At 41.4% G+C, this 114,425-nt stretch carries 130 protein-coding genes (2 of these 130 cut by a window edge); 51 read left to right on the top strand and 79 right to left on the bottom strand.

Going from position 1 to position 114,425, the window contains the following annotated elements; all coding sequences use genetic code 11:
* The 5 genes in view from FTU00_RS05405 to FTU00_RS05425 are tightly spaced (at most 55 nt apart) and all read right to left on the bottom strand, a layout consistent with a single transcriptional unit that may run on beyond the window.
* A protein-coding gene (locus tag FTU00_RS05405) for a hypothetical protein (protein WP_180179282.1) crosses the window boundary here: on the bottom strand, positions 1-194 show its start. 1,033 nt of this gene lie to the left of the window's left edge; 194 of the gene's 1,227 nt are visible here — the first part of the coding sequence; its start codon is at positions 192-194; its stop codon lies beyond the left edge, outside the window.
* 55 nt (positions 195-249) lie between these two features.
* Complete coding sequence (locus FTU00_RS05410) at positions 250-1,878, bottom strand: hypothetical protein (RefSeq protein WP_180179283.1); 1,629 nt, start codon at positions 1,876-1,878, stop codon at positions 250-252.
* A gap of 30 nt (positions 1,879-1,908) precedes the next feature.
* Positions 1,909-3,882, bottom strand: a complete 1,974-nt coding sequence (locus tag FTU00_RS05415; RefSeq protein WP_180179284.1) for a hypothetical protein — start codon at positions 3,880-3,882, stop codon at positions 1,909-1,911.
* Positions 3,872-4,291 (bottom strand): hypothetical protein, encoded by a 420-nt coding sequence (locus tag FTU00_RS05420; protein WP_180179285.1) that lies wholly within the window; start codon positions 4,289-4,291, stop codon positions 3,872-3,874. The genes FTU00_RS05415 and FTU00_RS05420 overlap by 11 nt, the downstream gene beginning before the upstream one ends.
* Positions 4,288-7,398: a tape measure protein gene (locus tag FTU00_RS05425; protein ID WP_257229786.1), complete on the bottom strand. Its 3,111-nt coding sequence runs from the start codon at positions 7,396-7,398 to the stop codon at positions 4,288-4,290. The genes FTU00_RS05420 and FTU00_RS05425 overlap by 4 nt, the downstream gene beginning before the upstream one ends.
* Between FTU00_RS05425 and FTU00_RS15545 the strand changes: the two genes are divergently transcribed.
* Entirely contained in the window at positions 7,397-7,729 is a 333-nt protein-coding gene (locus FTU00_RS15545; protein ID WP_257229787.1) for a hypothetical protein, read from the top strand. The genes FTU00_RS05425 and FTU00_RS15545 overlap by 2 nt on opposite strands.
* Here FTU00_RS15545 and FTU00_RS05430 read toward each other — a convergent pair.
* From FTU00_RS05430 to FTU00_RS05590, 33 genes are all read right to left on the bottom strand, one after another.
* A complete protein-coding gene (locus tag FTU00_RS05430; protein ID WP_180179287.1) occupies positions 7,715-8,116 on the bottom strand; it encodes a DUF4124 domain-containing protein in 402 nt (133 codons plus the stop codon). The genes FTU00_RS15545 and FTU00_RS05430 overlap by 15 nt on opposite strands.
* 53 nt (positions 8,117-8,169) lie before the next feature.
* The gene (locus tag FTU00_RS05435; protein ID WP_180179288.1) at positions 8,170-8,730 is read right to left on the bottom strand and encodes a hypothetical protein; all 561 of its coding nucleotides are present in this window, start codon (positions 8,728-8,730) and stop codon (positions 8,170-8,172) included.
* A 313-nt stretch (positions 8,731-9,043) separates the two neighbouring features.
* On the bottom strand, positions 9,044-9,307 hold the full coding sequence (locus FTU00_RS05440) for a hypothetical protein (RefSeq protein ID WP_180052605.1): 264 nt from the start codon (positions 9,305-9,307) through the stop codon (positions 9,044-9,046).
* Between the two features lie 2 nt (positions 9,308-9,309).
* Positions 9,310-9,834 carry a Rha family transcriptional regulator gene (locus FTU00_RS05445; RefSeq protein ID WP_180159553.1) on the bottom strand — a complete coding sequence of 175 codons (525 nt, stop codon included), beginning with the start codon at positions 9,832-9,834 and terminating at the stop codon, positions 9,310-9,312.
* 268 nt (positions 9,835-10,102) lie between these two features.
* Positions 10,103-10,855: a hypothetical protein gene (locus FTU00_RS05450; protein WP_180179289.1), complete on the bottom strand. Its 753-nt coding sequence runs from the start codon at positions 10,853-10,855 to the stop codon at positions 10,103-10,105.
* The gene (locus FTU00_RS05455; protein ID WP_162835337.1) at positions 10,855-11,025 is read right to left on the bottom strand and encodes a hypothetical protein; all 171 of its coding nucleotides are present in this window, start codon (positions 11,023-11,025) and stop codon (positions 10,855-10,857) included. Before FTU00_RS05455 ends, FTU00_RS05450 begins: the two co-directional genes overlap by 1 nt.
* Before the next feature lie 9 nt (positions 11,026-11,034).
* A complete protein-coding gene (locus tag FTU00_RS05460) occupies positions 11,035-11,457 on the bottom strand; it encodes a hypothetical protein (RefSeq protein ID WP_180179290.1) in 423 nt (140 codons plus the stop codon).
* A complete protein-coding gene (locus tag FTU00_RS05465) occupies positions 11,432-11,947 on the bottom strand; it encodes a phage virion morphogenesis protein (protein WP_180179291.1) in 516 nt (171 codons plus the stop codon). Before FTU00_RS05465 ends, FTU00_RS05460 begins: the two co-directional genes overlap by 26 nt.
* Positions 11,948-11,954: 7 nt before the next feature.
* Positions 11,955-12,395 carry a gp436 family protein gene (locus FTU00_RS05470; protein WP_180011242.1) on the bottom strand — a complete coding sequence of 147 codons (441 nt, stop codon included), beginning with the start codon at positions 12,393-12,395 and terminating at the stop codon, positions 11,955-11,957.
* 7 nt (positions 12,396-12,402) lie between these two features.
* Positions 12,403-12,762, bottom strand: a complete 360-nt coding sequence (locus FTU00_RS05475; RefSeq protein ID WP_180179292.1) for a hypothetical protein — start codon at positions 12,760-12,762, stop codon at positions 12,403-12,405.
* 10 nt (positions 12,763-12,772) lie between these two features.
* Positions 12,773-13,852: a major capsid protein gene (locus tag FTU00_RS05480; protein WP_010117674.1), complete on the bottom strand. Its 1,080-nt coding sequence runs from the start codon at positions 13,850-13,852 to the stop codon at positions 12,773-12,775.
* Between the two features lie 5 nt (positions 13,853-13,857).
* Positions 13,858-14,229 carry a hypothetical protein gene (locus tag FTU00_RS05485; protein ID WP_034171155.1) on the bottom strand — a complete coding sequence of 124 codons (372 nt, stop codon included), beginning with the start codon at positions 14,227-14,229 and terminating at the stop codon, positions 13,858-13,860.
* Between the two features lie 3 nt (positions 14,230-14,232).
* Complete coding sequence (locus FTU00_RS05490; protein ID WP_180179293.1) at positions 14,233-15,198, bottom strand: hypothetical protein; 966 nt, start codon at positions 15,196-15,198, stop codon at positions 14,233-14,235.
* Between the two features lie 57 nt (positions 15,199-15,255).
* Complete coding sequence (locus FTU00_RS05495; protein WP_180179294.1) at positions 15,256-16,056, bottom strand: DUF2971 domain-containing protein; 801 nt, start codon at positions 16,054-16,056, stop codon at positions 15,256-15,258.
* Positions 16,057-16,078: 22 nt separating this feature from the next.
* Entirely contained in the window at positions 16,079-17,284 is a 1,206-nt protein-coding gene (locus tag FTU00_RS05500) for a phage minor head protein (protein WP_180179295.1), read from the bottom strand.
* Between the two features lie 3 nt (positions 17,285-17,287).
* Positions 17,288-18,772 (bottom strand): DUF935 family protein, encoded by a 1,485-nt coding sequence (locus tag FTU00_RS05505; protein ID WP_180179296.1) that lies wholly within the window; start codon positions 18,770-18,772, stop codon positions 17,288-17,290.
* Between the two features lie 9 nt (positions 18,773-18,781).
* Positions 18,782-20,317: a phage terminase large subunit gene (gene terL / locus FTU00_RS05510; RefSeq protein ID WP_179992503.1), complete on the bottom strand. Its 1,536-nt coding sequence runs from the start codon at positions 20,315-20,317 to the stop codon at positions 18,782-18,784.
* Positions 20,318-20,782: a DUF2280 domain-containing protein gene (locus tag FTU00_RS05515; RefSeq protein WP_005236588.1), complete on the bottom strand. Its 465-nt coding sequence runs from the start codon at positions 20,780-20,782 to the stop codon at positions 20,318-20,320. It abuts the gene before it with no gap.
* A gap of 47 nt (positions 20,783-20,829) precedes the next feature.
* A complete protein-coding gene (locus FTU00_RS05520; protein WP_180179297.1) occupies positions 20,830-21,471 on the bottom strand; it encodes a putative metallopeptidase in 642 nt (213 codons plus the stop codon).
* Entirely contained in the window at positions 21,431-21,868 is a 438-nt protein-coding gene (locus tag FTU00_RS05525) for a hypothetical protein (RefSeq protein ID WP_180179298.1), read from the bottom strand. The genes FTU00_RS05520 and FTU00_RS05525 overlap by 41 nt, the downstream gene beginning before the upstream one ends.
* Before the next feature lie 45 nt (positions 21,869-21,913).
* Positions 21,914-22,567, bottom strand: coding sequence for a hypothetical protein (locus FTU00_RS05530; protein WP_180179299.1), 654 nt, complete (start codon positions 22,565-22,567; stop codon positions 21,914-21,916).
* Positions 22,568-22,630: 63 nt separating this feature from the next.
* A complete protein-coding gene (locus FTU00_RS05535; RefSeq protein WP_180179300.1) occupies positions 22,631-22,804 on the bottom strand; it encodes a hypothetical protein in 174 nt (57 codons plus the stop codon).
* 87 nt (positions 22,805-22,891) lie between these two features.
* A complete protein-coding gene (locus tag FTU00_RS05540) occupies positions 22,892-23,146 on the bottom strand; it encodes a hypothetical protein (protein WP_180179301.1) in 255 nt (84 codons plus the stop codon).
* 281 nt (positions 23,147-23,427) lie between these two features.
* Positions 23,428-23,889 carry a hypothetical protein gene (locus tag FTU00_RS05545; protein WP_180179302.1) on the bottom strand — a complete coding sequence of 154 codons (462 nt, stop codon included), beginning with the start codon at positions 23,887-23,889 and terminating at the stop codon, positions 23,428-23,430.
* A 136-nt stretch (positions 23,890-24,025) separates the two neighbouring features.
* Positions 24,026-24,514 (bottom strand): antiterminator Q family protein, encoded by a 489-nt coding sequence (locus tag FTU00_RS05550; RefSeq protein ID WP_034703021.1) that lies wholly within the window; start codon positions 24,512-24,514, stop codon positions 24,026-24,028.
* A complete protein-coding gene (locus tag FTU00_RS05555; RefSeq protein ID WP_180179303.1) occupies positions 24,511-24,921 on the bottom strand; it encodes a DUF559 domain-containing protein in 411 nt (136 codons plus the stop codon). Before FTU00_RS05555 ends, FTU00_RS05550 begins: the two co-directional genes overlap by 4 nt.
* Positions 24,918-25,130, bottom strand: a complete 213-nt coding sequence (locus tag FTU00_RS05560; RefSeq protein ID WP_180179304.1) for a hypothetical protein — start codon at positions 25,128-25,130, stop codon at positions 24,918-24,920. The genes FTU00_RS05555 and FTU00_RS05560 overlap by 4 nt, the downstream gene beginning before the upstream one ends.
* Before the next feature lie 71 nt (positions 25,131-25,201).
* Positions 25,202-25,978, bottom strand: a complete 777-nt coding sequence (locus FTU00_RS05565; RefSeq protein WP_180179305.1) for a hypothetical protein — start codon at positions 25,976-25,978, stop codon at positions 25,202-25,204.
* The gene (locus tag FTU00_RS05570; protein WP_179992493.1) at positions 25,971-26,960 is read right to left on the bottom strand and encodes a YdaU family protein; all 990 of its coding nucleotides are present in this window, start codon (positions 26,958-26,960) and stop codon (positions 25,971-25,973) included. The genes FTU00_RS05565 and FTU00_RS05570 overlap by 8 nt, the downstream gene beginning before the upstream one ends.
* On the bottom strand, positions 26,957-27,250 hold the full coding sequence (locus FTU00_RS05575; RefSeq protein ID WP_218948171.1) for a hypothetical protein: 294 nt from the start codon (positions 27,248-27,250) through the stop codon (positions 26,957-26,959). The genes FTU00_RS05570 and FTU00_RS05575 overlap by 4 nt, the downstream gene beginning before the upstream one ends.
* A complete protein-coding gene (locus FTU00_RS05580; RefSeq protein WP_180179306.1) occupies positions 27,247-28,017 on the bottom strand; it encodes a phage antirepressor KilAC domain-containing protein in 771 nt (256 codons plus the stop codon). Before FTU00_RS05580 ends, FTU00_RS05575 begins: the two co-directional genes overlap by 4 nt.
* A gap of 52 nt (positions 28,018-28,069) precedes the next feature.
* Positions 28,070-28,561 (bottom strand): phage regulatory CII family protein, encoded by a 492-nt coding sequence (locus FTU00_RS05585; protein ID WP_180003578.1) that lies wholly within the window; start codon positions 28,559-28,561, stop codon positions 28,070-28,072.
* A 57-nt stretch (positions 28,562-28,618) separates the two neighbouring features.
* On the bottom strand, positions 28,619-28,873 hold the full coding sequence (locus FTU00_RS05590) for a YdaS family helix-turn-helix protein (RefSeq protein ID WP_180179307.1): 255 nt from the start codon (positions 28,871-28,873) through the stop codon (positions 28,619-28,621).
* 115 nt (positions 28,874-28,988) lie between these two features.
* Here FTU00_RS05590 and FTU00_RS05595 point away from each other — a divergent pair, with 115 nt between their 5' ends.
* From FTU00_RS05595 to FTU00_RS05650, 12 genes are all read left to right on the top strand, one after another.
* Positions 28,989-29,690: a LexA family transcriptional regulator gene (locus FTU00_RS05595; protein WP_180159365.1), complete on the top strand. Its 702-nt coding sequence runs from the start codon at positions 28,989-28,991 to the stop codon at positions 29,688-29,690.
* Between the two features lie 71 nt (positions 29,691-29,761).
* The gene (locus FTU00_RS05600) at positions 29,762-30,013 is read left to right on the top strand and encodes a dsDNA nuclease domain-containing protein (RefSeq protein ID WP_180179308.1); all 252 of its coding nucleotides are present in this window, start codon (positions 29,762-29,764) and stop codon (positions 30,011-30,013) included.
* Positions 30,014-30,146: 133 nt separating this feature from the next.
* Positions 30,147-30,416, top strand: coding sequence for a hypothetical protein (locus FTU00_RS05605; protein ID WP_180179309.1), 270 nt, complete (start codon positions 30,147-30,149; stop codon positions 30,414-30,416).
* A 100-nt stretch (positions 30,417-30,516) separates the two neighbouring features.
* The gene (locus FTU00_RS05610) at positions 30,517-30,852 is read left to right on the top strand and encodes a hypothetical protein (protein WP_180179310.1); all 336 of its coding nucleotides are present in this window, start codon (positions 30,517-30,519) and stop codon (positions 30,850-30,852) included.
* Positions 30,853-31,058: 206 nt separating this feature from the next.
* A complete protein-coding gene (locus FTU00_RS05615) occupies positions 31,059-31,412 on the top strand; it encodes a hypothetical protein (protein ID WP_005104451.1) in 354 nt (117 codons plus the stop codon).
* Between the two features lie 216 nt (positions 31,413-31,628).
* Complete coding sequence (locus tag FTU00_RS05620; RefSeq protein WP_180179311.1) at positions 31,629-32,063, top strand: hypothetical protein; 435 nt, start codon at positions 31,629-31,631, stop codon at positions 32,061-32,063.
* Positions 32,060-32,596, top strand: a complete 537-nt coding sequence (locus FTU00_RS05625; RefSeq protein ID WP_180011283.1) for a hypothetical protein — start codon at positions 32,060-32,062, stop codon at positions 32,594-32,596. The genes FTU00_RS05620 and FTU00_RS05625 overlap by 4 nt, the downstream gene beginning before the upstream one ends.
* A 1-nt stretch (position 32,597) precedes the next feature.
* Positions 32,598-33,719, top strand: coding sequence for an ATP-binding protein (locus FTU00_RS05630; protein WP_180179312.1), 1,122 nt, complete (start codon positions 32,598-32,600; stop codon positions 33,717-33,719).
* Entirely contained in the window at positions 33,716-35,113 is a 1,398-nt protein-coding gene (locus FTU00_RS15550; RefSeq protein WP_257229788.1) for a hypothetical protein, read from the top strand. Before FTU00_RS05630 ends, FTU00_RS15550 begins: the two co-directional genes overlap by 4 nt.
* Positions 35,110-35,268, top strand: coding sequence for a hypothetical protein (locus tag FTU00_RS05640; protein ID WP_180179313.1), 159 nt, complete (start codon positions 35,110-35,112; stop codon positions 35,266-35,268). Before FTU00_RS15550 ends, FTU00_RS05640 begins: the two co-directional genes overlap by 4 nt.
* The gene (locus FTU00_RS05645) at positions 35,261-35,413 is read left to right on the top strand and encodes a hypothetical protein (protein WP_179992479.1); all 153 of its coding nucleotides are present in this window, start codon (positions 35,261-35,263) and stop codon (positions 35,411-35,413) included. The genes FTU00_RS05640 and FTU00_RS05645 overlap by 8 nt, the downstream gene beginning before the upstream one ends.
* Positions 35,413-35,691 carry a hypothetical protein gene (locus tag FTU00_RS05650; protein WP_034171181.1) on the top strand — a complete coding sequence of 93 codons (279 nt, stop codon included), beginning with the start codon at positions 35,413-35,415 and terminating at the stop codon, positions 35,689-35,691. Before FTU00_RS05645 ends, FTU00_RS05650 begins: the two co-directional genes overlap by 1 nt.
* Here the strand turns inward: FTU00_RS05650 and FTU00_RS05655 are convergent.
* Positions 35,688-36,707 carry a site-specific integrase gene (locus FTU00_RS05655; protein ID WP_180033917.1) on the bottom strand — a complete coding sequence of 340 codons (1,020 nt, stop codon included), beginning with the start codon at positions 36,705-36,707 and terminating at the stop codon, positions 35,688-35,690. The genes FTU00_RS05650 and FTU00_RS05655 overlap by 4 nt on opposite strands.
* Positions 36,708-36,987: 280 nt before the next feature.
* On the opposite strand from FTU00_RS05655, the gene tusD reads away from it, so the two are divergent.
* The 4 genes from tusD to FTU00_RS05675 are packed head-to-tail and all read left to right on the top strand — an operon-like array spanning position 36,988 to position 38,387.
* Entirely contained in the window at positions 36,988-37,356 is a 369-nt protein-coding gene (gene tusD, locus FTU00_RS05660; RefSeq protein WP_180179314.1) for a sulfurtransferase complex subunit TusD, read from the top strand.
* A gap of 44 nt (positions 37,357-37,400) precedes the next feature.
* The gene (locus FTU00_RS05665; protein WP_005235449.1) at positions 37,401-37,751 is read left to right on the top strand and encodes a hypothetical protein; all 351 of its coding nucleotides are present in this window, start codon (positions 37,401-37,403) and stop codon (positions 37,749-37,751) included.
* Positions 37,752-37,776: 25 nt separating this feature from the next.
* Positions 37,777-38,061 carry a DsrH/TusB family sulfur metabolism protein gene (locus FTU00_RS05670; protein WP_004785940.1) on the top strand — a complete coding sequence of 95 codons (285 nt, stop codon included), beginning with the start codon at positions 37,777-37,779 and terminating at the stop codon, positions 38,059-38,061.
* Between the two features lie 14 nt (positions 38,062-38,075).
* Entirely contained in the window at positions 38,076-38,387 is a 312-nt protein-coding gene (locus FTU00_RS05675; RefSeq protein ID WP_005235445.1) for a TusE/DsrC/DsvC family sulfur relay protein, read from the top strand.
* Positions 38,388-38,496: 109 nt separating this feature from the next.
* Here the strand turns inward: FTU00_RS05675 and FTU00_RS05680 are convergent, their stop codons facing one another.
* From FTU00_RS05680 to ybaK, 3 genes are all read right to left on the bottom strand, one after another.
* Positions 38,497-38,979 carry a hypothetical protein gene (locus FTU00_RS05680; RefSeq protein WP_179992477.1) on the bottom strand — a complete coding sequence of 161 codons (483 nt, stop codon included), beginning with the start codon at positions 38,977-38,979 and terminating at the stop codon, positions 38,497-38,499.
* 64 nt (positions 38,980-39,043) lie between these two features.
* Positions 39,044-40,297, bottom strand: coding sequence for a YncE family protein (locus tag FTU00_RS05685; RefSeq protein WP_034705621.1), 1,254 nt, complete (start codon positions 40,295-40,297; stop codon positions 39,044-39,046).
* A 209-nt stretch (positions 40,298-40,506) separates the two neighbouring features.
* Complete coding sequence (gene ybaK / locus FTU00_RS05690; RefSeq protein ID WP_005235440.1) at positions 40,507-40,974, bottom strand: Cys-tRNA(Pro) deacylase; 468 nt, start codon at positions 40,972-40,974, stop codon at positions 40,507-40,509.
* 1,033 nt (positions 40,975-42,007) lie between these two features.
* Between ybaK and aroQ the strand changes: the two genes are divergently transcribed.
* From aroQ to accC, 3 genes are read left to right on the top strand one after another with little or no spacing between them, the layout of a single operon-like run.
* A complete protein-coding gene (gene aroQ / locus FTU00_RS05695) occupies positions 42,008-42,463 on the top strand; it encodes a type II 3-dehydroquinate dehydratase (RefSeq protein WP_004785950.1) in 456 nt (151 codons plus the stop codon).
* 16 nt (positions 42,464-42,479) lie between these two features.
* On the top strand, positions 42,480-42,896 hold the full coding sequence (gene accB / locus FTU00_RS05700; RefSeq protein WP_004785952.1) for an acetyl-CoA carboxylase biotin carboxyl carrier protein: 417 nt from the start codon (positions 42,480-42,482) through the stop codon (positions 42,894-42,896).
* Between the two features lie 18 nt (positions 42,897-42,914).
* A complete protein-coding gene (gene accC, locus FTU00_RS05705; RefSeq protein ID WP_180053626.1) occupies positions 42,915-44,285 on the top strand; it encodes an acetyl-CoA carboxylase biotin carboxylase subunit in 1,371 nt (456 codons plus the stop codon).
* A gap of 61 nt (positions 44,286-44,346) precedes the next feature.
* Here the strand turns inward: accC and FTU00_RS05710 are convergent, their stop codons facing one another.
* On the bottom strand, positions 44,347-44,793 hold the full coding sequence (locus FTU00_RS05710) for a hypothetical protein (RefSeq protein WP_180179365.1): 447 nt from the start codon (positions 44,791-44,793) through the stop codon (positions 44,347-44,349).
* Positions 44,794-45,118: 325 nt separating this feature from the next.
* Between FTU00_RS05710 and FTU00_RS05715 the strand changes: the two genes are divergently transcribed.
* Both FTU00_RS05715 and FTU00_RS05720 read left to right on the top strand, forming a co-directional pair.
* The gene (locus FTU00_RS05715) at positions 45,119-46,549 is read left to right on the top strand and encodes a diguanylate cyclase (protein ID WP_180179315.1); all 1,431 of its coding nucleotides are present in this window, start codon (positions 45,119-45,121) and stop codon (positions 46,547-46,549) included.
* Positions 46,550-46,598: 49 nt separating this feature from the next.
* Positions 46,599-48,089, top strand: coding sequence for an amidase (locus tag FTU00_RS05720; RefSeq protein ID WP_180179316.1), 1,491 nt, complete (start codon positions 46,599-46,601; stop codon positions 48,087-48,089).
* Between the two features lie 15 nt (positions 48,090-48,104).
* Here the strand turns inward: FTU00_RS05720 and FTU00_RS05725 are convergent, their stop codons facing one another.
* From FTU00_RS05725 to FTU00_RS05745, 5 genes are all read right to left on the bottom strand, one after another.
* Positions 48,105-49,271 carry an MFS transporter gene (locus FTU00_RS05725; RefSeq protein WP_180179317.1) on the bottom strand — a complete coding sequence of 389 codons (1,167 nt, stop codon included), beginning with the start codon at positions 49,269-49,271 and terminating at the stop codon, positions 48,105-48,107.
* A gap of 407 nt (positions 49,272-49,678) precedes the next feature.
* Positions 49,679-50,200, bottom strand: a complete 522-nt coding sequence (locus FTU00_RS05730; protein ID WP_180179246.1) for a hypothetical protein — start codon at positions 50,198-50,200, stop codon at positions 49,679-49,681.
* Positions 50,201-50,287: 87 nt separating this feature from the next.
* Positions 50,288-50,797 (bottom strand): hypothetical protein, encoded by a 510-nt coding sequence (locus FTU00_RS05735; protein ID WP_157799608.1) that lies wholly within the window; start codon positions 50,795-50,797, stop codon positions 50,288-50,290.
* A gap of 1,481 nt (positions 50,798-52,278) precedes the next feature.
* Positions 52,279-52,620 carry a hypothetical protein gene (locus tag FTU00_RS05740; RefSeq protein WP_034170370.1) on the bottom strand — a complete coding sequence of 114 codons (342 nt, stop codon included), beginning with the start codon at positions 52,618-52,620 and terminating at the stop codon, positions 52,279-52,281.
* 270 nt (positions 52,621-52,890) lie between these two features.
* On the bottom strand, positions 52,891-53,031 hold the full coding sequence (locus FTU00_RS05745; RefSeq protein WP_175967540.1) for a hypothetical protein: 141 nt from the start codon (positions 53,029-53,031) through the stop codon (positions 52,891-52,893).
* Between the two features lie 321 nt (positions 53,032-53,352).
* On the opposite strand from FTU00_RS05745, the gene FTU00_RS05750 reads away from it, so the two are divergent.
* The 3 genes from FTU00_RS05750 (at position 53,353) to FTU00_RS05760 (ending at position 55,960) form a co-directional block, all read left to right on the top strand.
* Positions 53,353-53,988: an SOS response-associated peptidase gene (locus FTU00_RS05750; RefSeq protein WP_180179318.1), complete on the top strand. Its 636-nt coding sequence runs from the start codon at positions 53,353-53,355 to the stop codon at positions 53,986-53,988.
* 119 nt (positions 53,989-54,107) lie between these two features.
* Positions 54,108-54,665 carry a LexA family transcriptional regulator gene (locus FTU00_RS05755; protein ID WP_180179319.1) on the top strand — a complete coding sequence of 186 codons (558 nt, stop codon included), beginning with the start codon at positions 54,108-54,110 and terminating at the stop codon, positions 54,663-54,665.
* A complete protein-coding gene (locus FTU00_RS05760; protein ID WP_180179320.1) occupies positions 54,662-55,960 on the top strand; it encodes a Y-family DNA polymerase in 1,299 nt (432 codons plus the stop codon). The genes FTU00_RS05755 and FTU00_RS05760 overlap by 4 nt, the downstream gene beginning before the upstream one ends.
* A 97-nt stretch (positions 55,961-56,057) precedes the next feature.
* Here the strand turns inward: FTU00_RS05760 and FTU00_RS05765 are convergent, their stop codons facing one another.
* From FTU00_RS05765 to FTU00_RS05780, 4 genes are all read right to left on the bottom strand, one after another.
* Positions 56,058-56,210, bottom strand: a complete 153-nt coding sequence (locus FTU00_RS05765) for a hypothetical protein (RefSeq protein WP_004785976.1) — start codon at positions 56,208-56,210, stop codon at positions 56,058-56,060.
* A gap of 214 nt (positions 56,211-56,424) precedes the next feature.
* Entirely contained in the window at positions 56,425-56,826 is a 402-nt protein-coding gene (locus tag FTU00_RS05770) for a type II toxin-antitoxin system HigA family antitoxin (RefSeq protein ID WP_004785978.1), read from the bottom strand.
* A gap of 1 nt (position 56,827) precedes the next feature.
* Positions 56,828-57,118 (bottom strand): type II toxin-antitoxin system HigB family toxin, encoded by a 291-nt coding sequence (locus FTU00_RS05775; RefSeq protein WP_180179321.1) that lies wholly within the window; start codon positions 57,116-57,118, stop codon positions 56,828-56,830.
* 549 nt (positions 57,119-57,667) lie between these two features.
* A complete protein-coding gene (locus FTU00_RS05780) occupies positions 57,668-57,814 on the bottom strand; it encodes a hypothetical protein (protein WP_180179322.1) in 147 nt (48 codons plus the stop codon).
* A 581-nt stretch (positions 57,815-58,395) separates the two neighbouring features.
* Between FTU00_RS05780 and FTU00_RS05785 the strand changes: the two genes are divergently transcribed.
* Positions 58,396-58,737, top strand: coding sequence for a hypothetical protein (locus FTU00_RS05785; protein ID WP_159122951.1), 342 nt, complete (start codon positions 58,396-58,398; stop codon positions 58,735-58,737).
* A gap of 94 nt (positions 58,738-58,831) precedes the next feature.
* Here the strand turns inward: FTU00_RS05785 and FTU00_RS05790 are convergent, their stop codons facing one another.
* Together FTU00_RS05790 and FTU00_RS05795 are read right to left on the bottom strand one after the other, a co-directional pair.
* Positions 58,832-59,074: a hypothetical protein gene (locus FTU00_RS05790; RefSeq protein WP_034705379.1), complete on the bottom strand. Its 243-nt coding sequence runs from the start codon at positions 59,072-59,074 to the stop codon at positions 58,832-58,834.
* Positions 59,075-59,718: 644 nt separating this feature from the next.
* A complete protein-coding gene (locus tag FTU00_RS05795; RefSeq protein ID WP_034702487.1) occupies positions 59,719-59,949 on the bottom strand; it encodes a hypothetical protein in 231 nt (76 codons plus the stop codon).
* Positions 59,950-60,206: 257 nt separating this feature from the next.
* Between FTU00_RS05795 and FTU00_RS05800 the strand changes: the two genes are divergently transcribed.
* Together FTU00_RS05800 and FTU00_RS05805 are read left to right on the top strand one after the other, a co-directional pair.
* Complete coding sequence (locus FTU00_RS05800) at positions 60,207-60,680, top strand: CinA family protein (protein ID WP_034702490.1); 474 nt, start codon at positions 60,207-60,209, stop codon at positions 60,678-60,680.
* Between the two features lie 105 nt (positions 60,681-60,785).
* On the top strand, positions 60,786-61,400 hold the full coding sequence (locus tag FTU00_RS05805; RefSeq protein ID WP_180179323.1) for an aminotransferase: 615 nt from the start codon (positions 60,786-60,788) through the stop codon (positions 61,398-61,400).
* Between the two features lie 76 nt (positions 61,401-61,476).
* Here the strand turns inward: FTU00_RS05805 and prpC are convergent, their stop codons facing one another.
* Positions 61,477-62,616: a 2-methylcitrate synthase gene (prpC, locus tag FTU00_RS05810; RefSeq protein WP_005235399.1), complete on the bottom strand. Its 1,140-nt coding sequence runs from the start codon at positions 62,614-62,616 to the stop codon at positions 61,477-61,479.
* Between the two features lie 4 nt (positions 62,617-62,620).
* Positions 62,621-63,505, bottom strand: a complete 885-nt coding sequence (gene prpB, locus FTU00_RS05815) for a methylisocitrate lyase (protein ID WP_004785998.1) — start codon at positions 63,503-63,505, stop codon at positions 62,621-62,623.
* Positions 63,506-63,734: 229 nt separating this feature from the next.
* On the opposite strand from prpB, the gene FTU00_RS05820 reads away from it, so the two are divergent.
* From FTU00_RS05820 to FTU00_RS05830, 3 genes are all read left to right on the top strand, one after another.
* On the top strand, positions 63,735-64,385 hold the full coding sequence (locus FTU00_RS05820) for a TetR/AcrR family transcriptional regulator (RefSeq protein WP_034702501.1): 651 nt from the start codon (positions 63,735-63,737) through the stop codon (positions 64,383-64,385).
* Between the two features lie 114 nt (positions 64,386-64,499).
* Positions 64,500-65,420 (top strand): ornithine carbamoyltransferase, encoded by a 921-nt coding sequence (argF, locus tag FTU00_RS05825; protein ID WP_004786004.1) that lies wholly within the window; start codon positions 64,500-64,502, stop codon positions 65,418-65,420.
* 103 nt (positions 65,421-65,523) lie between these two features.
* Complete coding sequence (locus FTU00_RS05830; protein ID WP_179992341.1) at positions 65,524-65,997, top strand: hypothetical protein; 474 nt, start codon at positions 65,524-65,526, stop codon at positions 65,995-65,997.
* 79 nt (positions 65,998-66,076) lie between these two features.
* Here the strand turns inward: FTU00_RS05830 and FTU00_RS05835 are convergent, their stop codons facing one another.
* From FTU00_RS05835 to rpiA, 7 genes are all read right to left on the bottom strand, one after another.
* Complete coding sequence (locus FTU00_RS05835; protein ID WP_180015523.1) at positions 66,077-66,430, bottom strand: YnfA family protein; 354 nt, start codon at positions 66,428-66,430, stop codon at positions 66,077-66,079.
* Positions 66,431-66,537: 107 nt separating this feature from the next.
* Positions 66,538-68,814: an ATP-dependent Clp protease ATP-binding subunit ClpA gene (gene clpA / locus FTU00_RS05840; protein WP_180053838.1), complete on the bottom strand. Its 2,277-nt coding sequence runs from the start codon at positions 68,812-68,814 to the stop codon at positions 66,538-66,540.
* A gap of 9 nt (positions 68,815-68,823) precedes the next feature.
* On the bottom strand, positions 68,824-69,237 hold the full coding sequence (gene clpS / locus FTU00_RS05845; protein WP_175967516.1) for an ATP-dependent Clp protease adapter ClpS: 414 nt from the start codon (positions 69,235-69,237) through the stop codon (positions 68,824-68,826).
* An 18-nt stretch (positions 69,238-69,255) separates the two neighbouring features.
* Positions 69,256-70,002 carry a DUF6776 family protein gene (locus FTU00_RS05850; RefSeq protein WP_180179324.1) on the bottom strand — a complete coding sequence of 249 codons (747 nt, stop codon included), beginning with the start codon at positions 70,000-70,002 and terminating at the stop codon, positions 69,256-69,258.
* 76 nt (positions 70,003-70,078) lie between these two features.
* The gene (gene argC / locus FTU00_RS05855) at positions 70,079-71,134 is read right to left on the bottom strand and encodes an N-acetyl-gamma-glutamyl-phosphate reductase (protein ID WP_180003247.1); all 1,056 of its coding nucleotides are present in this window, start codon (positions 71,132-71,134) and stop codon (positions 70,079-70,081) included.
* Between the two features lie 199 nt (positions 71,135-71,333).
* On the bottom strand, positions 71,334-72,014 hold the full coding sequence (locus FTU00_RS05860) for a M48 family metallopeptidase (RefSeq protein ID WP_180179325.1): 681 nt from the start codon (positions 72,012-72,014) through the stop codon (positions 71,334-71,336).
* 144 nt (positions 72,015-72,158) lie between these two features.
* On the bottom strand, positions 72,159-72,830 hold the full coding sequence (gene rpiA, locus FTU00_RS05865) for a ribose-5-phosphate isomerase RpiA (RefSeq protein ID WP_159122734.1): 672 nt from the start codon (positions 72,828-72,830) through the stop codon (positions 72,159-72,161).
* A 104-nt stretch (positions 72,831-72,934) separates the two neighbouring features.
* Here rpiA and ilvA point away from each other — a divergent pair, with 104 nt between their 5' ends.
* From ilvA to FTU00_RS05880, 3 genes are all read left to right on the top strand, one after another.
* Positions 72,935-74,473, top strand: a complete 1,539-nt coding sequence (gene ilvA / locus FTU00_RS05870; RefSeq protein ID WP_179992338.1) for a threonine ammonia-lyase, biosynthetic — start codon at positions 72,935-72,937, stop codon at positions 74,471-74,473.
* A 163-nt stretch (positions 74,474-74,636) separates the two neighbouring features.
* Positions 74,637-75,293 (top strand): TrkA family potassium uptake protein, encoded by a 657-nt coding sequence (locus tag FTU00_RS05875; protein WP_180003231.1) that lies wholly within the window; start codon positions 74,637-74,639, stop codon positions 75,291-75,293.
* A complete protein-coding gene (locus tag FTU00_RS05880) occupies positions 75,290-76,630 on the top strand; it encodes a TrkH family potassium uptake protein (protein ID WP_004786026.1) in 1,341 nt (446 codons plus the stop codon). Before FTU00_RS05875 ends, FTU00_RS05880 begins: the two co-directional genes overlap by 4 nt.
* 64 nt (positions 76,631-76,694) lie before the next feature.
* Here FTU00_RS05880 and FTU00_RS05885 read toward each other — a convergent pair whose 3' ends face one another.
* The 3 genes from FTU00_RS05885 to FTU00_RS05895 all read right to left on the bottom strand — a co-directional run bounded on the left by FTU00_RS05885 (position 76,695) and on the right by FTU00_RS05895 (position 81,396).
* A complete protein-coding gene (locus tag FTU00_RS05885; RefSeq protein WP_180130319.1) occupies positions 76,695-77,837 on the bottom strand; it encodes a phospholipase A in 1,143 nt (380 codons plus the stop codon).
* A gap of 22 nt (positions 77,838-77,859) precedes the next feature.
* Entirely contained in the window at positions 77,860-80,799 is a 2,940-nt protein-coding gene (locus FTU00_RS05890; protein ID WP_180179326.1) for an insulinase family protein, read from the bottom strand.
* A 147-nt stretch (positions 80,800-80,946) separates the two neighbouring features.
* A complete protein-coding gene (locus FTU00_RS05895; protein WP_034170350.1) occupies positions 80,947-81,396 on the bottom strand; it encodes a GNAT family N-acetyltransferase in 450 nt (149 codons plus the stop codon).
* A gap of 261 nt (positions 81,397-81,657) precedes the next feature.
* Between FTU00_RS05895 and FTU00_RS05900 the strand changes: the two genes are divergently transcribed.
* The 3 genes from FTU00_RS05900 to FTU00_RS05910 are packed head-to-tail and all read left to right on the top strand — an operon-like array spanning position 81,658 to position 83,626.
* Complete coding sequence (locus tag FTU00_RS05900) at positions 81,658-82,662, top strand: adenosine kinase (protein ID WP_180179327.1); 1,005 nt, start codon at positions 81,658-81,660, stop codon at positions 82,660-82,662.
* Positions 82,663-82,676: 14 nt separating this feature from the next.
* On the top strand, positions 82,677-82,985 hold the full coding sequence (locus FTU00_RS05905; RefSeq protein WP_373684488.1) for a Rieske (2Fe-2S) protein: 309 nt from the start codon (positions 82,677-82,679) through the stop codon (positions 82,983-82,985).
* 20 nt (positions 82,986-83,005) lie between these two features.
* Entirely contained in the window at positions 83,006-83,626 is a 621-nt protein-coding gene (locus FTU00_RS05910) for an OB-fold-containig protein (RefSeq protein ID WP_180003221.1), read from the top strand.
* A 65-nt stretch (positions 83,627-83,691) separates the two neighbouring features.
* Here FTU00_RS05910 and FTU00_RS05915 read toward each other — a convergent pair whose 3' ends face one another.
* On the bottom strand, positions 83,692-84,366 hold the full coding sequence (locus FTU00_RS05915) for a YidB family protein (protein WP_180003218.1): 675 nt from the start codon (positions 84,364-84,366) through the stop codon (positions 83,692-83,694).
* Positions 84,367-84,479: 113 nt separating this feature from the next.
* Positions 84,480-84,950 (bottom strand): DUF6231 family protein, encoded by a 471-nt coding sequence (locus tag FTU00_RS05920; protein ID WP_180104322.1) that lies wholly within the window; start codon positions 84,948-84,950, stop codon positions 84,480-84,482.
* A gap of 35 nt (positions 84,951-84,985) precedes the next feature.
* On the opposite strand from FTU00_RS05920, the gene FTU00_RS05925 reads away from it, so the two are divergent.
* Positions 84,986-85,858 (top strand): DUF2797 domain-containing protein, encoded by an 873-nt coding sequence (locus tag FTU00_RS05925; RefSeq protein ID WP_180179328.1) that lies wholly within the window; start codon positions 84,986-84,988, stop codon positions 85,856-85,858.
* 110 nt (positions 85,859-85,968) lie between these two features.
* Here FTU00_RS05925 and FTU00_RS05930 read toward each other — a convergent pair whose 3' ends face one another.
* The 3 genes from FTU00_RS05930 to FTU00_RS05940 all read right to left on the bottom strand — a co-directional run bounded on the left by FTU00_RS05930 (position 85,969) and on the right by FTU00_RS05940 (position 88,874).
* Positions 85,969-87,834, bottom strand: a complete 1,866-nt coding sequence (locus tag FTU00_RS05930) for a SurA N-terminal domain-containing protein (RefSeq protein ID WP_180179329.1) — start codon at positions 87,832-87,834, stop codon at positions 85,969-85,971.
* Positions 87,835-87,964: 130 nt separating this feature from the next.
* Positions 87,965-88,237, bottom strand: a complete 273-nt coding sequence (locus FTU00_RS05935) for an HU family DNA-binding protein (RefSeq protein WP_004786051.1) — start codon at positions 88,235-88,237, stop codon at positions 87,965-87,967.
* A 157-nt stretch (positions 88,238-88,394) separates the two neighbouring features.
* A complete protein-coding gene (locus FTU00_RS05940; protein ID WP_180179330.1) occupies positions 88,395-88,874 on the bottom strand; it encodes a phasin family protein in 480 nt (159 codons plus the stop codon).
* Positions 88,875-89,079: 205 nt separating this feature from the next.
* On the opposite strand from FTU00_RS05940, the gene FTU00_RS05945 reads away from it, so the two are divergent.
* From FTU00_RS05945 to fdx, 8 genes are all read left to right on the top strand, one after another.
* Positions 89,080-89,730: a hypothetical protein gene (locus FTU00_RS05945; protein ID WP_180179331.1), complete on the top strand. Its 651-nt coding sequence runs from the start codon at positions 89,080-89,082 to the stop codon at positions 89,728-89,730.
* Positions 89,731-89,841: 111 nt separating this feature from the next.
* A complete protein-coding gene (locus FTU00_RS05950; protein WP_004786058.1) occupies positions 89,842-90,315 on the top strand; it encodes an Rrf2 family transcriptional regulator in 474 nt (157 codons plus the stop codon).
* Position 90,316: 1 nt separating this feature from the next.
* A complete protein-coding gene (locus tag FTU00_RS05955; RefSeq protein ID WP_166136649.1) occupies positions 90,317-91,534 on the top strand; it encodes an IscS subfamily cysteine desulfurase in 1,218 nt (405 codons plus the stop codon).
* A 109-nt stretch (positions 91,535-91,643) separates the two neighbouring features.
* Positions 91,644-92,030 carry a Fe-S cluster assembly scaffold IscU gene (gene iscU / locus FTU00_RS05960; RefSeq protein WP_004786061.1) on the top strand — a complete coding sequence of 129 codons (387 nt, stop codon included), beginning with the start codon at positions 91,644-91,646 and terminating at the stop codon, positions 92,028-92,030.
* Positions 92,031-92,066: 36 nt separating this feature from the next.
* Positions 92,067-92,387, top strand: a complete 321-nt coding sequence (iscA, locus tag FTU00_RS05965) for an iron-sulfur cluster assembly protein IscA (RefSeq protein WP_004786063.1) — start codon at positions 92,067-92,069, stop codon at positions 92,385-92,387.
* 131 nt (positions 92,388-92,518) lie between these two features.
* Positions 92,519-93,034, top strand: a complete 516-nt coding sequence (gene hscB, locus FTU00_RS05970) for a Fe-S protein assembly co-chaperone HscB (protein WP_104426170.1) — start codon at positions 92,519-92,521, stop codon at positions 93,032-93,034.
* A 39-nt stretch (positions 93,035-93,073) separates the two neighbouring features.
* On the top strand, positions 93,074-94,933 hold the full coding sequence (hscA, locus tag FTU00_RS05975; RefSeq protein WP_180179332.1) for a Fe-S protein assembly chaperone HscA: 1,860 nt from the start codon (positions 93,074-93,076) through the stop codon (positions 94,931-94,933).
* 15 nt (positions 94,934-94,948) lie between these two features.
* Positions 94,949-95,287, top strand: a complete 339-nt coding sequence (gene fdx, locus FTU00_RS05980; RefSeq protein WP_034702567.1) for an ISC system 2Fe-2S type ferredoxin — start codon at positions 94,949-94,951, stop codon at positions 95,285-95,287.
* A 73-nt stretch (positions 95,288-95,360) separates the two neighbouring features.
* Here fdx and FTU00_RS05985 read toward each other — a convergent pair whose 3' ends face one another.
* The 5 genes from FTU00_RS05985 to aspA form a co-directional block, all read right to left on the bottom strand.
* The gene (locus FTU00_RS05985) at positions 95,361-96,851 is read right to left on the bottom strand and encodes an adenylate/guanylate cyclase domain-containing protein (RefSeq protein ID WP_180179333.1); all 1,491 of its coding nucleotides are present in this window, start codon (positions 96,849-96,851) and stop codon (positions 95,361-95,363) included.
* 57 nt (positions 96,852-96,908) lie between these two features.
* Positions 96,909-97,343, bottom strand: coding sequence for an HIT domain-containing protein (locus tag FTU00_RS05990; RefSeq protein WP_004786072.1), 435 nt, complete (start codon positions 97,341-97,343; stop codon positions 96,909-96,911).
* A gap of 226 nt (positions 97,344-97,569) precedes the next feature.
* Complete coding sequence (gene mfd, locus FTU00_RS05995) at positions 97,570-101,031, bottom strand: transcription-repair coupling factor (RefSeq protein ID WP_180179334.1); 3,462 nt, start codon at positions 101,029-101,031, stop codon at positions 97,570-97,572.
* 124 nt (positions 101,032-101,155) lie between these two features.
* A complete protein-coding gene (locus FTU00_RS06000) occupies positions 101,156-101,515 on the bottom strand; it encodes a hypothetical protein (protein WP_034702570.1) in 360 nt (119 codons plus the stop codon).
* A 124-nt stretch (positions 101,516-101,639) separates the two neighbouring features.
* Complete coding sequence (gene aspA / locus FTU00_RS06005) at positions 101,640-103,088, bottom strand: aspartate ammonia-lyase (protein WP_180053847.1); 1,449 nt, start codon at positions 103,086-103,088, stop codon at positions 101,640-101,642.
* A gap of 413 nt (positions 103,089-103,501) precedes the next feature.
* On the opposite strand from aspA, the gene putP reads away from it, so the two are divergent.
* Positions 103,502-105,016, top strand: coding sequence for a sodium/proline symporter PutP (gene putP, locus FTU00_RS06010; protein ID WP_180179335.1), 1,515 nt, complete (start codon positions 103,502-103,504; stop codon positions 105,014-105,016).
* Positions 105,017-105,070: 54 nt separating this feature from the next.
* On the opposite strand, the gene FTU00_RS06015 is transcribed toward putP, so the two are convergent.
* Positions 105,071-105,568: an Lrp/AsnC ligand binding domain-containing protein gene (locus FTU00_RS06015; RefSeq protein WP_004786082.1), complete on the bottom strand. Its 498-nt coding sequence runs from the start codon at positions 105,566-105,568 to the stop codon at positions 105,071-105,073.
* Positions 105,569-105,686: 118 nt separating this feature from the next.
* On the opposite strand from FTU00_RS06015, the gene putA reads away from it, so the two are divergent.
* From putA to FTU00_RS06035, 4 genes are all read left to right on the top strand, one after another.
* A complete protein-coding gene (putA, locus tag FTU00_RS06020; RefSeq protein WP_180179336.1) occupies positions 105,687-109,442 on the top strand; it encodes a trifunctional transcriptional regulator/proline dehydrogenase/L-glutamate gamma-semialdehyde dehydrogenase in 3,756 nt (1,251 codons plus the stop codon).
* Between the two features lie 179 nt (positions 109,443-109,621).
* On the top strand, positions 109,622-110,704 hold the full coding sequence (gene trmA, locus FTU00_RS06025; protein ID WP_180179337.1) for a tRNA (uridine(54)-C5)-methyltransferase TrmA: 1,083 nt from the start codon (positions 109,622-109,624) through the stop codon (positions 110,702-110,704).
* A 241-nt stretch (positions 110,705-110,945) separates the two neighbouring features.
* On the top strand, positions 110,946-111,170 hold the full coding sequence (locus tag FTU00_RS06030) for a hypothetical protein (RefSeq protein WP_004786091.1): 225 nt from the start codon (positions 110,946-110,948) through the stop codon (positions 111,168-111,170).
* A gap of 382 nt (positions 111,171-111,552) precedes the next feature.
* Complete coding sequence (locus FTU00_RS06035; protein ID WP_125278319.1) at positions 111,553-112,116, top strand: lecithin retinol acyltransferase family protein; 564 nt, start codon at positions 111,553-111,555, stop codon at positions 112,114-112,116.
* 117 nt (positions 112,117-112,233) lie between these two features.
* On the opposite strand, the gene FTU00_RS06040 is transcribed toward FTU00_RS06035, so the two are convergent.
* Positions 112,234-113,145 (bottom strand): bestrophin family protein, encoded by a 912-nt coding sequence (locus tag FTU00_RS06040; RefSeq protein WP_166136623.1) that lies wholly within the window; start codon positions 113,143-113,145, stop codon positions 112,234-112,236.
* A 66-nt stretch (positions 113,146-113,211) separates the two neighbouring features.
* A protein-coding gene (locus FTU00_RS06045) for a glutamine--tRNA ligase/YqeY domain fusion protein (RefSeq protein WP_180003190.1) crosses the window boundary here: on the bottom strand, positions 113,212-114,425 show its 3' portion. 514 nt of this gene lie beyond the right edge of the window; 1,214 of the gene's 1,728 nt are visible here — the last part of the coding sequence; the start codon falls outside the window, past its right edge — the gene reads right to left on this strand; it ends in the stop codon at positions 113,212-113,214.

Here is a 114,425-nt window from a genome sequence, read left to right on the forward strand (position 1 = left end):
TAGCCATGTGTGCCACCATAAGTAAATGTAACTTGATTGCCTGCCACAGCCACGCTTGAAACAGTCTGCTTGTTATAACCAAGTGCCAACATTTTCTTAAAACGATCTGGAAACAGGTTTTTAGACCCTGCACAAAAATCCAAACCTACATCCGCAAAGTCAAAAAATTTTGTCTGTGTCTGCTTCATTGCCATTTTTTATTCACTCATAAAAAAAGACCGCTTAAAGCGGCCATATTTGATTTAACTTTTAAACTACTCGATCAACATCGCCACGCAACATGATCTGGAATGAATCAGAAACAATGCTGGGTTCTGACTGTTTCACAGTGCGGATCACCCAGATTGGCTGCATTGCCGCAATAGTGTTAAACCGTAGCACGTTGCCATTTGCCCAGCCTGCGCCCCATGCTTCTTTCTTAAGTACAAAATAAGGTGCATTTGTGACAGGGTTCATTGGCAAATAATCTACAGATGTAGATCCGTTTAAGGTTAAGCGGCCTGTGTATTCACCCACACAATAGAACGCTTCGGGACCGGTGAAAACAATGGCCCAGCGTTCTTGAATGGCTCCTTTATTTGTGACCTGTATTGGATAAAGTGAATCATTAAAGTTGGCAGATATTGCTGAACCTGATGGCATGTCAGCCCAGACACTATTCCAAGCCTGCTGAACAAATTTCTGTGTGTAACGGGCTTGCATATCACCAATAACCAAGGCAGAACCTACAATTGTGTTATCAGCATCATAATTGTGGGTCAGTGGCTTGGTGAATGTAAGCTGTCCAGAAATCTGGACATCACGGATCAGTCCCATATCCTGATAACGGTATTTTGCTGTAATTGGCGCAACCAGATTGCCCAGCACAAAATCACCATTTAGTGTCACTTTCCCATAATCGTAATCAACAGAGTAAAGATCAAAATCAACCTTTGTTCCATTTGCATCTTCAAGTTCACACCATGAAATACGCTGATCATTTAGATCATACGTCTGGCCAGCAATTGCACTTGGCAGGTTTTGCGACTTGGTTGAACTTACAATCCCAATTGCCCCGACTCGGAAAATTGGCACACGCCCATCCAGCGGCAAACGTGTTGCGGACAATCCCAGAATTGATGAATCAAGCGGAATGTAAGTGTAAGCAATCGCGTTATATCTTAAAGTTGAAGGGTCAACCCAGATAGGGATGTTAATAAATTGATCATTGCTTCCTGTTTCCCTGTATTCCAGATTGCTGTCATACCATGGCTGACTTTCAATTTCTGGCCGGTTTTCAGGTGTAATCAAGGTTTTTTTGTAGAAATAAACGTCAACAAAACCATTGATCCAATTAATTGAACCGTGTGCCAGATCTGTATCAATGGTGCCACTTTCATCTGCTGTAAGGGTTAATTGCCCATATTCCAGTGTGGTGACCACAAAGGATAATGAACCGCTTCGAATCGGAATGATGGGTGTTCTGAAGCTTACCTGGTTGATTGGATGTACCATATCAACCGTGGTTGTCAGTGCTTCAAGTTGTACTGTGTTATTTCCGCCTGGTGCCCATGCATCCAGCTCAACAATGCCAGTGCCAAGCTGGATCAGACCAGCTGCAGCACCAACACCAGTTGCCGGGTCAATGTTTCGATATAACGCCCCGCCCTGATCCACAAAAACATCAGAACCAAGTTTGAAGCGTGTGGAACTGGCAATGATCTGCTCATCAAATCCATTGGTTAAGTCAAGCTGTAGCTTATTAACCGCTATAACTTTTGCAGAATTATTCACACCTGATGTGTCACGATACTTGATTGATATTGTCGTATCCGTGTAGGCTCCCAGATCAACTTCAACACGTTCCAGGCTTGATTGCTTGGGTAAATAAAAAGACATTTCAAAGACCTCTAGGGTGTGTTTCGTAGATTAAGCTGAACGCATGATGGTGTATTCAACAGGCTGATAAGTTTGGACATATTTCACATATTTAGCCCGCGGGGTAATCTCAACAGCACCAGTTGAATATAAGATAGTTCCAACGATTTCACCGGATTCACTCACAATTTGACCCGTACCAGCATTGACTGGAACATCATAAAATCTGGCTGTTACGCCACTTACAGATCCGTCTGCTGTTCTTAAAGGGATCATTAACTCAACACTATTTGGCTGAATTGCCGCGCCCGTTCCAATGGTAAATGTGATTTTCTGATTTGCGTCTGGTAAAGCTGACTTGGTTTGATCTTGTGCACTACCATAACCATAGTTGATGGTGAAGCTCGTACCCTTTTGCGGCAACAACTTAGGCGCAACAAAGCCTTTGCCGGTTGCATAGTTAATCTCCCCAGTTGCATCCCCTGTGAATTTTCCTTGTGAATTTGAAACAGCTGTTTTTGTTTCTCCCTCAAGCAACCAGGTTACCGTCACGCTGCCGGCTGCAATGCCCTCGCGTTCTAAATCAAATTCAAATTTAGCCGGAAAAACTGGCAAATTTTCCCGGGAAAAAGTTGAAGTTGGCGTACACCAGTGAAGCAAAATCACACTATCTACATCAGGCAGTGCACCTGTAGTCAGCAACCAAGTGCCAGTGTTGTAGTTAATGGTGCCAGAACCAAAAGCCGCATTTGAACCAGAAAGCTTTCCAGAACCATCATCAGTCAATTCATAAAACCGGCCCTGCGCCATAAAGGATATAGAAAGGCTGCCTGGTGCGGGTTTTGGCACTAGAATGCCACTGAAGTTCATGGACTGTGTAAGCTTTGTTACTGGCAAGGCATAAGACTGTGTGTATTGCTGTGGTGTTGCTGCAGGTTTGAACGTCAGGGCTATTTGCCGATTTCCTATTGGTGCTGAGCTAGTCCACTGAATCAGACCACGCTGGTAATCAATTGTGCCCACCTGTGTGCCTTGCGTATCTTTTAGCAAGCCGCCCTGGTCTGAAATTGACATACCTGCAAGGGATATACTGACGCTTGACGGGATCACTGCAGAGCCAATGTACATGTTCTGGGTCTGACTAATAGAAACAGTCTGATTAATGGAAATAGTGCCACCAGAACTTGGCACCAATGCCAAACTTTCAGATGCTGCACTCACATCCAGAATTGGCGTTTCAGTCTGAGCAGATGGGATCAACTGTGTGAACATGCTTTCAGCCTGGACAGTGTATTCACCAACTGAAGCGTTTTCTTTTAACTTGGTACTAGAATAATAATAACCAGAATCAGCAACAATTGATTCACAAAGCACTGTTCTTGACTTCCCGCCTTTGGCCCATTGCTCTGCAGTTAAACCAACATAATCACGCTCCAAAGCATCACTTAACTGATATGTAGCAACCTTATATGCAGTGAGTTTTGAATCTATCAAAGCTTGGGCTTCACGGGTTTCCACGCCTGTGATTCTGACAAACTGTTCATATTTTGTTGGTAATCCCTCGTCAGTCAAAATAACGATTGTATCCCCTACACTACACTCCATCTCTTGAGGAAAAAGATTACACTGCAAGGTTTTCATTCCTTGATAATGTGTATCACTCGGCACACCAGCAACACGACCACCGCGCGCCAGATAACTACTGACGCGGGATTGAGCATCGGAACGCTGATCTGTGAAACTATTGGTGCTAAATAGCAGTGCGGATACGTTTGGATCTTCTGGCAGTTCAGATACAAAAACAGTTGCACCCATCAAAAGATCAGTGTCATCTGTTGTGACAGCAGGGAAAATTTTCCGCATGGACACATCACCCATTGTCCAACCAAGTTCAGAAATGTCATTAAAAAGGTTATTACTGATACCGTCCTGAACTACTACGCCAGAATATTTACCACCGCCGTCAGAGTTATCAGTCAAGCGTTCAGACTTGTAAATCACTAAATCCTTGGTTTCAATCGCCATCGTTTAACTCCGTAAAGCGTAAAGTCACGTTGTAATAATCATCCAGTGATACAGCTGGAATTCCTTTCATCGGTGCAGCCTCTAAAGTCCCATCCTGGTGGTTAAATTTGACGGTGAATTGCCGGTTGTCATGAGGCTGTTCAAACTGCAGTTTAAAATTTTCACCTTGCAGCTTGGACCATTCCAAAACAGTCCGTAATTCACGCAATTTGATCCAGCCCATTTCCGGATTTGCCGGTTGCAAGGTAATTGGTCGGCCCGACTTCTTTTTGCCTTCCTGAATATGCAAAGTGCCATCCATTGCATAAGCCTGAATCTGCTCAATAGGCTTCCAGGAGAATTCATCAGACCATAAAAAACCGTCCTCTAATGGGACGGTCTCTGATGTCGCTAAGCGAATTAATTTCATGTTGATTTCGCCTGTACTTTTAATTGATTAACCAGTTCATTCATTAAGGATTCCTGACCTGCTGGCCCTGTGAATTTCATCTGCTTGCCATTGAAGTCAAAGTTGTAGGTAACCTCTTTACTTGGCTGACTTGAATTGCTAACCGAAGGTGAAGAAGGAATTGACGGCGCATAATCACCCAAGCTACCAGAACCAGTTGAAGCCACATTGATACTGCGAAGCAATTCATTGATCTTGTTGGTCCCGTGCTGAGTGGTTATTCCATTCGCTGCGGCACGGTCAAATTCAGCATTAATTAATGCTTTCATTGCCACGCTGCTTTCCTTTCCAAGACCTTCAGCTTTAGCATCACGATCTGCCGCCATGGCTTTAGACCAAATGGTAGAAGCCAATTTCTCAGCCTCTTTATCGTCATAACCCTTACTTTTCAGCTGTGAGATCACATCAGACTTAGTGTAAGAGTCATAGTCGTAGATCCCTTTACTCAATGCCTCGCCTTGACGCTTCATTTCCTTATTGAAATCACTCTTAGCTTTAGAAACCGCATCAGCCCAGGCTTCAGTAGAGGATTTAGCTTCTTCACGTGCAACCTGACCTGCATGGCGGTAACCATCAGCAATTCCACGTGCAGAGTCTCTAACACGGTCATTGGATTTAGACCAATCATCCATGGTTTTAACAACGGCTTTACCAGTGTCATCAATTTGTACTTCAAGATTTCGGCCAGCATTCATTGCATTTACTGCAGCAATTCTTCCAGCATCACCGGACGCAGCGGCAGACTGAGCAGCTTTTTGATATGCCTTTTCAATTCCTTCAGCAGTAGCCTTGCCACTATCCCGAATCGTAATGTAGTCCATTAAGGCTTGTTGAGCAGCCAGTTTAAGTTGCTCTTTGGTCTGGATACCTAAGCGTTTAAATGCCTCAGTAACCGGATCAATATCATCCGGTAATCCTTGCGCCTGAATTTTGATGGCAATTAAGCCTTGCTCTACCTGAGATGTTGAGATTTGTCCTTGGTTGCCAAACTCCTCAAGTTTCGCTTTTGCATAGTCAATCTCAGCCTGGCTTTTGGCTGTTTGCAGCCATTTCAACCATGCCTCATAAGTAAGATTGCCGGCATCCTCTCCGGTGACACCAAGATCTTCAAGCCCGGCAGAAAAATTATCTACACTGGTTTCTGTTTCCTTAAATTTTGCTGAAACTCGATTTAAGGAAACATCTAGATCTAAACCTAATGCGGTAGCAGCTTTTCGAGCTTTATCGGATGCATTTGCTGCACCCTCTGCACCCTCTTCAGCTTGACTCCATGCCTCAACTGATACTTTGCCAGCCTGATCGACAGTGACGATATATCCTTTTGCCATTAGATCGGCTTGCATCGTGCCATCTATTACGCCTTTATTGGCAGCAACAGCAGCTTCCGCATAGGCCCGAACCGCTTTAAGCTTCTCTTCTTCAGTTGCCTTTTTTCCCTCAACTTCACGCTGCTGCTCTGCCAACAGTTGATCCATTGTGGCCTTTGCATCTGCCAGAGATTGTGTATTCTTTTCTTCTTGGGTTTGGCTAATCGCTTGGATCGCCTCAACGCCGCGGGATTTAAACTCTATAGCACCATCTGAAGCCTTGTTGTAATACTCCTGTGCTTTAGCCGCCATGGCCTCCATATCGGCAATAGCTTTAGTCTTAGCATCGCCCCATGTAAATGCAGCTTTCAGGTTATAGAAGGCTGCTGAAACATCAAAGAAAACACCTGTTAGAAGGTTAGCTACAATACCAATAGCATTAAAACCATCGCCTATAAAACCAATGGCAACATTTACTCCCTGTAGCGCTTTAGTTAGTCCATTGGTTTTGCTTTCTGTTTCACTTACACCGTTATTGAATCTAAAAATTGCATCAAGTGTGCCATTAAGTACATCAAGAGTGATTTCAAAGGCATCACCAACAGTGGAGCCTAATTCTTTAAGTGATTCGTAGGCAGACAATAATGCTTGTTTAAGCGCCTCAATTGTTTGTGGATCGATTCTATTGAGTTGATCGCCCACCCATACGACACCATCACCCATATCATTGAGTAAGACCTCAATAATATTTAGATTATCAGCAATCGTTACCAGCCAGTCTGCTACAGTTGCAGATGCACCATTGGACTGGTCCATCTTGCCAATTAATATTTCCCAAGATGTTGAAATTCTCTGTAGCGCATTCCCAATGGTGAGCGGAAACTGATCATAAGTTTCTTGAACTGATTTGGCTTGGCTACCAATGGCTTTAACTACACGCTCTGCTGAGAGTTCACCATTCTCAGCCATTTTGCGGAGTTCACCAGTAGTGACACCTAAACCCTTAGCTAAAGCTTCAGCCAAGCCATAACCGTTCTCCATGATAGAGTTGAATTCTTCACCTCGAAGAACACCCCCCTGCATCGCCTGGATAAACTGAGTAACAGCGGCTTCACTTGCTTGTGCACTACCTCCACCGATCTGAATGGCTTGAGTTACAGTTTTGGTCAGATCCAACGCTTGTTGCTGGGTCATTCCCATTTCTTTGCCGACTGCGTTCAGTCGGGTAAATAAATCCCCTGTAGCTTGTAAGCTGGAGTTTGTGGCAAGTGCTACCTGGTGAACGCCAGCCATTGCTTGTTGGAAGTTACCACCTTCTCTGGTAGCAATCTGAATTCGTACTGATAGGTTGGTATAGGAGTCAGCAGCCTCGGCCAATTCACGAATACCTAAACCAATACCGAGTGCAGCCATAGCTCCAGCAAGTGTATTTACAGCAAACTTTGCGCCATCGATACCTTTCTGTGCTGTTTGGGCTGCACTATCTGTATCCTTTAAGCTTGAGTTAGCTTTATTTACTTCTGCCTGAAAGCCATTAAAAGCCTGATCTGCCTGTTGAACTTCTTTTTCTAGCTGATCAACTTCTGCTTGGGCTTTCTCAATTTCAGCTGGTGAAGCACTAGTTTTTGAAAATGCCTCAAGGTTCTGCTTAGCCTGAGTTAGATCGCTCTTAAGTTGACTTAATGCTTTCTCTGCTTTATTACCAAAATCAGTAAAATTACCTGCTGTAGATTTTGCATTGTCTCCAGCATCCTTGATCATGCCTGTGGCAGCATTTAAAGACTGTGATAGCTTATCTGCTAACTCACTCGTTCCTTTTGGGATGATATTTCCCATTTCCTTGGAAGCATCATTTGTCGCTTGTTTTAACTTCTCTGACTCTTGTTTGATCGCATTAAAAACAGATTTTGCCGTGTCTTCAGAAAGCTTTACATTGCTTACAAATCCCTTGGTGTCGGCATCCATTACCAATTTGAAAGTTAAATTCTTACCAGACATGTCGACCTCTGAATTTCAGGCAATAAAAAACCCGCATCAGCGGGAAAATTTAGATATTAAAAAACCACCCGAAGGTGGTTTAGTTAGAAATTGAAGATATTCTTCCGTTTGTAAAATGCAGATACTTAGAACCCGAATATGGTGTTCTATACACCCACTGCTCAAATACATTATTTGCAGTGGTGGTTGTATTAATTTTATCTGGATAACCCCATGTGGACTTCTCAGCTTCAGCTTTAGTCATTCCTACACGCGGCTCTTTTTTTGTAGCTTGTGCGGCTTTTTCTTTAGCTGCAGCTTCTTGCTTGGCTTTGATCTGGCTCTGAGACTGCTTTACCTTATTATTTAATTCTTTGCCTGCACAAGGTTTACCTTGATAAACAGTTTTTCCATCTACTGTGCAGGTATAAACTTCACCAGAGATTGCAGTTTGAGCTATTAGAGCTGTACACAAACTCAGAAAAATATACGACCGCTTCATAATCATATCCCTAAATTATTATTTTCCTATCATAACTTTAGGGTAATGCATGATCAATCAGAAACCATTTCTTTCTTGAATGATTCAAAGCCTTTTTTGTCGGATTGGGCTACACGTGCAGCAATGGCAGAGTTAAAGATGCCCTGCTTGTACATCTTGTTTGCTGCCTTAACATAGCTCTGGAATGCACCGTAGGTCATCTGCATGATTTCACTATGCTGATGGCCCATTGATACCAGAAACTGGAATGAATCAAACCAAGTAGAGTCATCTTTCTTTTTAATGCCACGTTTAGGCTTTTCGTATTTGAAGTAAGCCTGATTGACCAAAAGTACAGCTTTTAGCAACTCTTTGAAGGTTTGCTCATCTGCTGCCAGATCAAAGATAGCTTTCTGGTTCAGGTTAGTCACACGGGCAATAGTTGAGATCACCTGCACACCGTGAGCTTTAAACAGCCCCGTCAAAATCTCATCTGAATGATTCTGGTCTTTAATGAAGTTCTTCAAAACTTCAGCATGCATTGCCCAGGTATCAAAGTCTTTCATCTGGATCTGGCGAACTTCGATATCTTTAAGCTTAATGCTTCGGTTTGTTGCTAAGAAAAAATCATTCATGATGGGATCTCGAGATAATTTTTGGCACTAAAAAAGCACCCGAAGGTGCTTTTCTTTTAACTTTGATAAAGCCTGAATTCTATAAAGCCCAACTACCACCTTGTCCCATCTCATAAACGATGAAAATTAAGGCTAGTACCATTAGAATGACAACAATGATTTCTGTTTTTGTTAGCATCTTCAGCGCTCCACTTTTAACCATTTAGATGATAAGCAAAGCAAACAATTTATAACATAAAGGTTACAAAAAAATTATTGGATGTTACAAAGCTAAAGACGGAAAAGAAAAGCCACCCGAAGGTGGCGATAATTATTAGCTTTGCTTCACACCTTGTATGCCTTTGCATAATTTCAAGATGCTTTCGGCATGCAGTGTGATGTGTCGATGGTTTGGCTTGGTTCGCTCAATATCAATTCCAATTAATATGGCTGCTTCAATATTTTTCTGCCAATCACCCGTGTCTGGTACTGGTTCGATTGAGCAAAACACATAGCTATCATCACCAATGTTGATGTCAGCATAATTTTCTTCGTCTGTGCTTGGTCGACATTCTGCAACTACATAAGCAATATTCATGATTAAACCCCGCCAGCAAATGGCAATGACGGCTGTAATTCACTTTCTAATTGCGCTATTTCATCATCAAGCGGATGCTTTTCATGTTTCCACACGTTCATATCTCTGGCTGAGCAACTAACTTGCTGTTTGCGATTTTCGCGGTAACCAACAATATGATTATATCTAGCCCATTTAGATTGAAAGACTTGGGTTAATTGGCTTGCCATCCAGTTAAAGGCATCAATAAATTGCTCTTTTACTGCATCAGCCTTCTCACCATTAAATCCCATCACCAGAAACATCCACCCATCTTTAGTCATTTGGTAAAACTTTCTAGGCTTTCCGTTCTGTAACTTGTTGTTTTCAAAGCAAAGCGCAAAATTGCGTTCACGGAATTTCTGTGAGCACTTCATATTTTTAATTGCTCGAAGCACATCAGAGTGTCTTTTTTTGAATGCTTCCGCTACTGCATAACTGGTTGTCTTTGGTTCGCCATTTTCATTTGAGACCATGGCACGTAAATTTAATGTTGTCATCATGTTCATAAGATTTCCTCTTATATGACCATGTTCAAAAAAATAAACTGGCAGGCACGTTGAACATGGAAACGCGCTTTTCGAGCCGTCGCTCTAGCCAGTGGTTTGCCTGAAAACAGGCATAAAAAAACCGCCCAATAAGGACGGTTTGATTAAGTGGTGGGATTAATCCCTTTCATTTGCATTAAGCGATTAATGAAAATGAAAAGAATCAAAAAAAACAGGCACAAAAAAAGACGCATAGCGCCGTGGAGTTCTTTGTGCCTGCATGAGGTTATTACGCTGCCGGAATCGTCACAACATGGCCATATAAGCCTAATGCCGGATCTGCTTGCTTCGTTACATCAGATAAAGCCTGACCAGAGATTTCATACTGACCAAGTTCTTCATGAATCAGTGGGAAAGTGGTTTCTGGCGACTTCTTGGTACGCCATAAACGTACAGCCATGTGTTTACCATTTGCGGTATTGATGCCCTTGAAGAAAAGCTCATACTCTTTTTCAAAGTCGGATGCCAGAGTGGTATTAGTCACTGCACCAGTGGTGTAGGTGGCTAAGATCGGCATGGTCAGATCTGATACATCATGGAAAACCACAGTACCAAATACAGCATCCAGTGTGTAATTCTCTGGATCAACAGTCTTAGCTGTGCCAGTGGTTGAATCCTTGAATGAAACCGTTTTCAGGTTATAACCATCCAGTTTGATTTCTTTACCGGCCACCACAGTACCCAGTGATATATCTGTCGCTGTAGTAGTTGCTACGGCGTGATTCATACCAGACAGGATATATTGAAGGTTTTCTGGATCAGTTTCTTCCAGCGTTCCCGTAAAATTCACTGATGTTGCATTGATCATCGTGAAGTCAGTAGTACGCTGACCAGATGTTGATTCTTTATGCTCAACAACATCAGCACCAATTTCTAACTCAAAGTCTGGCACGTTGCCCAAATGGCGCATTGCACTAGCAACACCATTCACAAGTTCTGACAGGTAAAACTTACCTTGCAGCGAAATATATTCTTTAGCCATTACTTTTCATCCCCTGTAGTTTTCTTGGCTGGAGCAGCTTTAGGTTCAGGCAATTCCTGAATGACACCATCTGCCAGTAACTTTTTGATTTGTGCATCACTCAGCCCACCGACCACATCACCCTTTTGAAAGCGACCGACAGGCTGTAATGCTTTGTATTGTTTTGCCATGACTGGCTCCTAAATGAATTTTTGTGATTCAAAAATAATCGTGATGTATGCAAAGCCTGGACTATACCCATCCCGAACCGAAATCATTTCTAGTGCCGTTCGTGATGCCTGAGGCTGCCAGCCGGAAAGTAATTGAATGACCTTCTCGGTTAACAACCCAGCTTCATCACTCACCGCTCGGCCATCAGTCATTTGAGATTGAGCATTTCGACATGCAACCGTAACCGCCCATTGCTGACCGATCTGATTGATACTTCCACGACCTGCGCTGGCTTTCTTGTCAATACGGACAAAATTGACATGCGCAGATGGCGTGACTTGTGACATCTCGGTGACCTTAACCGAATTCAACGGCGTGTATATTTGCTTGAATTCTGGAATTTCTTTCAGCTTTTCTGCAATCTCATCACGCACCGCGAAGAAGGTGCTCATCTATAAAACTCCCGACAATATCCAAAATCATTACCTCATCTTCAGCATCAATACCAAGCTGAGTCCGAGGTGGAATAATGGATTGCTTAACCTTTCGATACTGGCCACCAACTGCGAATGTAATATATTGGCCATTCTTGGGTAGGATTGTTGCGCCGTAATGCAGATGGGGTGCATACGCAACATCTGTACCCACCTCCACACCATTTGAAAGAACATTGTGTGTGTAGGAATTCATCAGGCGGCCAGTATCTCGAAGCGTTTCACCGACCCCGACACCATCCCTGCCTTGCATGCTGGCACGCCATGATACTTTCCATGGGTTCCCATCTACATCAGTACCCGTTAAGAATCGATGCTGCACACTATCCACAAGTCCAGCACCAATCTCATCAAACAGCTGGTCCTTTAAAGAATCAAAGTTACCTAATTGCTTAAGTACTGCTTCAATCGGTGAACTATCTGCCTGAATGGTTATTGCGAAAGCCATAAACACCTCACTTCATACTGGGCATCATGTCTAAAATGGCATCACCAAATACACCACCGGTGTAACTTGTGCCGATGGGTGCTGTTGATGGTTTATTTACTGGCTTTTCATCAGTCACTTGGTTTTCAGTATTGAGGATATTTAGAATAGCTTTACCGTCAGCTACCCGCTTTAGAAAATCAATCTCTGCTTTATAGCGATTCTCAATTTCTTCCGTGGGTCGCTGAAAGTAAAGACGATAGCGTGCAATGTTGCACGCTACTCGTTTTAATGTGCTTGGTATACTTGGTAACGGTAGCTCATATCTAACCGCGACATAGCTATCGATTTCCTCTGCAGCATCCTGTAATGCATTTTCAACCGCGTCATTAGTTGATTGCATTGCTTCTAAATTTTCCATCTCATGTATACCAAACCGAGCCACTAAATCCTCTCGTGTTGCATACATAGATCACCTACTTGGTTTCGTCGGCAGGTTTCGAATCTGCTTTAGGTTTTGCAGCAGACTTCACCTTTTCCAGTTCAGCCACCTTGGCTTTGAGCTCAGCCATTTCTTGCTCGGCTTTAGCCTTGTCGGCAGTCACTGTCTGATTGGCTTCAGTTAAGGTTTTATTTGCTGCTGTTAGTTCAGCATTGGCCTTTTCCAGTTCAGCCAGACGAGCAGCGGTATTGTCTGCTTCTGGCTCTTCCGGCTCTTGATATTCTTCAATAGCCCCAGATGCTAAAAGGGCCTGAAGTTGTTTAGCTTCAAGCCCTTTGATTTCATCACCTGGCATAAAATGCCCGATGGATTGTTTTGCTGTGTACTTCGGCATGTCTTGCTCCTTATAGAGTGATAAAGCCAGTACCACCAACGACACCGTTCTTATTAGACGGCACAACCAGTGGAGCAGATTCGGTCATCAGCATGATGCCGCTTGGATCTTCACAGTACCATTGACGGTCAAAGTACTGCTGAGCAACGCCGTTGGCCAGCATGTTCTTGATCTTACAGTGAGCTACCGAACCATTGGTATCAGAGATTAGTGAGAAGTAATCTTTAGGAATAAAGCGCTTCACTTGACCTTTGTTACGGTAAGTTGCGTCATATACCCAGAATTCGATTCCATCAAAGGTTCCTTTGAAGGTTGCTGATTCTTTTACACCAAAGCTTGGATTCACTGGAACAGAAATACCCGCATATGGCGTGATGAATTCTTTTTTGAATTCTTCATTGTTCCAGAGAGCCGCCCAAACCAAGCCAGACATAACAGACAGCTTAGCTTCACCACCATCAGCAGCCAATTGACGTTCAAGCATGGTGCGAATATCCGTTACTGGCTTGGCACCCGCTTCATTCCATTTGACCAACGGCGTATATGTCAAAGACGCATCACGACGGTAATCCACCAGGTTGAGCTCATAATCATCTGAGTGAAGCGTGTATTTACCATTTTTCAGTAAATCGATAGCCATCATCATGACTGAGTTATCAATCGCATCATGGTTGCGCTTCATCACTGAGATTTGAGCAATGATCATTTGCTCTTGCTCAGATAGTCGCTGGTTACCAGTTGAGATGATACCTGCAGTACGTAAACGCTCAAGCAAGGCAATTTCAAAAGTTTCTGCTGGAGTGACCTGATTCTTTGGCTTGTAGTAAGCCGGTTTAACGTGGCGTACTTCACCAGATTGAGTAGTATCAAATGGCTTACCAGGCTGTTGCGGTGATACCAGTGGTGCCAGATCATGTTCAGCTGATAATTCAGCCAGTGGCACATCATCACGCGTGAATAACGGGCGATTAGGGAAAAGCTTATCTAAAAGCCATGTGTCCATTGGACGGTAATTCGAGTGGATCAGTGCCAGCTCACCCACATCAAGAAGTTCAAGTGGAGCACCTTCAATATTAAAAGACTGTGGCATGTTGTTTACACCTTAGAAAGTTCGATTTTGTTTTTAGTTGCCTGTGCACGCGCTGCATCATATTCTTCAGCAGCAAGCAAAGTCCCATTAAGCGATACAGCTTCAATACTGAAAACCCCGCCGTAGTAGACCGGAATTTCGATTCCATCAGCGGCCTTGATTGTGGCTTCTGCAGCCGTAACGTCTTGGCCACAAATTACATCCCATGTTTTTTCATCAGTAGCGTGTGTGAGTACATTCGCATCTGAAAGTGTAAGTAAGTCACCTTTTTTATAGGCTGTAGCGGTAGTTACTTTGGCATTGGCACGTCGTAACTTTTCATTGTCTAGGACCAGCTTTTTAGACTGGACCGTAATTTTTGGAATAACCTGGCTCATGAATTATTTCCCCTTGTTTTGTTCTGCGAATGCTTGTGCACCAGAAGTGAATTTGTGAGTGTCGGTATTATTCGACTGGCCACCTTGCCCTGGATTGGCTTGATGAGTGAACAAGTGAGCAAATGCCGGATTTACACTTGGTGTTTGTTGTGTCTGTGGTGTAGCTGGCGGCTGTTGGCTACCTGCAGAAAATTGACGAAGCTGCTTTGCAGTAAAGGCAAAAACTGAATCATCCATATTTGTATAAGCCGTTTTATCTTCAGCACTAAACTGTGTTTTCAGTTCAGTTTCTAAAGCTGCAATTTCATCAGCACGCTTTTGTGCTTTGAATTGCTTAAGTTCAGCTAGGGCATTATCACGTTCACGCTCTGCCTGCTCTTTGGCCTGTTGTGCTTTTTCTAATTCGGTCACGTCTGTGTCCTCTTTGGTTGGGTTTGGATTGGCTTTGCCTGAGAAGGCTTTAATTGATGTATTACGATCAGCACCAGTCGAGCAGATCGTGAACTCACGAATACGGTTTTGACGGAAGATTGTGATAGGACCTTCAAACACTTGACCATTCACAGTGACTGTCTTGCCTTGTGAGACTTCTTCAATAGATCCAGGATCAATCATCATCGACATCTGGAATGGAAAGCCATCATCTGAGTCTTGAACGATTTCCTGCGCCTTGGCGTTCGTAAGAAAATCGCCTGAAACATCAATCTTTCCGTTCGTATCTACAGTTTGAACAACACCAATTCGACTTGAGCTAAAGTGTTCTTCAAGCAAGGCTGCTGGCTTATCAATCTCAATCCCATCAAGATCAAAGACCACACCAGAACGTCCCCAATACCAATGACCATCTACACGGCCACCAGCATAAGCAGTGCCTTTAAATTTTCGTTTTTGGCCCTCTTCAGCCTTTGGAACCTCAATTGCTGCAGCGTTGAATAGATACTTCAATCGCTCTTCATTTGGATCTGGCATTTTTCATGCTCCATAAAAAAACCCGCTTTAAAGCGGGTATGATTTAATATTAAATTTTTAGCCTAATTTATATAGATTTGATTGAGTAACCGAGAAGCTATATCCAAGTTTAATGACAGTATTTTTAATCAATTCAAAAAACCATGATGGAGTATTAGGCGCAACTATAATTTCTTCAATTAGCTGATTTAGATTACATGGAATAAGTTGGATAGCAGGCGTTGAACACTTTAGTTCCTCTTCACTCAACTTTATGTGGGAAGGTTCCATCACCTTATGTTTTTTACTCCCTACTAATCTAAATTCCTTCTCATGTTCGAAAGAGGGTCTTTTACTCAATAAAATATCATTAATATTTATAGAAATGAGCTCCTCTTTTTGAACAAGATCTGTGTAAGTCTTAGTTAAATTAGATAGATTTAAATCGTATACAACATGACCATAATTAAGCGTATCTACATATTCATTTTTAGGATTTGTTAGAGATGATTTTAGTTTTTGAATCGTTGTTTTGATAACTAAAGATTCCTCATTTTTACAATATAATTTCCACATAGCTGATGACTCAACTGAATTTTTATGCCAGCAGCTAACATAAGTTCTAAATTTGGCTAACCTACAACTAGCTAATATACTGGTATCGATTAATTCAGCCATATCAGAGTTTTTTGAGTTTAAAAAAGCTGTTTTTAATGCCTCTCTATAAATATGAGGATACGCCTCATATACATCTTCAAATAAATCCGGACGAGCTAAAACAATATGCTGATTAATTAACATATCTAAGAACTTTGATAGGTCCATGTAACGCCATAGAGTAATATTTTGCTCGGAGAAATTATCAATATTTGAAGACATTATTTGGCTCTGTCTGTATTTGCTAAGGATTCAAAATTCTTAGAGTATATATTACTTGGCTTTGATTTGTTTCAATCGAAACCACTTCGAAAGACAGTCCCATCGGCATCAGAACACCATTCCCAGCATTCAACATATCCAGATCAATACCCAAGCCTCTAGCATTCTCGATCTTAATCACGATATCTGAAGCTGTGTCAGCCATCAGTAACGGCGCATTCAATTGAACTGTTTGCCCTACCTGATAAGCCGCTACTTGATTAAGAGTCGCAGCCCCTAGCACGGTTGAAGCCGTATTGCTTGCCACAGCCTGAATAGCTGCCATGTCTGCACTCAGCCGGCGCTTAAGTACATTATCAGCCAGAGAGCTTGTAGTAGAGTTTAAATAGCCAGTCAGTGCAGCATCATTTCCCTGCACATAGTCCAGAAAGGTACGTATCGCACTTGGGCGAATGCTTGGATCAAGTGGAATCACGGTATTGGCCACCGTATCAAATAGATCCCGAGCCTTATCATCCATCGGAGCAAATAGTCTTGTGAGTTTTTTACTCGCCGTCCATTCAGCCTTGATTACCTCTTTCTGCTCGAGAAGATATTCTTTATCCAGACTTGAAGTGCTGATCTTTTTATCTACCAGCAATTCAAGTTCACCAAACTGCAATGGATGAGAACTCCAATCTAAGGCTTCAGCTATCTCAGGCAACTGATCATCTGGCGTAATGCCGTATTTCAATGCCTGCTTCTCAGTCAGAGCAACTACAGTACAGCGACAACGAAAACCCAACGGCGGGTAATGTGTCAGCCAGAATGGATGATCAATCGGCAATACAATCCGATTCAAGGCCAAATGACTTGGACGCACTCGACTATCATTGATCGCCGAGTACATCAGGTAAGGTCGTTTAACCTTATTCCGTTGCTGTTGCTGCCAACGGCCATGACCATAAGCACTTTGAATATTGGTACGAAATACATTGTCTAGGTAATGCTTTGGCAGAATGATTTCAGATTCTTCAATCAGCTTCTGAAAATCCTTAAAAGTACCGCCGTCGGCAATGGATTTATTCACTGCCTTGATGACCGTTTCAATCTGCTCAAGACTAGACAGAAAGCTTACCGTGGTTGCCATCTGCCGGGTCTTTAGATCCATTGAGTAGAACTCATCAGGCAGGACAATCTTTTTACTGTGAGCGTACCGAAGCGCCTCAAGAAACGTGACTGGTTGCATAGCTTACTTCCCGTTTTGAGCCGTCACATATCCCAATACATCTGCAGCATACAAAGCCTGGTCCAGATTAGCTGTGAACTGTGTCTGTGTTGCACCAGGTATTAATTGCATCAGGTTATAAGCCAGACTTTCGGGACTATCAGACTTGAATATCAGTTCCTTGACCTGATCTGGTTTCAATAGCTGCAATTCATCTTGGCCATCAGTCAGTTCTTCAACTTCCTGCTGTTCTGGTGAGAGCTTGTTTGCTGTTGCCTTAAAGTTGAATGCTTGGCGAGGTAATGCAGTGAATTGATTGAAGGCAGTTTGAGGCTGTTCAATCACATCACCATCTTCAAGCCCGTACTCACGCTTAAAGTATTGAGGCGTTAAGACTGCACCAGCATTTTTAAGCTTTACATCACGATCAGCTTTAGGCTCTTCCAGTGATTTCTCTTCACCAATGGTGACCCGGTGGCGTTCCCAGCCATTGATATCACATAGCGCGTTAATAATGGCTTGGATCGTTGGCATGATCATCCGGACATCGGCTTTATACTTTGAGTTCTGAATCTCAAGGTGCACATCACCCAAGGCACGCGAACCAGAGCCATCTGTACCAGATGTGAGAGTCTGCCCCAGAATCACTTTCTGGATACGGCGCTCAAGGTTCTTGTCGAAGGTTTCGAAAGTCTGTGAAGCGTTGCCATTGGTATTAGCTGTTTGGATTTCTACCGAATCTGTACCACTTAAAGCAATTACCGAACTGGCATGCGCTCTAAGTAGCGCATCACGCATATCAGTCGTCTTTCCGGCAGTTTTACCAACCAGCATTGGTAAGCCAAACTTTTCAACGAACTTGGCCCAGAACTTAAAGCCAGACGTTTTGAAGAACCAGACCCAGTACAATCGACTTAAAAGAGCCTCACCTAATGGATTCTCATAAGTAGATTTACAACGTGTCAAAAAGTGTTTGAAGCGCTGGTCTACCTCCTGATCCTGTCGAGACGTATTGTAGTTGGCTAGCAACATCAGACGACCATCATTCTTAGGCTCATACCATTGCATTGGCTTTTCACCAATCCACTTAAAACCAATAAACGGCGTAATAGTATCGCCGTCAATATGTAGGCTCGGTTCCTCAGGCTTGGTATAGATTACCTCTAATACAGAATATCCGTACCAGCGAGCATTCTGCGCACCCAGAAGAATCTCAGACCACCACTCACGTAAATGCTCCATGATGATTTTTGATTCCGGTCGGTCCATCGGTTCTACACGCCATGATGCACTTTCAAGTTTATCTTGGCGCTTTTCAATGGCCTGATAAATCTCATCGTCATACATCATGACTTTCAATCGTGGACGTGTGACCCCAGCCTTTCGAAGTACTTCATCGCCGTCTGGCATTTTGGTCAGATAACTGATTAAAGCCTGTTCAGCCTCATGAGAATACAGTGCACCAGCTTCAGGTTTTGCATTCTCAGGCTTTTTCCTTTTCTTAGACATAACTCAACCTTATGCAGCCGGAGGGCTGTAATTAATCGCAATTACTGCATCTTCAATCGCATCAATCAGCGTATCTACCTGATCATCATGATCATGAGTAAATGCCGCATTGAATGCTTCACATTCTTCAAAGAATTCGCCAACCCAATGTGCATCTTTAGGTACCATCACAAAACGATCTTCCGGTTTATCTTTATAGTTTGCTTCGAGATGGACCTGCACATCCATGAAACGGGATAGCTTGTCTGTATTACGTTGGACTGGAATCACAGCGACACCAGAGTAAGTACCGAGTGTTTGGATCAACTGAGTACCAGACGCTTTATCTTCTACTTTCATGTAGCGGATAGGTTTGGTATGCCAGGTGTATTCCTTGTGCTTATCCAGAAATGCTTTAGCCTGACGATTCAGTTCTGGTGCTTCCCATTTACCGCGCAAGAGATCTAGCAAGTACAACTTTCCATCTATGCCCATGCCTACAAGTAGGAATACGGAATAGTCATTGTGCTCTTTGGTCTTTTGAGCGGTATCGACAAGGACGGCGCGCCACTGAAGCTCTGGAATGTCTTTATAGAATCCAAACCATTCAGACTTGATTAAGTCACCGCCTAATTTCTTAGGCTGCTGCATGTACTGACTAGAGAATGTATAACGGGATACCGTGGCACCTTCTTTATCCTTGCCACCCTTTTCAAGTTGTAATAAGGATTGAAGCGATTCTTTCTTTGGCCAGTAACTTTGGCGGCCTTGCTCATCACGCTCAGCATCTCGCGGTACCAGCTTTTGAATATGCTTTGGCAAGGTTGCAATGTACTTATCATCAATTAATGCCGGAATAGATATTTGAGTCCATTCACCAGGTAAATTACCTGTCATGACAAAGTTGGTTGGATCCTCAGTATGCAGGCGCTGCATGATCATGATGATGGGTGTATCAGACTTGGCCTTACGTGAGTTCACCGTATTAAGTAACTTGCGATTGGCGGCATCTCGTTTGATCTTACTGAAAGCATCTTCTGGCTTTAATGGGTCATCGATAATGATACAACCTGTAAAGCCATCATCAGCCAGTGTTCCTGCGCGCCGTCCTGTTACCTGTCCACCCATAGAGGCCACATACACATGGCCAACATCGTAGTCCTCAACTGTAATCTTCCATTCCTTTTTGGAGTCAGTACTATTGGAGACCGTTAAATCCCACATCAATCGATAGTCTTTCGACTTCACAATGTCACGCGCCGTATCTGATACACCTTCGACCAGTGACTGAGAGAAAGATAGATACAGGAATCGAGAGCGCGCATTCAAAGCCAAGCCACGTGGAATTAGGTTGGTTGTCAGTTCAGTCTTACCAGCACCTGGTGGAACATTAATGACGACGTTTGCTATCTCACCCGCAATTACCTGATCAATAATCCATGAGATATAAACATGGTGCCAATTCACCGTGAATTTAAAACCCATACGGGGCTTAAAGAATCGCCGGGTGAAATATAAATGCTCATCTTCACACAGCTTTTTTTCAACCTGTGTTTGCAGATCCATTTAATATTCCTCTTGGGCCTTCTTCACTGCAGCTTCAACTTGTTCTTGAGTGGCATGAACAACTGTTGTCTGTAATGCTTCACCATCTTTACCAGTAATTTCTTGTCGGTTAGTGAATTGACCACCTACATCCTTAGCAGCCTGTTCAAGAATCTTAAGAGCTAATTTTGCATTCTTGGTTTTTTCAAGTTGCTTCTGATATTGCTTAAGCCGGTAATACTTACTGGCAATTGGAATATCTATCAAACCTTCATCAAATTTCTTACGAGTCTGATTGAATAGATCTGCAAGTTTTTTCCCGAGATTGCGACCTGCATATTTAGTCGGGTCATAGTTTTCACACTGACGACGATCGATTTCGATGTTGAACTCTTGCTTGACCAACTCCGCAACTTCTTGAGGGGTATCACGGCATGCAAGAGCTTGAACAATAAATATTTTTACAGGCTCTTTAAGTGCTGCCATAAATCCCCCTTTTGTCATGCTACGTCATGCAAAGTAGGCAAAAAAATTTAACCGATGACACAGTTCCCACAACACGCAGCAATACTTGTTTCAGATACAAACGGCGCATTCTTGGCAATTTCAACGAGACGTTTCACCGAGTCATCAGCTCCCCATCGTTTAGTCTCACCAAAGAACACTTCAACGTCATGGCCAGCTAAGTAATGTTTAGGTAGTCCGGTCATATCGCTATAAATGATTTCACCATCTTCATCGCGCTCTACACCGATGTGATACAACTCATGTTCTATTAGCCGGCAGAAATCGCGATCTGTAGCCTGTTCACAATAAGTAGCATCTACAGTAATGAGATATTGCGGCACAAAACCAAACCAATCCCGCATCTGTTGTTCTTGGCGTGCTTTCTTCCAGCCACCCACGTTAAACATGACCTTTTCACACTGGCCTAATACCATACGTTTTTTCGCTACGGCGGCAGATGAAGCCCAGGCGAATGCAAGGAACTCTTCATTGTCATGGAGTAGTTCTGCAATATGATCATGATCTGGGTTGTGCAATTCACCACCTAAAGTAAGCCAATTCTTTACGACCCATTCTTTAAGCTCTGGTGCCGGTGCCAAACGTATGACTTCTTCTTCCTCGGCCTGATCAATCAGATCCGTCGGCGGGAATGGTCTGAACTGTTCCATAAGATGCCTTTAAATTTCTCAGCCACTTAGTTGCACGGCCCATGTTGATATCATTGGATTCAAAGCGTTGATATCGATAACCCATATCTTCCGCATGGTCATAGCGATCGATACTCCAAGCTTTCGTGGCCAGCTTACCTTTACGGCCACCAGACCAAGGTCCACCAGCTATTTCAATTAACATTCGATGTTCAATGAGGTGTAAATCAAATCGCCAGTGCTTGGTGCTTTTAAAATGAAAGTATTCTTCGTACTTAATTTCCATCCGATCTAGGATTTCTTTCAGTCGCTCGAATGCTTCTAAGTATCTGTCACCAGCTTTAGGTAATGGCCTGTTACGAGGTTTCTTCTTAGGTGGAAGCTTATTGGTTAGAATTTTATAGGCATTAAGTTCCATACTTCACCCATTAAAAAACCTCCCGAAGGAGGTTGAATTAAGTCATTAATCAAACCATTTTTTGGCTTTTAATAAGTTTCGATAAATCTCAATGTCGTCTAAGATTACCCTTAATTTATCAACATTGGAGTGGGCTTCAGAGATCCGTACACTACGAAGTATTTCATCTGATATTGCTTTTTCAAAGTCATCTGGATCAATAAGCCCTATTAAAGGGTTGTTCTCTACACTAGATCCAAGGTCACGAATAAGCTTAAGATGGTAACCAGCATGGTCAATCAATAATGGTTTTATTTTATTTTTTAATTCATCATTGTCTAAAAGACCCGCCTCTTTAATATCTTTAGCAACTTCATACAACTTAGCTCTACATGTAGAAACTGAATCACCATCACCGAAAAAATTTGTTAGGCTAAATGCTGAATCTATTCTAAGCTTAAAATGCTCTATCCGTAATTGTTTGAGCAATTCTTCCGACTTCTCATTGATTTGCTCAAGCTTAACTGTGTTCCCAATAATAGAAATCTCAGATATTTTTTCAAAAAAGATAACTACAAATGTTCCAACCAATATTGAAACGACAAGTATTGAAAAGTCACTAGATTCAATATGCTTATTAACCCTTAAACATATAGCCCCACCAATAAAGACTAATGCTAATAAAACAACCCATAGACGATTATTTTTAGTTTCTTTCACAATTCTTCATTATTTTATCAACACTTAATATCTAATTATAACACCACTTCAGATCATCCGGCATCACGCATATAAAGCTACACGTAAATTCTTAATACGCTCTTTCAGCTTAATCATGATGCCGTCAATCGCATGCAACTCACTAAGCGTTAATCCGGATCGACTGAGGTTCTGATACTTAGACAGCTCAGTACTGCAAAATTCTAAGTCTTGTTTAGCTTGTACTTTGTCTGTCATAGGTACCACCAATAAGAAAAGAAAAACCCCTCAACATCTAGAATGCGAGGGGTTTTGTTTGCCGTAATACGTCCGGCGAGTTATCAATTAAATGGCATATACATCCGTATCTACACTATTCCAGATCTGAAGAATCTGCTCTCTGTGTTCTTGAGGATTAATTCCATCCAAAATGTAAAATGACTTAATTGTCCCGTTGTGGTTAATTTGCTTACGACTATAATATTCCACAGGCCTGCTTATTCCCGTCCTTGGTCCAAATGGTTTACCTACCCGCTTATTACAGCTATCTTCAAAACTTACTTCCTGACCATTTAAATGGCCACCGACATAAAACAACATATATTCACCTATTAATTAAATGCATAGGTTTCAATATAATTTATTCCATTTGGTAATATCAAGTGTTTTTTAATGTAAGTTATTGATAGTACAGAATAATGAACTAAATTTCTTTCAAACAATCCCGACAAACTTTGATTTCTTCATCATCAACCGTGTAATCAATCTCAGTCACACCATGTAGGCCGAATAAACAGAATATAAATTGGAGCATAATTTTCTCCTGGCAATAAAAAAGCCCACTAAGTGCGCCTTATAAATCTTAATATCCACATCCTCAATTATTCAGAACTACTTTTTGACTCCTCATGAGGAAAATGAGTTAAATTCTCATTAGTCAAATTACTGTAATTAATGCCATCTTTGTTAAGGTATTTTCGTATTTCAATTAAAATTGTTTTTACCGATACCACATCTGTTCTTTTGCGAGCAAGGAGGTCTGCCAGATTTAACGCAATATGATCGGGAAGCCATAGATAACACTCGAAAGCTTGTCGATTTAATTTCTCTCGCTGCTCTAGATCTGGCTTCTGGTGTGCTACCCAGTATGCTAAAAAACTGGCAACCATTTCAGCCTTTTTTCTTTTCTCCACCTCATACTTATATTCTTCTAATTTTATTGAGTACTTAAGTTTCACTATCTCTGCAACTAGTAATTTAATCCAATAAAACACACCCGATAAAATTGCCGCACCTGTTAAATAAGGTTCTACATGAGCCCAAATTAAATCCCATTCAATCATTAAAATAATCCAGAAAGTCTTCTTTACTTAATGGAACAAAAAAAGCCCACCATTTGGCGAGCTTTTAAATCAACTTAGTGCATCAACGTACACTTCGGTCACTATAACACGAATATCGCATACCCCGTGCGCACAGTCAAATGGTTTTTTTAAACATATCAAAAGTTAAGTGAGGGTAGCGACACTTCACAAATGCCAGTCCACACTTCAAGTCTTGGCGAATCTGGAGCACTGATGTATCGTTGCTTTCAGCGATATCACGCAATGAATTACCCATTACATAATGAGACCACAATGTTGATACCCATTCCTGAACAATTTCATCTTCAATTGTTTTTAATTCAATAATCACTCGCTGAATTGCACGCGCTTCATTGTCATCAATCTGACAGCGAATACCACGGCGCTGAGTGCATAAACGATCCTTAAGCGTTTTATCACTCATGTACATTGCCAGAAGACGTTCACGCTGTTCCTGGGTAATTCGTCGAGTAGGCATAGTTTTCACCATAACTACCATGGTTTCGGTGTCCCCATTCATCCAAGCCCCAAACTGACGAAACCAATCCTCAGCACTAAACTTAGTCCAATCCATAGCCTGCATAATCGTTACTGCTGCATTCATCGTATTTCCCCTACCATCTTCTCTATCTGCTGGATCGCGTGACCTGACTTCACTTGATCTGTACTAAACCGTATTACCTGAAAACCCATCATTGTTGCTGCGTTATACTTTTCCATGTCTCCAAGGTAGCCTTTACCCCTTGTGTGCCTTCCTCCGCTCCATATCCCGCCTTCAATCTCTACCAGAATCTTTTTATCAATTAAGTGAAAATCTGCTCTCCACTTACGCACAGGATGAAAATAAAATTCCTGCTCAAACTTAATTTTTAATGTCTTTAATTCTCTGGCCAGCTTTGCTTCGAACTCATTCGGTACTTTTTCGCCTTTCACCTTAGGACGCTTGGAGCGCCCTTTCGGTATGGTGGCTTTCACCATCTTTTTGTATTCAGCGATTGAGTAGCTGGTCATGCATCCCCCATAGCACGCACTCCAAATAGCTGTTTGGTCTTTTCAGTTGGTCTATAAGTCCAGACCGATGTCTTTTCCAAATAACCACTATCTACCAAGTCTTTTAAGCAAGCCCGAATGGTGTCCCTTGTGCTGTTCAGTACATTCTCAATAATGTTGCTTACAGTCACATCCTTGGTTGCATAAGCTGAATAGACCAGGATATCCATTCTCTTTTCAAAACATGATCTAGCCCGGCTTACGTTCACCCAATCCACGGTTTTATTATAGTTTTGGTCTTTCACACCCCACCTCCCAACTGCTCACGAATAACCTTAGGCACCTTCACCCCATCCACTTCACACTTCTCCAAGTACGACTCAGGATTTTCAAAAGGATCTGGCCATGGATCAGCTATTGGAGTTGGCTTCACCTGTAGACGCTGTGGTACTGGCACATGACGGTTTTTTACATTCATGCGCTTTTTAAGTTCTTCAAGCGCTTGCTGAGCTACTTCGTTTGGAACAGGTTGATGATCTATCTCATCAGGCTGCTTTGGTTCAGACAGCTGTTTAACCGCTTTCAGCTTCTCATCAGGCTCACCACGCTCTTTGGCTTCTGCGATCAGTCGCTTATACACACTGCAATACACGTTATGCACAGTATCGGTAGGTTTTAAGCTGCCATATGGACCAACCACTGCATAGAATGCTTCCCGGGCAATGCGATTGATGCGACAAACACGGTTTGATTTCTCATAGTTCAGAGCTTGCAGCCATGCTTCATCCGGAGTCTGATATTCATAAACACCTTTGCACCAGTTCTTGAACTCAGGAATCGATGGCGGCCATTCAGCTGTATCTAGGCGTTTCAATCCACGTAGGAACTGCTCATAAGTCAACTCAGAAAGCTTTTCGACAAACTTCTCAATCACCTGGCTTTTTTTCAAACCTGACCACTGATCCGTGAACTTCTTGCCATACATCAGAAGCATGTCTTCAACCAGCTTACGTGCATCCGTTTCACTGAATTGCTGTACAGCGTGAGTGGTTTGTTGTTGAGATAATTCATTACGCATATTTCACACCCTCCACTTCATGCACATCACGCATTGCTGGCTGATCATTGCTGCCAATTTCAGACATCCAGTCGCTGACTTCGTTTTGAGTACGGCTTGCTGCACCTGAAAAAGATTTTGGTTTTTGAGGTTGAGACTTAGCTTCACGCTGACGGCGTACTTCGTCTTTGTTGTTTTGAATCCAGGTAAACCATTTCACCAGCCATAGGCTTGGAGTGTTTTTGCTATCGGCCTTCGCTGAGAAGAAATCACCGAAGTTAGTAAACATAGAAATCAGATCCTGTTCTGGTAGTTCAGGATTGCGTTGTTTTCCAAGTTCAATGAAATCGTAATGAATTGGATACACGTTCACGCATTCAAGAATTGAATACCGTTTGTGATCCTCAGGTTGATATTGAGAAAACTGAATTGGTGGTAAAGGAAAATCTTGCTCACGCGTATTACTACTACCACTATAATTATTGGTTACTGGTTCTTGGTTTATGGTTAATGGTTTATGGTTTATGGTTGGTTGCTCGTCCGTTAAATTCTCGTTCAACGCGGCTTCAACGGTCGTTGAATTTTCGTTTGACTGATCTTCAACGTCCGTTGAACTATTGTCATTCGATTGTTTAGCATTTGATGAACCACCATTCGGGTCTTGTCGCTTTTTCTCTGCACGTTTTTTTGCAGATGCTTTTCCAGCCTCACTGGCTTGCTTACGCTTACCATGAAATTCAGCAATTTCACGTTCACAACGATTGTTGATATAAGCTCCATCCTGAAGAGTAAAAAACTCCTCAAGAACATATTTCAAAGCCGCTGTCTGATCTTCAGTTGCACATTGTAGACGACGGGCCAAACGCTCTAAATTGGAAGCATCAATTGGTTTTTCAGTGTCGTAATACATATCCAGGAGATCACGGTAGATTGCACGCTCAACCAAGCTCAAATGGCGAGTCGCATTGTTGAAATCCCCAATATGATGTTGGTAATAATTCATAACTTTTCTTCCACTTTGAGGTATGCGCCAATGCTCTGGCCTTCACGTTTAAGCTCTTCGAACATGTCATCCAAACCAAATTGATTGGCACGATTAATCAAATATTGAATAGTTGGACCATGCAGCTTTGTTAAATGAGCGTGAATATCATGTTCAGCCAATGCTTTAGCGATCTCATCAAGCTCTTCTTTTTCAGCTTCATTAATAAACTCGCGAATATCATCAAGATCGATCTCAATATCCACATCAACGTTTTTACTTACAGTGACTGTCTTTCTGAAAAATCTCATGCCGCCACCTGCTTTGTATTACGTACTTTGTTTACCAAGCCAGTGATACGAGTCAGACCAAAGGCAGTGACACGCATATGCAGGAACACACGTTCTTTGCCATCATTGCGATTAACAATTACTGGTGACGTGCGATTGGTGAAAACCTTGTTTAAGACATATTGGGCATGCGGCTGGAGCTTGCGATCTGAATCACGGTAGATCCATTTCTTATTAATCAGTAGCTGGATTAATTCAGATTCTTTAATACCAATTGTTTTGGCACATTCACGTAAGCAATAAGTGTTAGAAGTATCAGCAATGGTCTCCAGTGCCTCAGCCTTAGGTGTGAGTACCGCTACTTTTTCACTTAGCTCAATATTGAGCTTGGCTTGAATTTCGATTGCTTGAAGCAGGTGTGCTGGGTTGGTGATGTCAAAGCTATTTTTAGCCTTGAGCGCTTCTTCCATTGCAGTCATACGGTCAAAAATTTGTGCTTGTAATTCGTAGCTATAAGACATAGCCATGAGACAAGCTTCACGTTTTGGGAATTGATAGATATGGCGTGTGTTGTTATTGCCATATGTTTGCGTTCCGATAAATTTCGGAGCGTGCAATTCACCTAAAACACTGGGTACTTTTCGCATGAAATCATCATGACGAAGCTCTTTATATGGCTTTTCAGTAGTTGCGATTTCTTTACGATGATTGTTAATAAAATCAACAATCTCAGGTGATGACATCGTTACTTCGTTTATGTTAAAATTGTCATGTGTTAACATATTCATGTTTACTTTCCTCGACTGTTAGTGAACAACCGGAAAAGCCTGATCTAGACCATCAGGCTTTTTCTGTTTGTAGAGCTGATAAATACTTTGCACACTCACCTTTCATGGCTTTACGCAAAGACTGAATCTTGTGTTCGATTTCTTCCAGGATGCGATCTGTCTCATCCATTTCAGCAGGTGTTACCACACCATCTTCCAGAGCAGATAAAACTTGCTTATTTGCTGCACCATTCCCAACATTCATACCAAGCAGTGATTCAAGAACACCTAGTTGATGATCTTTTCCTTCCGCTTGCTCTACCGGCATTAATGCAAAACCTAATTTGTGCGCCCACACTTTTAAAGAAGCCGGGTTTTGTGTATAGGTCAGCATTGCTTCAAATGCTTTTAGACTCGGCAAATGGTTTTCCATGTTTGGATTTGCATAATTCAAAATCGTGTTATGAGACACACCAACAACATCAGCAATCTCTTTAGGTGTAATCCCATTTGATTGGTGAATCATCTTGTGTAGCGCGGTTTTACTTTCCTTGGATATATCCATGTGAACACCTTGATTAAGTTCACGTTTATTAAAAACGCTTACTGGTTGATAATTGGTTTAAGCAGTGAGCGATAAAGCTTGATTTCGGATGTAGTCAAAATCCGCATCTGGGCACAATAAATCGCAACTCACTCGACCGTTACTTTCCTTGTCAATTTTGATTGCCAGAGAAGCCCCGCACTTGCTGTTGCCATACATAATTTGATTTAAGTAACCAATTGATGTTTGGCAGCGCTTGGCGAATGCTTTTCGCTCACTGAGAGTTAATTGACTTAGATAGTTTTTTAGTTCGGTTGTTTGAGAAGAAGACATTTTAATCTCCTTTACTAATTAATTTAGTAAATACTAATTTTTATCACTTAATAAGTCAATAAACATTTAGTGTTTGCGAATTTACTTTTTACTAAAAAGTCTGTGAAATACTTAAATGGACATAATTTCTTTAAGACGCGCTAATTTGCGCCAGGCTATTGATGCCAAATTAAAATCTGAGGGTTTTTCTTCGGATGCTGCTTTCTGTGAGCATTACGACCTTAATCCAAGCCATATATCTCAACTTGTGAAAGGTCATGGGAGTTTTGGTGAGCGTGCGGCTCGTAATCTTGAGAAAAAGGTTGGATGGGAACCGGGTTCATTAGATAGGGAGTCGGCAGAAACACAAGCTACAGAAGTTGCGCCAGTTTCAAATGTAAGACCCTCTAGAAGAAAACTAAGGAAGATTCCGGTATTAGATTTTGTCCAAGCTGGTATATGGCGGGAAGTTGTATACGACGGCGTTCATCCAAAAGATGAAACATATACAAGTTATGAAGGCAAAGATCCAAACGCCGTTTTTTCGTTAGAAATTGATGGCCTGAGCATGGCACCTGAGTTTATGCCAGGTGATGAAATTGTTGTAGATGCAGCCTTAGATCCAAAACCTGGTTCATTAGTCGTTGCTCAGGAAATTCAGCATGGTGTAGCAATGACTACATTTAAAAAATACCGTGTTGTTGGGGTCAATGAGCATGGGGTGGATATTATTGAGCTGGTTCCCTTAAACCCAGACTTCCCTACTTACAATTCATCTCAGATCGAAATTTCAATCATTGGTGTCGTGGTTCAGCACCATAAAGACTTTAAGTACTAATAATAAAAGCCGCAATATGCTGCTTAGATGCTATTGGCATGATGGTCGATTTATATACGGGGGTGTAAAAATTGTCTGATTCAGAATTAATTTTAAAAAAAATATTAGATACACCTGATGATGAAAAGACTGGGGCACATGCGAAACGAGGATTTCGTTATCAAGACTGGTGGTCCACTCTTAAAACTTTTCAAGTATGGTCATACTCTAATTCAGATTTTGTTATTGGAACAGAAGTAAAAGAAGATTTAACAATTATTGATTCTTTAACCAAACCTCAACTAATTGAGTTCTATCAAGTCAAGAAAAGAAAATCTAAATAAAATTATTAAGTATTATTATAATCAACTAGATATTGACTCGCAAATTTTACCTTATAGAGTTCACTTAAAACCTAAGTTAAGTGGAAGCTCAAGTAGTAGGTGTATTCTAGCTATTCATTTAGCGTATATTGAAATGAATTATAAATATACAAGATTACCTCTCTTCCCTATTGTTATTGATACAATCCAACAGAATGGACAAGATTTAGAAAATTTAGATAAGATGGTACAAGTAATTTCTTCTATTGGATTTACTCAAATTATTTTAGGAATGGAAACATTGGCTACAAATACTAGAGACGAAGGCTTTGACGTTCATGAATTAAGTAATTCAAAAATGTCTTTACTTTCTCCATTTTATTATCAAGAAGTTATGAATAATATAAATCAACTCATCAACTAATAATCAAAAAAGTAGTCTTTAAAAACCCACCTCCAGTGGTGGGTTTTCTTTTATTAAATTTTGCTTATAATTCAAAGTCCAATAACAATAAAATTAGACTATGAAAACAATAACTTTAACTACCTTACTCTTATTCTTAGCTCTCACCGGCTGCCAAAAGCAACAAGCTGCTGATGTCGATCTGGATGCAGTGACCACTGCCCTGGAAAAGTCAGACAACATTCTCGGTGTATATATTGAAAAACTAAATTCAGAGTTCACCACTCAAGATGTGCGGATTAAAATTTTATGCAGAGACTACCCGCATGAATATAAAAACAACTATATGCCTAATTTACTTAAGCTATCACCAGGTGAATACAGTGAGACAGTGCTCTTGGCTGACATGGATCTAGTTCTAGATCACTACAAGCAGACAAGCAATATCCAATGTTAGACGTTTCTTCCTACTGAAATATCGCCCTACTACACTAGGTTCAAGGCCAACCATGGCAAGGCCTGTAATAACAAAGTAAAGCACTACTAACCCGCTATCCGCGGGTTTTTCTTTATGTAAGGTAAGTGTAACCTTGTCTTTAAACGCTACATTATAACAATTAGTATAAAGACACCTATGATTCATAAATAGAAAGGTAAGTCTCAATGAAATATCTGTTAGGCGCAGCATTGTTAGGATTGGCAATTACTGGCTGCACTTCAAATCCAAAAAACGAAGTGGTACAAGAAAAAGTTGTGAGCAATACTCCAGCTGAAACTCAGGTAATTAACTTTACTGGTCCAATGGATCTTACAGTTGAATTAAAATCTTCAGATAATTTTGAAACTGCAGAAATGACAGATAATTCAGGCAAGGTTTATCACCTTAAACGAGCTATTTCAGGAAGTGGTATGCGTTTGGCCAATGATGACGGCGTTTCAATTCACTTCAAAGCTGGTGAAGGTATTGTAGAGTTTATGAAAGACAAACCTATCAGTATTACTGAATACAAAAAATAAGATTTACGCTTTAAGAGAACCCACCTTGTGTGGGTTTTCTTTTGTCTATTAAAACATAAAAATTAGCAAAGACTTAATTTTCACTAAATTTATTTAGTAATTACTATTGACAGTTTATTTAGTAAATACTAAATTACATTCACAGACAACAAAAAGCTCCAGCGTTGCGCTAACAACCTGGAGCATGACCCACACCTAACTGTGAGTGAAATTATTATGAATGCAAAATTGACTCCACACAATAGCTTCAAGGTAACTCTTGTTGCTACTGCCTTAACTGTAAGCGCATTGGCGTTTGGTTGGCGTGCTGACTTTGGTACTAGCCAAGCAGCTCCAGCTCAAAATATTCAATCTGAATACGGCATCGTATCTTTAAAGATGCTTGATGACGTACGCGGTGAAGCAACCCTTAATCTAGATGGCTTCCGTTTGGAAATCACTTCGTTTGAAGTTGCAGCACATCCAGATGACTACGGTGTACCAGGTTCCGAGTTCACTAATGTAGAAGTGATAGAACTTGGTGAAATCAAGGTATTCGATGCCAATGGCAATCCATACAACGACTTTACTGACTATCAGGATCACCGCGAAATCAATGCAATGATTGCTGGCTATATCATGAAACATCGTCTGGTGGAGGTGCAGTCATGATTCTTAAATCTGCCGATCAAATCTTTGAAGCACTTTTGAATGGCCAGCTGGTTTACTGGTGTGAATATGGCTCTGATGATTGGTCCCCGCTTAATGACCAAGCACAAGTTAATTTTGCTGATCTTTACACTGGTTTCCTGCAATTCAAAGCAGATGAACTACCTGTCATTCCAATGCCAGTAGAGTTTGGCTCAACTCATCGTTACTTCTCTGAATACATCAAGACGTTTGAAGGACTTGAGATTTACAGGGTTGGTAAAAATCGGGTGAGCTACTTCGCTTTACGTATCAAAAGCTCAGGAACTATTGCTGACTATTTCTGCAATACGTTGATTTACTCCATCCAACCTGACGGCTCCCTGAAGAAAATGGATAAGTCTACAGCTCCACAGTGGATTCTAGATGGTTTGGAAAATGCGCGAGTCGCCATGCGCAAAAATAAACGACATCAAGTTTTAGAAAGTACCGGCTTCTTTGGGTCTGAGGACTATAAGAACTTTAAACGCAAAAACCGTCAGCTAGGAGTGCGTTGAGATGGCGATTAATATTATTCCAGCGGATCAACCGCTATTGGTACAAGCCATCATCGTTTATCTGTACGCAGATCCGGGCTTGGGTAAAACATCAATTGGCTTCACTGGTGAAAAAGCAATTTCATTCGATTTCGATAAAGGCTCTCACCGTACTGGTGAACTGCGACGCGGTGCTGTGGTTCAGGTCAATCAATGGGCTGATGTGGCTAACCTGACTATGCAAGACCTTGAACCATTCAAAACGATTGTGATTGATACCGTCGGTGCAATGCTTGAAAGCATTAAGACTCACCTATTGCTAAACAGCACAAATAAGCAGAAAGATGGCTCTTTAAAACTTAAAGCCCAAGGCTTGGCCAATAACATCTTCAAGCAATACGTGAATACGCTAATTTCTTCAGGTAAAGACGTTGTTTTTATTGCCCATGCATCAGAAGACCAGAACGGTGACCAGGTAATTTACCGACCAGATCTTGGTGGTAAAAACCGTAATGAGCTTTACCGCATTGCAGATGTGATGGGTTACCTAACCACTGTGCAAACAGGTGAAGGCAAGCATGAACGTGTGATCAGCTTTAGACCATGCCCTACTCACCATGCCAAAAATGCGGGCGGTTTAGGCGGTGAAACTGGTGAAGTATGGGTTCCAGACTTAAAAGCGAATCCGTCTTTTTTGGCTGACCTAATTAAGCAGGCTAAAGATCACATCAATACGATGACACCTGAGCAGCTTGCATCAATGAAGGCTCAGGAAGATTTGGATAACTGGATCCAGAGCTGTGCTGAGGCTCAGTATGCCAGCGATCTAAACCAGCTTACTGAGTCTATCGATAAGAATCATACGTATTACAAAAATATGCGTGTTGCTCTTAAGACCAGAGCTGACGAAATGAAGTGCACCTTCGATATGCAGCGTAATGCATGGGTAGATCCTGCTGAGTTCTTTGGCATCAATGACCAACAACTGGCTGAGCTTCAGGACTTCATCGATGAGCGCGGCCTTGATGCCAAAACTGTATGTGAGCATCTCGGTATTGATGCACTCAATCAAATTGAAGCCAGCAAACTGGCGGTCGTACAACAAGAAATTGAACAATTAGCGAAAGAAATGGTGAACGCATGAATATTTTAAATAGCAAAGAAGCTTTTGACGCAATGATGGCTGGCCGAAATATCATGTGCCGCGCTGTTGGTGAATTGGTGGATTTTGATGATCTGTCTCAATTCCCTGCCACTATTTTCGCTATGCCAGGCTATGAGTTCTGCATCAAGGTTGAGACCATGGAGTTGGCAGGTATTACGTTTGCTAAGCCTCTGACTCTTGATGATGTAATAGAGGATCAGGACATTTATATTGTCTATCCGGATCATATTTCCCATGTCAAATTCAGCAGACAGTGTAGTGAACACTTTGCATGTGTACGTAACGGCTTCGCCCAACTAGATCAGGAAAATGCGGTATTACAGCTTGAAGCATTAGGTGAACTTTTTGGCCGGGTTATTTGTTATCCACCAGTGATTGACAATGTACCTAAAACCAAAAAGAAACGTTCAGGCAAAGCCAAGAATGATGCTGATAATTTAAATACTCCGGCTGACTCTAATACCACTGTTGCAAATATAGAAAAACAGCCTGAGCCAGAAGTGGTTCAACCTATTGAAGTTCCAGTGGATCAACCTACTGAACTTGATGAAACAGATCCAGCTATTCTGAAAGTTATCGAAGCTATTGAGAAATGTGGTTCAGATTATGAGTTAAAAGGCGTTGAACGCAATTTGGATAGCAATCAGCACAAGCTAACTGAAACTGAATACAGAGAACTCAAAAATCGTATTGCACAAAAACGTGAACTTCTTCTTGCTTCAAAAAAACCGGTAACAGTAGATTCTCTTAAAAAGTTTGCAATGCAAAGTGAAGCATGTACTGCCTACATTGATCAAATTAAGGCATGCACCACAACAAATGAGCTGGCTGATTTAAGCAGCGCAATTATTGCAGATGACAATCTAAATATTGATCTGCAAGAACAGTTGTGCAATCAGATCAATGAAGCAGCTAATCAATTAAACCAGCCAAAACCTAATGTTGAGCAGCCATCTGAAAACCTAAGTGTCACTGAGCTTCAAAGATTGCAGCATGAGGCTGAAAAGCTAGTACAGAACAAAGCTCAAGATGAAGAATATCAAAGCCTTCTTACTGATCTATTGGACCGTGCAAGCAAAGCAAATACCCCAGCTGAAGCAAATGCTTTAGTGGGCTATACAAAGACCTGGACCGAAGAACAGCGCAAACCATTAATTGATGCGATTCATAAGCGTTTGGTCGAACTGAATAAGGCAGATGCACAGCCTTCATTAGCTGTACGTATCCAGAGAGCTGAAGACCTGACTGAACTGGATGCTTTAGAAATCGATGTATCAGCATGTGATGAAGTTATTCAGCCAAGATTAATGGAACTTATTGAGCAGCGTCGCATCCAGCTGGATCAGATCGTTGCGACTGGTGAAGCCTCATGACTGAACAAGTAGTTAAGCCCACCCCATATGACGATGCTCAGTTTCTCTGGTGCACCAAATGGTGTGAAGAAAAAGGTTTAAGCCCATACGATGCTAAAAACTGGGCTGATGCGAAATTTGAATATTTAAAACTGCAGGAGAAAAACAGTGACTGAAGTTCAAGAAAACATTGCTGTATCCAAAGGTCAGGAAGAAAACGTTATTGATAGATTTATTGCTGACGGTGGTTTTGATCAGGCTTTTAAGGATGTGTTTGGTTTACCGGAATCAGTACAACAAAGTTTAAAAGAGGTAACTTAATGGCTCGATACACCATCACCGTTGAAGCCGAAAGACCGCCTCAAATTATGCTGGGTCAGACTATCGGTGGTGCAACGGTGAAGGAGCTTAAAGAGGTTGAAGTCGAACTGGTTTCAGCTTCTTATCTGGCTCAAAAATACAATCTGTCAGTGACCACGATTCGAGAAAAATTAGTTTCGATCAATCAAGGCACACAAGGCAAGGCGCTATACAATCCAAAGTTGGCCCATGACCTGCTGACAACCAAAGTTAAAGTAGGCAGACCGAGAGCTAATTAGCTCTCACTGTCGTTAAACATTTCTACCAGATCCTGAGCATCTGGATTGTAATAAGTATTCACCAGCATTGAGATAGTTTTGTGGCCTGTAATTTTGGCTAGCACTTCAACCGGTAATTTTCTCACCTTCACCATTCTAGTGATGGCTTCATGTCGTGAATCATGGAAGTTAATATGTGTAAGCCCTGCTCTTTTTTTTGCTCTCATCCATGTAGCACAACATATCTGTTTATCAATGGGCAGAAGTTTATCTGTTCCTTTGGGTAATAAAGAAAGCAGTCTTTTGGCTTCACCAGATAAAGGCACGTTTCTGGATTCACCATTTTTTGTCATCGGTAAATGCACAAAGCCTTCTTTAATATCCTTCCTACGCATTGCCAGTATTTCACCCTGACGCATAGCAGTTTCCAGAGCAAATCGAAATGCCCATGCTACATAGTGACGTGACGTTTCTGGTGTTGTAGATCCATCCCAGCTTAACGCCTTTAGCAACAATTCTTGATCTTCTTCTGTAATACGCTGGCTTCTGGATTTTTCCTTGCTCGGCATGGTGACCGCATGCCAGACGTTAGAATCAATCAAAAACAGTTCTTTCATGGCATAGGTAAACACGGCTGAATAAATGGCGTGTTCATTCCTGAGTGTTGCTATCTTCACTTCTTTTTTACGGTTATTTCGCCATTCTGCAATGTCAGCAGGCTTGAAATCATAAATAGACTTGTCAGCTAAATTTGGTGCAATCCGGTCAAGGTTTTTAATTTTAAAATTGATCGTTCTTGCAGATCGCATGTGCCGGCCATGCTCTTGATAGTATCTGGCACAAAGTTCCCTAAATGGATAATCCGGCTTTTCGCCTTGTTCTATTGCCTTTTTACCAGACCGAAGTTCAAGCAATTTATTATATGCCCACTGTTCACACTCTTTTGCGGTGTCTCGGGTGGCTGAATATCTTTGCTTGTCAAAAGTGACAATGATGCGCCAGCTGGACCCTCGCTGGATGGGTTTGGGTATTTTCATTTTATTGGTGCAGATTTGGTGCAGATTACTTTGCATTTTATCGGTAAAGTAAAAAAATGAAAGGATATAGAAGGGATTTTGTGCAGTTTTGGGTATGGTTTAGTGACGGGATAGGATTAATAGACTGTTTTAAATTATTGTTTTTATTAAAATTAAATCTTTTTATATTTTATTTTTTGTCTTTTTATCAGAAAAGATCATCTAAAATCATTGTATACTACCTACTTTCTTTGTAGCCAAGATCATCATCCCGCGTTGATCAAGCCTGTAGTGAATTTCGATGAGCACCTTAATTCTTGTTACCTCCGCACCGACTTCTATTTATGCCTGGCATGCGCTTGGACTCGCCCAAGCTTTACAACATAAACAGGAAGCTTTCCGTGTATTTTTCTATCAAGATGGCGTGACGGTCGCAAATGCATTGCAATGGGTGCCCGACGACCAGCGTCATCTCACACGTTCCTGGCAGGATCTGAAGATCCGCTTACCCGTTTGTGTCAGTGCAGCCTTAGCGCGTGGGATTACAGATCAGGAAAATGCTCAACGTCACAATATTCAGCAACATAATCTTGCTGATGGTTTTGAATTGGTCGGTCTAGGCGAGCTTGCTGATGCTGTTCAGTCCTCACAACGTCTAATTCAATTCTAGATGCTTCATTTTTCAGGATGTGTTGCTTTTAAAAGGAATCTTGTGTGAAATCTGTACTTGTTATATTAACTCAAGCCAACCTGAACAGCTTGCAGGTGCATGAAAGTCTGTCTGCCACGATGGTACTGGCGACCTTCGGCGCTGAAGTTAAAGTATTACTCCAAGGCGCAGCCTTGAGTCTTTTACGTTCTGAGCTTCAGTTTGACCAGCTTAAACATGCCTTTAAACTGGCTTCAAATCTGGTGGATAGTTTCGAATTTTATGACCTGACACCTATTCTGGTTGAACAGAAAAATCAGGACTCTCCTTTTGTAAAGCAAAGCGAACAGGAGATTGAGTTGATTGAACTCAATTCAGAATTCGTTCAAAAATTTGATCACGTATTGTATTGGTAAGTTGGTAAGGATGAAGGATAAATAAATGTCAGATCAAACCCTTTACCTGATCCAGTCAGATTATGCAGCGACGGCGTCAGTCCTTGATCAGTTAGCACAGCTCCATGCTTCAGATGATCAGGTGGTCCTGATGGGAGAATCTGTGCTGTATCTGGACCATGCTTTCGTACAGCAACTGCCGCAAGTTTATATCCTAAGAAATGATGCAGAAATTCTGATCTCACCTTTATCGGAAAATGTTGCTTTACTCGACTACTCCGAATTTGCAGATCTATGTCTGAAATTTAGTCGCTGCATCTCAATGAAATAATCCATGAGTCAAATATGAATCTAGAACTGGACCAAGATGGTCATTTAGTCGATTACACCATCTGGAATGAAGACGTTGCCCAAGTACTGGCAGATACACTAGAACTTCAACTTACTCCTTGGCATTTTGAAGTGCTACAGGCAGTCCGTCAATTTTATCAGCAGTTTGGGCATTCTCCTGCAACCCGCCCGCTAATTAAGTTTTTGATGAAGACAGTCAGCCCGGAAATTAACAATGCCTTATTACAGGAAAAGTTTAATACAGGTCTGGTGGCACGCCATTTAAGCCGACTGGCTGGTATCCCGAAACCGGCGAACTGCTTATAAGTTTTAATCTAAAATATGAATGAAGAAAAAGCCCGTTTTAACGGGCTTTTTCTTATTAAGCTTATCTATGATCTGTATTCACAACTAAATAAAGCTTTAAACCGGAAGATTAAAAACTTTTCTGATCCAATGCATTTAAGGCTTGATCAAGCTGTGGAGAGATTTCAGGCAGAACTTTCTGCAAAAATTCTATTTGAGCTCTCGCCTCTTCCGGAGCAACGACCCGGGCATTCACCAGATTCTGCTGTTGTAACAGCAAATGATCTAGCTGGCGATAGTCTGGCTTTTCACCTTGACTTAAGCCATTCATCATTTGGGTAAAATCCAGATAAAGCTGGTCTCTCTGTTGTAATAAGACCTGCTGTTCAGAATCCACTTCCGAGTGTCTAGCCGTTCTTGCCGGTACAGCTGTTTTAGGATTTAAATTCGAAGTAATCAGTGACTTTGCTGGAAAAGTCATCTGATCATCAGGTTTCAGTATATTGAACTCTGCCTTATAGATATCCTTATGAACCTGATAAGCAATCCCAACCAGAATACCGGTCAATAACATTCCCGCCAGCAGATATAAAGTAAGTGTTTTGTTCCTCATATATGCCACCTACAATGCTTAGAGCAACGTTCATAACACATTGCTCTTTTTAAGCCATTATTTGCTACGGTGTAGACCAGTCTGCTGGGGCATAACCGATCCGGACACGCTGTGGATGATTGCCTACAGGTACACTGGTCACTTTATTGCCTGTCGCGAAATCAATTACGGTCACCACATCCGTTTCACTTTCTGAAATGATACAGCTACGGCCATCCGGACTTCGGGTAGCCCAGTATGGTTTACCTGCAGGAATCAATTTTCCGGCAGTCAGACTCTGACGATCAACAATAGTGGCGTAATTATCCATCGTGCCCGCAACACAGAGTTTTTCACCGTCTGCACTGATCGACAGGCCATGATGGCGGGAATCATTCACCCATTTAGTCCGGTCTTTGGGAATGCTATCGCTACCTGGCAACTGACCAATACGGGTCACTTTATTCTGGTTTAAGTCATACTCAATCAAACCATTAAAAAATGATACCTGAGCATAGAGTTTACTTTCATCCTTGCTAAAGACCATCGGCCGCACTGAATTAGATAAATCTTTTCGACCAAACGCATCCAATGCCGGTCTAAAGTCAATTTTCTTAAGCACCTGATGGGTATTGGCATCTGCAATGGTGATATAGCGTTTACCCTTGGTGAAATCCTGCCACTGCGCATCAAGAGAGGTTTCTACATTACCAATGGCCGAGTTCAGAATTTTTCTGCCATTATCAAAGTAGATATTTTCATGCGGTTTATCACCCGTCGCAAATCGACCAAGTTCCTTACCAGTATGAATATCCAGTACATGCACCACATTTCCGGAAGATGCGGAAACCGCGACACGCTGGCCATCTGGTGAAACTGCCATGTGATCAGCACGAAATCCTTCTACCGGAGTACGCCAGTTAATCTTGCCTGTCTTGATGTTAATCGAGACCACATCGGCAAAACTTGGACGGGATGCGACCACCGACTGCCCATCTGGCGTGGAATACATATCGTCGACCAGCTGATCATTACCCTCACCCGCAGTAGCTTGAATATAGGTATAGGCAATCAATTTGATTGGATTGAGGTGAATTTCCTTCAGACGTTCCTTACGATCAGGAATCATGTTGATCACGCCAACCTTGCCAAAGTCACCTGAAGACCGAATTACTGTAACTGTTCCATCCCAGTTATTACCCACAAAGAAAACTTGCTGGGAATTGGGTGGCTGAGGCAAAGTAGACGAGTCTGCCTGTGCAGTTGAAAAGACTGAGAGCATGGCCATCGCGGACAAGCTCATACAGAACCGTGATAATCGTTTTTTCTGGATTTCCATGCGGTATTCTCCATATTTTCTATTTTATTGTTTTTATCTTTTTTCAATCCACAGTCAGGCCGTGGATCTCAATCATCCACTATACAATGAAGAAAAAACCATGCTGAATTTTCCGACAGAATAGAAATATGGGAACCCAGAAAAGTTGAAGCGTCCATTGATATGAACGCTTCTCAGTAAGATAGTTTTATTGAAGAATACTTAAAATTTTAGATATCCAATACATCCACAAATTTAGCATCTAGGACCTTAGCCAGATCCGCAGGTTTTAAACCAATATCCAGACCACGTTTACCCCCACTGACATAGATTTTATTCAGCTGTTCCGCAGATGCGTCAATGACAGTTTTCAGGCGTTTTTTCTGCCCAACCGGACTAATTCCCCCGACAAGATAACCCGTTAGACGTTCTGCCTGTTTAGGATCTGCCATTTGTAGCTTTTTACAACCAAAGGCTGATGCTACTTTTTTCAGGTTTAACTGATGGTTGACTGGAAGAACTGCCACAAAATACTGCTTCTCATCCGTGACTAATAAAGTTTTGAATACTTCTTCTACTGCTAATCCTAACTTTTCTGCCGCTTCCAGACCAAAGCTTTTGGCATTGGCATCATGTTCATATTCGTGAATGCTATATTCAATTTTTTGAGATTTTAATAATTTGCATGCAGGTGTCATAACAGCTTCGATAGTATTTTGACGGGATCTTCATTATAGCTTATCAATTCTGCTTGGGTTTTATTCTGTGATTCTGAATAGCTTATATAATCAATATGTGTTCAAAATACAATCAGATACCATTAGCTTTTAATCCAGAATATCTATTCATATTGCACTTTAACTGAACTTAACTATCCCATTTATCATTGTAATTCCGCATACCATCTTGTTCTTAAGCTTAAAAATTCATCATTTAAAAACATAGGCAACATTCAGATGAATAACAACGCCTATACATGAAGTGCCATTTTGCCAATGTTATTGAGCGAACATAAAGAATTACAAATAAAGGTAAGCTTTAGAAAATTGAGCACATTCGTCAATATTAGATGAGGCCAGTAAAAGATTAATGAAGAATCATAAGTTTTTAATTTTACTTTTACGGCCAGTATCATTTAGCCAATGTTCAGTAGCAATGAGCCTATCTCTTTTTGCAGAAAAATAATGTGTGACTTGCTTTACTAGCGACATAAAACCCATTTAATACTAAACTTCACTTCATACCATTTATCAAATAACTTTTTGATTTTTATTCCAAGTTTGATATTTTAGTTTACAGAATAATGAATAGAATAAACATTTGATTCATTCAAAAATCTAATGAAAATCCGGTCTTTTACCGATCACCACAATTTTTGATATGAGCAGAGACTTCGAGTAATAATTTTTATTTTTGACCAGCCATTGCCGAATAAACACTCAATTTAAAAGAATTATGAATAAACATTGAGGTCTAACTTACACAGCATAAATGTAACAATTCAGCCAATTCATCTAAAATATAAAAATGATGTAAAAGACGAAGATTTGGTAGTTTTGAACATTGCTAAATGCTTGCAAAGTTTTCATTATATGGCCACTGCGTGGTACATGCTTTTCTATGTCAATTCAAAGAAATTATAAAAATAATGTAGGAATTCATGCCATAATAGGCGAAGTTTGTAGACATCTTGCAAACCTATCCTGAAACTTTTTAACTGGAGCACCATAGATGACTTCGACCATTTTGGTTATTCATGGACCGAATTTAAATTTGCTAGGAAAGCGCGAACCCGAAGTTTATGGTTATTTAACTCTAGAAGATATTAATCAGCAGCTCACTGCTCAGGCTGAAAAAGCTACTTTACAACTTGACACTTTCCAGAGCAACTGGGAAGGCGCAATTGTTGACCGAATTCATCAAGCCCAACAAGACGGCGTGCAATATATCATTATTAATCCTGCTGCCCTGACACATACCTCAGTTGCAGTTCGTGATGCACTTCTTGGCGTGGCAATCCCGTTTATTGAAGTCCACCTGTCTAACGTCCATGCACGTGAGGCATTCCGACATCATTCATATCTATCCGATAAAGCTATTGGCGTGATCTGTGGTCTAGGTGCAAAAGGCTATGCTGCCGCACTCGACTATGTCATTGAAAAAATACAATCTTCTAAACAATCTTAATTAGGAATACTGTCTCATGGATATCCGTAAAATCAAGAAGCTCATCGATTTGATGATTGAATCTGACTTACAGGCGATTGAAGTTAAGGAAGGTGATCAGTCGATTGCTCTGACTCGTCGTAATCCAGTAGTTGCAGCAGCTGTTCCTGCAATGCCTGCACCTGCAGCTGACGTCCCTGCAGCTAAATCTCCTCGTGGTGCAGTTGAAAAATCTCCAATGGTTGGTGTGTTCTATGCGGCTCCAAGCCCAGGCGAAGCACCTTTTGTAAAAATTGGCCAAACTGTTTCTGCTGGCGAAACACTGGGTATCATTGAAGCAATGAAAATCATGAACCCGATTGAAGCAACTCAAAGCGGCGTGATTGAAGAAATTCTGGTGAAAAATGGTGAAGTGATTCAGTTTGGTCAGCCACTTTTCCGTTACCGCGCCTAATCACTTCGGGGATTCATAATGTTGCAAAAAGTTTTAATTGCAAACCGAGGTGAGATCGCCTTGCGCATCGCCCGAGCTTGCAAAACTTTAGGAATTAAAACAGTCGGTGTCTATTCAGACGCTGACAAAGACCTGATGCACTTACGCTTCTGTGACGAAGCCGTGTGTATTGGTCCTGGCGCAAGTAGCGACAGTTACCTGAATATTCCAGCCCTGATTACAGCTGCTGAAATCACCAGCGCAGATGCCATCCACCCTGGTTATGGCTTCCTGTCTGAAAATGCTGAATTTGCTGAAATCGTAGAAAGCTCTGGTTTTATCTTCATTGGTCCACGTCCAGAACATATTCGCCTGATGGGGAACAAGGTTTCTGCGATTATTGCCATGAAAAAAGCGGGTGTACCAACTGTACCTGGCTGTGATCATGCGGTGACGATTCACAATGCGCTTGCTGAAGCCAAAGAAATTGGTTTCCCGCTCATCGTGAAAGCGGCTTCCGGTGGTGGTGGTCGTGGTATGCGTATCGTAGAACGTGTGGATACCCTGCTTGAATCAGTACAAGCTGCGCAGCGTGATGCTGAAATGTGGTTTGGCGATGACACGGTTTATATGGAACGTTTCCTGCAAAAACCGCGTCACGTCGAAGTACAGGTTCTAGGCGACGGTAATGGTCATGCGATCCACCTGTATGACCGTGACTGTTCTTTACAGCGTCGTCACCAGAAAGTACTTGAAGAAGCGCCAGCGCCTAACCTGCCAGAACAGGCTCGTACTGACATTCTTGAGGCCTGTGTCAATGCTTGTAAATTGATGCAATATCGTGGTGCCGGTACATTTGAGTTCCTGTTTGAAGAAGGCGAATTCTTCTTTATCGAAATGAACACCCGTGTTCAGGTAGAACACCCTGTGACTGAAATGGTCACCGGTATCGACATCATTGAACAGCAGTTACGTATTGCGGCTGGCTTAGGTCTGGATATCCAGCAAGAAGATGTACGTGTTCAAGGTCATGCGATCGAATGCCGTATCAATGCAGAAGATCCATCGAACTTTATGCCATCTCCAGGCAAAATCGAGACTTTCTATGCGCCAGGTGGTGCAGGTATCCGTTTAGACTCTCATATCTATCCAGGTTACAGCATCCCACCGTATTATGATTCAATGATTGCCAAGCTAATTGCCCATGGTAAAGACCGTGAAACTGCAATTGCACGTATGAAACAGGCCTTGGATGAAATGATTCTGACAGGTGTGAAAACCAATATCCCATTACACAAAGATCTGATTCTTCAGGATGAAAATTTCTGTGAACAGGCAATGGATATTCACTATCTGGAAAAACATTTGTTGAAGCAGCTTGAAGGTGCTGAAGACAAAGAAAAAGCTTGATCCGAGACTTGATCTAATAAAAAAACCGCTGAATTCAGCGGTTTTTATATCTAGCCTTCAATCAAGGCAAAATGCGTCGAAGTACAGCAAAACATTGCTCTGCTTTTTCATTGGCACAGAAATTAATGGTATTTGAGTTCTGCCACTTCACAAAATACTGCGAAATCTCGCCTGACTGATCCACCTGATTGCCGGAACAGTCTTTTTCATTATTGTCGTATTTCACCTGCATAATCAGCGCTGGAATCTGTGCAGCCGGATCTTGTGAAGGCTGATAGTCATACAGCCCTGTGGTCCATTCTGAACCGCTTTTAATCACGACGTTGTTATTGCCTTTAAAATTATAGTATTCAACACATTTCTTATTATCTGGAATTTCCATTCCCCATAGCCCGACAATTTCAGGACGGGTATTAATAGTAAAGGTATTCGGAACTTCGATAGGTTTCGTAATACTACTTGCAGCTTGATTATTGTTTTCTGTTGCCATTAGCCAAGATGAGTTCATGAGCAAGACAAGGCTAAGACAGGTTTTTTTCATATTCACAGGCTTCGTTTCAATCCTAATAATTAATTTTAACTTATCATATTTTTCGGGATCATATTCTGCTCTGCATCAGTTTAAATACCGAAATAAAACAAATTTTTATCATTATAGTTTAAAAACATGGATTTCCTTTTTTAATTTTTTTGTATATATTTCGTATACAAACGTATATTGATAACGTAAGTAAAAACAGATTATTCCAAGAATAAAGTTGTACTTTTGGGTAAAAAGCATTTCCCAAACAAAGTGATATTTCACAAATAAAAATTAGATACAGGACTTAGATTTGCGAATACCTCGAATCACAGACCAGAACTTGAATCCTGAAACATATGCCTACTTGGTCATTCTTTTCATTATTTTAGTGACTTGTTTGATTGGCATTATGACCAGAACACAGGATTACTTAGCCATACTCTGGCCTGCTAACGCTGCCTTGCTGGCCATGTTCTTACGCTTCCCGCATTTAAACAATATGGGCGGGTGGCTAGGTGCTTTCTGTGCATTTATGTTTGCTGATCTGGCGACAGGTAATAATCTATTACAAAGCCTGTTTCTAACACTTGCTAACCTGATTAGTACGATTGTATCGCTATTTTTTATCCGATATTTCCAGATCAATTATAAGTACTACAATACTGGTTTCACTTTCGTGCATATGTTTGGCATCTGCGCATTCGCAGGATGCTTGGCCAGTGCAGCTTTTGCCGTGGCTACCTTACCCAATCTTCCTCATTCCTTTATGACCAAGGAAAATTTATGGATAGATTTTGGGCTGTGGTGGACAGGTGAAATGGTAAATTACATTATTGTCCTGCCGCTTTTTCTAGCCTTTCCTAGAACCAAAGATCTCAAGTATTTATTTAAAAACCGCAGAAAGAAGCAGAACTCTTTTAGCTATCTGCTGCCAGCAGGTACGGTAATCCTGTGTATTATCCTGAGTAATATTTTTGTCGGTCCAGGTGCCCTGCTTTATCCGTTGGCAGCTTTAATCTGGGCAGCACTGACCTATCGCATCTTCACAATTGCAATTATTAATGCCTTTGTAATCATTTTGATGTATTACAGCCTGACCCAGTTCTATGCCACTACACATGATACGTTGGCAGACTCGACCATTTATATCTCATTAAGGATCGGACTATTTATGCTGGCATTATCACCGCTGATCCTGTGTATCATCAGTCAGAACCGCAATGATCTGTTTAAACGGGTATTGTATTTGGCCAATCATGACAGTCTGACGCGTACCATGAACCGGCATTTTTTCTTTCAGAAAGGTGAATATTTACTACAACATTCCAAGAGTGTGCAGTTTTCCCTGATTATGCTGGATATTGATCATTTCAAACGTTTAAACGATCATTTTGGCCATCATGTGGGCGATAAAGTACTGCAACACTTTGCTGAAATCATCCGTTCTAATTTACGTTCTCAGGATCTGTTTGCGCGTATTGGTGGTGAGGAATTTGTGATTTTGCTTTGGGATACCAAACCATCTAAGGCCCAGTTTATTGCCGAGCGTATTCGTGAACTGGTAGCTAAAACGCCAATGTATCAACCTGATGGATCACCGTTATCGATTACTGTGAGTCTCGGGATTACGCATCAACATGCCCCGCTTTCTCAGGATTTACAGCAACTGATCAATACCGCGGATCAGGCCTTATATCAAGCCAAACACTTGGGACGTAATCAGGTGGTGCTTGCATCCTGAACTGAAACCCTCTACAACCTTATAACAATATCAACGCTAGGGAATGCAGATGAAATTTGAAGAATACTTACAATACGATGGATTAGGACTGGCTGAACTGGTTAAAAATAAACAGGTGCATTCAAGTGAACTTTTATCAGTTGCCTTAGAACGCAGTGCAAATATTAATCCTGAAATCAATGCCATTATTATTCCCATGCATGAGCATGCCTTGCAACGTACCCAGCAAGATCTGTCTGGTCCGTTTGCCGGTGTTCCATTTCTGGTCAAAGACCTGTTTCAGGAATATGCAGGTTATCCAACATCTTATGGGTGTCAGGGTTTAAAGCGCATCGGTTATATCGCCGAGACTAATGCCGAGATTGTTAACCGTTGGGAACAGGCAGGTATCGTGACCTTTGGCCGTACCAACACCCCTGAATTCGGAATTAAAGGCATTACCGAGCCAGATGCCTGGGGTAGCTGTAAAAATCCGTGGAATTTAAGACATAACAGCGGTGGCTCATCAGGTGGTTCTGCTTCTGCTGTGGCAGCCGGCATTGTGCCAATTGCTGGTGCAGGTGATGGTGGTGGCTCAATTCGTATTCCGGCTTCCTACTGTGGTCTGTTTGGTTTAAAACCAAGCCGTGGACGTACACCGTGGGGGCCGCAAATGAGTGAAGCAATGCATGGTGCTGCCATTCAACATGTACTCACTAAAACTGTTCGGGATAGTGCAGCAATGCTGGATGCCACCCATGGTGAAGATCGCAGTTCACTGTTTACCATTCAACGTCCGCATACACATTATCTGGAAGTGATTCAGCAACCACCAAAAAAATTAAAAATCGCATTTAATACCCGTTCCAGCATTGATACGCCTGTTTCTCAAGATGCTATTAAAGCGGTAGAACAAACTGCCCGTTTACTGGAATCTTTAGGTCATGAAGTCGTTGAGGATCAACCGCAGATTGATGGCATGCAACTGGCTAAAGATTTTATTACGACGTGGTTTAGCCAGTTTTCTTATATGCTGGACGAAATCCAGAAAGGCTATCCATCCAGATCAGGCGATTTTGAACTAGATTCTCTGGCTCTGGCTGCTTTTGGTGCCAAAACAACGGCGATTGAATATATCCAGAATCTGACCAATTGGGGACAATATGTGACCCAGATGAATCATTTCTTTGATGATTATGATCTCTACCTGACACCAGCCACGGCCACTGTTGCACCCAAAAATGGCGAAGTCAAAACACCAAACTGGCAGAAGCCAATTCTTAAGGCTTTATTAAAAATGAATAAGGCACATTTATTGGCACAAGGTAAGTTGGTCGATCAGATTGTAAAAGAAAACCTGAAATGGGTGCCATTCACGCAGTTAGCCAATATTACCGGCCTTCCGGCAATGTCTGTACCGCTTTACTGGAATGAAGATAACTTGCCTTTGGGCTCACAGTTTATTGCACCATTTGCCCGTGAAGATTTGCTGTTACAACTGGCCGCTCAATTAGAACAGGCTCAGCCCTGGTTTGATCAATATTCCAAAATCCGCATTTAATCATTCAATCGTATCTTAAACCTGCTTTTGCAATTCGACTTTGCTGGGTAAGCCAAATACCAGCAATAGGCCCAGCAAGGTCGAGAGCGCAGCAGCAATAAAGATTGATGTTCCACCGACCTGATCCCAATAACGACCAGCTAGAATGCTGCCACTCGCTACGCCTAAGCCCCACATGGTGCTATAAAGTGCCTGTCCACGGCCTTGCTGTCCGGCCGAGAAGTTCTGAAAAATAACCCGCATGGCAATCATATGAAATAAGCCAAAACTCAGGGCATGAATGGTCTGGGCAAGAAACTGTGCCAGAAATGACGATGGAAATATGCCGACAGTCAACCATCTTAAACCAGTCATTAACAGGCATAGCATTGCCAGATGACGCCATGACCAGCGTGTCAGAAAGAATGTAGCGTAGGCAAACATAATGATTTCAGCAATGACTCCAACCGACCAAAGCAATCCGATCTGACTGGTACTGAATCCATTCTGGCTGAGATAGTTACTATAAAAACTATAAAACGGTGCATGCGAAAACAGCATGATCAATTCAATCAGGAAAAAACTGTATACCACTGGACGCTTGAAGATCGGCCATAAGGCTTCGAGTTTTTTCTGAGCTGTCGGTGCTGCTGTAGGTTCTTTGATGGTAAATGACCAGAGAAAAGCCAGAAATGAAATACAGAGCAATAAGATTGGTAGCATACTGATGCTGATAATTTCAAAAATTGCCCCTAAACCAAATACGCCAATAATAAATCCAATAGATCCCCACTTACGCACTTTGCCATAGAGCTCTGCCCTTTTCTCACCTAACCAGAATAAAGTCACGCCTTCAAACTGAGCCAAAATTGCATTCTGAAAGAAACTGAAAATCAGCATAAGCAAAGCGACTGACTGGAAGCTATTTGGAATGATAAAAATCATGAACCAGATACAGGCTTCCATCCAGGTAGCTATACGCACCAGCAACATGCGTTTCCCGGATTTGTCTGCAATCCACCCCCAAATAAATGGCGCAAAAAATCGGGTGACAATCGCAATCGAAGATAAAATCCCAATTTCCTGATAATTAAAGCCTTGATCTTCCAGATACAGACTCCAGAAAGGCATGAATGCGCCCACAATCGCATAATAAAAAAAGTAGAAAAAACTGAGTCTGTAATGAATAGCTAGAGATTGCATCAGACTAGATTCTCTTCTATTTCTAATAACTTAAAATAAATATAAGTTGCGCTGAGTTGCATTGATTGGGTCTCGGTTAGATCTCGATAATCTATAAGATAATCATCTATAGATTCTTCAAAGCTCTTTAACTAATTTGAGAAAAGTTAGATTTTAACTTAATACATTAGCTAAATTCTTAATTTATTCTTTTAGTTCAATCATGAGTTTATCAATCGTAATCATTTGATGGGTCTAAAAATTAACATGCTTGAGGTTCTGATACTTAGACAGTTCAGCACTGCAAAATTCTAAGTCTTGTTTAGCTTGTACTTTGTCTGTCATAGGTACCACCAATAAGAAAAGAAAAACCCCTCAACATCTAGAATGCGAGGGGCTTTATGTGCCGTAATCCGTCCGGCGATTAATCAAATCTTTTCCCTAATCTCTCTGAGATGTTTCAAAACCAAATTTCTAGCAATATTCGACTGTTGCAAATATATTGCATCGAAGTCATTTACTGCTTTTTGAGGGTTAGATTCGGCATACATTTTATCTGCTATGTCGTCAAAATATTTTCCAATCTTTACAGCAGGCTCAAGTATTTCTTTGTCAAAATTTATAAGCAATACATTCAATGAACTTAGTTTCAAGTCATATTGTTTGAGACAAGCCTGCCAATTGGTTAGTCGCAATCTTAATTCTTTCTCAAAAAAATCTTTGTCAAAGTTGCCTCGAGATCGAGATTCAATTAAATCCCTAATTGTAATAATGTAATATATGGATTCCTTAAAAAGCTGATCAGCAGCTAGCTCCAATTCAAAAATTTTATCTCGTTCAAAGCTGTAGTTTTGTTGCTTCTTCCATATTGCCAGTACGTAGACAGCGACAGCAAATGCAGCGATAGTACAAATATTGGCGATTAATGAGATTAAATCCGTACAACTCATTTAGTTATCTATCAATTTATTTTTATACGTTTATACCACATCAAACAAAAAGCCCACTATATGGCGAACTTTTAATTGATTAAAGAATTACGGAATCGCCCTAATAACATTCAAAACAGTTTTACCACCAGGAAGAATAATATCACCATGTTTAAGAAATCCTTTATGTATGCTTCCAGATTCAGTTTTATATTCAATTCTAACTGAAACAGCATTAAGCATTTCTTTGGCAACATCTACAGGAATTTCATAACAAGTAAATTTAGAATTCACACATGGGGAGATTGGTGAGTATTGATATACTTTTTCATCAATGATTAACCTCATCCACTCCAAACTTGACTTATGAAATGATCGCACATTAATAGTTAGATAGTCATTTCTATCATTTCTCCAGCTAGCACCTACCGCAGCATGAACAGAGTCAATACCACCACCTTCCTGAGTAATAGAAAAGGGTGTAGTGCTTATTTGTTTGTAACCGTTCTCTAGTACTGTGATCTCAGGCTGTGCTTTAAGATCTATTATCTTATTGCCCGTAGCTATACAACCTGAAAGCACAAAGCCAGTCATCACAAATATAAATGCCTTATTCATATTTTTTGTATAAAGTTTAAATGTCTAGTCTATCACTCCCCTAATAAAAAAGCCCACCTTTCGATGAGCTTCTTCATAGCAACGTTTCCAAAGTCGGGAGTGTCACAAGATGAACTTGCTAAACTGATCCGTATAGGCAGTTACCGCCAGAACCCTAATCTATCATACCTATTGATGTAAAAATAGCCTCTCCACCGAACTAGCTGCTACCCTCTTTAGTTATAGCTTAATGAAAATATCCCTTAGCTATTCTAGTCAAAAAAAAAAACCACATCATTGGGGGACGATGTGGGCAGAACTCTAAATTCAAAACGTGGAGATTTTTGAACATATGGTAAAATATAGTAAAAATATTGCATGCAGTCAATCACACTTTGATATTAAGTTGATGATTAACAATCATATCGACCGATAAAATAGAAATAAGTCACTTATTCAAATTTCTAGTTAATCTCAGTCTCTTTGACCAGATCTATTACTTAGCTTAGCTAGGCTATTCAAGCCAGATACATAGTAAGAAATTAAGCTAAACTTTTCTTTAGGCAATAAAAAAGCCCACATTGCTGTGGGCTCTTCCCCTTTATCATTTTGCGCTGATTCAGGATTGTTGGCGAAATGTACAACGGTCAAACAATAGCCAATTCATGACAAATATAAATATATATAGAAATTAAATATATATCCATACATAAAAAGTCTAAATTGTGATCTTTGGAGTCAATAATTTCTAGTTTGAACTTGATAAAGCTTTATTTTAGGCAACAAAAAAGCCCATCTTTCGATGAACTTCTGCAAAATAACACCTAGTAATAAGTGTGTTATCAGATCATCTGATCAATCTAATCCCCATGACTAGTTGCCCGTATAAGTCTTTCTTATTCCACTGATTAATCCAAAGACTTTTCAACACAATTATTTTTCTAAATTGTTGATTCCATCTCGGTGCATAATATTGATCGCTATCATCCTGCTATTCACCTTTATCTCTAGTCCAAATCTTTAAACTTTTAAACGAAATGAGTGATCTAAAAGTCAGCAAGACTTTCCTTGATCATGGAAAATAATAATACTGCGCAAACCGCGAACAATAGCCCTATCAAAGCAAATAAAGGATCCTGATAAATAAGACCTAAAACCATGAGAGAAACAGCAAGGATGACGAGGAAAATAATGCCGCATATTTTAAAGAGATACATATCCAGAACCTAAAGCAAAAGCTATGCTTTCAAGAAGCAATATTTATTCCTTTTTAAATAATTTTTATATTTATTATCTATATAAATTGATCAATATTCTATTTATGGGTACGAAGCTAGAGTATGAAATACGGATCTACTCAGTAACCATATTTCGAGCAAAATTCAGAAATCCAGACATTAAAAAGCCACTCTAAAGAGTGGCTCAATGATCAAATATTTTAATTGATATTCAATTATAGCGGTCATTATTTTCAAATAAGAATTTTAATAAATATTCATTCTTTACCCGAAATAATCTCGACATGCATTCCTCCATGAAAGATCAAAATATTCCTGATCTACCTGCCGTCTTTCAATCAGCACAATATTTTTATTTACTACAATAAACCTCCGATGCTTCATTTCATTCGTAGATTTATCTCTGAAACTAACCTCACCACATTCTCCCTCTTGTTGATGAAATTGAACCAGATCTGAATTGGGTAAAGCATTCCTTACCATCTCCCTAAATTTTTTTAAATCCTCATCCTGTAGGATCTTAGAGTCAGCTTCTTGCTGTGTATTTGGTTGACTACACCCCAGAAGTATTAAAGCTACAAGAGGCAAGATAATTAGTTTTTTCATAAGCTGTCCTCCTGAGAAAGAGGATCACATTATTTTTAAAGTATGGCTATTATTAAAATGAATAGTTTTGTAAACCATTCAACTTTATCAATAAATTTAATCAGGACATTTTAGAACAGATGAAAAGGAAAAATAGCTAAAAAGAGTTTGCTGTTTCTCTGAAAATAGCAAAGTTCTGAAAATTATATAAGACTTGTCAAAGATGACTTTACTGAAAGAATGAGAGACCTCACAACCTTCTCTTGCTAGTGGTGAGGTCCTTTAAAGGAATTATTCAACAGGATTTGGTGCTTGGCTATCTACCTGTTCATTCTGAGGAGCAGGATTGTTTGAACCGTCCTTTTTGTATTTCATTTTCTTATAACAATAACCCGCAAGTACCCCTGCACCAATTAACGTTAATAACTTCATCTTTCACCTCATGCTCATAAATGCAAGCCTATATAACTAACATCTATATTTGTAGCTTTCCAAAGCCATTTAGAGTGTTTTTTTAAATAAAAAGTTAAATTATGTATATCTGTATAGATTAAATAAAATTTTAATCCTTTCATAATATTAAATTTACTTAAAATATTATTGAGTTAAATATTTTTAGGCTCTAAATATATACTTATAAAATAAAAAATCCTGCTTGCTGATTAAAATCCAACTTACGATATTCAAATTGTTTTGCACTTATCTCTCTTATATTTTAATTCTCATGATAGATCATAATGAGAGCGTTCGCCCATGTGTTCAAGCTATGAATTCCCCTCAAAAAGCCGTCTCTCTTTATTAGATATTCATGAAAAGCAACTTGAACTGGATATGAAAACGCATGTATATCCCTTGGCTCCTGCTCCCATCATTATGCGCGGTGCTGACGAGTTTGAACTGGATATCGCACGGTTTGGGCTTATTCCTTCTTGGGCCAAAGAATTAAAATTTGGTCGGCATACTTATAATGCCCGGACTGAAACGGTTGCCTCAAAAGCAAGTTTTCGGCATGCCTGGAAAAACAATCAGTTTGCTTTGGTACCTGTAGATACGTTCTATGAACCCAAATACACTAATGGCAAATCTCATTGGTATGCTATTTCTCGTGAAGACGGCGATCCTTTTACTGTTGCAGCCATTTATGATGATGCAATCATTGAGGGTGAAAAAGTTCGGTCTTTTTCAATGCTCACAATTAATGCGAATCAGCATCCTTTTATGAATCAATTCCATAATCCGAATGATGAAAAACGCTCGATTATTGTGATACCGAAAGAGTCAAGACAGGACTGGCTGCACTGCAATCATGAGGAAGCAAGTGAGTTTTTCTTCGAAATGCGGGATGAATTTATTGCAAAGCTACGAGATTCCCGTTTGTCGGAAAACTGAAATATAAAAGCAATTTAATTATTAGTATCTGATTTTAAAGCATTTATTTTATTTGTATAAAAATAAAGCAATTATTACAATCTTGATTAATGTAACAACAATCAAGAAGTAGCAGATTTATGACAAATTCGCATGGGGGCTTTAGAATTGGTGCAGGCAGAAAAAAGGCCGAAGAAACTAAAGTAATTCGTGTACCTGAATCTAAAGTCCTGGATATCAAAGCATACTTAAAATCACTTAAAAAAGAAAGTGAAATCAGTGATATTCGCCAGTTTGATCCCGTTACTCAAATGGAAATTCCTTTGGTCACTGAACGCGTTCAGGCTGGTTTTCCCTCACCCGCACAAGACTATATTGATAAAAAACTCGACCTGAATGAATTCCTGATCAATAACGCTAATGCTACTTTTATCGTTCGTGCCAATTCGCTGTCGATGCTGAATGCAGGCATTGATATCAATGACGCATTGATTGTAGATCGTAGTATTGAAGCGCAACATCGAGATATTGTGATTGCCTGTGTAGATAACGAATTTACGGTCAAACGGCTGATTGTCGATGTAAAGGGTTGCTGGCTAAAAGCTGAGAATGACGATTATCCCGATATTCATCCTGTAGAAGGTCAGCAATTTGAAATCTGGGGTGTGGTCACCAACGTCATTAAAAAATTCAGATGAAATATCAGCAGGAAATCTATGCGCTGATTGACGTCAATAACTGCTATGTCAGTTGTGAGCGCATATTCAATCCGAAACTAAATCATGTACCTGTGATCGTGCTATCAAATAACGATGGCTGTGTAGTCTCACGTTCGCAGGAAGCAAAAGATCTCGGCATTAAAATGGCTGTTCCACTCTTCCAGATTCGCGATATCGTCGAACAGCATCAAGTTCAGGTGCTATCCAGCAACTATGCCCTATATGCAGAAATGTCCAAACGCTTTCATTCCATTCTGTCTGAATATGTAGCACCTGATGAACAGGAGGTTTACTCCATAGATGAATGCTTTCTGAAAATTACAGCTTATGCAAAAAATCATGATTTAACAGAATATGGTCAGGATATGCGACAGCGTATTTTGCAATGGATTGGCTTACCCGTTTGTGTCGGCATTGGCCGTTCCAAAACCGAAGCTAAATTAGCCAACTATATGGCCAAGAAAGCCAAACGCTTTAATGGGGTTTGCGATCTTTCTTCTATGCATCCACAACATAGAGATTACTTCTGGAGCTTGATTGATGTTGCTGAAGTCTGGGGGGTTGGGCGCCAGCAGAGTAAAAAGTTGAAGAACTTAGGTATACATACTGTTCTTGATTTAGCTCAGGCCGATTACCATCGAATCGGAAAATTATTTTCAGTTCTTATGCAAAGAACTGTGATGGAATTACAGGGAATTTCCTGTATTGAACTGGAACAGGCGTGCCAGCCCAAGAAGCAGATTATTTCTTCACGCTCATTTGGTTGCCGAGTAACAGATCTTGAAGCTTTAACGGAGGCTATGAGTGATTACCTGCAAAATGCCGTCAAACGCTTGAGAGAAGATCAATCCTTATGTGGTTGCATCATTGCTTTCGCTCAATCCAATCCTTTTGACAAGAACGAACCCTTTTATCATCAATCTGTCAATATCGCTTTTTCTGAACCCAGTGATTCCGCTGTTATAATGAACCGGGCGTTGATGCAACAGATGCATGAACTGTTTTTAGAAGGTGTTGAGTTTAAAAAATGTGGGGTTATTCTAACGGCGCTTGAACCTAAATCGGCCTATGTCTATGACTTGCTCTCGGACCATGCTCAGATCGAGAAAAATGAGAAGCTTCAACAAGCGCTAGAAAAAGTAAAAGAAAGATTTGGGGATCAAAAGCTGGCAATTGGAGCAGCTAAAATTCCTGACCGGAGCTGGGCCATGTCTCAACAGTATCTAAGCCAGAATTATTTTAGTTGGGATGGACTGTTAAAGATTGATCGTTAATTTCATCTTCCCAGTAAGGTAAAGCAGAAATTTTCCGAAACTTAAATCAAAATCTAAAAAGCCCTAAATTTAATTAGAGCTTTCTGATATTAATATCTTACTTTTGCTCCCTCAGTGGATGCTCTGGCTCGGCATTAGGCTTTTTCTCAGGTTTTACACCCTTATAGGTTGCTTGATTGCCTTTATCATCATTAGATTCTTTTTGCGGATTATCTTCTTGCTCTGTTTGGTGGTCTGCATGAGTTGTCATATATATTCCCTTTCCTCTAGATGCTTAGAAAATTATTAGGACATATAAGGTTAAACATCAATAATATTTATGTTTTCCATACATTTTAATAAACATATATTCTTCTAATCAGAGCTTATATAGACTTCTTGTTTAATCTAAATCTGCCTGGTTGTGCAACCTGCTTCCAGAAAACACAGCTCATAGATCAATTTATAATTTAATTTCTTATTACTTAAAAGAAAGTATCTGCAGAAACATTAAAACGTTCAGACAAAGCTTTAATATGGCGGATATTGAGCTGACGTTTACCATTCAGGATTTCAGAAATGACCGACTGGGTAGCTATATCAGATAGGTCTGATTGGCTTAGGCCATGCTGTTCCATCAGGAAAGCCAATGCAGTACGTCCATCTCCTTCTGGCATCGGCAAATGCTCATGCTCGTAAGCTGAGACTAAGTCACCCAATTGAAGAATCAGCCCCATTAAAGGATGCGATTCATCATCACCTACAATATCTAGAAGTTCATCTAAAGCTTCAGTAAGGGTATTAAAGTCTTCTTCAGTTTCTGGCTTGCTGAGCAATGGTGCAACATAACGCCAGTGATCAACGGCCTGTTTAATCATTGCATTCATATTAAGCCTCCTTCCAATGACCTTTATCATATTCCTGATGGGATAAGACATGGCGAATATAGACACGTTTTGCTTGATACATCACAACTGCGATCAACCTGATCTTGTTGCCACCAATATCAAAGACATGAAATTTCCCGACTTTATCGACTGCGGGAAATAATCGCTTCATGTCGGCAAAATCCTTAGGATCATTGGCCTTGATAAGTCGATACCAACCATCCAATGCAGTTTCAGCGTGTGGCCACTTTTGCTTTGCTTCCAGAATCCGAGCGTGAGTGATCACATGCATAATTATTTATCGCATTTTGCTATATTGAAAGTATAACCTAAATATCGCATATTGCAATAACGCTTAAAGGATGAATTTAGTTGAGATGAGTATTGTTATGGTCAAATCACAAGTTAAAATTAAATAAACCCTTATTTTTAATAATCTTTATTAATTAACTATCAATATTTATGAATTAGCGTGGATATGTTGGTTCTATTTTCAAATAGCAATGATAAAAAAATGAAAACCCCCGTCAATCTAAAATCGAACGGGGGTTCAACATCCATCTAAACCACGAAGGTCTAGAGAGTTAATTTAAATCTTTCAAGCAATCACGACACTTTTTGACTTCGAAATCATCGACTGTGTAATCAATTTCAGTCGCACCATGAAGACCAAATAAACAACATATAAATTGGAACATGTGTTTCTCCTGACTGTGAACAGCTCGATCATGGATCGAGCTTTGTTGCTTTAAAGATAATGGCTTACAGCTCCACGATTTATTTACCTTGAAACGATTGAGTCACTCACCTGTACTGCGATTGCACAGGCAAGCTATAGCCTCTAAATTTGTACACTCTCTTCATGTTTTGGCGCTTGGTCTTTGGTACCGCGATCCTTGCTCATCATCCGGCACATTTTTTCTTTGCAAGATTTAAAGCAACATCCCACCATGACACCCATACCAAATGCACAGATACATCTCATCATAGCTCTACCCTGTCTTTTCATGAAAAGAGATATATAAATAACATCTATTCATGTTTCACACTTGAACGTATTTTCAGGTTTTATGTTGTATATGAAAACTTATGTGAAGGATAAATATCGAAGAATCATCTATTTTTGACATATTTATGATCTAAAAAATGGGCCCTGCTTAACTGTCTGGATTAAACAGGGCTTTTTAACTTGCTGATTTTAAATTATTTTATCTGAGTTGTTGTAGTGGTGATAAAGTACCACTTGTCATGCATCTAATATGTATATGAAATATAGAGGCTTTTTTACTAAATGTTGAATATAGGTTATGTTTTATATTTTATTGGCTATTTTTCATCAACTTAGATGCAATTAAATACAAAAAACTTTGATTCATTCAGTTTTCATTCAATCAAGTGAGTCATAAAAGCAGATATGCAACTTATACATATTGGTAGATATTTTACTTATTTTATCAAAGTCCTTTTCATTTTTTATTTTCTCAGCTGTCAATGAGTTTAAAGGCAGGTGCTCTTTCACTCATTTCTCTTTATAATTTTTCCAACGACTGATAACAATATATTGTTGCCATGAAAATATCACTATTCATAATTACCCTATTGGCATTGGCGATCACAGGCTGCCAGAAACAACAGGCAGATGTATCAGCTGAACCTGATCCAGCAGTGAAAGCTCAGTTTGAACAATCAGATGCCCGATTGAGTGCTTATTTAGATAAATTAGATTCTTCTACTATTAGCCTTGAGGAAAGAACACATATTTTATGTGAGGATTATCCTAAAGAATATAAAACTCATTATATGCCGGCCCTAATAAAACTGATGCCACAAGAATATGATGAGCAGGAATTACTGAAAGATCTGAAAAATGCGCTCGACTTTTATAAAGTAAAAGCCAATATTCAATGCTGATTTATTTTGAACAATAAAAAAAACCGCCTTAAAAAAGGCGGTTTTTTGTAGAGATTACACAGCTTAGATATGAACGCTGCAGCTTTGACTAATCTTATTGATTACGCAAATTTTGCTGCTGGTTATCTTGTTGTGGCTGTTGCTGTTGTTGCTGATTGCGTTGCTGGTCCTGTTGGCCCTGCTGACGCTGTTGGTTTTGCTGTCCCTGCGGCTGTTGTTGCTGCTGGTTCGGCTGTTGCTGATTTTGATTCTGGTTTTGCTGACGTTGTTGGTCTTGCTGTTGCTGTTGTTGTTGGTTCTGTTGGTCTTGCTGATTTTGCTGTTGATTATTAGCCATGGTGTAACTCCTTACTATTTGCTTTAAATCGCCGATGATTAGGTTTCGACTTAATATTTACTCTACCTATTTTTAAAAATTCGCCAAGTTATTACCTGTTACATATTAATTCAATGTAAAAAAAGGTAAGTTAAGTAATTGAAGTCTGGATTTATAAGAAACATAAATTACTTTTAATAATAGAATGAACACATATTGAAAGCTTTCTATCTTTTATAAATTTTATTTTTCAATTAAAGTCATAACTTAATCAAAAAATTGTATATAAACTTAAATTTAAAATAAAATTTAGAAATACATTTTGCTACTTATATAAAATATGATTATATTTATAAAATATGATTATATTTATAAAATATTGAATTTTATTGATTATTTAAAATTATAATTTCTTATACATGTTTAACCTAATTTTCTAAAAATTAGATCATTAAATATAAAAACGAAAAAAACCATTTTTAAATAGCAGAATATATTACATAGAATCACAAATAAGGCCTTTTCAGTTGCCAATTTACCTTGACTTTATATTTTTAAAATTATTATTAGATTTTTTTATAAAATCTAATCAAATTTTATTTTAACAACCTTTATCCAATAAATAAGCCTCTTATTTTAAGAGGCTTATTTTTAATAAGTTATTTTTAGATTGCGACCACTTTTACAATAATGGTTTGGCTTTCTTCTTGCTCTTCGGCTAGATATAAACGCTTTAATTCTTTGCTTTTAACTTTAAACTTTAAATTCTGGTAATGAATGATGCTTGGGATCTGATCAAAATATTGACCATCTGCCTCAATTTCTTCCTGAAATAAAGGAGTACCCAGTTGATAATCTAGACTTTTTAATACGGAATACTTTACTGTGGTTTTCATTCTTACAACCTACTTTCCTTACGCACTTTATTTTTATTTTTACCACTGATTAGAGCAAGTTAAAACCATTAATTTCAAATATTGTCCAAGCATTAAGCAATCAATTCAATAACTGCCAAACTTACGTTTGGAATACTAAAATTACAAAAATATTTTACCTTTCATCATAATAAAGAAATAATCTCACAGTTGATACAAAAGCAAAATGGGACTACATTGGAATAATAAAGATTACCTTCTAAGACAAAATAGACATTATGATTAAAACATGTTGTGGCCTGCTGGAACAAAGAAACATCAAGATTGCTTTTATCGAAAGTGCAAGTTCTGGCTATTTAACCAGTCAGTTTTCAATTTGCAAAAATGAAGGTGCTGAAATCTTGTTGGGAGGCCTGGTATGCTACGATCCGTCCGTGAAGATCAATGTTTTGGGAATTTCTCCGAATCTAATTAGCACCCATTCAGCCGAATCTATGCCTGTAACGGTTGCTCTGGCTGAGGCAGGTAAAAAAATGTTTCAGGAGGCGGACTGGATTATTGCTTGTACAGGCTTGCTTAAACCAGGCGGTAGTGCAACACCTGATAAACCGGAAGGTACTTTCTTCGCCGCTGTTTATGATGGTCTTCAGACTCACCAGTTCCAGTATTATATTAAAGGCACACCACAGGAACGTCTCAATAAACTGGCAGCCGTCATCGCACATGACATGATTAATCTACTCAACACCTAAAGCCAAAACTGTTTAAATGAGTGCTGATCAAACTTCATTATTTCTACTGTATTTATAGTTAAATTACTTCCATAAAAGCACGTTTTTAATGAGGCCTGATCAGTGATGAAAATAAGAATTGCAGCTCTTTTGCTCGCCCTTGGCATTCCTGTATCCGCTTTCGCCACTGTCGGTGGCCCACAGAATATTGAGGTTTTGGGTTATGAAGTCAAAGACCAAAAACTTTATCTGTTGCGCCATTATCTCGATGGTCGCGGACGCCTACCTCAACTGTATTATTATAATTTTAAATCCAAAACCTCGAATCAGTTAATTCAGGTGAACTCTCTGTATATCAATCCAAAAACCAAGCAGATTGACTACGATCAGGACAGTCGTAAGTTTGAACAGGAAATTGCCAAAATTAAAAAGCGTCTGATTCCGTTAGTACCTCTGCAAAAGCAAAATATCCAGCTCAAGCTATTAAAGACCAGCAAAGGTACTGCCCCTGCATGGCATGACCCTAAACAGAAAGTTCCAAAATGGACTTATCAATATCGAGTGCAATCTGGCCAGTATAAAAGTCTTGTTCAGCAAGCAGTCAGCTATAAAGCAGATTTAAGATTAAACCAGACTTATAAAGTACCGAAACAGAATAAAATACTGGTAACGGTAAAATACTTAGGCATCCCATTTGAAACCGGTTATCACATTGAAGATCCGGCATTATTAAGTCGTTAAACCAGCTTCCATAAACAATTAGCAAAAAATAAGGCCTCATAGAGACCTTATTTTTTATGTTTAGAATATCTTTGGCTTACGCAGCAGAAGTGCGCTCAGCAATTGGAACCACTTTACGCAATTCTGGACCAGTATAATCCGCGCTTGGACGGATAATCCGGTTATCTGCACGTTGTTCCATCACATGTGCTGCCCAACCTGTGACGCGTGACATCACAAAGATTGGCGTAAACAGTTTGGTTGGAATACCCATAAAGTGATAAGCAGAAGCATGGAAAAAGTCTGCGTTACAGAACAGTTTTTTCTCACGCCACATCACTTCTTCACAACGCACCGATACTGGATACAGTACAGTATCGCCCACGTCTTTTGCCAGTTTCTCTGACCACTGCTTGATAATGCCATTACGCGGATCATTGTCTTTATAGATCGCATGACCAAAGCCCATGATCTTTTCTTTGCGCTCCAGCATGCCCAGCATTTCGCGCTCGGCTTCTTCTGGAGATTTCCAGTTTTCAATCATGTCCATTGCCGCTTCGTTGGCACCACCGTGTAATGGGCCACGTAGTGAACCAATTGCACCGGTAATACATGAATGCAGGTCAGACAAAGTTGATGCACAAACACGCGCTGTGAAGGTTGAAGCATTAAATTCATGCTCTGCATACAGAATCAGGGATACATTCATCACCTGTTCATGCAGCTGATTTGGCTTCTTGCCATGTAGCAAATGAAGGAACTGAGCACCGATTGAATCATCATCGGTATTTTCATCAATGCGTACGCCGTCATGGCTATAGCGATACCAATAGCAGATAATTGCTGGTAGCGTCGCCAGAATACGGTCTGCAACATCCTGTTGCTGATCAAAAGACTGTTCAGTTTCAAGGTTGCCCAGCATCGATACGCCAGTACGCATCACATCCATTGGATGTGAGTCCGCTGGAATGCGCTCAAGTACTTCTTTCAATGCTTGTGGCAGTACACGCAAAGATTTCAGTTTTGCTTTATAGGCTGCCAACTGTTCTGAAGTTGGTAATTCACCAAAGAAAATCAGGTAAGCGACTTCTTCAAACTGACAGTTTTCTGCCAGATCCTGTACGTCATAGCCGCGATAGGTCAGGCCTGCACCACTTTTGCCTACTGTTGAAAGTGCAGTTTTGCCTGCGACTTGTCCGCGCAATCCTGCGCCAGTGAGTACTTTTCCTTCAGCCATTGTTTTAATTCTCCTGCTTGAACAGTTTATCTAATGTGTTTTCGAAGCTGTGATAATCTAAAAATTCGTATAATTCTTTACGCGGTTGCATTTTATCCAGAACATGCACCTGTGTACCATTTTCACGCACTGAGCGCATCACTTCCAGTGCCGCTTTTTGCATCGCACGGGTGGCTGATAGCGGGTAAAGTACCATGCGAATACCCTGCTCAGCCAGTTCTTCAGTGGTGTAATATGGGGTATCACCAAATTCGGTAATATTGGCCAATACTGGGACACCAACTGCATCACATACGGTGCGATACATCGTAATATCCGTCATTGCCTCAGCAAAAATGGCATCTGCACCTGCTTCGACACAGGCACAAGCACGGTCAATCACTGCCTGCAGACCTTCTTTCTGTAATGCATCGGTACGTGCCATCACCACAAAGTTTGAATCGGTTTTAGCATCGACTGCCGCCTTGATCCGGTCAACCATTTCCTGTTGGGTCACAATTTCCTTATTCGGACGATGACCACAACGCTTTTGCGCAACCTGGTCTTCGATATGCACAGCTGCAGCGCCAGCAGCAATCATCTGCTTGATGCTACGTGCGATGTTAAATGCACCGCCCCAGCCTGTATCAATATCAACCAGTAAGGGTGTATCTACACGTTCAGTAATGCGACGCACATCTTCCAGAACATTATCCAGACTGGTCATGCCTAGATCAGGTAGACCGTAAGAATAGTTGGCAACACCGGCACCAGAGAGATAAATGGCTTTATAACCGACCTGTTTGGCCATCATGGCAGCATAGGCATTCACTGTGCCCATAATTTGTAATGGTTTTTCGACTTCAAGCGCTTGTCTAAACTTTAAACCTGCAGACATTTGTTCTGTCATCTTCCCTTCCACAGTCTTGGCTATAATTATTGAGATTTGAGTATACCGATTTGAAACCATGATGCTATAAGCCAATAGAATAAAAACTCTAAAACTTTAGTCAAACTTTTAAGTTTTACTTGATTCATTGAATAAATTCCGCCTTCATCCGGTCCGATTGTGAAATCTGCGGATATATTTGTTATGATGAACTACCAAGTTTATATAACCTGTTGATATACCATCCTCTATGCAAAACCTTGTTCATCTGGAACCACTCGCCAAAGATCTGCCACAAACCAAACGTGGTCATGAGCGCTGCGTTGCGCTGCTGGTCTCTGCGACCGAACTGTTTCTGGAACATGGTTATGATGCAGTTTCTCTTGATGATATTGTCCAGCATGCAGGCGGTTCCAAGGCTTCTATTTACAAGTACTTTGGCAACAAAGAAGGCTTGTTTAAGGCCATTTGCGATTATCGTCGTATCAAGTTTTTTGAAGATATCAGTATTCCGATCGAGCTGATGGCTCTGGATTTTCGTAGTTATCTGGTACATACGCTGCTTAATTTTTATCATCAGATCATGCAACCGGAAAATTCAGCCTTTATGCGTCTGGTGCTGGAACAGAGTCAGCGTAATCCGGAACTCGCGCAGCATATTCATGAACGAGGCCCAGTACATGTACAAAGTGCGATTGCCACGGCTTTAGAACAAGCAGATGCGCAAGGTTTATTGCATTGCGAGAATCCGCAATATTCGGCCCAGTTATATTTTGGCATCTTGCGTAATCTGGAATGGCGGATTCTGATGGGAATTCCGGTACAGGAAGATGATCAGGAAATCGACAAATACATCAGTTATTGTGTGGATCGATTTTTAGACGGTCATCAAAAAGTCTAGTTTTTTTTGCATTTTTCATTGCTTATAGTATATTAGCCGATTCCGTATTTTTTCTTAAACTAACCAACAACTGATTGTTGATCGAGTTTTTCGGCAATTATTGTGGAGTAACGAATGGCTCTCCGTCACTTTCTCACCTTACGCGATTTATCAACTTTAGAACTTAACCAGATTTTGCAACGCGCAATTGAGCTTAAGCGCAAACAGCATAACAATGAAGTGTTCCAACCATTTGTTGGTAAAGTGATGGGCATGATTTTTGAAAAATCGAGTACCCGTACGCGTGTTTCGTTTGAAGCAGGCATGAGCCAATTCGGTGGTAGTGCCATCTTCCTGTCTTCACGTGATACCCAGTTGGGCCGCGGTGAGCCAATTGAAGATTCTGCACGTGTGATTTCCAGCATGCTGGATATTGTAATGATCCGTACTTTCGGTCATGACATCGTTGAACGCTTTGCTTCTTATTCAAAAGTGCCTGTGATCAATGCGCTGACGGATGACCACCACCCTTGCCAGTTACTGGCTGATATGCAGACTTACCTGGAACACCGTGGTTCGATTGAAGGTAAAACTGTGGCATGGATCGGCGATGGCAATAATATGTGTAACTCTTATATCGAAGCAGCGCACATGTGGGGCTTCAAGCTAAAAGTTGCAGCACCGAAAGGCTATGAGCCTCAAGAACAGTTCCTGTCTGAATTCGCACACTGTGTAGAACTGGTCGATACTGCTGAAGATGCAGCAGTCAATGCCGACCTGATCGTCACTGACGTTTGGGCAAGTATGGGCCAGGAAGAAGAACAGAAAATCCGTGAAAAAGCTTTTGCAGATTATCAGGTGAATGAACGCCTAATGGATCTTGCACACCCAGACTGCCTGTTCATGCATTGCTTACCTGCGCATCGTGGTGAAGAAATTTCTGAAAACATGCTGGACCACAAAAATGCTGTGGTTTGGGATGAAGCAGAAAACCGCCTTCATGCACAAAAAGCACTGGTTGAATTCCTGTTGAATGAAAACCTGAAAAAAGACTGATTCCTTCAAAAAATCTTCACAAATTAAGCACCAATCTCTGGTGCTTTTTTTGTTTCAGCTCTTATAATCAGAATTGAAATGACATAAAAAGTGATGCGATACAATGCAAAAAAAATATTGGACTTTGGCACTCCTGGCAGGTTTTAGTAGTGCTGCTTTACCGGTGTATGCTTCTGAATTCGACCAGTATCTCCAAGGAAAAGGCATTCTGGACAGCAAGTTTAAAATTGAGAAAAAAGCTGAGCTGAACGAGCTGCTTACTGTGCTAAGTGCGGAAGATTCCAAGACTTTACCGCTACAGATCGATCAGAATACAATCATAGAGCAGTTACAACTTACAGCCAATAAAACCACGCTTAAAGGCATGATCACCACACCCGACTTTAGCCAGTTTGAGAAAGACTTAGGCCGTAAAGAAGTTCTTAAAGTGATTCGTAATAATCTTCTAAATAACTGCCAGATCTTTTTTGAACATCGCTATCAGATCGTCAATCCTTATAAAATCGAACTTAGTCTCAGCTCCCAAACACACACTTATAATGTTGACCTCTCCCAGAAAGACTGTAATGTAAAATAATCTTGTCTAGAATCAATAAAGGCAGCTTTAGCTGCCTTTTATATTTTGAAATTCTATTTTGGTAAATATAAACAGACGGTCAACGGATCAAACCTTGCGGCTGTAAAATAATAATTAATGCACCTAGAATGACCACGATTCCCCCAAGCAGGTCCCAACGTGAAAGGCTGACCTGATCAACGAATCTCAGCCACATCAATGCTGAGAAAATATAGATGCCCCCATAGGCAGCATAAATACGTCCAGAAGCCGCCGGATGCAAAGTCAAAAGCCAGACGAACGCAGCTAAGGCTAATGCCGTCGGAACCCATAACCACTTGCTCTTCGCCTGATTTAGAATCAGGTAGGGAAAATAACAGCCCAAAATTTCCATCAATGCCGTTAATAAAAACAGAAAAAACGTGGTTAAAAGCTTGCTAATCTGGATATCCATATATTTCGCTAAATCAGAAACTCTTTAAACCAAGAGCACATAAATTAAGGGCAAATAAAACAACAAAACCCGTGCGAACACGGGTCTGATGATGATCTATTCAATGATTAAGCTGGTTCAGCAGTCTGATCTTCGAAGACTTCAAGTTTCAGACCGACAGATTTACCATTTTCTTTCTTCACAGAAACTGAAACGTTACCACCATTTTCAGCCAGTTCACCAAACAGGATCATTTCAGCCAGTGGTTTTTTCAGATGTTCCTGAATCAGACGCTGCATTGGTCGAGCACCCATCAAACGGTCATAGCCATTTTCAGCCATCCATTCGCGTGCGCTTTGATCCACCTCCAGCACCACTTTCTTCTCATCCAGTTGTGCCTGAAGTTCAGTCAGGAATTTATCCACGACATTTTCAATAATGGTATTCGGCAATGCCTTGAATTGAATCACGCCGTCCAGACGGTTACGGAATTCTGGCGAGAACGCTTTCTTCATCGCTTCCTGGTTGTCATTACTGTTATCCTGTTCCATGAAACCAATGCTGACACGGGAAATACTTTCCGCACCAATATTAGTCGTTAGAACCAGCACCACATTACGGAAATCGGATTTGCGACCATTATTATCCGTTAATGAACCATGATCCATGATTTGTAATAACAGATTAAATACATCCGGATGCGCTTTTTCGATCTCATCTAGAAGTAATACACAATGCGGATTTTTGTGAATCGCATCGGTCAGTAAACCGCCTTGGTCAAAACCGACATAACCTGGAGGCGCACCGATCAGACGAGAGACTGCGTGACGTTCCATGTATTCGGACATGTCAAAACGTACCAGCTCTACACCCAGAATTTTCGCCAATTGCTTGGTGACTTCAGTTTTACCTACACCCGTTGGACCTGCGAATACAAAGCTACCCACTGGCTTATCAGGCGATTTCAGACCCGCACGTGACAGTTTGATCGCAGAAGCCAAAGCTTCAATTGCTTCATCCTGGCCGAAGACTACACGTTTCAGATCACGCTCAAGGTTCTCCAGTACAGACTTGTCATCTTTAGAAACCGTTTTCGGTGGAATACGGGCAATCTTGGACACAATGTCTTCGATGTTTTCAACTGTAATCATGCTGTCATCTTGCTCAGCTTTCAAACGGCGTTGTGCACCGGCCTCATCAATCACGTCAATCGCTTTATCTGGCAAGAAACGGTCATTAATAAATTTCGCTGACAGTTCAACCGCAGAAACCAGTGCCTGATCGTCATACTGCACATGGTGGAAATCTTCAAATTTAGATTTCAGGCCACGCAAGATATCAATTGTTTCTGTAATCGAAGGCTCATTCACATCAATTTTCTGGAAACGGCGTGATAAGGCATGATCTTTTTCGAAAACCTGACGGTATTCCTGGAATGTGGTTGAACCGATGCAACGCAAGGTACCATTTGCCAATGCAGGCTTAATCAGATTCGATGCATCCATGGTGCTGCCCATGCTTGAACCTGCACCGATGATCATATGAATTTCATCAATGAACAGTACTGCATCCGGTTTTTTCTTCAAGGCATTTAATAGTTGTTTTAAACGCTTTTCGAAATCACCACGGTATTTAGTTCCCGCCACCAGTGCTCCGATGTCTAGGCTATAGATTTCAGCATTTTCCAGTGGCTTAGGTGCCTTGCCATTCACAATTAACCAAGCCAGACCTTCAGCAATTGAAGTTTTACCTACACCTGGATCACCGACTAGCAATGGGTTGTTTTTGCGACGGCGGCAAAGAATTTGTGCTGCCCGCTCAATTTCTTTCTCACGGCCAATCAATGGATCTGTCTTGCCGCGTTGAGCTTCCAGATTCAAATTGGTCGTATACAGCTCTAGTGGGCCAGAATTATTGGAAGAAGCCGATTCACCATCTAACTCTTCAATTTCTTCTTCAGACTGCACTTCGTCTTTACGTGTACCATGAGAAAGATACTGGGTTAAAGTCAGACGGTTAATCTGATGACGTTTAAGCAGATAAACCGCAAAAGAATCACGCTCAGAATACATCGCAACCAGAATATCGGCGCCTTCTACAGTACGATCACCGCCACTGGATTGAACATGGAAAATTGCACGTTGCAAAATCCGGTCAAAACTTTCTGTAGGATGAGGTGCCTGATCACTATTTTCACCGAGTTTAGGGGTATGTTGTTCTACGTACTCTTCTAATTCTTTACGCAAAACGATAATATCTGCACCACATGCTTTTAAGGCATTCACGGCAGAATCATTGTCGAGTAAAGCTAATAATAAATGTTCTACGGTCAGGAACTCATGTCTCTTTTGACGAGCCATGCTGACAGCCAAACGTAGTGATACTTCTAATTGACGACTGAGCATGCAACCCCCTTAATCTTTCGGCTCAATCTGGCAAAGTAAAGGATGACCTTGAGATCGAGCGTAATTATTGACTTGGTTCGCTTTGGTTTCCGCAATGTCTCGAGGATAGACCCCAGCTACACCTTTTCCTTCATAATGTACAGTTAGCATCACTTGTGTAGCTTGGTCAAGATTCATTGCAAAGTATTGTTGTAAAATTTCAATTACAAACTCCATTGGAGTATAGTCGTCATTCAATAACACCACTGCATACATCGGTGGGCGCTTCAGTTCAGGAGGTGCAGTCTGGACTGCAAGATCAGCCTCATCATCGTGAAAAGGCTCGTCTGTTAAACGCGGGCTAATATGCCAATCAACCATGCCGGACTCGTAAAAAGAATTTTTGATCTCACTTAAACATTTTGGACGTTTATTGCTTGGCATACGATTTCTATTTCACACTTAATTTGCATTTGCTTCAGTTTTTGGAATCTCTGACAGGACTGTTGACTGGCTTTCAACAGCTTTCCCCTGATCCCAGCTAAAACGGCGAATCACAGGCTTAGTCCCTGAGAGGCGCACTTCAATAAATTCTGGTTTAAAACCTTTAGGCATGGTCCAGCGACCAGTCAAACGTTCGTAATTGTCAAAATTAAAGTTTTTATCTTCAAGCGGCACGACCAGAATTTCAGTACCCTTAATCAAGCGCAGTTCCACTGTACCAGAAGCACGATTTTTGCCCGGGCTGACCTGAACCAGATCAATCTGGTATTCGAAGGCATTATCAGGCAATGCCTTAATCCCCAGATGTTGAACTGTCAATGCTAAACCACCGCGTTGACGCAAGATCTCGCGGTAGATCGTACCAACGCTTTCAGCCTGCTCCTGGGCATCACGCGCCTTATTTGCAGCCAGATAAAGATCATTAGCATTGCTAACGGCCAGATCACGTTCCTGTACCGCTGTATTCAGAGATTTATTCAGTGTTTCCAGACTGGTTTTCTGTTTTTGTACTACTTCAACCAATTGTTCTGCATCCGCCTCAAAGCCCACCGCAGTCAAACCTTGCCGATGCCCGACCGTATAGCCCAGCAAGCCACTACCCAGAATCAACACAGCAGTACCGATTACCAAAGGTGTATTGCCTTTCATCAATGGTTTCTTTGTAGAGGGTTCCTGGATCGTCATGTTTGACTCATTATTCGGCATTTTGATCTCTGTATACTTTGTTCAAGACACACATTTAAATCCAAATCTAAATGTGTGTGAAGTTCTAATACGTTTTTTATGGTAATAAACCAATATTATTCAAGCCTGCATTTTCTGCAAAGCCAAACATCAGGTTCATGTTCTGTACTGCCTGACCAGCTGCACCTTTGACTAGATTGTCCTGAGCCACCAGAATCACCAGCTTGGTTGGTTGTGGTTTGTATAGTGCAATACGCAACTGGTTAGCACCACGCACCGAACGGGTTTCTGGTGAACTGCCTGCTGGCATTACATCAACAAACTGTTCATTGGCATAGAACTGCTCGTACAGTGACTGCAAGTCAGCTGCCTGACCTGCTTCAGTCAAATCGATATAAATCGTTGATAACATCCCACGAATCATCGGCACTAGATGCGGCACAAACAGGATATGGTCAAACACGCCTTTTTGACCTGAAATGTTTTCTAATGCTTCTACGATTTCAGGATGGTGACGGTGGCCCGCAACGCCATAAGCCTTAAAGTTATCAGCATTTTCAGAATAGATCATGCCCAGGCTGGCTTTACGGCCCGCACCTGATACCCCAGATTTTGCATCGATAATAATGCTTTCTGGTTTTACCAAGGCCTCACTTGATTTTAATACTGGTGCCAGACCAAGCTGAACTGTCGTTGGATAACAGCCCGGATTACCAATCACACTCGCCTGTTTGATCTGGTCACGGTTAAGTTCAGACAGACCATAAACAGAATCTTTTAACACTTCTGGGCAAGCATGTTCCATGCCATACCATTTTTCGAACTGTGCCAGATTTTGCAAACGGAAATCAGCTGCAAGGTCAATTACCTTGGTATTGGCTGCGACAAGTTCTTCAGCATGTTTCATGGCAACCCCATGTGGTGTCGCGAAAAATACCACATCACATGCTTTTAAAAGATCAAGGCTGAGGTCAGAAAACTGAAGATCCGTATGTCCACGCAGACTCGGGAACATGTCATCGACACGGCGGCCTGCTTCAGTACGTGATGTCAGTGCTTTAACCTCTACATTCGGATGTCGCAGTAATAGACGTAAAAGTTCAACGCCTGTATAACCTGTACCACCCACAATACCCACTGAAATCACGATGATTACCTCAAACTAGATGTTTCCTTTATGGGCTGTAGTATGACAGGAACTTGAGGTTTTCTAAACTGTTTCACTAGGGATTGATGGTTTTTTATTTACCCCTTTTATTTTGAGTGTTTTTAAAAAATTTGAGAGGATGATACCTATTGCTTAGGCTATTTGGAAGTAAATAAATACTATCCTCGTTCCTTTAAAGATATTCTTAAGCTGCCCACCAATATGGCATCACAGTATTTTTCAGAATTTTGCGGTGAATTAAATAGTTTGGATCATGCTTTGCTACCTCTGCCCAAAATCGTGGACTATGGTCAAAATGCCGGGTATGGGCCAGTTCATGCACACATAAATAACGCACGATTTTTTCAGAAAATAAAATGATGCCGCTATTTAGCATAATGTCATGTTTGGCCGAACAACTGCCCCATCGTGTTTTCGGCTGGCGAACATTACAAATGTTAAATGATAATCTTGTTTCTTGACTTACTTTGTTCAGATAAACAGGCAACTGTTCTTTAGCATAGGTAATCACAAAAGCTTTTAAATAGGTTTCAGGATGACGGTCACTGATCGATAGCTGTAATAATTTAGCATCAAAAACAAAGTCTTGCTTTTGACTTTGATACACGATCTGGATTGGCTGAGCCTGATTGAAAAGCAGCAATTCTGCTGGTAAGGATCTATCAATACTTTGATTTTTTTCCTGCTGCAATTTCCAGGTTTTGAGTAGCCAGCTTTCCGCTTGGTCAATAAAATTTTGAATCTGTTTTTTGCTACAAAATATCGGTGCAGTTAAACGGATTTGATCACCCTCTACACGCAGTCTGAGACGTGTTGAGCGAACATTTCGGGTGATTTGAATTTCGGGCAGGTCGTTTAGGGTCATTTTTTATATTTAATCGTTATTTTACTAATCCCCCTCGATCCCCCTTTAATAAAGGGGGAAGTTCAAACTTATAGAAGTTTCGAGGAGCTTTATCAAATTAAAGACTTTTCCCTCCTTTGAAAAAGGAGGGTCAGGGAGGATTTCTTAAATCGCTGTACGCTCTTCAATACCATTATTGGTCGCAACAATTGCAATATCAGCTTTATTGATCGCGAAAATACCGTTACATACGACGCCTGGAATGTCGTTAATGGTTTTTTCCAGTTCTAGCGCGTTCAGAATGTTCAGGTTATGAACGTCTAAAATCACGTTACCGTTGTCAGTCACGACACCTTCACGGTAAGCAGGATCACCACCTAACGCCACCAACTTACGTGCGACTGCTGAACGTGCCATTGGAATCACTTCAACAGGTAATGGGAAATCACGACCCAACTGCTCTACCCATTTCGAATCATCGACGATACATACGAATTTTTTCGCAATCGACGCCACGATTTTTTCACGTGTAAGCGCAGCACCACCACCTTTGATCATGTGCATATGACGGTCAATTTCATCAGCACCATCGACATAGGCATCTAAACCGCCCACGCTATTCATATCAACCACTTCAATGCCTAATTTTTTCAGACGCTGTGCAGTCGCTTCAGAACTTGCAACAGCAGCTTCCAATTGCAGTTCTGGTAAAAGGTCAATTAAAAAGTTAACGGTACTACCTGTACCTACGCCTAAAATGCCCCCTTTTGGTAAGTGTTTTAAAGCCGCTTTGGCTGCAGCTTGTTTTTTCTCATCTTGGGTTGCATATAGACTCATGACATCACTCAACTAATTTGGACTTTTGCAGTAATTTTAAACCGCAAAGCCGTGTGGTTTGTTACAATAGAGTCTTATTTTAAACTGTTAGATGGAAAATTAACATGCTGTCTCGTTTGGTTCGACAAATTTTACAAGCAACGGTCTACGATGTTGCAATCGAAACCCCACTCGAAGCAGCGCCACGAATTAGCGAACGCTTAAATAATAACATTCGCTTTAAACGTGAAGATTTACAACCGGTCTTTTCATTTAAACTACGCGGTGCCTATAACCGTATTAGTCAATTACCGAAATCACAACTCGAACGTGGCGTTATCACAGCTTCAGCAGGCAACCATGCACAAGGCGTGGCACTGTCAGGGAAAAAGCTGGGTATTCGCGCGATTATTGTGATGCCAAAGACCACGCCTGATATCAAGGTTCAGGCGGTAAAACGCTTAGGTGGCGAAGTCGTATTGCACGGTGACTCATTTGACGTTGCCAATAAATATGCGATTCAACGTGCCGAAGAAGATGGCATGACCTTTATTCCACCTTATGACGATGAACTGGTGATGGCCGGTCAAGGCACCATTGCCAATGAAATTTTGCGTCAATGGCGTGATGTAGAATATGTCTTCGTTGCTGTTGGTGGTGGTGGCCTGATTGCCGGTGTTGCAGCGTACTTGGGAGATGTTGCTCCGCATGTCAAAGTTATTCCTGTGGAATATGATGAATCCGCGTGCTTAAAAGCGGCCTTAGAAGCCAATGAACGTGTGATTCTTCCATCTGTCGGTTTATTTGCCGATGGTACTGCGGTGGCACAAATTGGTGAAAAACCATTTGATGTGATCCGTCTGCAAAAATCAGATAATTCTGGCCCAATTGTTGAACCTGATGTGGTACTGGTCAATACCGATGAAGTCTGTGCAGCAATTAAAGATACCTATGACGAATGCCGTAGTATTGTAGAACCATCTGGTGCAATGGCGTTGGCAGGGATTAAAAAATATGTCGCTGAACACGGCATTCAAGGCAAAAATATCGTTTCCATTGTTTGCGGTGCGAACATGAACTTCGACCGTCTGCGCTATATTGCCGAACGTACAGAACTCGGCGAACGCAAAGAAGCTATCTTTGCCGTAACTATTCCAGAAGAAAAAGGTTCATTCCTGAAATTCTGCCGTGCACTACAAGGCCGTAATATCACAGAGTTTAACTACCGTTCAAGTGATGCTTCTGCAGCTCAGGTCTTTGTCGGTATCAGCCTGAAAAATGGTGAAAAAGAACGTCAGGAAATCTATGAAAACCTGAAATTCGACTACGATGTTGATGATCTGTCTGATGACGAAGTCGCAAAACTACATATCCGTTACCTGATTGGCGGTCATGCCGATATTGAAAATGAACGCCTGTTCCGCGTGGAATTCCCGGAACGTCCAGGTGCCCTGCTAATGTTCCTAGAACGTCTTGGCCCAACGCATAACATCACCCTGTTCCATTACCGTAACCACGGCGCTGCAGAAGGTCGCGTACTGGTCGGCCTAGAAGCAGAAGATGCACAGCAAAATCCAGATGGTTTGATTGAGACATTGGAAAGCATTACTTATCCATATGAAGAAATCACCAACAACCTAGGTTATCAGCGTTTCTTGAAATAATCAGTTTGATATAAACCGCCTTTCGAGGCGGTTTTTTTATGTCCAGCTAAAAAAATGTATGAAGTATTTATGTAAGGCCAGATAGCTGAAAACTATAAAAATCTTTAAGATACGTACTTAGACATGAACTGATTTGAAATAAAAAAGATTTAGGGAAATATGCATGGCTTTATTTGCAGTCATTGGGCTGGGCAGCTTCGGTGCAACAGTGGCGACTCAACTGATCAGCCTGAAACATGATGTGATTGGAATCGATCTCGACAAAAAATATGTGGAAAATATTTCCGATCAGCTTACCCATGCGGTGATTGCCGATGCAACCGATGAGCATGTCCTGGATGAACTGGATATCCAGCGCTGTGAAGCAGTCGTAGTCGCAATTGGTGAAGATATTGAAGCCAGTATTCTGTGTGTACTGCATCTGAAAAATATGGGTGTAAAGAAAATCTGGGCCAAAGCCAAATCCAAAGCCCACCATATGATTTTGACTCATCTGAACGTCGAAAAAATTATTCACCCTGAAGAAGATATGGGCGTCCGTGTGGCACAATCACTCAGCTATCCGATGGTTAGCCGTTATATGTCACTTGAAGATGATCACTATATTGTCAAAATTGAGATTCATGCCGATCATCATGACACTCCCTTACACCAGTTAATGAGTCAGGTTCCCGAAATTAAAGTTCTTTTGCATAAACGTGGCACTGAAATACAACATATCGTAGATCTTGGACTATTACTTAAGGAAGGTGACATTCTGGTAGTTGAAGGATTGCTGGAACCTTTACGCCGTTTGTCCAAGCATTTTAAGGCCATATGAAAAGCTCAAATTTAAACCAGAACAGGATTGTCAATCTCAGTCCACCGAGTCTGCTGGCCTTAGGTTTTCTCGGACTGATTTTTATTGGTTCTTTATTACTGATGCTGCCCTTTGCCCATCAAACTGAAATCAGCTGGTTAGAAGCGATTTTTACAGCAACTTCTGCAGTGACAATTACCGGGCTATCTGTGGTCAATGTTGGTGAAGCTTATACACCCTTTGGGCAGGTCGTGATTATGTTCCTGCTGCAATGTGGTGGCCTCGGTTTTATGACCTTTGCCATACTCGCTTTTATGAGCCTGTCACCTAAACTTGGTTTAAGACAGCAAGTGATGGCACAGGAATCTATTGGCCAGACCAGTTTGAAGAAAGTCAGTTTTACCATTAAAGCGGTATTCCTATATTCCCTGTTTTTCGAAGCCATTGGCACCCTGATTTTAACCTTGGCGTGGCTGGAAGATTATCCTTTTGGTGAAGCACTGTTTTATGCGGCTTTCTATAGTGTTTCTGCGTTTAATAATGGCGGATTTTCCCTTTTCCCCAATAGCTTGATGAGCTTTTCCGGCCAGTATTTCGTGACCTTTACGATCAGTATGCTGTATATCATTGGCGGGATCGGTTTTCTGGTTCTGATGGATGTAAAACAGAATAAAAGCTGGCGCAAGCTTAGCCCGAATAGCAAGCTGATTCTAACGACGATTATGGGCCTTAACCTGAGTGCTTTTATTGTACTCTGGCTATTAGAAGCCTCTAATCCACAGACTTTAGCGCTGATGAGTGTAGGTGATCAGGCACTCAATGCCTGGTTCCATGCCACAGTTCCCCGCTCTTCAGGCTTTTATAGTCTGCCCATGGACCAGATGAGCGATGCCTCAAGTCTAGTCACCATTTTTTTAATGTTTATTGGTGGCGGTTCCTTAAGTACGGCGGGTGGAATTAAAGTTGGTACGTTTATTATTGTGGTGATCAGCGTAATCAGTTTTCTACGCCGTGAAGATGAAATCCGCTTGTTCAATCATTCTATTTCTGAGAAAACTACTTTTAAAGCCTTAGCGGTTGTGTGTATTACTGCAGGTCTGGTCATGACCGGTTTTATGAGTTTACTCATTCTAGAACCCGATCATGATTTTTTAGATTTGCTGTTTGAGGCGGTTTCTGCCGCCTGTACAGTTGGATTAACACGTGGTGTCACTGGAGAATTACAACCAGCGAGTTTAATCATTCTGATGCTTATGATGTATGCGGGTCGTCTAGGACCTTTGACCCTTGCCTATTTAATTGCAACACCGAAGAAAAGCCGTCTTAAACATCCGCCTTCAGAAATTCAGATTGGTTAAGATTTAAATGAATAGGTATAAGCAAAAAAACCACGCCTAAGCGTGGTTTTTTACATGAAACAGATTAGTACCAATTCATTAAGGATACACCCAAGCCCACATAGGTCGCACGGTGATTATAATCAATCAGACTTTCACCATAACCATCAAAGAGCTGGAATTGACCGCGTAGACGCCCACTGATCGGAAATGACCAGTCAAACTGTACTGCACCACGGTTATCATCACCACCTTTTAGCGTATGACGCAACATCAGGGAAAAATCGTGGGCATTATGACGATAAAACGCAGTTAAATCCCCACGCCCGATATAGTTTTTAATCTCGGGATTATTGTCATCAGCCCGGTCTTCTTCAATACGATACCAAGGGCGCAGCATCATGGCGAAGTTGTCTTTTTCAAAACCGAGATTCAGCATTACCCGGTTCCAGCTACGAGATAATGGATCCGAACGGCCATTAGACTGGTGATTAAGCGTCAATCCCAGCATACGCCAGTTTAAACCAAACAGATCATAATTAGTACGGAAGATCAGGCTTGCTTCAGGCTCATAATTGGTCTCACGAAATGGTCGGGACTCTTCCGAGTTATATACCTGCCAGCGTGAAGACTGGGTATAACCCAGCCAAAGATCACCGTTATCACCAAGAATATTTTCAACCGCCTTGGTTTTTAAAGATAACTGGAATTTCCCTTCAATCGAGGTCAAATTCTGGTCTTCTTCAACCGTGTTATTCGGGTTTTCACTTTGCGGAAACTCGTTTTTCTTGGAAGTCCAGAATCCTGGCATCAGATAAATCGGCTGATAGGAACGGATATTCCAGGTACCCAGTTTACTTTCTGGCGACAATTCCCAACGGCTATCCAGCAAGGATAAAGCCGGAGTCAGCTTTGATCCTTCAGAAGCATAGATATTGGAAACGGTCTGTTCAATTTTCGCTTTGAGGTTGTCGGGTTCGGGCGCAATTTCTATGGCTGCACGCCGTTCAGAAACAATATCAGGCTTACTATCGGCCGGTATTTTAAATACCGCATCATAACAGGCCAAGCGTTCTGAATTGGTTTCAACCGCAGAGCAAGCCTCAGCCGTTGCCGGCATCGGACTACTCGCTACAGTTTTATCTTCCGCATTAACTTGCGTCCCAACTGCACAGCCAAGCAAAACGCCTAGCTGCAAAGTTGAGCGCTTAATAGAATTAAGCGCCATCCTCTATCCTCATTGTTTTTATTTATTGAACTTGCTGAATTGTAAAGCCGAGTTGTTCTAAAGTTTCTCGTTTGGCAAATGGCGCAACCACCGCTTTTGAAGCTTGCTGTTCAACCAGATAAGTCTGTGCGACACGTTTCAAATCATCTAAAGTGACATGCAACAAACGTTCCCGAAGCTGTTTACGGAATGCTGGCGTACGTTGATGCAGGTAGGCATAACAGGCAGTAATCGCTTCACCTGCTGGTGACCCCGGTTTGTCCATACTGGCAATTAAACCCAAGATGGCTTCTTCCAGCTGATGCGGTTGTTGAGGTGCGTTAAGCAACCATTGGATACTTGCATCAAAGTCCTGGAAAGTCTCTGCTAAGCGTGGATCGCGATAACTATAGAAGCGGAAAGAACATGCATTTCCGTCATAGCTTGCGCCACCACCATAAGCACCGCCTTTTTCACGGATTGCGCTATGCAGATAACCATTACGCAAGTAGCCTGCCAATACCATCAAGGCAGCAGCATCAGGATGTGAAACTTCTACCGCAGGATAAGCTGCTGCACAGAACTGCACATTAGTCTGAATCAACCAGGCTTCATCATTGCTATGATTAACTTTTTCAACCTGAGTCAATTCTGCAGGTGCAGTATTCACTTCCAGTTTGTCCCACACGTTTTGAATTTCTTCAATCAGACGCTCAGACTGCTGTTCTTCACACACCAACAGGAATTGTTTTGGTGCTTGTAGCAAGACTGTATGAATGCGTTTTAATTCCTCAATCATGGCATCATAAGCTGCTGGATCTTTTTCAGCGTGATTGACCAAGTTAATCAGCCAGTTCAAGGCACCCAGACCGGTATTATGATAATCACGCAAGGCTAGAGCGCTATGCTGACGTGATGCCACTTGCATCGCATAGCTATGACCCGAACCGGAAATACGTGATTGCCAGCGAGTTTTACGCTGTTGTAATAACTCAATAATACGGCCTTTTTCATCAAAGCGTAGCTGCTCAAAACCGATCTTTAACAGACGGATCGCATCCAGATGGCTAGCCAAAGATTTAGTCGTTAAAGTTAACCACGCACTGATCTTGTTTTTGTCATCCACTTTAGAACGCAATGAAGCGCCCATGCCCAGACCACCACTGACTGCTGTTTGCAGTTGCTGGAATTGCAGGTAATCATATTCACCCGCACCAACTTCACCCATTAAAATAGACAACAGGTTGAAATACGGTGATTGCACCACTTCATCTGGAATTTTCACCAACACCTGTTGGTAATAAATCCCATTGGTACCTGCATGATAAAGATTCAACGGCGTATCTACGCGGTTACAGATAATCTCACGCAACTGGCCTTGAACAATCTGCAATTCCGCAGGCACATCTTCCAGACCCACCTTAGGTAACAGATTCAAATCATCTGGAGTATCTTGGCGGATATTTAACGCTTCAGTTTGAGCATTGATCTCTGCTTTTTGCTCTTCAGTTAAAGCTTTACCAATTTCAGCCAGACGTGCTTTTTCTTCTTCCGCTTCTTTGGTAGATTTGCTTGCATCCGGAACCAGAGTCAGTTGAACACGGTGCGGGTTATCTAAAAGATGATCTTTAATCAGATTCGACAGCCACATTGGATCTTGCAACTCTTCTTTTACTGAAGCAATTGCAGAGTCCACATCCCAGACTTCAACTGGATCACGATGGTGAATTGCACTGCTTAAGCCGCTTAAAATCAGGCTTAGACCATACGGTGTACCATCACCATTGATTTCACGCTGATGCAATTCGATCTGATGTAGGATCGCATCTACTGCCTGTTGATCAACAGGTTTAGAGGCAACTTCTTCCAGAACTTTGAAAACTCCGTTTTTGAATTCTTCAGCATGTTCAGGGTTTGAACCTTGAACCGCGCAGTAAAAGGTCATTTCAAAGTTGGAATCATCTACGCCCATGAATGGGCCAGTTGACTGTGCATAACCACAGGTTTCCAAGTAATGACGTAAGGGAGATGCTGAATCTTCCAGCAAAATCCCTTCTACCAGACGCAAGCCTAAACGTAACTTGATATCACTCGCTTCTGGCAATAACCATGACAATACGTGATAAGTCTTGTCCTTCAGATCTTCCCCATCAACTGCATAGGTTTCTGTTACATTGAGTGGCGCAGTTAAACGGGTTTCTGGCGTTGAATAAAGTGTTTCACCTTTTCCAAATTTAGACAGTGCCAGATTTTCAAACTGTTCCTGTAACTCAGCAGCAGATTTATTACCAAAGGTCATAAATACAGCATTACTTGGGTGATAATGCGTTTTATAGAAGTTCACCAGCTCTTCATAAGTCAGGTCTGGAATATCTTTAGGATCGCCGCCTGAGTTGTAGTGATAGGTAGTGTCCGGGAATAAGTGATGCGCCAAAGTATGATAAAGCTGATCTGAAGGTGAACTCATTGCCCCTTTCATTTCATTAAATACCACGCCTTTATACACTGGCTCGCCATTTTCCAGTTCAATACGGATACCTTCCTGAGCAAAATCCAGCGGATTCAGGTTCGCAGCAAAGGCCGCATCCATATAAACTTCTAATAAGTTCTGGAAGTCTTTATCATTTTGAGTTGCGAATGGATAAGCCGTCCAGTCTGCCGCTGTAAAGGCATTCATAAAAGTATTAAGCGAACGGCGAATCATCAAGAAGAACGGATCACGTACCGGGAATTTTTCTGAGCCGCACAGTGCAGTATGTTCCAGAATGTGCGCTTCACCTTTTGAATCCATTGGCTGAGTGCGAAACGCAACCAGAAAAACATTTTCATCATGATTGGTCGCCAGATGATAATGGGTGGCGCCAGTCACTTTATGCTTATATTCAGACACTAAAATGTCTAAAGCTTCAACATGTTGTTGACGTACCAACTGAAACGCAGGATGTACAGTTTGAGAAATGGTTTCAGTGACATCTACAGTCATGCGATCTCCTAATGCTTAAATTAAAAAATTATTATTCGCATTATAGCTGTAGTTGTTTGAATTATTCACGCAGAAAACCGAGGATTTTGATCGAATTAAGTAAACCTGATCATCTGATTTTTAAATGATCAGGTTTGGCAATGATCTCTAGATCATATACTTGAAATAGTTATAACTCGGGTGGTTTTCAACAAAGACATAGTTCTGTTTTTGATAGAAACTGGCGGCCAGTTTGGTATCGGTCTGTAAACAAAGTGCTGAATAAAATGGTCGTGCCAACTGCTCCAGATAAGCTAGAAGCTGCTTACCTACACCATGTTGACGATATTTTGGATGCACATAGAAGCGACGTACCCGGCCAATTCTTTCTTCAATGCCGTTATCGCCCCATTGCTGGTTTAAGCCGCCACAGGCAATCAGTTTATTGCCATCATAGGCACAGGCCAGAAATTCATTATTTTGACTGAAACAGTTTTTTCCAGTGCGGTATTCTTCAATTAACTTATCAATCAGGTCATAACCTTCTTTACGCGCCAGTGTCGCTAAAGTGTCAATCTGATCAGGGAGCTGCTCGGCTGTTACAATCTTAATATCCATATACCCACACTGTTTTAGATGATTGTTCAAATGTCGCACCAGTATAACTGCTTGGTACTCTAATCTTATAAATAAAATCCAACCTTTAAATCAATGGCTGCACTCGCTACCGTTTAAAAATAAATCAATTCTTAGACCAAAGATTCAAGCTGAATAAGTTACAGTATTTTTTAAAGTATTCTGAAAATGTTTCAGTGAACTACAGCAAACCCGAGCAATCGTGTAAACTTAGCACTTTCATTTTTAATGTGATATTTGGATATGTCTACTGTTGACCTTTTTGCGATTGGCAATGCGCTGATTGACCAGGAATTTAAAGTTTCTGATGAGTTTTTAACTGTACATCACTTGCAAAAAGGCACCATGCAACTTGCGGATGGTGAAGCTCAGGCTACTCTGTATCAAAACTTAAAAGCAACTCAAACTTATAAAGGTCAGGCTTCAGGCGGTTCAGCAGCCAATACTACAGTTGCATTTGCAGCTTTGGGCGGCTCTGCATTCTATGCCTGCCGTGTCGGTAATGATGATTTGGGTCATATCTATCTGCATGGCTTAAATGAAGCTGGCATTAAAACTACAACCCAATCGATTAGTGAAGGCGTAACAGGTACCTGTATGGTTCTGGTCAGCCCAGATTCTGAACGTACCATGCATACCTATTTAGGTATTACTGCTGAACTCACAGATGAACAGATTGACTTCCAGCCTTTAACAACTGCTAAATGGCTCTATATCGAAGGTTATCTATCCACTTCCGAAACAGCACGTCAGGCCGTAAAACAGGCGCGTGAAATTGCCAAAGCCAATAGGGTTAAAATCGCATTTACCCTTTCTGATCCTGCGATGGTGCAATATGCCCGTGCCGGTCTGGATGAAATGATTGCAGATGGTGTAGATCTCTTGTTCTGCAACCAGCAAGAAGCATTGATGTATACCGAAACAGATACCATCGAAGCCGCTCTGGCTAAACTTAAAGAATTAAGTCAATACGTTGTCATTACAATGTCAGCTGAGGGTGCGCTTATTTCCAATAATGGTGAAACCTTCACTGTACCGGGTCGTGCTGTAACTGCAGTGGATGCCAATGGTGCTGGCGATGCGTTTGCGGGTGCTTTTTTATATGCACTTAATGCGGGTCTTGGTTTAAAAACAGCAGCAGAACTGGCAATTTTGGTGTCTAGTCAAGTGGTAGCGCAATTTGGTCCACGTCTGGCTGTTTCAGAATACGCAGCATTATTAAAAGATGTTCTTAAGGAATGTGCTTAATGTTTAAAATTTGCATGACTGACGATATTCCAGAGCGTGAAGCGCGCTCTTTTGAACTTCCGAATGGGGATACAATTTTTATCACCCAGCGTGATGGTTCGTTTTATGCTTACCAGAATATTTGTCCACATTTACAGGTAGAACTGGAATTTTTGGAAAACCAATTTCTAGACCGTGATCAGGAGTTTATTGAATGCTCTACTCATGGTGCGCTATTCGTAGTAGAAAGCGGTGAATGTATTTCTGGACCTTGCCAAGGTCAATCACTTGAAAAAGTTGATATTACCGTGCATTCTGATGGCGGAATTTATCTTTCAGAATAATAGCTAAAACGGATTTTGCCATGCCTGAGTTTTTACTTGACTATAACCTGATGCCATTTCATCTCAGTTTATTGTTCATCATTCTGCTTGGCATGGCAAAAACAGTTGCCTTCTATTTTAAGCTTAAACTCAGTCAACTCCTGAAACGCATTTCCCCATATGACTTTCAGAATGTTGAATGGCTAAATGTCAAATTTTCCAAAACCCTGATTGTATTTTTCTTCCTGATGAATTTTAGCTTTGCCGGCTATTTGCTTCAGTTTCTGATCTACTCACAGGAATATCATTTCTTACCTGCCTATTACATCATTCTACCGGCATTGATCATTGCGATTTTCTTTACCGTATTTATGATTCATTGTCTGGATCAGGTCATTCCACCTAAATATAAAAAGAATGATGTAAACCTGTTAGGCCGTTTAGCCACGATTTCGAGCGGTAATGCCCGTCCTGGCTTTTCTGCCCAAGCGCGAGTTCGGGATGAGTATGGTCAGTTGCACTATGTTCAGGTTGAACCTGAATTTGGCGAACTGGAATTTCAGTCTCAGATTATTTTAATCCGTCTTAGAAAATCGCACTATGTGGCCAAGAAGATCTGTAAATCCAACCGACTCTTTAGCCTGAATTTGGAAGAAGCTTAAAGTTCATACAGTTCAATAGAAAAAATCCCGGCTAAAAGTCGGGATTTTTTATTGGATAGATAGATTTATTTTTTAAACAAGCCTGAGACCATATTCAATACATTCTGAATATCATTATTGGCTTCCTGCTTGCTGGTTTGCTCACCTTGTGGTGTCAGTGAATCAATAATCTGCGGCAAGACCTGAGAAATGGCGCTATAGACATCCTGTTTAGGCACATGGGTCTGTTCTGCGACCTGTTCTACTTCCTGGTCATCAAACAGGTTTTGTACCTGCTGCGGATCGACATTGGCATTTTCACCCGGGCCAGTAGAGACCCAGTCATCAACCTGGCTATTTAAACCTTGTCCTTTGAGCTTATCCAATGCTCCTTGCAAACCGCCCTGTTTCTGAATCCAGGCCAAGACCAGTGGCAAGACAGCAATCAATAAAGTCTTTGTCGTTGAACTGCCACCCAGTCCAGAACTTGGTCGAGCGGAAGATTGGCTCCCACCGCCGAGCTGGCTGAGTACAGAACCTAAAATTGCACCTAGGCCATTTTGCTTGTTTTGCTGTTGTGAGTTTTGATGCTGCTGATTTGGGTTCTGGTTTTGCTGATTGGCATTATTGATATGACCCAATACTGATCCAAGAATATCTGCCAATCCCCCTTGCTGGGATGAACGCTGCTGGGATTGGGCTTGGTTATTTCCTAAAGCTTGCTTGGCCAGCATTTCCACAATACTACTAAGATTGGTCATAACTCATTCCTGTATACACCTTCTCTACAGAATAGAGTCTGGGCTCATATTTTCCATGCAGGATTTTGTTAATATTTGCAATACTGATATAAGTCCTTCCTAGCTTTCCAATTTTACCAGCGATATTTATCCCAGTTTTCAGGGTTAGCCCAGAATTTAGAGTTAAACCAGTCTGGCACATGTTTATAAGTCAAAATATTGAATTGCCAGAGTGCAAAATCTGCCTCATGAACTGTCTTGTCAATCAACTGGGTCAGACCTAAAGACCTGAGCAGTTTTTCATCCTGCAAGCGACTCACCACAACCAGACGTTTTGCAAATAAATCACGCATTTTAACCAGAATTTGACTCTTCTGCTGTTCTGGCAATGCTAAGGTTTCAGGAGTGTCCAACATCACTACTGCCAGGTCATAACGCTGTTGAAAAGGCAGATTTAGAACCTCAGATACGTTAAAATAGTGCCATTGAATAGATTGCTGAAACTGAGATTGGGTTAAATCCTGCCCGATACAAATAGCAGTATGAATTGGCTGTTCCTTGGCGAAATCGTCTAGCATTGAAGTGATGACATTCTGTTCAGCCATGACTGCATCCTTATGATTTAAGTGAGTAATTTTTTATGGAACTTCAGGGCATTTGCCATAAAATGCACGTCGGTCTTACAGACCTTAGTGTAACTGATCAAAATACCCAGCGGGCAAATGTTGAATATAAATTAATATTAGATGGATCAGAAATTAACCTTCCATTCCAGTTAGGTCAGGAAATCGAGATTGAATGGACTGGAAATATCTATTGTGTTTCTTGCGGCAAAAAAACTTCTAAATCATTCTCACAAGGCCATTGTTTTAGATGTTTTAAAACTAAAGCTTCATGTGATATGTGTATCATGAAACCGGAAACCTGCCATTATCATTTAGGCACTTGCCGGGAAGATGAGTTTGCACAGAATGTCTGCTTCCAGCCCCATATTGTTTATCTGGCCAATTCTAGTGCATTGAAAGTTGGAATTACCCGTATCAATCAAATGCCGACTCGTTGGCTAGATCAGGGTGCAACTCAAGCCCTTCCTATCATGAAAGTAGGTTCTCGCCGTCTTTCCGGTAAACTGGAAGTGATGTTTGGTACTCAGGTCGCAGATAAAACCGACTGGCGTAAATTGCTCAAAGGTGAGGCGGAACCTTTAAATCTGATTGAAGTTCGCGATCAGCTGATTGAAGAATTTGCACCGAAAATCCAAACTATTCGTGAAGAGTTTAATCAGAATTTGCAGTTTAATGAGAATATTGAGGTTTTGGATAAGGAATTACCGCGCGAGTTCATCTATCCGGTAGAGCAATATCCAGAGAAAATCAAATCTCACAATCTGGACAAAACTCCAGTGATCCGAGGCAAACTACAAGGGATTAAAGGCCAATATCTGATTCTGGATACTGGCGTGATTAATATCCGTAAATATACAGGTTATGAGCTGATTTTCCGGGCGGAATAAAATGACCTGATTTCAGAAGAGAGTTATATGCTCTCTTCTTATTTTGAATATTATTTCTTACTTAAAAAAATAAAAAACCAGCCCGTAGGCTGGTTTTTTAAAAGCGAATCTTATTTGATTTTTGCGTGAGATTTTAAGTAACGCGTATAATCATCAAATTCTTGTTGACCACGAAGCTGTTGATACAATTTCACCAGCTCACTACGTTGCTCTGCACTTAAAACATCGATCGGATTTTTCTTCACTTCAGAAACTGCCACAACCACCAATTCATTTGGCATATTTGCTGTCGTTACTGACCAGTGACCTGCTTTAGGCGCTGGCACGCTAAATGCTGCACGTTGTACATCACGCTTAAGCAGACCTTCTGCGCGTGTATAGATGCCTGCATCTTCAAATACCAGTTTACCTTTCGCAACGGATGCTGCAGGCTTGGTTTTAAACTCATTCAATGCAGTTTGAACTTCAGCTTTGACCGCAGCAAATGCTTTATCTTGAATCAGTTTCGCTTTTACTGCTGGTTTAGCTTCTGCCAGTGTCTGCTCACCCGCTGCATGATAATTGCGAACTTTTACCCAAGCCACATCACCATTGGCTAACTGAATGCTTGAAGATGCATTACGGTCGCCATTTTTCACGTCATCATTAAACAGTTTAACTTTGACAGCCGCATCACTTAGCAATGGATCACGTGTCGCAAGTGTCACACTATTTGCTTTCTGAACCTGAACACCCTTCACTTCCTGAGCAACAACATCTAGCGAGTCCGCACTTACGACCATGTCATTCAGACTGTTTACCGTATCAGAGAATGCATTAGATTTTTTCGCTGCCAATACTTCTTCAGATAAACGTGCTTTTTGAGATTCAAACGATGGAACTGCTACATCAGGCAATTGGACTGAAATAATATGGTAGCCATAATCTGTTTTAACAGGCGCTGAAACTTGACCAGATTTTAAGGATGCAACAGTCTGATCAAAGGTAGTACCGAACACGCCTTTTTCATAGACAGCAATAGCACCGCCTTTAGACTTAGATTCAGGATCCTCAGAATATTGAGCTGCTACTTGTGCAAAAGTACTACCAGCTTTGATTTTAGCTGCAATTTCGCTTGCCAATTTTTTGGCTTCAGCATCGCTACGACTATCTGCAGTCACCAGAATATGTTTAACCTCTGGTTTCACATTCTGCTTCTGGTCAGCCACAAATTTATTATAAGCTTCCTGCAATTCTGCATCAGTGACCGCTACATTGGCAGTATCAATATTGCTCGGCTTGATCACCACATAATCCACATCAACGCTAGTCGGTTGCTTGAACTGGGATTTGTGCTTTTCATAATATGCAGCAATATCAGCTTCTGATACTTTTACTGCTTTTTTATAGCTGTCCAGATTCACGCTAGCGATATGAATATGACGCTGTTCAGTTTGCAGATCTGCAATTTGCTGCATTTCAACCGGACTGACCAATGGATAATCCATAAAAGTAGCAGACAGCATTTTCAGTGCATGGTCTTTACGTAAACTTTCTACTAAAGCATTGTTAGTCATGCCGATTGATTTCAGGTAATTTTCATATAAAGCATTAGAAAATTTGCCATTCTCCTGGAAAGAAGGCTGCTGTGAAATCATTTGTGCGATCTGCTGGTCACTCAGGCTAATTCCCAGTTTTTCAGCCTGTTGCAAAAGCAAGGTACGCGCAACCAGGGTATCCATCGCTTTTTGATCGATGAAGCTTTGATTTAATAAGGTTTCATCACCATTGGCATAACTTAAGTATTGTTGTTTGAATGATTTTGTCAGTGACTCTAATTCTTGTTTAGAGATATCAGTTCCATTGACTGATTTTGCTGCATCAGAATTCCCGCCGCTAAAATATCCTTCAATACCTACAAGCGCTAAAGGGGTTAAAAACAGAACGAGCAAGACCTTGCCCAACCAACCCTTAATAACTTTACGAAAAGATTCCATAAGTATTCCAATATTTTATTTGCAGAGGATTTTAACCGAAAAAACCCATTGAATGAATGTGTTAATCAAAACAATTAAATCTATCAATAAAAAACGCGCCAAAGAAGGCGCGTTTTAGGGTTGAAGCAGCTTAAGCAACAGCGTCTTTTAAGCCTTTACCTGCTTTGAAGCTAGGTACTTTGCTTGCTTTAATTTCAAGAGTAGCACCAGTTTGTGGATTACGGCCAGTACGTGCAGCACGTTCTTTAACGCCGAAAGTACCGAAACCAACTAGAGTTACTGTATCACCCGCTTTTAAAGCTTCAGTAACAGAAGCAATTGTAGCATCTAAAGCTTTACCTGCGTCAGCCTTAGATAATCCCCCTTTCTCTGCAATTGCATCAATTAATTCTGATTTATTCATGAAAACTACGTCCTCTTAATATCGTTTATTTAAGGTCCAAGAATTTGTTTAAACTACCATAACGCCTTTATAGCAATGCTTTAGGTATAAACGCAATACTTATAAACCTCTTTTTTTTCAAAATATATGCGAAAAAAACATTGAATTATGAAGAAAATCATTTTGTGTGTATTTTTTCCGATAATTCTTTCTGTATTTTTTCTTGCTGCAAGGTCAATTCATCAACCTTGGCATGCAACTGAAGAATTAAACGCTCCAGATGTTGTACATCCTTCAGTGTGACTAATCCTATACGATTCAAGGAATGATGAACAGAGTTGTCGATCAGTTTTTCAACCTTATCTTTGGTATCTGTCACAGATTCGCGTGCTTTTTCGGAGACTTTTTCTACAGTTTGATCTGCAATATCGACTGTTTTGGATTCCAGCTCTTCTCCGACCTTGACCAGCGAGTCAAACAGTTTATTGCCTTCTTCCTCTGCCCGGGAAAATGCCCCAAGGCCAGCCAACCAGATCTGCTTGGTATATTTACGAAAGTCCAGCATTGAACGTCGCTCTGAAGCAGACCTTGACTTACTCTTCACTGGTTTTTCAATCAATTCCTGATCTGTATCTTGTGTCGTTTTTGTTTTATCCATGTACACGACTCCTGCTTATTTTCTATGCAAATATCATAAAATTATCTACAAAATCACCGCATAATAGCAAATTTAGGGCTTGATAGATTTGCTAAACTGTTCTACAAAGCACTTTATTTCAAGTCTAATTTGATTTAACCCTGAAATCTTTTACTCAGCAGGATGCTTTTTCATTTTAATTTTCAGGTAAGGATTGGTTGTATATATGAGTGAATCGCAACAAAGTCAAAATCAACCACATTTGTTGCTTACGATGACTTTGATCGTTTTAGAAACAATTTTCACGTTCATTCTCAAACATGACCGTGTTGTTGCTCTTCAGGCGAAGAAGTTTGTAGATGAGAATATTACAATAAAAATCAATAGTTATATTCCATATTTTGATTTCTATGTTCAGTTTACCAAAGACGGGCTGTTATTTGACTATAAAGCACCAGGCAGAATTATTGATCTGGATGTTCGCACCACTTTAATGGATCTGATTAAAATTTTTATCTTTGGCAATCGCAGAAGCATTCGTGCAATGCGAATTGACGGTAATCAGGTTTTAAAAGAGGAGTTCCGTGATTTACTGACTTTATTTGCCTTACCTAAAGTCTTGTCTGACTGGAAGCACTGGTTATCTGAACCACCGGCAGATGAGACCGATATTGTTTCATCAAGAAAACGTATTGCGCCTTTATTAAAGAAAATTGAAGATCAACGTTCTAAAATTAATAGCCTGCAAGTTGAAGTTAAACAGTATCGTAACCGCATTAAACGTATGGAGCGCCGTCAAAAGCGGATCAATATGGTCTTTAGTATAATCACAGTACTTTTGATTGCGTTATTAGTGTATAATTGGATCAGCGCGTAATTCTTTCAATTTCAGAAAATTAAATACGCTCGCCATTCACAAAAATAACTTGACTAATTTAGTCGGGATTCATAAAATCTACACATCTAGTCTAACCATGTGTATCGAATCATGCGCCTAACCACTCGCGGTCGCTACGCAGTGACTGCTCTACTTGATTTAGCTTTGCAGCCATCTGAACAAACGATCACGCTTGCTGAAATTGCAGCACGTCAAACTATTTCTGTTGCCTATCTCGAGCAGTTATTTGCGAAACTAAAACGTCATGGTCTAGTTTCGAGTGTTCGCGGTGCCAATGGTGGATATCATTTAGCACGCAGCGCAGATGAAATTACTGTGTTAGCAATTATTGAAGCTGTAAACGAAACAGTCGATGCGACTCGCTGTGACCATAAAGGCAACTGCCAAAATGGCGCGATGTGCTTGACTCATGATTTATGGCAAGAACTCTCCCACCACATTGCCGATTATCTCGCAAAAATCACCCTTGCTGACCTTGTAGCCCGTGACAACGTTCAAACCGTGTCATTACGCCAAAATTCAGCAAACATTGATTCAGCCCTTTTATCGGTTACAGGTATTTGACATGAAACGTCCGATTTATCTTGACTATGCAGCAACAACTCCGGTAGATCCTCAAGTTGCAGAACGTATGATGGAATGCTTAACTTTCGAAGGCACCTTCGGTAATGCAGCATCTCGTTCACATGCTTATGGCTGGCAAGCGGAAGAAAAAGTTGAATACGCCCGTGAACAAGTGGCGAATTTAGTAAAAGCTGATCCGCGTGAAATCGTATGGACTTCAGGTGCAACTGAATCTGATAACCTTGCATTAAAAGGTGTGGCTCAATTCTATGCATCTAAAGGCAAACACATCATTACTTCTAAAATTGAACATAAAGCAATTTTGGATACATGTCGTGAGCTTGAGTCTGAAGGTTTTGAGATTACTTATCTTGAGCCGCAACCAAAAACTGGCTTAATTACTCCAGAAATGGTTGAAGCAGCGATTCGTCCAGACACCATTCTTGTTTCCCTGATGATGGTAAACAACGAAATCGGTACGACCACTGATGTTGCTGCGATTGGTGAAATCACCCGTGCGAAAAAGATTTTCTTCCATGTTGATGCTGCACAGGCTGCGGGTAAAGTTGAAATCGATCTTTCTCAGTTGAAAGTCGATTTGATGAGCTTCTCTGCACATAAAATCTATGGTCCTAAAGGTATTGGTGCCCTGTTCGTACGTCGTTCACCACGTGTACGTCTAAAAGCACAAATGCATGGTGGCGGTCATGAACGTGGTATGCGTTCAGGTACTCTTGCAACTCACCAGATCGTTGGTATGGGTGAAGCATTTGAACTTGCAGGCAAAAATTTACAGTCTGAACAAGCTCGTTTACGTGTACTTCGTGACAAGCTTTGGAATGGCTTACAAGGTCTTGAACAGGTATTCCTGAACGGTCACCCAACTCAAAACGTTGCAAACTACTTAAACGTAAGTTTCAACTTTGTTGAAGGTGAATCATTGATGATGGCACTGAAAGATGCAGCGGTATCATCAGGTTCGGCATGTACATCTGCAACACTTGAACCATCTTATGTACTTCGTGCATTAGGTCTTTCTGATGAGCTTGCACACAGTTCGATCCGCTTCAGCTTTGGTAAGTACACCACTGAAGAAGATATCGATCACGTTTTAAATATCACTAAAGCTGCTGTTGAGAAATTACGTGAACTTTCTCCGCTTTGGGATATGTACAAAGAAGGTATCGACCTTTCTACAGTTGAATGGGCTGAGCATTAATTTTTGACTCTGAGATAGCTGTATTTACACTGCTATCTCATTGATAAAAAATTTTTGATCCCCATATTTATATTATATTAAGGCTGACCCCGAGTTTTGGAGAAGCAACATGGCTTATAGCGAAAAAGTAATTGATCATTACGAAAACCCACGTAACGTTGGTGTTTTAGACAAAAATGCAGAAAACGTTGGTACTGGTATGGTCGGTGCACCTGCTTGTGGTGACGTAATGCGTTTACAGATCCAGGTAAATGATGAAGGTGTGATTGAAGAAGCACGTTTTAAAACTTATGGTTGCGGTTCTGCAATTGCATCAAGTTCATTAGTGACTGAATGGTTAAAAGGTAAAACCTTAGACCAAGCACAAGCGATCAAAAACATTGATATCGCTAATGAATTGGCTCTTCCCCCAGTAAAAGTGCACTGCTCTGTACTGGCTGAAGATGCAATTAAAGCGGCTGTTGAAGACTACCGTAACAAGAAGTCTAAAGCTTAATCATTCGTTTTTTAAAGAAAGATTCACGGAGTTTTCATGATCCACTTAACTGAAAATGCAGCAACTCATATCAGCAATTACCTCAAAAGTCGCGGTAAGGGTGAAGGCATTCGTGTTGGTGTGAAAACTTCAGGCTGTTCTGGTCTTGCTTATGTTCTTGAGTTTGTCGACGAAGTCGATACTCATGACCAAGTCTTTGAACAGTTTGGTGTTAAAGTTTTCGTAGACCCAAAAAGTCTGGTTTATCTCGAAGGTCTAGAAATGGACTACGTGAAAAACGGCTTGAACGAAGGCTTCGAATTTAATAACCCAAATAAAAAAGGCGAATGTGGTTGTGGTGAGTCATTCACTGTCTGATTGCAACAATAATTCTCTTTTTTCAGCATTAAAACAGTGTGAAATACACTGTTTTAATTGCATTTAGGCAGTTATTTTAATTGTCATCAAGCTTAATCATTTTTGCATATTAATCGCGGACTCTATCTCCCATGAATCATTTTGAGTTGTTCAATCTTCCTGTAGCACTCGATATTGATTTAGCCACTTTAAAAGCAGAGTTTTTAAAGTTGCAGCAACAATATCACCCCGATAAAGCTGAAGATAAAGATCAGGCTTTGATTAAATCAAGCGAGATCAACCAGGCATTCAAGGCTTTGTCAGCGGTTGATAGCCGTGCAGCTTATTTACTGTCTTTAAAAAAACAGGACTATCATCTGGATCAGTCTATTAGCGATTTTGAATTTCTTCAGGATGCGCTGGAAATTCGCGAACAATTAGATGAAGCCTCATCGGCTGAAGATCTTTCCTCTCTGAAAGTTGAAGTTCAGCAATGGATTGATGGTCTGGTTCGTGAGTTCAAAATCGACTATGAAGATGAAGACTGGAGTGAAGCTCGCGATACCGTGCGTAAACTGCGTTTCTTTGTTAAAGTCATGGCAGACATCGACAAAGCGGAAGACCGTTTCCTGGATGATGACAGCTTTGATCTTGATGATGAATTTTAATTTTTCTATTTAATTTTAACGTGCAAAGGATGTAACACTATGGCTCTCTTGCAGATTGCAGAACCAGGTCAATCAAGTGCACCACATGAACACCGCATTGCGATTGGTATCGATTTAGGCACCACCCACTCTTTGGTTGCCACGGTTCTTTCAGGTCAAGCCAAAGTACTCAAAGATGAACAAGGTCGTGTGTTACTTCCTTCTATCGTTCATTATGCAGCACAAAGCACTGAATATGGCAATGATGCCAAACCTTTTATTACCACCGATCCTAAAAATACGATTGTATCCGTAAAACGTTTTATGGGTCGCTCCCAAGCAGATATTAAATTCCAGCATCCTTATGCCTTGGTGGGCGAAGCGAATGAAATGCCGGCATTTGAAACTGCGCAAGGACGTAAAACGCCAGTTGAGATTTCTGCGGAAATTTTAAAGCAGCTTAAAGAACGTGCTGAAGCCAGCTTAAAAAATGAGATTAATGGTGCCGTGATTACGGTTCCTGCATACTTTGATGAAGCACAACGCCAGGCAACACGTGATGCCGCGCAACTGGCCGGTTTAAACGTTCTGCGTTTATTGAATGAACCAACAGCTGCTGCGGTGGCTTATGGATTGGATCAGGAAACCAACTTGAGCACAGATCGCAACTATGTGATTTATGACTTGGGCGGCGGTACCTTTGACGTATCCATTCTGCGTTTCTCTCAAGGTGTGTTCGAAGTATTAGCGACTGGTGGCCATACCGCTCTGGGTGGTGACGATCTGGATCGTCTGATTTTAAAATGGGCTAAAAAACAGCTTAATATCGAAACCCTAGATGATGCTGAATATGCGCATTTCATTACTGCTGCGCGTAAAGCTAAAGAAGCATTATCTGATGCAGACTCAGTTGAATTAAAGCTGCTTGATCAAAGCCTGACTTTAGATCGCCCGACTTTTGAAGAAATCATCAAGGTTGCTTTGGATAAAACCATCAGCGTTTGTAAGCGTGTCATGCGTGATGCCAAGCTGGAACTTGATGATATTCAGAATGTGGTGCTTGTAGGTGGTTCTACCCGCTCGTACGCCGTGCAAAAAGCAGTACGTGATGTGTTTAACCAAGAGCCTCTATGCACCATTAACCCGGATGAAGTGGTTGCGATTGGTGCTTCAATTACAGCGAATCAGCTCATTGGTAACAGCAAAGATGGATCATTATTATTAGATGTGACTCCACTTTCTCTTGGTCTGGAAACCATGGGCGGTCTGGTTGAACGTCTGATTTCACGCAATACTGCGATCCCAGTCGCACGTCGCCAGGAATTTACGACGTATCAGGATGGCCAAACCGCTATGCTGATTCATGTGGTACAAGGTGAACGTGATCTGGTAGAACATTGCCGTAGCTTAGGCCGTTTTGTCCTGCATGGTATTCCTCCAATGACTGCAGGTCAGGCACGTATTGAAGTAACTTTCCAAGTGGATGCAGATGGCTTGTTGACCGTTTCTGCTAAAGAAATGACTTCAGGTGTGACTGCACAAATCGATATCAAACCATCTTATGGCTTGTCGAGTGAAGATACTGAACGTCTGCTGTTAGAAGGTTATCAGTTTGCTGAAGAAGATAAGAATCTTCGTCATTTGCAGGAAACCAAGGTGGAAGCACAACGTGAACTTGAAGCACTGGTTCAGGCATTGAAAGTAGATGCTCAATTGATGAATGAACAGCAATTGGCAGAACTGACTGCTGCGCAAGCACGACTTGAGTCCGAGCTACAGGGTACAGATATCAAAGCCATTGAATCTGCAGTAGAACAGCTTAAAATACATAGTGATGCATTTGCTGCTCTGCGCATGAATCAACATATTGATGCTGCCCTTAAAGGCACTAAACTCGACGATTGGTCAAACTCAAACTAATTTAAGGTAAAGACTATGCCACGTATTAAAGTTCTTCCACATGCGCAAATTTGCCCTGAAGGCGCTGAGTTTGAAGTTGAACAAGATGCCAATCTATGTGAAAGCATGCTGAAAAACGGAATCAAGATTGAACATGCGTGTGATATGTCATGTGCATGTACCACTTGCCACGTAATTGTTCGTCGCGGTTTCGACAGCCTTGAAGAAATGAATGATGTCGAAGCTGATCTGCTCGATCGTGCTTGGGGTTTAGAGCCTGATTCCCGTCTGTCTTGCCAAGTGAAGATTGTGGATGAAGATCTGGAAGTTGAAATTCCAAAATATACCATTAATCATGCTTCAGAAAATCACTAAGATTCTGAAATCAAAAAACCACGCTTAGGCGTGGTTTTTTTATGGTCTTTATCATTTATTTAAATCATAAAAATTAGATGACTTTTGATTGTTCAGCTGCTCGAAATGCTTCTTCAGCAGATAAAGGTTCAATCACTTCATCTTCAAGTTTTAATTTCACAATTCCTTGAGAGTTGGTCAGTTGCTGCTGGGTTTGAATGCGTTTAATCATTTTTTCTAGCACATGCAACAACTCTGGATAATCATAGTTTTGTACTTCATCCAGATTTAGCAGTAAATGAAAGCCTTTATACTCATAATCAAACCAGCGCTGATATTCAACTTTCTGGAAGGCATATTTTTCCATCACTTGCCAAGTGCGAACCGGTGCCTTAATCCCTTTCAGGAAAATTGGCTTTTTAGGTGCACATAGATAGTCATTTTTGATCAGGTTATGGGTATCTTCAGAAATCAGGATTTCATCAACTTCCGCAGCACTTTGTAAGCGTGCAGCCAAATTAGCATCACGACCAACAATGGTATAGGCCATACGGTGATTGGCACCATAGTTCCCCACGTGACAATAACCGGTCGAAATCCCCATACGGATATGTAATGGCGGATAACCCATTTTAATCCAGCGTTCGCGTAGTAATTTCATTTGCTGACGCATTGAAATCGCCATTTCCAGACAATTTTTAGCATCCTGCTCTACACCATCAGAGTGCGGATCGCCAAAGAAGATCAGGATGGCATCCCCCATGAACTTATCGACCGTTGCTTCATATTTCTTGGCGATTTCAGTCATATGGCTTAAATAGTCATTCAACAGGAAAGCCAAATCATCCGGAATCAGAGTTTCAGAAAGCTCTGTAAATCCCTGAATATCCGAAAAGAAAATCGTGAGTTTTTTACGTTTGTATTCGATCTTAGCTTCAGACTCGCCTTTCATGATGGATTGCCATAACTGCACTGGCGCATAACGGCTGAGCTGGTTAGCAAATTCCATATAACGGTTCATCTGGTCAAAATAATGATTTTTCTTTTGGGTCATATATTGCATACGACCGCTTTGATAGAAATTTCCGACACCAAAATAAGTAATCAAACAGATGAAACCTAGTACGGTGAGTTCGGTACTGGTGGGACTGAAATAGCTGGTAAACCCAAAAATGCCAATGGTAGACAGATAAAAGATCATGGTGCCAATCAGGCCAGCCAGTGACACCATCATGAATGAAATCTTGTTATTAATGGCGGTATACAGCAATGTAACTACTGCCAGTAGAGACAACACCAGATCCAGATGCACAGCTGCAAGTACAACCGATACGATAATCACATCTAGAACAAAGAAGAAATTACGTTTTAAATTATAGTCATATTTATAAATCATCCACCGGGATAATTTCGGTGTGATCACCAAAACCAGTGCCAGAAATAACGGAACAAAAATCTGGTAATTGGTGTCCGGTTCCGTGTAGTGATAGACGATCAGAACCAGAGACAGCATGATATATCCCATCATCCGATGGAAATATTCAAACTGTTTTGGTTCCTGATGAATCCAGTCGTCTAATTGCACTCAATTACTCTCTTAAAGTCCAAAATCCTGAATGGACCATAAAATGTATGTCAACGCTTAGTCCATACGCCAGTCAAATGGCATATCCCCTTGACCGCGTAAAGCCAGCATCAAGGTTTGACGCATATGTGCCAATACTTCACTGCTATAAGGAACTGCTGGAGTGCCCCATACCGGCTTAGGCCATGCCACATCATTTTGATAACGAACCACATGATGAAAATGCAGTTGCGGCACCATATTGCCCAAAGCTGCGACATTCATTTTGTCGGCACGGAATACACGCGCTAACTGGCTAGATAACCAGCTTGATTCACGTAAAAACTGCTCTTGGTCAGCTTGGCTCAATTCATATAATTCGGTAATGCCTGGTACACGCGGAACCAGAATCAACCACGGAAATTGCATATCATTCATCAAACGACATGTTGATAAAGGAAAGTCGCCTACAAAAAACGTATCTTGAGCAAGTTGTGGATGCAAACTAAACATATCTTTATAAATGATGCAAAATTAGAATGATGGCTAATACTACCATATACAATTGCGGCTGAGTATTGTAAGCGGGTGCTTTAGGGCAATTTTGTATGAATTGTGAAGGACAAAACGGCAAACTATTAGCTTAAATAATTTCATATGAAAACAAGCTGATATTCACACTATATTTATAAAAATGAAATATAGCGTGAATATTCATATTCTATAAAATCTAAAACTATTAATTTAGCTCTTTTAATAGGCTATCCAGTAAATCACTGATGAACTGGATTCGTTTCTGATAGTCTTCCAGCATTACCATCACTTTTAATCGCTGGCCGCCTTCCATCCTGAAATAGGTCGGATGTTTCTGCATCATCTGGATAATACTCATGGCCTGAACTGGCGTATCTGGTGCAAATTCGATATGGCCGCCCTGCCCACCAATGTCAATTTTGGTGATGCCCAATAGCTCGGCTTTAAGACGTAGCTGATGCACAGCAAATAACTGTTTCACCGGTTGCGGCGGAATGCCAAAACGGTCAATCAGTTCCATACGGATATTATCGAGTTTTTCCTGAGTATCGGTATTACTGATGCGTTTATAGAACAGCAAGCGCTGATGTACATCACCCAGATAATCGTCCGGAATCAAGGCTGGCATATGCAGGTTGATTTCTGCAGTTAAAGACAGTGGCGCATCATAATTCGGCGTTTTACCTTTTTGAATGGCTTTAGTCGCTTTTTCTAGCATTTCCATATACAGGCTATAACCGATCGCCTGCATCGAACCACTTTGCTGCTCGCCTAAAAGTTCACCTGCACCGCGAATTTCCAGATCTTCGGTGGCCAGCATAAAGCCTGCACCCAAAGTCGAGGCACGTTGAATCGCTTCCAGACGTTTTTCTGCATCGCCTTTTAAGCCTTTGATCGATGGAACCAAGAGATAAGCATAAGCCTGGTGATGAGAACGACCAACACGCCCCCGCAACTGGTGTAACTGTGCAAGACCAAGCTTATCTGCCCGCTCAATAATAATGGTATTGGCATTCGGCACATCAATCCCGGTCTCAATAATGGTCGAGCACACCAGGACATTGTATTCCTTGTGGTAGAACTGTTGCATTACCTGCTCCAGCTCACGTTCACGCATCTGACCATGTGCCACAATGACACGCGCTTCAGGCACCAGATTCCGGATATTTTCTGCAGCACGGTCAATGGTATCGACTTCATTATGCAGGAAATAGACCTGACCACCACGCAGTAATTCACGCAGAATCGCCTCTCGAATGGTGTCGCTGGTATGTTCCTGCACAAAAGTTTTTACAGCCAGACGGCGTGCTGGTGGAGTCGCGATAATCGACAGATCACGCATTCCACTAAAGGCCATATTCAGGGTACGTGGAATTGGCGTTGCTGTTAGGGTCAGCATATCCACATCGGCACGCAGGGCCTTAATACGTTCTTTATCACGCACCCCGAAACGATGTTCTTCATCAACAATCATCAGCCCCAGATTATGGAACTGGACATTTTCCTGTAAAAGCTTATGGGTGCCGATAACAATATCGACTTTGCCATCCGCTAAATCCTCAATCGTTTTGGTATGCGCTTTAGATGAACCGAAACGGGAAAGCACCTCAATCCGAACTGGCCAGTCCGCAAAACGGTCTTTAAAAGATTCATAATGCTGTTGTGCCAGCAAAGTAGTGGGTACTAATACCGCAACCTGGCGATTATTTTGTACCGCGACAAAGGCTGCACGCATGGCGACTTCAGTCTTACCAAAGCCAACATCACCACAGACCAGTCGGTCCATTGGTTTGGCCAGTTGCATATCATATAGCGTGGCTTCAATCGCATTGGCCTGATCTGGTGTTTCTTCATAGGCAAAGCCGCTAGCAAACTGCATATACAGACTTTGATCAACCTCAAAACTGATGCCCGGCTTAGAAGAACGACGTGCCTGAATATGTAATAACTCGGCTGCGACATCATGAATCTGTTCCAAAGCCTTACGTTTGGCTTTATTCCAGGCATCCGTACCCAGTTTATGTAAAGGTGCCAGATCTGGATCGCCACCACTATAGCGGCTGATCAGATGCAGGTTAGTCACCGGCACATAGACTTTGGCACCTTCTGCATAATCCAGTTGCAGAAATTCATGATCTTGATCATCGATACTTAAAGTAATTAAGCCTGCATAACGTCCTACACCATAATCAATGTGTACCACTGGTGCACCAATGCTTAGCTCGGTCAGACTGCGGATCAGGAATTCTTCTGATACTTCCTGCTGACGCTTGCGACGACGTTGGACCACACGATGTTCGTAAAGCTGATTTTCCGAGATCACACTGATCCGATTTGTCAGAACAAGACCACGTTCCAATGGTGCACTGGTAATCGCAATCGCATGCAGAGAATCGACAAAAGCATCAAAGTTTTCTACGGTCAGAATATCGCCCAGACTTGGACGCAGCGCATCTTTTAAGGTTTCACGCCGACCGGCACTTTCAGCGACCAGTAAAACCGGATGATTGGCCGCATCAATATATTTTTTGACTTCGGTAAAGGGCTTTTCACGTTTTGGATCAACAGGCAAGCGTGGTGGTAACTGGGTATCCAGATTAATCACGCCGGCTTTCTCATCAAAAGCTTCTTGTGCCGCAATGATGCGACTAAACTGATTTAGCTGTTCTAAAAGCTGATTGGTCGGACAGAACAGTGCTTCAGGCGGCAGAATCGGCTGATCAATATTATGGCGGCGATCTTCATAACGGCGAGTTACGTCCTGCCAGAACTGTTCTAAACTCTGCTCCAGCGCCTTATCTGTAATGACAATGCCATTCTTGGGTAAATACGAAATTAAGGTACTTTGCCCTTGCATCGCTTCATGACTAAAGAATAAAGGCAGATAAAACTCAATTCCCGGTGAAGCAATGCCATCCATTACATCCTGATAAATTGGATTTTTCTTTGGATTAGCTGTGGGGAAAAATTCTGCATAACGGTCACGGAAAGTAGCACGACCCTCCTTCAGTGGAAATTCTTGTGCAGGTAATACGGTAAATTGTTCTAGAGTTTGCGTAGTACGTTGCGTTTCCGGATCAAAAAATTTCAGGGTTTCAATTTCATCATCGAACAGGTCAATCCGGATTGGTGCATCCTGACCTGAAGCATATATATCGATAATGCTACCGCGAACTGCAAATTCACCATGGTCATAAACGGTGTCGACCAGATGATAACCAGCCTGAATCAGTTTTTTCTTTTGCTGTTCCAGATCCAGCTTTTGCCCGACTCGAATATCGAAGTGTTCACCCAGCACCCATGAAGTAGGTGCAACACGCTGTGCCAATGTAGAAGCTGCCAGCAACAATACGCCGCTTTGGGGCATGTTAGATAAAATTGCCAGACGTTCAGAGACGATATCCTGATGCGGTGACAGACGGTCATAAGGCAAAATTTCCCAGTCTGGAAATATGGTCGGTTTAATCCCATAAAATTCCAGTTCACTTTCCAGTTGACCCAAATGCTGGTTATTACGCGCAACAATAACAAATAGACGCGATCGTTGCTGCTTGATAATTTCTTTCAGCAATAATGCAGTAGACGAGCCTTGCAGATTGCCTAACCAGCGTTTCTCGCCTGCCTTGAGCTTTGTTAAATTAAGTTGGGAAATTTCTTGTTGGAACATGTATATAGCTTTAAAGTCTAAACAACATGAAGCTTATACTATCACGATGATCTGGTGCTATTTCGTTATTTTTATGCAGTCGTTACAGATTGACTGCATAGGATAAAATCAGCCTATGATTCAGTTATTTTTTATCACGTAAAAAGTTACGATAATAGTCATTCAACTTTTTCACAATTGCTTTGAATTGCAGCAGGTTTTCTTCAGTATTTCCTAATCTTGCATTAAAACGCTGATTGGCAATTTCCAGATCAATTTTTTCATTAATGATCATTGCAGTTGAATATAGCGCTTTTAAATCATCAAAAGTTTTCATGCGTCGGTTAGACAAATATTCCAGCCGCTCGCCCAGCTCCTCATTTAAATTAATCCCATCCACAATATAGCCGATCCCTTCTACATATTGGATATGATTCTCTTCCAGAAAAATCTGAGCCGGATCAGGTTTATTTGATTTAAATAAGTTGCTGATTTTATCAAACATGCTATGCACTCAATTCATTGTGTCATCGATATAGTCTAGATGAAAATGCCCCAAACCCACAGACGGGATTTGAGGCAAATGGTTAAAATCAGCACGAATCTATATTCGGGTCATCCTTAAACTTTCAGGATACCTGTTCCCATTGATTCATCATTGGGACTTCTGAAACCAGATTTTCAAAGGCAAAAATTTCATCCAGCTGAATTTCACTTAACAAACCCAGTTCCAGCACCACTTCGGGTACAGTTTTATTTTCACGAATACATTGCTTGCCAATTTCATCACAAGTGGCATGACCTAAAAGTGGTTCCAGTAAGGTGATAATCCCGATACTGCGCATCACTGCATTTAAACAGTTCTGTTCATTGGCCTGAATCCCGGCAATACATTTTTGTTGTAGGGTCTGCATACCTTGAGTTAATAATTGGATGGATTCATTTAAGGATACTGCAATGACCGGCTCCATAACATTAAGCTGTAATTGCCCTGCTTCTGCTGCCATTGTCACAGTCAGGTCATTACCAATCACACGAAACGCAATCTGATTGACTACTTCTGGAATAACCGGATTGACCTTAGCTGGCATGATAGAAGAACCCGCCTGTAATTCTGGCAAACGGATTTCCGCTAGACCGGTACGCGGGCCAGAACTTAAAAGACGCAAGTCATTACAGATTTTGGACAACTTAACAGCCAGACGTTTCAGACTACTGGACAGAATAATAAACACGCCACAATCGCTGGTCGCTTCGACATAATCTTCCGCGCCTTTTAAAGGTAGGCCAGTAATTTTCGTTAAAGTTTGTACTGCATGTTTGGCATAACCATCTGGAGTATTCACGCCGGTTCCAATGGCGGTTGCACCCAAATTTACTTCCAGCAATAACTGACGCATTTGCTCAATCAGCTTCAGGTCTTCTTTTAATAAGGTTGCGAAAGCACGGAATTCCTGTTCCAGGGTCATTGGAACCGCATCCTGTAACTGGGTACGCCCCATCTTGATCACATACTGAAACTCTGATGCCTTGCTATATAAAGTATCAATCAACGATTTTTGTACATGAAGCAGTTCATCCAGACGTGTATAAGTCGCTAGACGTAGTGCCGTGGGATAGACATCATTGGTTGATTGTGAAGTATTCACATGATCATTTGGATGCAGGATATGGTAATCGCCTTTACGATGCCCGAGCAATTCTAGCGCCCGATTTGCAATAACCTCATTCGCATTCATATTGATAGAAGTACCAGCTCCACCCTGATAAGGATCAAGCGGAAATGCCTCCTGCCAGTCCTGAGGTTGATGAATCAATTCATCACAGGCTTGTTGAATAGCACTACTTTGTTGTTCTGATATTTTCTGAAAATGTAAATTCGTTTGTGCTGCTGCTTTTTTAACTTGCGCCAATGCGCGAATAAAGTGTGCTTGCTGACCTACTGCCAGACCTGAGATCTGAAAATTCTCAATCGCACGCAAGGTATGAATACCATAATAGCTGTGCTGGGGAATTTGTTTTTTCCCCAATAAATCCTGTTCAATTCGACTTGATTCTATTTGCAACATATTGTCCATGTCATATTACTCTTAGCAATGATGCACCATTCAGAATGGCATTCATTCACTATGAAGAGAGGCCCTAAAAACAAATAGAAGTGATTTAAGCTGGATTTGAAACAAAATATGTCTAATTCGAGATTGTTGTTATTTTTGTAAAATTGTGTAATTAAAATACAAAAGTTCAATGAATTTAACTGTTTATTAAAATTATTTATTTTTATTCAAAACCATGTGTAACTTTGTATTTTATAACCCTCTACTAATTCTTCATTTATATGAGAAAATTCTTAATTTACATAAAATATACACAAAAGCTGCTCAACTGTTACAGAGTGTAATTTTTAAACCATGTTTGAATCACTGCCCTGTGAATGCAGTTCAAAAATCATCCCGGATGATGATGTTCAAAATTTAAGGATACTCTGCCTATGAGCTCGCTTAACCCAACACTGATTAATTTTATGTTTTATATCGTCGCCATGATTGGGATCGGTTTATATGCCTATCGTGCGACGTCCAATTTTGATGAATATATTCTGGGTGGGCGAAGTCTGGGCAGTGTAGTAACTGCGCTTTCCGCAGGTGCATCCGACATGAGTGGCTGGCTGCTGATGGGCTTACCCGGAGCCATCTATTTTTCCGGTCTGTCAGAAGTCTGGATTGCGATTGGCCTGATTATTGGCGCCTGGCTGAACTGGTTACTGGTAGCTGGCCGTCTGCGTGCCCATACTGAATTTCAGAACAATGCTCTGACCCTGCCTGATTATTTCACCAGCCGTTTTGCGGATAAGAAACGAATCTTACGCTTACTATCAGCCATTGTGATTCTGGTGTTCTTTGCAATTTACTGTGCTTCCGGCATGGTCGCAGGTGCGCGTCTGTTCGAAAGCCTGTTTGGCTGGGATTACACGACAGCACTTTGGCTCGGTGCAGTGGCCACGATTCTGTATGTGTGTATTGGCGGCTTCCTGGCAATCAGTTGGACCGATACCTTTCAGGCTGGCTTAATGATCTTTGCGTTGCTTATTACACCCATCATTACCTATCTGGCATTGGGTGATAACGCTCAACAGGTGGGCACCCTACTGGAAACTGCCCGTCCACATGCATCCAATATGCTGGAAGGCCTAAGTTTTGTCGCGATTATTTCTAGCTTGGCTTGGGGCTTAGGCTATTTTGGTCAGCCACATATTTTGGTGCGCTTTATGGCGGCAGATTCGGTCAAAACTATTCCTGCTGCACGCCGGATCGGCATGACCTGGATGATTCTGTGTCTGGTGGGTGCAATGTCGGCGGGCTATATCGGGATTGCTTATTTTGCAGCAAATCCTGACCTTCCTGCTGCTGCAATCGTCAACCAGAATCCTGAAACCGTGTTTATGGAATTGACCAAAATCCTGTTTAACCCTTGGATTGCAGGCATCATATTAGCGGCAATTCTGGCTGCGATTATGAGTACATTGAGCTGCCAGTTACTGGTCTGCTCGACTACCCTGACTGAAGATTTATATAAAGGTTTCCTACGTAAAAATGCTTCGCAAAAAGAACTGATCTGGGTCGGTCGTGGCATGGTGATTGTGATTGCCTTGATTGCAATTTCATTGGCCATCAATCCAAACAGTAAAGTTCTGGGTCTGGTGGCTTATGCTTGGGCTGGCTTTGGTGCTGCCTTTGGTCCACTGATCATTTTCTCATTGTTCTGGAAACGCATGACCCTCAACGGCGCGATTGTCGGAATGGTAGTTGGTGCCGTAACTGTAATTGCCTGGAAAAATTATATGGGTGATACCGGTCTGTACGAGATTATCCCCGGCTTTATTCTGGCAGCGCTGAGTATCGTGATTGTGAGTCTATTGGATAAAGCGCCAAGTCATGATATTGTTAATCGTTTTGAACTGGCAAAAGCCGAATATCAAAAAGAAATGGCTGAAATGAATAAATAATTTTTCTATTTCAAAAATAAAAGGGACTTTATGTCCCTTTTGTTTTGTCTGAATTTATACCTTAGCTTTAGCCGGCATTTTCAACTTGATCTGCTGGGTTTCCTTGATCACTTCCATGACCGGATAACTACGGGTTTCCTTTACCCCCGGTAATTGCCACAAAATATCACCGGAGATTTTGCGGAATTCATCCATATTGGCACAGCGAATTTTCACTACAAAATCAAAGCCACCACTAATCATATGACATTCCACGATATCGGGAATATGCTGTACCGCCTCGGAAAATTCTTCCAACACATTCGGTGTGGTTTTATCCAGCAGAATTTCGACAAAGACCACAAAACCGTTATTCAGCATAATTGGATTAAGTCGCGCTTCATAACCGAGAATAAATCCCTCCTTAGTCAGTTTTTGTACACGCGCCAGTACCGCAGTTGGTGAAAGATTCACCATCTCTGCCAGTTTAATATTGGAAATTTTCGATTCAGACTGCAGCAAATCAAGGATGCGAATATCTATTCGGTCAAGGCTTAAATATGGGCTATTCATTAGAATTATTCTCTAAAAATGATACAAACTATAGTGAGATATTCGTCAATTATTTTGGGATTATAGATTAAAACTCATTCAACTCAAAGAACCGATTGACGCAGTACAGGAAGTCACTATGTCCACCACAATACGCCCGAATTCGCACTCGAATGCAGTGAAGCAATCGAATTACATTGCTGAATTTAAGGATAAAAACCAATACGAACAGCGCATCAATACCGCATGGCGACGCGCCGAATCCGAATGCGTGGAAACGTTGCTGGAACATAGTGAAATTTCTTCAGAACTGACAGATAAAATTCAGCGCCTGGCGTTTGATCTGGCACATTCCCTGCGCGAGCGTAAAGGCTCAGGCGGTAAAGCCGGTATCGTACAAGGACTGCTTCAGGAATTTTCGCTCTCTTCTCAGGAAGGGATTGCCTTGATGTGTCTGGCAGAAGCCTTACTACGTATTCCAGATACAGCAACCCGTGACTTACTGATCCGCGACAAGATCAATCAGGGCAACTGGAAAGAACATCTCGGCCAAAGCCAACTGATGTTCGTGAATGCTGCAGCCTGGGGTTTGATGCTGACCGGCAAACTGATGGAAACACCACAGCAGAAAAGCTTGTCGAGTTTATTAACCGGTCTTTTAGCACGTAGTGGCCGTGGCATCATCCGTAAAGCGGTGGACGTCGCAATGCGCATGATGGGTGAGCAGTTTGTCACTGGCGAAACCATTGATGAAGCCCTGAAAAATGCAGAACGACTAGAAGATAAAGGTTTCCAATATTCTTATGACATGCTTGGTGAAGCAGCGCTGACCGATCCAGATGCGGAGCGTTATTATCAGGACTATCAAGAGGCCATTCATGCTATCGGCAAGGCATCAACAGATAAGGATGTTTATAACGGTCCCGGTATTTCCATCAAACTGTCTGCACTGCATCCACGTTATCAACGTTCACAAATGGATCGTGTGAATGATGAACTGTATAGCAAAGTTCTGAATCTGGCAGTTCTGGCGAAAAACTATAATATCGGCCTGAATATTGATGCCGAAGAAACTGAGCGTCTGGAAATTTCCTTAGAGCTTTTAGAACGTCTTTGTTTTGAACCTGAACTCAATAACTGGAAAGGCATTGGTTTTGTGATTCAGGCCTACCAGAAACGCTGCTTCTATGTCGTGGATTACATCATTGATCTGGCTAAACGCAGCCAGAAACGCCTGATGATTCGTCTGGTGAAAGGTGCGTATTGGGATAGCGAGATCAAGAAAGCCCAGATCGAAGGTATGTCTGATTATCCGGTATTTACCCGTAAAGTGCATACTGACCTATCCTATATTGCCTGCGCACGTATACTACTGGCAGAGCCGGACTATATTTACCCGCAATTTGCGACACATAATGCGCAGACCGTTGCCACTATCTATCAGCTCGCTAATCCAGAACGTTATTATGCTGGTCAATATGAATTCCAGTGTCTGCATGGCATGGGTGAACCGCTATATGAAAATGTGGTAGGTGATAAAGCGGCTGGAAAACTTGGTGTTCCATGCCGGATCTATGCGCCGGTCGGTAACCATGAAACCCTACTGGCCTATCTGGTTCGTCGCTTGCTAGAAAATGGCGCGAATACTTCTTTCGTCAATCGAATTGCTGACAAGAATTTAAAAGTCGAAGACCTGATTGAGAATCCGCGTCAAACCATTTTAAAAGCAGCTCAACAGGAAAATGCCTTAGGTGCTAAACATCCGCAAATCCCTTATCCAAAAGATTTATACGGTACCTTACGATCAAATTCGTCCGGATTAGATCTGGCTAATGACGCAGACCTGCAAGCCTTAAATGCAGTTGCGACAGACTTGGCGAGTAGCCAATTTCAGGCTGCTGCAATGGGTACTGTTTTCTCAGAAAACGATAGTAGTCATCCAGTACAGATTATCAATCCAGCACAGCATCAGGATGTGGTCGGTACCGTCTATGAAGCTACCACTGAACAGGCAGAAATTGCCCTGACTCAGGCAGTGAATGCACAAAGTTTCTGGAGCAATTTGCCAAAAGATGAACGTGCAGCCTGTCTCAATAAGGCCGCTGATCTGATGCAGCAACGTTTGCTGCCACTGATGGTCTTTCTGTCTCGTGAAGCCGGTAAAACTTATGCCAATTCGATTGCGGAAGTCCGTGAAGCAATTGACTTCCTGCGCTACTATGCTGGCCAGATGCTGGACCTGTCTAATGATGTACATATTCAGCCTTTAGGAACCGTACTCTGCATTAGTCCATGGAATTTCCCGTTAGCGATTTTTACCGGTCAAATTTCTGCAGCACTGGTTGCTGGCAATACTGTCATCGCCAAACCGGCTGAACAGACTCCATTGATTGCAGCACAAGCCGTGCAGATTCTCTGGGAAGCGGGTATTCCGCAGGATGTCCTTCAGCTATTGCCGGGTCGTGGTGAAACCATTGGTGCTCAACTCAGCCAAGATTCACGTATCCAAGGCATCATGTTTACTGGTTCCACTGAAGTCGCCAAGATTTTGCAAAAAACTGTCGCAATACGCCTGAATCAGTTTGGTGAAAGTGTCACTTTAATTGCCGAAACTGGTGGTCAGAATGCCATGATTGTAGATTCATCAGCGCTCACCGAACAGGTGGTGTTAGATGTAGTCAACTCAGCCTTTGACAGTGCCGGTCAACGCTGTTCTGCCCTGCGTGTGCTGTGTGTACAGGAAGACAATCTAAATACTGTACGTAAGATGCTAAAAGGCGCAATGCAGCAATTGCGAGTTGGTAATCCGGTTCTACTCAAAACGGATATCGGCCCAGTGATTGATGCAGAAGCACAGCAAAACATCCAGAAACATATTGATCAGATGCGCAGTAAGGGTCATAAAGTTCATCAACTGATGTTTAATAAGGATACTTCTGATCTGGCGCAAGGGACATTTATTCCACCAACCTTAATTGAGCTGCCAAACCTGAATGATCTGGAACGTGAAGTCTTTGGTCCAGTGCTGCATCTGATCAGCTATAAAGCTGGCGAGCTGCCACAACTACTGGATCAGATCAACAGTAAAGGTTATGGCCTGACCATGGGACTACATACCCGGATCGATGAAACCATGCAAATCGTGATTTCAAAAGCGCATGTCGGGAACTTGTATATCAACCGCAATATTGTCGGTGCTGTGGTGGGTGTACAACCCTTTGGTGGTGAAGGTCTATCAGGCACAGGTCCTAAAGCCGGTGGTCCACTTTATATCTACCGTTTAATGCATCAGGTGTCTGAGAAGAAACTGGCTCAGCCTTATGCAATGCAGTCTGCTCAGGCACCATTTGCAAATCCAGTAATACAGGACTTTAAGGCTTGGGTAAGCAAGACTTTCCCAAGAATTTCGTTGAAGGCTCCAGCTCAGATTGCAACGGGACATAGCTTTAGCCTGCAAGGTCCAACGGGTGAAGAAAACCAGTACATGATCTTGCCGCGTGAGAGTGTGCTCTCTCTAGCAGAAAATGATATGGATCAGATTCAGCAAATCTTGGCGATCTTATCGGTTGGTAGCCGCCCGGCCGTACTCGCAGACAATACTTTTATACTCAAGTATCTGCAAAGCATGCCCGCGAGTGTGGTGAAAGCTATTAAAGTTATCAAAGATATTGAATCAGGTGATTTTGAGGCTGTACTGCATCATGGCGAGACCACTGCATTGATGGATTTGCAGCAACGTATTACAAGACGACAAGGAGCTATTGTAGGTATCACGCATTTAAGCTCTGGAAATTATGAGATTCCAGTGGAGCGTTTCGTGATTGAACATGCAATCAGTATCAATACCGCAGCTGCAGGTGGTAATGCTAGTCTCATGACCATGTCAGGCCTATAAACAGCTTTAGTACTTAAATTATTTTAATCCCTTTCCTCTTATGGTCAAATCTCTCCCCTTTGAAGATTTGGCCTTTTTTTAACAGCTTTTCCAGCCTGTTTCCCTGAATAGCCTTAGGCAGAACAGCAAATTTTTGCTACCATCTTGGCTTTCAAAATATTTGCGATTTTTTACTGCATATGACCTCATCTTATCAGCAACAACTGGATGTCAAAGTTGAACGCATTAGCGCGCAATTTGCCGAATATCAACCACCTGCCCTTGAAGTATTTGAGTCGCCTGAACAGTACTATCGCATGCGTGCTGAATTCCGGATCTGGCATACTGAAGATGACCTGTTCTATGCCATGTTTGAACGTGATCAGAACAATAACAAGAAAGTGATCCGTATTGATGAATTCCCTGTGGCTGACCGCAGTATTAATGACTTAATGCCGCAATTGCTAGAAGCCTTCAAAGCCGATGCAACTCTAGGCCACCGCCTATTTGAAGTCCACTTTCTAGCAACACTAAAAGGTGAAGTACTGGTTTCCCTGATCTATCACCGTAAACTGGATGAAAGCTGGGAACCTGCAGCTAAAGCACTGGCTGAAAAATTGAAGATCAAGCTGATTGGTCGTAGCCGTGGCCAGAAATTTGTCTTGAGCGATGAGTTTGTCGTAGAAGAACTCACTGTATTTGACCGTAAATATCAGTACAAACAGATCGAAAGCAGCTTCACCCAGCCGAATGCGCAAGTCTGCCAGAAAATGCTGGAATGGGCATGTAATGCCGCGCAGCAATCTGACAAAGATCTGTTAGAGCTGTATTGTGGCAATGGTAACTTTACCCTGCCATTGTCTACCCGTTTCCGTCGTGCATTGGCAACTGAATTGGCCAAGTCATCTGTGTATGCGGCTGAATGGAATATCGAGCAGAACGGTATCGACAATATTCAGGTAGCACGTCTATCTGCTGAAGAATTTACGCAAGCTTTTAATGGTGAACGTACTTTCCGCCGTCTGCAAGAAGCCAATATTGACCTGTCAACTTATGACTTCGATACGGTATTCGTCGATCCCCCACGTGCAGGGATCGATGATGAAACACTGAAACTGCTACAGCGCTTTGAACGAATCATCTACATTTCTTGCAATCCGGACACATTACACGACAATCTGAAACAATTGTCCCAAACCCATAAAATTACCAAGTTTGCCTTGTTCGATCAGTTTCCTTATACCCACCATGTAGAGTCAGGCGTACTGCTGGAAAAACGCTAAAAATATTGTTTCAATTTATTTTTTTGTTACATAAATGGAGCTTTTGTTAGCTCCATTTTTATACATAAAATTAGTAACTTATGCATGAATTATCTTGTTTCAATCAAATAATATCGTTCAAAATCTTATCTCCAATCGAAAATTTGAAATACTGACTGCTGCTTTTATCACATAGGTCCTATTGCTTTATTTATTAAATTGGATATATTTCACCCTATGTTAGGTTGTGTATGAAGGCTCTATGAGTTTCTGGCAGAAGTTGTTTTCAGATGAACAACAAAATGAACACAAGAACCAGATTGCTTGTGTTGAAAATGATTGCTCTTGCAAGACAAATGAACAGCTCCTTGAAGCACTGTCTAAAGCAACTGATGAAGATATCATTATCGGAATCAAAAAAGTTCTAGCTTCTCGCGGTTACAGCCGTAAAGAACTCAATGAACTTCAGCACCTGCCGCTGCAATAAGCAGCTTAGGTCTTGATAAAAAGCATTTGCATACGCAAATGCTTTTTTTATATCTATCATTTGGATTTTTGCCTACCCTTCTTTGCTTTTAATCAGGTGGAACCTACTCCTTCTATCTAAACCTAAGTGTCTATATCTTTATTTCTTTTCAAATATGCAGATAAATGACTTTTCATATTTGCTTAGGCTATTTAGACATTATAGTTTAAGATCTGCCTCAATCAGTTCACATACAGCATTTATAAAGTTCGAAAAATTTAAAGATGACTGTCTAGACAACGAATTCTGGATAGAATTGAACCCTAAAACATCGATTAATTCACAAAAAAACAGTACACTTGCTGTTTAAAATACACTTGTTATTAAATGGCTTAATCTTTACATGCAGCGAACTAAACGGTTTCCCATAGGTGCGCATCTTATGGTTAAACATTTCGGTTATACTCATCACGGGATTTATGCCGGGCGTGGTCGTGTCATCCACTATTCCGGTTTTGCACATTTATTTAAAAAGCATCCAATTGAAATCACCTCCATTGAGAAATTCAGCAACGGCAAACCGATTCAGATCCAGTATTATGCCTCAGCAAAATACAAAGGCCGTAAAGTGGTTCGCCGTATGCGTTCCAGAATGCATGAAAATAACTATCACCTGATTATCAATAATTGTGAACATCTCTGTACCTGGGCAATCACTGGTGTAGAAAGCAGCCCACAAGTCATTCAGATGATGAATCGCCTGACGACGATCGGTTATATCAGCTCCATGATGAGCTTTATGAATAGCCTTTTCCTGACCTTGACGACCACCTGTTTCGCTCTAGCTCTCTATATCAAGAAAAAGCTACGTGACAAGGCCAAACAACGTTTAGAGCAATATCGTGAGCTACATGAGCAGGTTAAAAACAATAGCCCAGATCTTGGCAATCATTTAAAACATCGCTAGGGTCATAGTTTCTTGCTTTTAAAATTTTTAAGCCAGCCACTCAAAAATAATTTAAAAATAAGATGATTTTCATTTAATTTATTTAATGATTAGCTTTTCAATAAAATCAGTTTAAACCTAAGTTAAATAAGCTTTTTTAGCTTTAATCGCTTCAGGTAATTCTTGTCCTAAAGAACTCAGGGTTTCACGTTCGATCAGTCTCACAATAGAGTCTAAAGGCAGATCATTATCCTGAAATCCAAAAGGCTCTTCCAGTTCCGCACTCAGTTCATCTAACCCTAACAGCATATAGGCAATCAGGCCGACTAGAATCGGAGTCCATAAACCAAGACTGGCTTCCAGACTAAATGGCAGGATAAAACAGAAAGAATAAACAGCACGATGCAACAGCACCGAATAGGAAAATGGTAACGGCGTCGACAGGATCCGGTCACAACCCGCCTGTATATCGCCTAAAGCCACTGTATGCTGATTCAGATTGTTATAAATAATGTCTGTAATCTTGCCTTGTTTATAGAGCAGAACCAAATCTTTCTGGATTTGTTCCAGTACCCATTGTGATGCATTGATATGCGTGGGCAATTGATCAAATGCAGCAACTTCAAAATTAGTGTGGGCCTGGTAATGCTGAATACTTTGCTGCTTCTGTCTCAAACGGTCACGTAATAAATGAGTAAACAGCATCATTCGATACAACAGGATTTCACGTGACTGATCATCAAGGACATAGCTATCACGGCATAAATGACGTGTCGTAGCAATCAGCGCTCCCCACAGCTTGCGCCCTTCCCACCAACGGTCATAACAGGCGGTGTTACGAAAGCTGAGAAAAATCGACAGAATCACCCCGAAGATGGTAAAGCCTATGGCCGGCACTGCAGGAAAGCTAAAAAAATGCGCCTGACGCAGATAGACCAGCAAGCCTGAAAGAAAAATTACCAGCCCCAAGGCAGGCAGAACTTTAGGCAAAATTGTGCCATGCCATGCAAACAGCAGACTAAAGCTATTACTTTTATCACGAACAATCATTCATTCTTTCCTACCAGGATTGAAAAAGCCCAACCGGAGTTGGGCTTTTTAGGGATTTAGCTTAAATTATTTGCCAGGTTTAAAGCTGTCTTTCAAATCTAGAATACGGTTGAACACTGGTTTGTCGCTTGAATGATCATATTGATCCGCTACGAAATAGCCTTCACGTTCAAACTGGAAACGATCTTCCGGTTTTGCCTCAGCCAGCGCAGGCTCAATAACTGCTTGAACCACTTTCAATGATTCAGGGTTCAGATTCGCCAGGAAGTCATCACCAGTTTCTGGATCAGATTCAGTGAACAGACGATCGTAAATGCGAACTTCGGCAGGAATACCTTTGGTTGCAGATACCCAGTGAACTACACCTTTTACTTTACGGCCTTCAGGATTTTTACCTAAAGTTTCAGGATCGATTGAGCATTTCAATTCAACCACTTCACCGTTCGCATCTTTAATCACTTCATCACATTTGATGACATAAGCATGACGAAGACGCACTTCACCACCCGGGATTAGGCGTTTGAAGCCTTTAGGTGGCTCTTCTTCAAAGTCTTTATGGTCGATATAGATTTCTGAAGTGAGCGGAATAATACGTTCGCCCATATCTACGTTTGGATGACGTGAATGAGTCAGATCCATATCCGCTGGCAAATTGGTTAAAGTCACTTTCAGTGGATTCAATACTGCCATACCGCGAGCTGCAGTATTTTCTAAAGATTGACGGATGCAATATTCAAGCATTGCTACATCAACGATACTGCCATCGACTTTAGATACTCCTACACGCTTACAGAAATCACGCAGACCTTCAGGCGTGAAACCACGACGGCGCATACCGACAACAGTCGGCATACGTGGATCATCCCACCCGTTAACATAACCGCCTTCAACCAGCTTGCGCAGCTTACGTTTAGAAGTGATGGTGTAATCAACATTCAGACGGCTAGATTCGTACTGACGTGGAACTGATGGCGATTTAACTTTTTCCACCACCCAGTCATAGAATGGACGGTGATCCTGGAATTCCAGTGTACAAAGTGAGTGCGTAATGCCTTCAATCGCATCTGATAATGGATGCGCATAGTCGTACATTGGATAAATTTTCCATTTATCGCCAGTCTGGTGATGTGCAGAATGCAGAATACGATACAGGATTGGATCACGCATATGCACATTTGGCGAGTTCATATCTATCTTGGCACGCAATACCGCTTCGCCTTCAGCATATTCACCAGTGCGCATTTTCTCGAAACGCTCAAGGTTTTCTTCCACAGTCGCAT

The sequence above is a fragment of the Acinetobacter sp. YH12041 genome (assembly GCF_013419975.1).
GTDB lineage: Bacteria > Pseudomonadota > Gammaproteobacteria > Pseudomonadales > Moraxellaceae > Acinetobacter.

Coding starts and splice junctions, on each gene's coding strand:
- FTU00_RS05410 (WP_180179283.1), bottom strand. CDS start 1,878: ATGTCTTTTTATTTACCCAAGCAATCAAGCCTGGAACGTGTTGAAGTT.
- FTU00_RS05415 (WP_180179284.1), bottom strand. CDS start 3,882: ATGGCGATTGAAACCAAGGATTTAGTGATTTACAAGTCTGAACGCTTG.
- FTU00_RS05420 (WP_180179285.1), bottom strand. CDS start 4,291: ATGAAATTAATTCGCTTAGCGACATCAGAGACCGTCCCATTAGAGGAC.
- FTU00_RS15545 (WP_257229787.1), top strand. CDS start 7,397: ATGCCTGTGGCAGCATTTAAAGACTGTGATAGCTTATCTGCTAACTCA.
- FTU00_RS05425 (WP_257229786.1), bottom strand. CDS start 7,398: ATGATCAAGGATGCTGGAGACAATGCAAAATCTACAGCAGGTAATTTT.
- FTU00_RS05430 (WP_180179287.1), bottom strand. CDS start 8,116: ATGAAGCGGTCGTATATTTTTCTGAGTTTGTGTACAGCTCTAATAGCT.
- FTU00_RS05435 (WP_180179288.1), bottom strand. CDS start 8,730: ATGAATGATTTTTTCTTAGCAACAAACCGAAGCATTAAGCTTAAAGAT.
- FTU00_RS05440 (WP_180052605.1), bottom strand. CDS start 9,307: ATGAATATTGCTTATGTAGTTGCAGAATGTCGACCAAGCACAGACGAA.
- FTU00_RS05445 (WP_180159553.1), bottom strand. CDS start 9,834: ATGAACATGATGACAACATTAAATTTACGTGCCATGGTCTCAAATGAA.
- FTU00_RS05450 (WP_180179289.1), bottom strand. CDS start 10,855: ATGGCTAAAGAATATATTTCGCTGCAAGGTAAGTTTTACCTGTCAGAA.
- FTU00_RS05455 (WP_162835337.1), bottom strand. CDS start 11,025: ATGGCAAAACAATACAAAGCATTACAGCCTGTCGGTCGCTTTCAAAAG.
- FTU00_RS05460 (WP_180179290.1), bottom strand. CDS start 11,457: ATGAGCACCTTCTTCGCGGTGCGTGATGAGATTGCAGAAAAGCTGAAA.
- FTU00_RS05465 (WP_180179291.1), bottom strand. CDS start 11,947: ATGGCTTTCGCAATAACCATTCAGGCAGATAGTTCACCGATTGAAGCA.
- FTU00_RS05470 (WP_180011242.1), bottom strand. CDS start 12,395: ATGTATGCAACACGAGAGGATTTAGTGGCTCGGTTTGGTATACATGAG.
- FTU00_RS05475 (WP_180179292.1), bottom strand. CDS start 12,762: ATGCCGAAGTACACAGCAAAACAATCCATCGGGCATTTTATGCCAGGT.
- FTU00_RS05480 (WP_010117674.1), bottom strand. CDS start 13,852: ATGCCACAGTCTTTTAATATTGAAGGTGCTCCACTTGAACTTCTTGAT.
- FTU00_RS05485 (WP_034171155.1), bottom strand. CDS start 14,229: ATGAGCCAGGTTATTCCAAAAATTACGGTCCAGTCTAAAAAGCTGGTC.
- FTU00_RS05490 (WP_180179293.1), bottom strand. CDS start 15,198: ATGCCAGATCCAAATGAAGAGCGATTGAAGTATCTATTCAACGCTGCA.
- FTU00_RS05495 (WP_180179294.1), bottom strand. CDS start 16,056: ATGTCTTCAAATATTGATAATTTCTCCGAGCAAAATATTACTCTATGG.
- FTU00_RS05500 (WP_180179295.1), bottom strand. CDS start 17,284: ATGCAACCAGTCACGTTTCTTGAGGCGCTTCGGTACGCTCACAGTAAA.
- FTU00_RS05505 (WP_180179296.1), bottom strand. CDS start 18,772: ATGTCTAAGAAAAGGAAAAAGCCTGAGAATGCAAAACCTGAAGCTGGT.
- terL (WP_179992503.1), bottom strand. CDS start 20,317: ATGGATCTGCAAACACAGGTTGAAAAAAAGCTGTGTGAAGATGAGCAT.
- FTU00_RS05515 (WP_005236588.1), bottom strand. CDS start 20,782: ATGGCAGCACTTAAAGAGCCTGTAAAAATATTTATTGTTCAAGCTCTT.
- FTU00_RS05520 (WP_180179297.1), bottom strand. CDS start 21,471: ATGGAACAGTTCAGACCATTCCCGCCGACGGATCTGATTGATCAGGCC.
- FTU00_RS05525 (WP_180179298.1), bottom strand. CDS start 21,868: ATGGAACTTAATGCCTATAAAATTCTAACCAATAAGCTTCCACCTAAG.
- FTU00_RS05535 (WP_180179300.1), bottom strand. CDS start 22,804: ATGACAGACAAAGTACAAGCTAAACAAGACTTAGAATTTTGCAGTACT.
- FTU00_RS05540 (WP_180179301.1), bottom strand. CDS start 23,146: ATGTTGTTTTATGTCGGTGGCCATTTAAATGGTCAGGAAGTAAGTTTT.
- FTU00_RS05545 (WP_180179302.1), bottom strand. CDS start 23,889: ATGATTGAATGGGATTTAATTTGGGCTCATGTAGAACCTTATTTAACA.
- FTU00_RS05550 (WP_034703021.1), bottom strand. CDS start 24,514: ATGAATGCAGCAGTAACGATTATGCAGGCTATGGATTGGACTAAGTTT.
- FTU00_RS05555 (WP_180179303.1), bottom strand. CDS start 24,921: ATGACCAGCTACTCAATCGCTGAATACAAAAAGATGGTGAAAGCCACC.
- FTU00_RS05560 (WP_180179304.1), bottom strand. CDS start 25,130: ATGGATATCCTGGTCTATTCAGCTTATGCAACCAAGGATGTGACTGTA.
- FTU00_RS05565 (WP_180179305.1), bottom strand. CDS start 25,978: ATGCGTAATGAATTATCTCAACAACAAACCACTCACGCTGTACAGCAA.
- FTU00_RS05570 (WP_179992493.1), bottom strand. CDS start 26,960: ATGAATTATTACCAACATCATATTGGGGATTTCAACAATGCGACTCGC.
- FTU00_RS05575 (WP_218948171.1), bottom strand. CDS start 27,250: ATGAGATTTTTCAGAAAGACAGTCACTGTAAGTAAAAACGTTGATGTG.
- FTU00_RS05580 (WP_180179306.1), bottom strand. CDS start 28,017: ATGAATATGTTAACACATGACAATTTTAACATAAACGAAGTAACGATG.
- FTU00_RS05585 (WP_180003578.1), bottom strand. CDS start 28,561: ATGGATATATCCAAGGAAAGTAAAACCGCGCTACACAAGATGATTCAC.
- FTU00_RS05590 (WP_180179307.1), bottom strand. CDS start 28,873: ATGTCTTCTTCTCAAACAACCGAACTAAAAAACTATCTAAGTCAATTA.
- FTU00_RS05595 (WP_180159365.1), top strand. CDS start 28,989: ATGGACATAATTTCTTTAAGACGCGCTAATTTGCGCCAGGCTATTGAT.
- FTU00_RS05605 (WP_180179309.1), top strand. CDS start 30,147: ATGAATTATAAATATACAAGATTACCTCTCTTCCCTATTGTTATTGAT.
- FTU00_RS05610 (WP_180179310.1), top strand. CDS start 30,517: ATGAAAACAATAACTTTAACTACCTTACTCTTATTCTTAGCTCTCACC.
- FTU00_RS05615 (WP_005104451.1), top strand. CDS start 31,059: ATGAAATATCTGTTAGGCGCAGCATTGTTAGGATTGGCAATTACTGGC.
- FTU00_RS05620 (WP_180179311.1), top strand. CDS start 31,629: ATGAATGCAAAATTGACTCCACACAATAGCTTCAAGGTAACTCTTGTT.
- FTU00_RS05625 (WP_180011283.1), top strand. CDS start 32,060: ATGATTCTTAAATCTGCCGATCAAATCTTTGAAGCACTTTTGAATGGC.
- FTU00_RS05630 (WP_180179312.1), top strand. CDS start 32,598: ATGGCGATTAATATTATTCCAGCGGATCAACCGCTATTGGTACAAGCC.
- FTU00_RS15550 (WP_257229788.1), top strand. CDS start 33,716: ATGAATATTTTAAATAGCAAAGAAGCTTTTGACGCAATGATGGCTGGC.
- FTU00_RS05640 (WP_180179313.1), top strand. CDS start 35,110: ATGACTGAACAAGTAGTTAAGCCCACCCCATATGACGATGCTCAGTTT.
- FTU00_RS05650 (WP_034171181.1), top strand. CDS start 35,413: ATGGCTCGATACACCATCACCGTTGAAGCCGAAAGACCGCCTCAAATT.
- FTU00_RS05655 (WP_180033917.1), bottom strand. CDS start 36,707: ATGAAAATACCCAAACCCATCCAGCGAGGGTCCAGCTGGCGCATCATT.
- tusD (WP_180179314.1), top strand. CDS start 36,988: ATGAGCACCTTAATTCTTGTTACCTCCGCACCGACTTCTATTTATGCC.
- FTU00_RS05670 (WP_004785940.1), top strand. CDS start 37,777: ATGTCAGATCAAACCCTTTACCTGATCCAGTCAGATTATGCAGCGACG.
- FTU00_RS05675 (WP_005235445.1), top strand. CDS start 38,076: ATGAATCTAGAACTGGACCAAGATGGTCATTTAGTCGATTACACCATC.
- FTU00_RS05680 (WP_179992477.1), bottom strand. CDS start 38,979: ATGAGGAACAAAACACTTACTTTATATCTGCTGGCGGGAATGTTATTG.
- FTU00_RS05685 (WP_034705621.1), bottom strand. CDS start 40,297: ATGGAAATCCAGAAAAAACGATTATCACGGTTCTGTATGAGCTTGTCC.
- ybaK (WP_005235440.1), bottom strand. CDS start 40,974: ATGACACCTGCATGCAAATTATTAAAATCTCAAAAAATTGAATATAGC.
- aroQ (WP_004785950.1), top strand. CDS start 42,008: ATGACTTCGACCATTTTGGTTATTCATGGACCGAATTTAAATTTGCTA.
- accB (WP_004785952.1), top strand. CDS start 42,480: ATGGATATCCGTAAAATCAAGAAGCTCATCGATTTGATGATTGAATCT.
- accC (WP_180053626.1), top strand. CDS start 42,915: ATGTTGCAAAAAGTTTTAATTGCAAACCGAGGTGAGATCGCCTTGCGC.
- FTU00_RS05710 (WP_180179365.1), bottom strand. CDS start 44,793: ATGAACTCATCTTGGCTAATGGCAACAGAAAACAATAATCAAGCTGCA.
- FTU00_RS05720 (WP_180179316.1), top strand. CDS start 46,599: ATGAAATTTGAAGAATACTTACAATACGATGGATTAGGACTGGCTGAA.
- FTU00_RS05725 (WP_180179317.1), bottom strand. CDS start 49,271: ATGCAATCTCTAGCTATTCATTACAGACTCAGTTTTTTCTACTTTTTT.
- FTU00_RS05730 (WP_180179246.1), bottom strand. CDS start 50,200: ATGAGTTGTACGGATTTAATCTCATTAATCGCCAATATTTGTACTATC.
- FTU00_RS05735 (WP_157799608.1), bottom strand. CDS start 50,797: ATGAATAAGGCATTTATATTTGTGATGACTGGCTTTGTGCTTTCAGGT.
- FTU00_RS05740 (WP_034170370.1), bottom strand. CDS start 52,620: ATGAAAAAACTAATTATCTTGCCTCTTGTAGCTTTAATACTTCTGGGG.
- FTU00_RS05745 (WP_175967540.1), bottom strand. CDS start 53,031: ATGAAGTTATTAACGTTAATTGGTGCAGGGGTACTTGCGGGTTATTGT.
- FTU00_RS05750 (WP_180179318.1), top strand. CDS start 53,353: ATGTGTTCAAGCTATGAATTCCCCTCAAAAAGCCGTCTCTCTTTATTA.
- FTU00_RS05755 (WP_180179319.1), top strand. CDS start 54,108: ATGACAAATTCGCATGGGGGCTTTAGAATTGGTGCAGGCAGAAAAAAG.
- FTU00_RS05760 (WP_180179320.1), top strand. CDS start 54,662: ATGAAATATCAGCAGGAAATCTATGCGCTGATTGACGTCAATAACTGC.
- FTU00_RS05765 (WP_004785976.1), bottom strand. CDS start 56,210: ATGACAACTCATGCAGACCACCAAACAGAGCAAGAAGATAATCCGCAA.
- FTU00_RS05770 (WP_004785978.1), bottom strand. CDS start 56,826: ATGAATGCAATGATTAAACAGGCCGTTGATCACTGGCGTTATGTTGCA.
- FTU00_RS05775 (WP_180179321.1), bottom strand. CDS start 57,118: ATGCATGTGATCACTCACGCTCGGATTCTGGAAGCAAAGCAAAAGTGG.
- FTU00_RS05780 (WP_180179322.1), bottom strand. CDS start 57,814: ATGATGAGATGTATCTGTGCATTTGGTATGGGTGTCATGGTGGGATGT.
- FTU00_RS05785 (WP_159122951.1), top strand. CDS start 58,396: ATGAAAATATCACTATTCATAATTACCCTATTGGCATTGGCGATCACA.
- FTU00_RS05790 (WP_034705379.1), bottom strand. CDS start 59,074: ATGGCTAATAATCAACAGCAAAATCAGCAAGACCAACAGAACCAACAA.
- FTU00_RS05795 (WP_034702487.1), bottom strand. CDS start 59,949: ATGAAAACCACAGTAAAGTATTCCGTATTAAAAAGTCTAGATTATCAA.
- FTU00_RS05800 (WP_034702490.1), top strand. CDS start 60,207: ATGATTAAAACATGTTGTGGCCTGCTGGAACAAAGAAACATCAAGATT.
- FTU00_RS05805 (WP_180179323.1), top strand. CDS start 60,786: ATGAAAATAAGAATTGCAGCTCTTTTGCTCGCCCTTGGCATTCCTGTA.
- prpC (WP_005235399.1), bottom strand. CDS start 62,616: ATGGCTGAAGGAAAAGTACTCACTGGCGCAGGATTGCGCGGACAAGTC.
- prpB (WP_004785998.1), bottom strand. CDS start 63,505: ATGACAGAACAAATGTCTGCAGGTTTAAAGTTTAGACAAGCGCTTGAA.
- FTU00_RS05820 (WP_034702501.1), top strand. CDS start 63,735: ATGCAAAACCTTGTTCATCTGGAACCACTCGCCAAAGATCTGCCACAA.
- argF (WP_004786004.1), top strand. CDS start 64,500: ATGGCTCTCCGTCACTTTCTCACCTTACGCGATTTATCAACTTTAGAA.
- FTU00_RS05830 (WP_179992341.1), top strand. CDS start 65,524: ATGCAAAAAAAATATTGGACTTTGGCACTCCTGGCAGGTTTTAGTAGT.
- FTU00_RS05835 (WP_180015523.1), bottom strand. CDS start 66,430: ATGGATATCCAGATTAGCAAGCTTTTAACCACGTTTTTTCTGTTTTTA.
- clpA (WP_180053838.1), bottom strand. CDS start 68,814: ATGCTCAGTCGTCAATTAGAAGTATCACTACGTTTGGCTGTCAGCATG.
- clpS (WP_175967516.1), bottom strand. CDS start 69,237: ATGCCAAGCAATAAACGTCCAAAATGTTTAAGTGAGATCAAAAATTCT.
- FTU00_RS05850 (WP_180179324.1), bottom strand. CDS start 70,002: ATGCCGAATAATGAGTCAAACATGACGATCCAGGAACCCTCTACAAAG.
- FTU00_RS05860 (WP_180179325.1), bottom strand. CDS start 72,014: ATGACCCTAAACGACCTGCCCGAAATTCAAATCACCCGAAATGTTCGC.
- rpiA (WP_159122734.1), bottom strand. CDS start 72,830: ATGAGTCTATATGCAACCCAAGATGAGAAAAAACAAGCTGCAGCCAAA.
- ilvA (WP_179992338.1), top strand. CDS start 72,935: ATGCTGTCTCGTTTGGTTCGACAAATTTTACAAGCAACGGTCTACGAT.
- FTU00_RS05875 (WP_180003231.1), top strand. CDS start 74,637: ATGGCTTTATTTGCAGTCATTGGGCTGGGCAGCTTCGGTGCAACAGTG.
- FTU00_RS05880 (WP_004786026.1), top strand. CDS start 75,290: ATGAAAAGCTCAAATTTAAACCAGAACAGGATTGTCAATCTCAGTCCA.
- FTU00_RS05885 (WP_180130319.1), bottom strand. CDS start 77,837: ATGGCGCTTAATTCTATTAAGCGCTCAACTTTGCAGCTAGGCGTTTTG.
- FTU00_RS05890 (WP_180179326.1), bottom strand. CDS start 80,799: ATGACTGTAGATGTCACTGAAACCATTTCTCAAACTGTACATCCTGCG.
- FTU00_RS05895 (WP_034170350.1), bottom strand. CDS start 81,396: ATGGATATTAAGATTGTAACAGCCGAGCAGCTCCCTGATCAGATTGAC.
- FTU00_RS05900 (WP_180179327.1), top strand. CDS start 81,658: ATGTCTACTGTTGACCTTTTTGCGATTGGCAATGCGCTGATTGACCAG.
- FTU00_RS05905 (WP_373684488.1), top strand. CDS start 82,677: ATGACTGACGATATTCCAGAGCGTGAAGCGCGCTCTTTTGAACTTCCG.
- FTU00_RS05910 (WP_180003221.1), top strand. CDS start 83,006: ATGCCTGAGTTTTTACTTGACTATAACCTGATGCCATTTCATCTCAGT.
- FTU00_RS05915 (WP_180003218.1), bottom strand. CDS start 84,366: ATGACCAATCTTAGTAGTATTGTGGAAATGCTGGCCAAGCAAGCTTTA.
- FTU00_RS05920 (WP_180104322.1), bottom strand. CDS start 84,950: ATGGCTGAACAGAATGTCATCACTTCAATGCTAGACGATTTCGCCAAG.
- FTU00_RS05925 (WP_180179328.1), top strand. CDS start 84,986: ATGGAACTTCAGGGCATTTGCCATAAAATGCACGTCGGTCTTACAGAC.
- FTU00_RS05930 (WP_180179329.1), bottom strand. CDS start 87,834: ATGGAATCTTTTCGTAAAGTTATTAAGGGTTGGTTGGGCAAGGTCTTG.
- FTU00_RS05935 (WP_004786051.1), bottom strand. CDS start 88,237: ATGAATAAATCAGAATTAATTGATGCAATTGCAGAGAAAGGGGGATTA.
- FTU00_RS05940 (WP_180179330.1), bottom strand. CDS start 88,874: ATGGATAAAACAAAAACGACACAAGATACAGATCAGGAATTGATTGAA.
- FTU00_RS05945 (WP_180179331.1), top strand. CDS start 89,080: ATGAGTGAATCGCAACAAAGTCAAAATCAACCACATTTGTTGCTTACG.
- FTU00_RS05950 (WP_004786058.1), top strand. CDS start 89,842: ATGCGCCTAACCACTCGCGGTCGCTACGCAGTGACTGCTCTACTTGAT.
- FTU00_RS05955 (WP_166136649.1), top strand. CDS start 90,317: ATGAAACGTCCGATTTATCTTGACTATGCAGCAACAACTCCGGTAGAT.
- iscU (WP_004786061.1), top strand. CDS start 91,644: ATGGCTTATAGCGAAAAAGTAATTGATCATTACGAAAACCCACGTAAC.
- iscA (WP_004786063.1), top strand. CDS start 92,067: ATGATCCACTTAACTGAAAATGCAGCAACTCATATCAGCAATTACCTC.
- hscB (WP_104426170.1), top strand. CDS start 92,519: ATGAATCATTTTGAGTTGTTCAATCTTCCTGTAGCACTCGATATTGAT.
- hscA (WP_180179332.1), top strand. CDS start 93,074: ATGGCTCTCTTGCAGATTGCAGAACCAGGTCAATCAAGTGCACCACAT.
- fdx (WP_034702567.1), top strand. CDS start 94,949: ATGCCACGTATTAAAGTTCTTCCACATGCGCAAATTTGCCCTGAAGGC.
- FTU00_RS05990 (WP_004786072.1), bottom strand. CDS start 97,343: ATGTTTAGTTTGCATCCACAACTTGCTCAAGATACGTTTTTTGTAGGC.
- mfd (WP_180179334.1), bottom strand. CDS start 101,031: ATGTTCCAACAAGAAATTTCCCAACTTAATTTAACAAAGCTCAAGGCA.
- FTU00_RS06000 (WP_034702570.1), bottom strand. CDS start 101,515: ATGTTTGATAAAATCAGCAACTTATTTAAATCAAATAAACCTGATCCG.
- aspA (WP_180053847.1), bottom strand. CDS start 103,088: ATGGACAATATGTTGCAAATAGAATCAAGTCGAATTGAACAGGATTTA.
- putP (WP_180179335.1), top strand. CDS start 103,502: ATGAGCTCGCTTAACCCAACACTGATTAATTTTATGTTTTATATCGTC.
- FTU00_RS06015 (WP_004786082.1), bottom strand. CDS start 105,568: ATGAATAGCCCATATTTAAGCCTTGACCGAATAGATATTCGCATCCTT.
- putA (WP_180179336.1), top strand. CDS start 105,687: ATGTCCACCACAATACGCCCGAATTCGCACTCGAATGCAGTGAAGCAA.
- trmA (WP_180179337.1), top strand. CDS start 109,622: ATGACCTCATCTTATCAGCAACAACTGGATGTCAAAGTTGAACGCATT.
- FTU00_RS06030 (WP_004786091.1), top strand. CDS start 110,946: ATGAGTTTCTGGCAGAAGTTGTTTTCAGATGAACAACAAAATGAACAC.
- FTU00_RS06035 (WP_125278319.1), top strand. CDS start 111,553: ATGCAGCGAACTAAACGGTTTCCCATAGGTGCGCATCTTATGGTTAAA.
- FTU00_RS06040 (WP_166136623.1), bottom strand. CDS start 113,145: ATGATTGTTCGTGATAAAAGTAATAGCTTTAGTCTGCTGTTTGCATGG.